The following is a 115,343-nucleotide window of genomic DNA, read 5'->3' as shown; positions in this document are numbered from 1 at the left end:
CAGTAAAACCCCTCCAAAAACCGTCTAAATAACATAAAACAGGGCTACGTCAGTTTGAGTAGTGCTCTTCGTCAGGGTAGTATGATCATCCATTTCGGTGGTGTTTTGGGTAGATGATAGTCATTCTCGAAGCGAGATCATTCGCGTTTTCGCTTTTTAGCCCAGCCACCTGATAATCGAATTTATATCTAATCTTTATTTTTTTTTACGTTTCAACTGTGGGAGTTGGTGTATGAATGCAGGCCTTTATCGTCCTGGCGAGTTCAAAGACAACTGTGGCTTTGGCTTAATTGCGCATATGGAAGGCAATACCAGCCATGAGCTACTTAAGACAGCTATTGAGTCTTTGACATGTATGACACACCGTGGCGGTATCGCTGCAGATGGTAAAACAGGTGACGGCTGTGGTCTTCTGATCCAAAAGCCGGATCTATTTTTACGTGGTGAAGCGCACGCTTTATTTAATCACACCTTGTCCGACCTTTACGGTATCGGCATGGTGTTTCTTGATCAAGATGAAACACTAGCAAGCGAACAGCGTAATGTACTAACGCAAAAGCTAACAGATGAAGGTTTGAATGTCGTGGGTTGGCGTGAAGTGCCAATCGATGCGTCTTGCCTTGGTATGATTGCGATGGATTGCTTGCCTCGTATTGAGCAAGTGTTCGTTGATAGTAATCGTATGGACGCACGCACTTTTGCAACACGTTTGTTTGTGGCGCGTCGTCAAACTGAAATCGCGTTGGCGCAATACGAGAATTTCTACATCTGTTCTTTGTCAGATAAAGTTCTGGCGTATAAAGGTTTGATGATGCCAGTGGATTTGCCTTTCTTTTATAAAGATTTAGGCAACGAAAAAATGCAAACTGCGATTTGTGTTTTCCACCAACGTTTCTCTACTAATACCTTACCAAAATGGCCATTGGCTCAACCGTTCCGCATGTTGGCGCATAACGGCGAGATCAACACTATTGAAGGTAACCGTAACTGGGCATTGGCTCGTACTAGTAAATTGCGTACGCCTTTGATCCCTGAGCTACAAGACCTGCAGCCGTTAGTGAACTTAACGGGTTCCGACTCTTCTTCTATGGATAACATGTTGGAAGTTTTGGTAACGGGTGGTGTTGATATCTTCCGTGCTGCACGTTTGATTATTCCACCAGCGTGGCAAAACGTTGAAAACATGGATCCAGAGTTACGTGCTTTTTATCAGTACAACTCCATGCACATGGATCCTTGGGATGGCCCAGCTGGCTTGGTAATGACCGACGGCCGTCATGCTATTTGTATGCTTGACCGTAACGGCTTGCGCCCTGCGCGTTGGGTAATCACTAAGAACGGCTTTATTACGCTGGCTTCTGAAGTGGGTACTTATGGCTACAAGCCTGAAGATGTTGTATCGAAAGGTCGCGTTGGCCCTGGCCAAATGCTAGTAATTGATACGCAAAACGGCAAAGTACTTCATACGGATGACATTGATAATCGCCTTAAATCCATGCACCCATACAAAAAATGGTTGAAGCAGGAAGCGATTCGTATTGAATCATTGTTGGAAGAATCGTCTCTTGAATTCGAACCTTTCACTAAAGAAGAAATGCTGACCTATCAGAAAATGTTCCAAGTCTCTTTTGAAGAGCGCGAGCAAATTTTCCGACCATTGGCAGAAAGTGGCCATGAGGCAGTGGGCTCTATGGGTGATGACACGCCTATGGCGGTTATGTCTAGCCAAACTCGCCCAGTGACAGATTACTTCCGCCAGAAGTTTGCACAGGTAACCAACCCACCAATAGATCCGCTACGCGAATCGGTTGTGATGTCGTTGGAGACGTGCATTGGTGTAGAGCGTAACTTATTTGAAGAAACGCCAAAGCACGCAAACCGTATTATTTTGTCGTCACCAGTATTGTCACCGCGTAAATACAGCCGTTTATTGGCGTTAGATGATCACCGTTTCCGTTTGGTGCGTTTGAGCACGAACTACAACCCAGAAGACGTTTCCCTTGAGCAAGCGATTAAAGACTTGCAAGTAAAAGCGGAAGAAGTCGTGCGTAATGGCGCAGTAATTGTTGTCTTGACTGACCGTGATATCGCCAAAGGCCATTTGCCAATTCCTTCGCCTATGGCGGTGGGTGCTGTGCATCATCATTTGTCTAAACAAGGTTTGCGTTGCGATTCAAACATCATTGCAGACACTGGCTTTGCGCGTGATCCACATCAGTTTGCTGTGTTGCTAGGCTTTGGTGCAACAGCGGTTTACCCATACCTTTCTTATCGTTTGATTAACGATATGGTTGATAAAGGCGAAGTCTTGGGTGATCCAATCGCTTGCCACGTGAAATACCGTAAAGGTATTAACAAAGGTTTGATGAAAATCATCTCTAAGATGGGTATTTCTACTATTGCCTCTTACCGTGGTGCGCAGTTATTTGAAGCGGTTGGTTTGGATACTAAGGTAGTTGACCTTTGCTTCAAAGGCGTACCAAGTCGTATCAAAGGCGCACGTTTTGAAGATTTCCAAAAGGATCAAGAATCCATCGCGAATAATGCTTGGAAATTACGCAAACCGATTCAACAGGGCGGTTACTTAAAATACGTCCATGAAGCGGAATATCATGCGTTTAACCCAGACGTTGTGCGCAATTTGCAAACCGCTGTGGGCAGTGGTCGTTTTGAAGACTTCACCAAATACACTGAGCTAGTAAACAACCGTCCAGCGTCTATGTTGCGCGACTTGTTTAGCTTGTCAGATAAGGCGAAACCGATTGCCTTGGATGAAGTAGAATCCATCGAAGAGATTCTGCCTCGTTTCGACTCTGCTGGTATGTCCTTGGGTGCCTTGTCACCAGAAGCACACGAAGCCCTAGCGCAAGCGATGAACGAATTAGGTTGTCGTTCTAACTCAGGTGAGGGTGGTGAAGATCCAGCTCGTCACGGTACAGAGCGCCGCTCTAAGATCAAACAAATTGCATCAGGTCGTTTTGGTGTAACGCCTGAGTACTTGGTGAATGCTGAAGTATTGCAGATCAAAGTTGCTCAAGGTGCGAAACCAGGTGAAGGTGGTCAGTTGCCAGGCGGTAAAGTAAACGGCTTGATCGCTCGTCTACGTTACGCGGTTCCAGGTGTTACCTTGATTTCACCACCTCCGCATCATGATATTTATTCTATCGAGGATTTGGCTCAGCTCATTTTCGATTTGAAACAAGTAAACCCAGATGCTTTGGTATCGGTGAAACTGGTTTCTGAACCGGGGGTTGGTACGATTGCGGCGGGTGTTGCAAAAGCCTACGCGGATTTGATTACCATCTCGGGTTACGACGGTGGTACTGCGGCATCGCCAATTACTTCTATTCGTCATGCTGGTTCTCCTTGGGAGTTAGGTTTGGCGGAAGCACAACAAGCCCTTCGTTCTAACGATCTACGTGGCAAAATTCGTCTACAAACAGATGGTGGTTTGAAAACGGGTCTGGATGTGGTGAAAGCGGCGATTCTAGGCGCTGAAAGCTTTGGTTTTGGTACCACACCAATGGTGGCTATGGGTTGTAAGTTCTTACGTATTTGTCACTTGAACAACTGTGCGACTGGGGTTGCGACTCAGGATCAAATGCTGCGTGATGAGCACTTCATTGGCACAGTGGAAATGATCAAAAACTTCTTCCGCTTTATGGCAGAAGATACGCGTCAATGGTTGGCTAAACTCGGCGTAGCTCGTCTGCAGGACTTGATCGGTCGTACGGATCTATTGGCTATTTTGCCTGGTGAAACGGACAAACAGCGTAGCTTAGATCTATCACCAATTTTGAAAAATGATCTGATTCCAGCCGATAAAGCACAATACTGTGAGTCACCATTCAACCCGCCACACGACAAAGGCTTATTGGCTTTGAAAATGTGGGACACAGTTAAAGATGCGGTTGAAGAAAAAGAAGGCGGTGAATTTGCCTTTGAAGTGACGAACTGTGACCGTTCTATTGGTGCGCGTTTGTCTGGTGAAATTGCTAAGCGTTACGGTAACCAAGGCATGATTGATGCACCACTAACACTTAAATTGACAGGCACAGCGGGTCAATCCTTTGGTGTGTGGAACGCTGGTGGTTTGCATATGTACCTAGAAGGTGATGCTAACGACTACGTTGGTAAAGGTATGACTGGCGGTAAGTTGGTTATTCGTTCACCAAAAGGCTCGATGTTCAAGTCACAAGACTCTGCCATTATCGGTAACACCTGTTTGTATGGCGCGACGGGCGGTAAATTGTTTGCCGCAGGTACGGCTGGTGAGCGTTTTGCAGTTCGTAACTCTGGTACGCACACCGTTATCGAAGGCGCAGGTGACCACTGCTGTGAATACATGACAGGCGGTATGGTGACTGTGCTTGGTAATACAGGTTACAACTTTGGTGCGGGTATGACTGGCGGTTTCGCTTACGTACTCGATTTAGACCGTACCTTCGTGGATAAGTACAACCACGAATTGGTGGAAATTCACCGCATCGGTACGGAATTAACGGAAGAGTATCGTTCACACCTTCGCTCTGTGATCGAAGAATACGTCCGAGAAACTGACAGCGAATGGGGCCAAGAGATCTTAGAAAACTTCTACGACTACATTGGCAAGTTCTGGCTAGTGAAACCAAAAGCAGCAAGCTTAGGCGCGCTATTGGCTAACACTCGTCAACGTCCGGAATAAAACACGCTGTTATGGGGCTTGGTTTGATTGAGTTTAGATCAAGCCCTGTGAACGAATCAGTCTGACCCATTTGAGAGAAGCGCCGCTTGTTTACAGGCGGCCGAGGAGATAGCAGCTTATGTCTGAGCGCTTGAATAACGCATTTCAATTCGTCGAAGTGGATCGAAAGGATCCTAAGAAAAAGCCTTTAATTACACGTAAAGGGCAGTTCGTCGAAATTTATAAACCCTTTGAAGAAGCCGGTGCGAAAGATCAAGCACACCGCTGTCTAGAATGTGGCAACCCTTATTGTGAGTGGAAATGCCCAGTACATAACTACATTCCAAACTGGCTTAAGCTAGTGAGCGAAGGTAGCATTTTGGAAGCGGCTGAGTTGAGCCACCAAACCAACTCTTTACCAGAAGTGTGTGGCCGTGTTTGCCCACAAGATCGTCTTTGTGAAGGTGCTTGTACCCTTGGTGAAGGTGGTTTCGGTGCGGTAACCATTGGTTCTGTTGAGAAATACATTACAGACACAGCGTTTGCTTTAGGCTGGCGCCCAGATATGTCTAACGTCGTACCGGTAAACAAAACCGTTGCTATCGTTGGTGCAGGCCCTGCTGGTCTAGCTTGTGCAGACATCCTAGTGCGCAATGGCATCAAGCCTGTGGTATTTGATAAGTACCCAGAAATCGGCGGCTTGCTAACCTTTGGTATTCCAGAATTCAAACTGGAAAAAAGCGTCATGACACGTCGTCGTGAAATTTTTGAAGAAATGGGCGTGGAGTTTGTTCTTGGTACTTCGGTTGGTGACGATGTGCCATTTGAACATGTATTGGAAGAGTACGATGCCGTGTTTTTAGGCATGGGTACTTACAAATACATGAAAGGCGGCTTCCCTGGTGAAGACCTTCCAGGCGTTCACGATGCCTTGGATTACCTGATTTCTAACGTCAACCATTGCCTAGACTTCGAAGAAGACGAAGCTGACTACGTGAACTTAAAAGGCAAACAAGTGGTTGTCTTGGGCGGTGGTGATACTGCGATGGACTGTAACCGTACCGCAATTCGCCAAGGTGCGAAAAGCGTGACGTGTGCCTACCGTCGAGACCAAGAAAACATGCCAGGCTCTCGTAAAGAAGTGCAGAATGCCAAAGAAGAGGGCGTACAGTTCCTTTTCAACCGTCAACCAGTTGAAATCATTGGTGATGGCAAAGTAGAAGGCATCAAGGTGGTCGAAACGCAAATGGGCGAGCCAGACGAAAACGGTCGCCGTACAGCGGAGATTGTTGAAGGCAGTGAGCAAATCATTCCTGCTGATACGGTATTGATCGCCTTTGGTTTCCAAGCAAGCCCTGCGCCCTGGTTCGAGAAATTTGGTATTGAAACAGACGCTCGTGGACGTGTTATTGCGCCTAAGAAAGGCAAGTACATGTTCCAGACAACCAACGAGAAGATCTTCGCTGGTGGCGACATGGTGCGTGGTTCTGATCTTGTGGTAACGGCCATTGATGAAGGTCGTAAGGCGGCGGAAGGGATTATGGATTTCCTAGACGTGTAAACGCGACCTTGTCGAGTTGTGAGTCAAAGCGCCAATCAGAGCAATCTGATTGGCGCTTTTGTTTTGGTGATTTGGAATGGAAAACGATCTAAATCCCAGTCCGTGCCGTATCAACCTTATCCATTCACAACAACAGGCTAATTATGTTTTCTTTTCTTAAGTCCGACCCGATTAAAAAACTCGACAAAGAATATGGCGAGTTATTAGAAAAAGCCATGCAAGCCCAACGCAGCGGCGACATCCGACTTTATTCAGAACTGACAGAGAAGGCAGAGTCTTTGAAAGCCAAGATAGACGAAGCTAAGTCTGCATAGGTCGAGTGATAAAAAACGCGGAACCAGAATGGTGCCGCGTTTTTAGTTTGATTAGATGGCCTTATTAAACCATTAAGACGGTGTGGCGTTGTCCATAGGGCGAATCAGCGCCAAGCTTTCTTCTGCGAAACCTGTACCCGCTTCGGTGTAGAAGTTGAAGACGTTGTCTATGCCGCTGTTGATGAGGATTTCTCTTTCATCTTGGTAACGGGCAATCGCGGCGATTTGTCCTGTGTAATTGGCTTTACGCAGTTGTATGGCGACATTGGTGGTGTCTTCTGCGGCAGGCAGAGCCAGCAAGACCAAATCAATTCGGGAGGTGTCTAAACGCTCCCATAAGTCAGCGTCTTCACCGTCACCGTAGAAGACGTTTTCTTGGTCGGCTTGCATTTGGTTTATACGATTACGATCGGCATCCATACCGGCAACAGTATCGCCCACAAACCCTTTCAACGACTCGAATGCACCGCGTCCAACTCGACCTAAACCTACCACCAGAATGTCGCTATTAACCGGCTGTACGAAGCGGTCTTCAGGTAAACAGTCTGTGCTTTCAAAACGACGAATGAAATCTTTGTTTTTGCGGTACATACGGTGAACGTTACGGTAAAGCACGCTGGTGATGACGAAAGAGAAAGACACGGCTAGAGCCAAAACAACCAGCCATTCTTTTTCTAACCAGCCGTTTGCCACACTTAGAGCAACAACAATAAGACCAAATTCGCTGTAGTTAGACAGAATCATCGACGACAGGAAGGACGTTCGGCCGCGTAGTTTCATCTTGGTTAGCAACAAGAAGAAGAGTGCGAATTTGGCCAAAATAACTAAGGTAATGATCAGGCTTATGCCGACCATGCTTAGTGTAGGTAATGCCGTAAAGCCAATGGATAAGAAAAAACCGATCAAAAATAAGTCTTTAAAATTCATCAGTGATTTGTTCATTTCTGCGGCTTTTGGGTGTGACGCTAATAAGATGCCGAAGATCAGCGCCCCTAAATCGCCTTTCACGCCAACCAAATAAAACAGTTCATAGCCACCTAGGGCAAGAAAGAGTCCTGTTAGAGGTAGCATCTCCCCGTGACCCGCCTTATCGACAATCTTATTGATGACTGGGCGGACGAGTAACAGTCCAAACAGAGCCAATGCCCAGATGGATGGTATTTTGCCTGTGGCTGCGACAAGGAAAATAACCGCCACTATGTCCTGCATAACCAAAATGCCAAGGGATAATTGTCCGTGACGAGTTTTTAGCTCGCTACTTTCTTCCAGCAGTTTCATCACACAAACGGTGCTGGAAAAACTAAGAGCAAAACCAAGCAAGGCAGCGGTTTTAAAATCTAATAGACCGAAATACGGTAAGCTCAATGTGCCAAGTAGTAAGGCAATACCAGCAAATATTATGGTGCTTATGCCCATATGACTTAGTGTTGATGCCCAGACTTCGCGCTTTAGGAGGTCCTTAACATGCAGCTTCAAGCCGATGCTAAACAACATGAGTGTAATGCCTATATTGGCAAGAGAATCCAGAGTATTACTTGGCTCTAACCCTGCGTAATTAAGGAGAAACCCTGCCAACAAAAAACCAATTAGTGGTGGTAAGTTGATTAACTTGACGGCCAGTCCACAGGCAAATGCGAATAAGATCCAAATGAATTCCATAGATTCCTTCTGATATTCAGAGTGGTAAAGGGAAGTTTTATCATACGGAATTTGACCAAGCCGCGCAGCACGTAATATAGAAAAATACCCGTTCCCGCCGAATTAATTAACATATCAAAAATGATATAAAGACAAACATTTATTCTATTTGATTGGTATGTTCATTTTGCCTACTCTGAATGATAGGTTTTTCAAGACCTGATTGGCTCGAAAAAATAATCATAAAAAATATACGGTCACTGAAGCGTGTTCCTTATGGTGCTTGCCTTGACTGTAACAGGAGAAGCTAATGAACTATCTAAAAAATGCCATTGCTGGTTTAGTACTGGGTGCCACTGCATTGAGTTCCGCTAGTGTCTTGGCTGCTGAGGGTTATGTTGGTATTGCGATGCCAACCAAGTCGTCCGCGCGTTGGATCACTGATGGTGATTCCATGGTGAAACTCTTCGAAGATGCGGGTTATAAAGTCGATCTGCAATACGCAGAAGATGAGATCCCGAACCAACTTTCTCAAATTGAAAATATGATCGTAAAAGGCGTTGATGTTCTTGTCATTGCTGCGATCGATGGTACGACTTTATCTAACGCATTGGAAAATGCTGATGCGGCTGGCATTAAGGTTATTTCTTACGACCGCCTGATCAAAAACAGTCCTTATGTTAGTTACTACGCGACATTCGATAACTTCAAAGTAGGCGTGTTGCAAGCCAAGTCTTTGGTGAGCGGCATGGAAAAACGTGGTAAGGGTCCTTACAACGTTGAATTGTTCGGTGGCTCTCCTGATGATAACAATGCTTATTTCTTCTACAACGGTGCCATGTCAGTGCTTCAGCCAATGATTGACTCCGGTAAAGTGAATATTGTGTCAGGCCAAATGGGCATGGACACAGTAGGTACATTGCGCTGGGACGGTGCGACTGCTCAAGCGCGTATGGATAATTTGCTATCAGCTCATTACACAACCAAACGTGTAGATGGCGTATTGTCACCCTATGACGGTATTTCTATTGGTATTTTGTCCTCTCTTAAAGGCGTAGGTTACGGTTCTGGCAATCTAAAAATGCCGATTGTGACAGGTCAAGACGCGGAAGTGCCTTCAGTCAAATCCATCATCGCAGGCGAGCAATACTCCACTGTTTTCAAAGACACTCGTGAATTAGCCAATGTGACTGTTGGTATGGTGCAAGCAGTATTGAATGATGCTAAGCCTCAAATTAATGATACCAAAACCTATGATAATGGTATCAAGGTCGTTCCTAGCTATTTGCTTGAGCCTGTAACAGTAGACAAATCCAACTGGCAAGATGTGCTATTGGGCAGTGGCTACTATACGAAGTCTCAGATCGAATAAGCGCACGATTACTGTGCTTATCAATACTCTATAAGAACTTTTTATTTGTCCTAACTCAACAATAATAAAGCAGCAAGTGCGCTATTGACCGTGAATCAATGCGGTAATGGCGCACCTGCTAATGGGATGTTTTATGGAAAATATTATTTTGGAAATGCGCAGCATTACCAAGACATTTCCTGGAGTAAAAGCCCTCGACTCGGTGAACCTGAAAGTTCGTGATGGCGAGATTCACGCTTTAGTGGGTGAAAATGGCGCAGGTAAATCAACTCTCATGAAAGTGTTGAGTGGGGTTTATCCACACGGAAGTTATGAAGGTGATATCCTTTTTAATGATGAAACCGTCGCGTTTTCCGGCATACCGGACAGCGAAGAAAAAGGCATCATCATTATTCACCAAGAGCTAGCATTAGTGCCGCTCTTATCCATCGCTGAAAATCTTTTTTTAGGTAATGAGAATGTCGAGGCTGGCGTTATAGACTGGCCAAAAACCTATTCTCGTACACTCGGTTTATTAGAAAAAGTCGGACTAAAAGAATCGCCTTCCACTTTGGTTGGTCAGTTAGGTGTGGGCAAACAACAGCTTGTTGAGATTGCCAAAGCCCTTGCCAAAGATGTGAAATTATTGATTTTGGATGAGCCAACAGCAGCGCTGCAAGAGAACGACAGTGCCAAGTTGCTTGACCTATTGCTGGAATTTAAAGCTCAGGGTATTTCCTCCATCCTGATTACCCACAAATTAAACGAAATCAGCCGTGTAGCAGACAGCATCACAGTAATCCGTGATGGTGCTTCAGTCTCCACGCTAGATTGTCGTGCGCAAAGCATCAGTGAAGAAGACATTATTCGCGATATGGTTGGCCGTGATATGGCACACCGTTACCCAGTAAGAAAGAACCCGACCAAAGAAGGTCACTTAGGCAAAACCTTAATGGAAGTTAGCAACTGGAATGTTTGGCATCCTGAAGCCGTCGATCGTCAAATAATCCATGACATCGCTTTCAATGTGCACGCTGGAGAAATTGTTGGCATTGCCGGGTTGATGGGGTCAGGTCGCACAGAATTAGCGATGAGCCTATTCGGACAAAGTTACGGCAAAAATATCCAAGGTGAAGTGCGTTTACGTGGCGAAATCGCCGATTTGTCCACGGTACCTAAAGCGATAAAAAGTGGTTTGGCGTACGTAACGGAAGACCGTAAAGAACTGGGCTTGATTCTTGAAGAAACCATTCAAACCAATACCACGTTAGCCAACTTAGATCGAGTGTCGTCGAGCGGTGTGATTGATGAAAACATCGAGCGCCAAGTGTCGGAAGACTATCGCAAAGCACTCAATATTCGTACCCCAAGCGTATTCCAGAAAGTGATGAACTTATCTGGGGGAATCAACAAAAAGTGGTGTTAAGTAAATGGCTGTACTCACAGCCTGACGTACTGATTCTAGACGAGCCAACTCGCGGTATTGACGTGGGTGCCAAGTTTGAGATTTACAGCATCATCAATGAACTTGCCGATGATGGCAAAGGTGTGGTGATGATTTCTTCAGAGATGCCGGAGTTGCTGGGCATGTGTGATCGTATTTACGTGATGAACGAAGGCCGCTTTGTTGGTGAGTTAGACAAAGCGAATGCGAGCCAAGAAAAAATCATGTCAATGATAGTGAAAGCGTAACGGAGCAATAATAATGACAACAAAAGAAACCTCTACAGTGGTCCAATCGGCACCTTCTGTTACCAGCTACTTGAAATCACATATGCGTGATTACGGTATGTTGATCGCACTGGTTGTGATCATGGGCATGTTTCAGTTTTTGACTGATGGCACTCTGATGCGTCCGGTTAACTTAACCAATTTATTCTTACAAAACAGCTACATAATCATCATGGCCATTGGCATGTTGCTGGTTATCGTTGCGGGTCATATCGATTTATCGGTTGGCTCGGTAGCAGGTTTCATTGGCGCATTGGCGGCCGTGATGTCTGTTAACTATGATTTGCCAACCATTCTTGTTGTGCCTGTGTGTTTGGTAGTTGGCTTGATCATTGGTGGCTTGCAAGGCTATTGGATTGCCTATTGGAAAATCCCCGCCTTCATCGTGACCCTGGCGGGCATGTTGGTGTTCCGTGGTTTGACGTTGGCGTTACTTGAAGGCCAGTCTGTTGGGCCATTTCCGAAAAGCTTTCAGCTATTAAGTACGGGATTTATCCCTGATGTTTTTGGTGTGGGGCGTCCTAATGTCACCGCGCTGGTTTTAGGCGTGTTGGCTGCGAGTGCCATTGTGTTTTTGGCAGCACGTAGCCGATCTAGAGCATTGAAATACGGTATTCAAGATGAGCCTTTCTCTTTCTTTATCGTAAAAAATGCTTTGGTTGCCATCGCTATCATTTATTTATCTTACCTATTAAGTACTTACCGTGGTTTGCCAAACGTTCTAATGACAATGGCTGTATTGATCGCGGTTTATACCTTCTTAACCAACAGCACCACAATTGGCCGTCGTATCTATGCTTTGGGTGGCAATGTCAAAGCCGCCAAGCTTTCGGGTATTAATACAGAGCGTTTAACGTTTTTGACGTTTGCCAACATGGGCATGTTAGCCGCACTGGCTGGTTTGATTTTTGCGGCTCGTTTGAATACAGCGACACCAAAAGCCGGTTTCGCCATGGAGCTAGATGTTATCGCCGCTGTCTTTATCGGTGGTGCTTCCATGACGGGTGGTGTGGGTAAAGTCATCGGTGCGGTGATTGGTGCCTTTATCATGGGCGTAATGAATAACGGGATGTCGATATTGGGTATAGGGATTGATTGGCAGCAGGTGATTAAGGGCTTGGTATTGCTCGCTGCGGTTATCTTCGACGTCTACAACAAACAAAAAGCGCGCTAAGAACGCGGGTTAAAGGAGTAATTTATGTTGTTTTTATCTCAAATTAAACAAGGTGGTGTGGTGTGTCGCGAAGGCAATGAAGCACACCTTGTACTTCATGCATCGAGTGTTTATGAACTCGCAAAAGAAGCCGTTAAAAGTGGCGTGCCGCTGAAGTCTATTATCGAAAAACATGGTTTAGGCGAATCTGTGGATTTGTCTGAGTTGGCGAAAAATAACCAGCTAGATTGCCCTGTGCGCCATCCAGATCCAGCACACATGTACTTGACTGGAACAGGATTGACGCATTTAGGTTCTGCTTCGACACGTAATGCTATGCATGCGAAAAGCGAAGAATTAACCGATTCTATGAAGATCTTCCAAATGGGTGTTGAAGGCGGTAAGCCGAAAGACGGTGAAGAAGGCGTTCAGCCAGAATGGTTTTACAAAGGCAATGGTGCTGGCGTGGTTGCACCGGGTGATGCTCTGCCTTCACCATCTTTTGCATTAGATGGCGGTGAAGAGCCAGAAATCGCGGGCTTCTACCTAGTGGGTGATGATGGCAAAGTGCATCGTCTAGGTTACACCTTGGCGAATGAATTCTCAGATCACGTAACAGAGCGCCAGAACTATTTGTACTTGGCTCATTCAAAATTGCGTCCAGCGTCATTTGGTCCTGAATTGCTAGTGGGCGAATTGCCAATGCACATTGACGGCCATTCACGTATCGAGCGTGGTGAGAAAACCCTATGGGAAAAAGGCTTTTTATCCGGTGAAGACAATATGTCACACACCTTTAAAAACTTAGAGCACCATCATTTCAAATACTCTATTTTCCGCCAGCCTGGGGATCTGCATGTGCATATGTTTGGCACAGCGACCTTATCGTTTGCGGATGGTGTTCAGGCTCAAGAAGGCGATGTGTTTGAAATCTCATCACCAACTTTTGGTTTGCCATTACGCAATGCCTTGGCGAAAGAAGCAGAGTTATCGACCGAGGTAGATGTGCTATGAAAAAGCCAATGGCCGTTTATCCAGATTTAAAAGATCGTTCCGTCTTCATTTCCGGCGGCGCGACAGGTATTGGTGCCGCGATTGTTGAAGCGTATGCCAAGCAAGGCGCAAAAACGGCCTTCGTAGATTTGGATGAAAAAGCGGGCTCTGCGCTTGCTAAACGTCTGAATAAAGAAGGTTATGAAGTGCGTTTTGAGGTCTGTGACATCACAGATATCCAAGACTATCAACGTAAAATCCGCGCGGCCGCAGAAGCGTTTGGCCCGATTTCAGTGTTGATGAATAACGCAGCCAACGATGTGCGCCATTCTTTGGAGTCACTGACGGAAGAGCGTTTTGATGAATTAGTGGGTGTGAACATCAAGCATGCCATGTTCGCAGCGCAAGCTGTTGCGCCGATGATGCGCAAACTGGGCGGTGGTTCGATTATCAATTTTGGTTCTGTGGGTTGGATGATGCCGACAGCGGGTTACCCAACTTATGGGACAAGCAAAGCCGCTACGCATGGCTTAACGCGCTCTCTTGCCCGTGACTTAGGTGGCGCTGGCATTCGAGTAAATACCCTAGTTCCTGGTTGGGTGATGACAGAAAAACAGCTGCGCATGTGGGTTGATGATGCGGCAGAAGAAAAGATTAAACAAAGCCAATGCCTAGCTGGCAAGGTGCTTCCTGAGCACATCGCCAATATGGCGTTGTTTTTAGGGTCTGATGCGGCAGCCATGTGCTCGGCGCAAAACTTTATTGTTGATGGAGGTTGGGTATGAGTGATTCTAAGCAAAATAAGTTCGTACCAAAAGCATGGCCCCGCAAATTACGTTCAACGGAATGGTTTGGCGGTACTTCACGTGATCACATTTATCACCGCAGCTGGATGAAAAACCAAGGCTTACCAGCGGATTTATTTGATGGTCGCCCAGTCATTGGTATTTGTAATACTTGGTCGCAACTTACCCCTTGTAACGCCCATCTTCGCGACCTTGCTGATCGAGTAAAACACGGTATTTATGAAGCGGGAGGCTTGCCACTGGAGTTTCCTGTGTTCTCTGTGGGTGAAAGTTCACTGCGTCCAACCGCTATGATGTATCGCAACATGGCGGCGATGGATGTGGAAGAAGCTTTGCGTGCTAATCCGCTTGATGGTGTTGTCTTATTGGCGGGTTGTGACAAAACGACCCCAGCGCTTCTTATGGGCGCATGCAGTGTCGATATTCCAGCGATTGTTGTGTCTGGTGGCCCGATGTTGAATGGCTACTTCAGAGGCGAGCGTGTAGGTTCTGGTACGGCGTTGTGGCAAATGTCGGAAGACATCAAAGCGGGCAAGATGACCCAAGAAGATTTCCTTGAAGCTGAGCAATCTATGTCTCGTTCTGCGGGTGGTTGTAACACCATGGGAACAGCCAGCACTATGGCATCGATGGCCGAAGCCTTGGGGATGGCGTTATCGGGTAACGCCGCCATTCCTGCGGTAGACAGCCGTCGTCGAGTCATGGCGCATCTTACTGGCCGTCGCATCGTCGATATGGTTAAAGACGATTTGAAACCGTCTGATATTTTGACTCGCCAAGCGTTCGAAAACGCGATTCGTGTCAACGGCGCGATAGGTGGCTCCACCAATGCGGTCATTCACTTGTTGGCCATTGCTGGTCGTGTTGGCGTAGATCTAAGCCTAGATGACTGGGATAAGTTAGGCCAAGAAATTGCCACTATTGTTAACCTAATGCCGTCCGGCAAATACTTGATGGAAGAGTTCTTCTACGCAGGCGGCTTGCCTGTAGTCATCAAGCATTTGGCAGAAGCAGGTAAGCTTCATAAAGACGCTCTTACCGTGTCTGGTGAATCTATTTGGGAAGAAGTGAAAGAGGTTCGCAACTGGAACCCTGACGTTATTTTGCCTGTTGAAAAAGCACTGACACAAAAAGGTGGCATCGTTGTATTGAAAGGCAACCTTGCACCACAAGGTGCGGTATTGAAACCGTCTGCTGCGTCAGCGCATTTGTTGCAGCACCGCGGCCGTGCTGTGGTGTTTGAAGACATTGACGATTACAAAGCCAAGATCAATGACGAGGCGTTGGATATCGATGAAAACTGCGTCATGGTGCTAAAAAACTGTGGGCCGAAAGGTTACCCAGGTATGGCAGAGGTTGGCAACATGGGCTTGCCGCCAAAAGTATTGCGCAAGGGCATTAAAGACATGGTGCGTATTTCAGATGCTCGTATGTCGGGAACGGCGTATGGCACTGTGGTTCTGCATACTACGCCAGAAGCCGCCGCTGGTGGGCCATTAGCCGTGATTCAAAATGGCGACATGATTGAATTAGACGTGGAAAACCGTCGCTTGCATGTAGATATTTCTGATGAAGAAATGGCAACACGTTTAGCGAACTGGAAAAGTCATTTGGAACCGCCAAAAAGTGGTTACATCAAATTATTCCATGACCACGTACAGGGTGCCGATACCGGTGCCGATTTTGATTTCCTAAAAGGATGTCGAGGCGCTGCGGTACCAAAAGATAGCCATTAATTAAAAAGCAGAGAGGAGTGAGTATGTTAACGGGACAGCATTTTATTGCCGGTAAATGGGTAAAGGGCGACGCAACATTTTCTTCAACGCCTGCTACAGGACCTTCTCATGAATTTGCCGTTGGTCGCGTATCTGATGTGGATGCCGCAGTAGAAGCCGCCGAAGCGGCGTTTGAAGAATTTGGTTATTCTTCTCGTGAAGAGCGTGCGGCTTTTTTGAATGCGATCGCTGATGAAATTGATGTGTTAGGCGATCAAATTACAGAAATTGGCGTGCAAGAGACAGGTTTGCCTGCGGCACGTTTGCAAGGTGAGCGTGGCCGAACCACAGGCCAGTTACGTTTATTCGCTGAGCGTATTTTGTCTGGTGAATACTTGGATCGTCGTTTTGATGAAGCCTTGCCTGATCGCGCACCGTTGCCACGTCCTGATATGTACATGGTACAACGTCCAATCGGGCCTGTGGCTGTGTTTGGGGCCTCTAACTTTCCATTGGCGTTTTCAACGGCAGGTGGTGATACGGCGGCGGCCTTGGCGGCGGGTTGCCCAGTAGTGGTCAAAGGGCATTCTGCTCACCCAGGAACAGGTGAACTTGTCGCGCAAGCGGTTGAAGCGGCGATGAAACGTTGCAAGATGCCAGCGGGCGTTTTCTCCTTGATCCAAGGCGGTAACCGTCAAGTTGGACAAGCGTTAGTACAGCATCCGTTAATCAAAGCGGTTGGTTTTACTGGCAGTTTGGCGGGTGGTCGTGCTTTGTTTGATTTGTGTGCGGCGCGTCCAGAGCCGATTCCTTTCTTTGGTGAGTTGGGTTCTGTAAACCCAATGTTTGTCATGCCAGAAGCGGTAAAAAATCGTGCTGAGGAATTAGGTAAAGGTTGGGCAGGTTCATTGACTATGGGCGCTGGTCAGTTTTGTACTAACCCAGGGATTGCGGTGATGTTAGACAATGCCGACTCAAAAGCCATGATAGCCGCAGCGAGTGCAGCACTCTCTGAAATCTCTGCGCAAACTATGCTGACGGATGGCATTGCTGATGCGTACCGTTCTGGTGTGGCGGCGATTGAGAAAACAGGCATTGAGTCGGTGGTTCGTAGCGCAGACACAACGGATCGAACGGCATTGCCAAACTTGTTCACGGTAACGGGTCAAACATGGTTAGATCATCCAACACTGCACCAAGAAGTCTTTGGTCCTCTTGGTTTGGTTGTGTTGGCGGACAGTGTTGAGCAAATGGTCGAATTAGCTCGTCATTTGGAAGGTCAGTTGACGTGTACCATTCATCTTGACGAAGGCGATCATGCCGCGTGTCAGAAACTGTTGCCTGTGTTGGAGCGTAAAGCAGGGCGATTGTTGGCGAATGGTTTCCCAACGGGTGTTGAAGTGAACGATACCATGGTGCATGGCGGGCCGTATCCGGCATCGACAAACTTCGGTGCAACCTCAGTCGGCACCTTGTCGATTCGTCGTTTCTTGCGTCCGGTTTGTTACCAAAATATTCCAAAAGCTTTACTACCAAAAGACTTGGTAGATTAATGCTTTGGCGTTAGATCTTATTAATCGACTTTGATAGGTCGGTTTGTATTGAAAGTAAGCCCAAGGCGGGTTGTTGAGCGAGTTCGGTTTTGAAAGCAGCCGACTCGCTTTTTTTTGCTTCTTGGTCAAGTAATAGCGAAGGGTTACGCGTTTGCAGGTTTTTGTTCCAACTCGGCAAGCACCAAACGCTTGAGTTGGTTGGCAAGAGGCGATAATTGGCGGCCACGCATTTGCAGTAAATAGTAAGGACTCATAACAATCTTTCGATCTAGTTTGAGCGTTTTTAAATCCGCTTTTACTTTATGGCCAACCAGCAAGTCGCTTACTTCCCTTGCCATAGGCGCAATGGCGTTGGATGAAACAAGAATCGCGATCAATGCCAATAATGACGTGCTGTTGGTGATACTTAGTGGCAATTCGGCGCGTTCTTCCATAAAGGCGGCTTCAACGGCCTCTCGTATCGGTGCGCGGTGAGATTGCATGACCCATTCAAAATGAACCAAGTCTTTTACTCTTACCACATCTAAGTGAGCCAATGGATGGTCTTTACGAACCAATAGGTTGACCGATTCTGTGCGCGCTGGGTAAATTTCAAATTCGTTGGCATCGTATTGTTTGGGAATACGGGCCAGCACGAAGTCATTGTGTCCTGCCACTAAATCGCGCACCAAAACATCACTGGTGTCGACGTTTATATCGATCTCAGCTTTTGGTGCGATCGCGCGCAATTGCTGAATAGCAGGAATAACAAAACCTACCGCCGCGCCAGTTACTGCGCCAATGGCAGTTGTTCCACCGCCGCCTTCTTTTAGCTCGTCCACTTCACGGGCAAGATCGCGCAGCTCAACTAAAAGGTTGTGCGCCCGACGGGCTACGGCTTGACCAACCAAAGTAGGTTCCATGCCTTTGGCATGACGAATAAATAAACGTGTGCCAATGGTTTGTTCAATTTCACTCAACATGCGTGACGCAGCGGGTTGTGTCATTGCCATTTCATCGGCAGCAATCCCCAGTTGACCATGCTCGGAAATAACCGAAATTAAACGCAATTGATTGAGCTTTAAATGCTTGGCCAGACCTATGTCCATATCGACCTCTATTATTGTTTTTAATAGAGACATCTTACTCTAAATAGAAGCTATTAGCGTCTAAAATTGACAAAAAAGCCCAAATAAATGGGCTTTTTAAGCGTTTTTGATTTCAGTAAATGAGGGCGAAAAGTTGTTCGCTGAAAGATTCGCTACTGTGTTTTGATGTGCGAATTGCAGTGTATCTTTGAGTGCTTTTATTAAGTGATTGGTAGATATCGTAAGAGGCGAGTAAACTATTGATCCACTTTATCAATGCTAAGGAAAAGGATGTCTCTGCTAAATTCACAATCGACTGCTGGAACTCAAGTAAAACGCTTGGCTGAAAAAGAGCTGGTGGCGCTGTTTGCTCTGATGATGTCGCTTACTGCGTTAAGTATGGACGCTATGTTGCCAGCGTTTCCGCATATTGCTGAGTCGTTGGCGATTGTGGATTATCAAAAAACTCAGTGGATTGTCTCGGCAATGATTCTGGGAATGGTATTTGGCGAGATCATTTTTGGCCCGTTGTCGGATGCGATTGGTCGCAAAAAAAGCATTTTAATTGGCATCAACATTTATATTGTCGGTTCGGTTATTGCGCTGTTAGCGTCATCCATCGAGGTGTTTTTACTGGGGCGTTTTATCCAAGGGTTTGGTGTGGCGGGGCCAAAAATTGCGTCTCGTGCCTTGATTCGAGACATGTATAAAGGCGCTGCCATGGCGCGAATTATGTCTTTTGTGATGATGGTGTTTATTCTTGTCCCCATGCTTGCGCCTTCCTTGGGGATGTTGGTGATTAAAGTGGCCGATTGGCGCTGGATTTTTGCCTTATTAATGATACAAGCAGCTGTTGCCGGTGGTTGGCTTTTGTTACGACAACCTGAAACATTGTCAAAAGAAAACCGTATCCCATTGAATAGAAAGCGTTTAATGGCTGATGTACGTTTTATTTTGAGCCGTCGTGATGTGATGGCGTTTACCATTTTGTTAGGTTGTATTTTTGGTGCCTTGATGCTGTATATAAGTACGGCGCAGTCTATCTTCCAAGATGTGTATGACACGGGGGATCGTTTTCCTTTGTTTTTTGGCGTGCTGGCGATAGGTTCTTCGATTATCAATTTTTCAAACGGTAAAATTGTTTTGCGAGTCGGTATGCTTCGCTGTGTTTTTGGGGCGTTAAGCGTTATGTGTACGACAGCGTTTATTCTTTTGCTCGTGGCGGTGTTTTTTGCTGGTGTCCCGCCTTTTGTTTTCTTCATGGCCTTGGGGATGATAATGTTTTCTTGCCTAGGTATGGTGTTCGGTAATGTGAATGCCATGGCGATGGAACCGTTAGGCGCTGTGGCTGGACTTGGAGCATCATTGATCTCGTCTTTATCAAGTTTTCTTGCCATTGTGTTAGCAACGGCAGCAGGTCAGTTCTATAACTTTACGGTTATTCCTTTGGCCAGCAGCTTTGCTATTTTTTCCATGATTGCTTTGGTGATGCTGAGATATGGGCATAAGTACAGTCAGCGTGATGCTGAAGAATAAGGTTTTTCTGCACATAGTGAGGTTCCTAAAGGTGGGTGTCATCCTGCCTTTACAAAAATAGGGTAGAATAGAGGCTCAGTTTTTCAGTAAGAGCACACCTATTTCTATGTCATCCCAAATATCCCAATCTGATACTTTAGCCAAACAACTCTTTTCCATGACATGGCCAATGTTGTTTGGCGTTTTGTCGTTGATGAGTTTCCAGCTGGTGGACAGTGCTTTTATCGGACAATTGGGTATTTTACCTTTAGCGGCGCAGGGTTTTACCTTGCCGATCCAGATGATTGTGATTGGTTTGCAAGTGGGCTTAGGTATTGCGACGACGGCCATTATTTCTCGTGCTTTAGGCGCAGGTGACAAGCGTTATGCCAAGCAATTAGGCGGTTTGGTGCTCATGATGGGAAGCATAGGGATCGCTTTCTTTAGTGTGATTATTTGGCTGCTACGTCATCCTATTTTGGCGCTATTGAGTGCGCCAGACTCTGTTTACCCTGTTATTGATTCTTACTGGCCTCATTGGCTGCTCAGTGCATGGGTGGGGGCGCTAATCTATTTCTATTACAGCATTTGTCGTTCCAACGGTAATACCTTATTGCCAGGGATTATGATGATTGTGACCAGCGTGCTTAACTTGGTGCTGGACCCCATTTTTATCTTCACTTTTGATCTTGGTTTGAATGGCGCTGCGATGGCAACCACAGTGGCGTTTGCTATAGGTACTTTGATTGTTGCCCCGCAAGTGGCGCGCAAACATTGGCTCACTTTTGATTGGCAAGATCTTCATATCGGCAAAAGCTTGGCGTCGATTGGTCATATTATGGGGCCTGCGATGGTTAGCCAATTGTTGCCTCCGGTTTCTTCTATGTTGGCGACCAAACTCATTGCGGGATTTGGTACGGCAGCGGTAGCGTCTTGGGCACTCGGCTCGCGCTTTGAATTTTTTTCTATCGTGGCGGTGTTGGCTTTGACTATGTCTATGCCACCCATGGTAGGGCGTTTGTTAGGTGCAGGCCGACTAAACGATGTGCGTTACGTCGTGCGTTTAGCTTGTCGTTTTGTATTGTCGTTTCAGTTGGTGATCGCTGTGATTACTTTTCTTGTCTCTGGTGCTTTGGCAAATCTGATGACCAGCGACGAAGAAGTCTCGACGATCTTGCATTGGCATTTGATGATAGTGCCGGTGAGTTTAGGTCTACTCGGCATCTGTATGTTGATGGTGTCTATCTCTAACGCCTTAGGTAAGTCCTACACTGCTCTAACAATCTCGGCATTGCGCTTGTTTGCTTTCTTCTTGCCTTGTTTGTGGGTTGGGTCGGAAATCGCTGGGCTTAAAGGGCTGTTCTTCGGCGTCTTGATCAGCAATGTTCTTGCCGGTGTTTGTGCTTGGTACATGTATCTCAGAGCGCTTGAGCAGGTTGAGAAAAAGCTGAGTAAGGCCTAATACCGCAATATCGTCCAATCTTTTTTAGTTTTTCTTCGCTAATCTATAACTATGGTTTAGGTTGGTTTTGAGAGGTTGTGATGTCGTATGTTGCCTATCGATTTATTGTTCATTCGTAAAACACACTGAAAACTAAGGTCTTTTCGCATGTTTTACGCAAAGACCTTGGTATCATGCAAGACGGATTCGAAGCAGAAGTGGGTAAAGGCAATCTATTCACTTTGATCAAAGAGTTGAGTGTTTTCTCAAAAGTAGAGGCCGTCAAAAAGAGTCGTGTTCAAGGGGAGTCATTCACCTTAGTGATGTTTGTCGATTTCGAATTTGAGGAGTATGCTGCTTAGATGTTTTTGATAGGTCTGATGATGTGTTGAACATACCGCGAATCGTTTGGATTATGATGTGTTGTTTGGCTGGGTTGTGGCTGTTTTTATCCGCTTCAACACAGGTGACGTCTTATGCATCCTTTTCCTATACAAATGCTTCACACACGGTACATCAGGACATGGCGTCATTGTCTCAGTCGTCAATGTCTGATGTGAACTTAGCCTTTGCCTCGCATGACCATGCTAAAGACATGGGTTACTCTGATTGTGTTGATCATTGTGCTTTGGCTGTTTTGCCTCCTCTGTTGTTACTTTTGGCCATTGCGGTTATTTATTGGCCTGCCTTGTCGTTGATTGAAAAATGGCGACATAATTTCTTAGAGCTTGTCACTCCTCCTCCCCGTTTGTCTACGTTAATTGCCAACTAGCTGTCTATTTAACAGCATCCAATATCACTGATGGTCTTAGTGTTATTCATAATGCTGAATAACGTCTGAGCTGTTTATAAGTCATTAATAACGTGAGATATAACTATGACACTTTTTAAAAAATATTTTTCTGCTGCTGCCATTCTAATCATGAGTTCGGCGATTGCTGGCTGCGCTACTTCGTCATTAACGGACGATATGGATCATCATCAAATGGATCATTCGGAGCATGCTTCTCAGTTTATGCAAGGCAACCAGAAAATGATGAAGGATATGCATGCAACGGAACTGACTGGTGATGTTGATTACGACTTTGTTGTTGGCATGATTCCTCATCATCAAGGTGCAATTGATATGGCGACGCAGTTGCTTGCATCTGCGGATGTTTCTGACAAATTGAAGCCTTTGGCGGTCGATATTGTAGCGGCGCAATCGAGCGAGATTATGTTTATGCGAGATTGGCTTGCAAGTTATGGGGAAGCGAGACCATCCGCTGACGCTGAGCAAATTAAAGCCGCGTATGCTGCTATTAATGCAAAAATGATGGCGGATATGCATCAGCTTCCTGCAAGTGGTGATGTGAATCGTGACTTTGTGGCAGGTATGATTCCGCATCATGAAGCGGCTGTAGCCATGGCAAAAGTACTTTTAGAGTTTAGTCGTGATCCAGCGCTTATAAAAATGGCGCAAGCGGTTATTCGTGACCAAAACCGTGAAATTGCCTTCATGCAGCAGTACTAAGTACTTCTGTTGTCGATAAGCACTCACAATAAAGTCCCGCTCAATATTACTATCGAGCGGGACTTTATTGAGCATTTGTTGAACTTATTAATGACTCTTTGCCCTGCTGTTTCTCTCAGACGTGAGATACAATACTTATTCTTGCACCCACACAAACCTATTTCAACGTCATAAAACACACATCTCCAGCGTTTATTCTATAGGTTGCGAGCCGTGCCAAATTACGTGATTAGGCTGAAATAAGGTGCCGAGCATATCGAGGAAGTAGCATGTTAAGATTTTTCAAAATCCGCAATGGGTTGATTCAAGAAATTTCCAAAGACGATGAGAATTTTGCCACCCTTCAAAAAGAAGCGAACTGGATTGATGCCGCAGAACCCGATGACGATGAGCGTTTACTGCTTAAAGCGTTGCTAAGAACCGATCTTCCTGAATCGGATGATGTGGAAGAGATCGAAGCGTCCGCTCGTTGTTTCGTTGACCAAGCAGGCATCCACGTTCACTCATTGTTTTTAAATCAAACAGAAGGGCGCCATAAAACCGCCACGGTTGCTTGTATCTTGCAACAAGACAGGCTGATCACCATCCGTGAAACAGAATTAGCCGATTTTAGATTGCTGCGCATGCGTGCTCGCCGAGGGCACATTTTGGTTGATTCTCCAGCGCATTTGCTGGTGACCCTGCTGGAAAACAAAGTAGAGAATCATGCCGATACCCTAGAGGACTCTCATCGCCAGTTAGAAGAGGTGAGTCATCTCGTGTTAGAAGATGATGAAACCGAGCTGGATACCATCATCGAAAAATTAGCTCGCCAAGAAGACAGTAATGGAAAAATCCGCCTTTGTTTGATGGATACACAGCGTAATATTTCCTTCTTGTTGCGTCATTTGCCCAACAAACAAGAGTACTCGGAAACGCTACGCGAGGTAATGCGTGACGTTGAAACCTTGATGTCTCATACCACCTTTTTGTTCGACAAAATTAACTTCTTGATGGATTCGACTCAGGGCTTTATTAACATCGAGCAGAATAAAATTATTAAAATTTTCTCCATTGCCTCTGTGGTGTTTTTACCGCCAACCTTGGTTGCCAGTATCTATGGGATGAACTTTGAAATAATGCCAGAGCTGGGGTTTGATTACGGCTATCCGGCGGCACTAGGTTTAATGGTGTTTTCTGCGTTTGCGCCTTATTGGTACTTTAAACACCGTGGTTGGTTATAGGCCCGTTGATATTTTACCGCTATAACATGGCATGATTTAATAGAAAACTATTTGATCATGCTGTGCTCCTGCCTCATTCTCATACGTATTTTCCGGTTACTAGGACTGCTCTAATCTGTCTATCTTCTTATTTCAGTAATTACTTATTGAAAACGTGGTTGAGAATGACTACCATTTGTTTGGTGTTTTTTATTCATTGGAGAGTATCGTGGAAGATTCAGTTCAACAGAAAATAATCGACTTTTTACAGGTCGGTGGACCTGTAGTATGGATATTGATGGTTTTTTCTGTCGTTGCTCTAACCATTGTCCTACTGAAGTTGTGGCAGTTGTCTTCCTTGCGTGCAGAAAGTCTTAAAACCAGTAATCTTGCCTTAAACGATTGGCGTGCAGGCAATTGTGAAGAGGCACTCGAAAAGCTAGATGAAAAACGTCCAATAGATTCATTAGTGGCTTATACGATGCGCGTGCTATTAGAGACGAGTACTCAAGCGGAGTTGATTCGTGAAGAAGTAGAGCGTCGTGCGATGAATCAACTAAACCAGCTGCGCTCTTATCTTCGTCCATTGGAAATTATTGCTACCTTGAGCCCATTACTAGGTTTGCTCGGTACGGTATTGGGGATGATTACCGCTTTCCAACAGATGGAAGGTGCGGGTAATCAAGTTGACCCTTCTGTTTTATCTGGCGGTATTTGGCAGGCCTTGCTCACGACAGCGGTTGGTTTGGCAGTGGCGATTCCAGTTGTGACATTGCAAAGCTGGCTAGAGCGCAAGGTCGAGCGTATTGCTCACAATATGAATGATGCTGTTACGCAAGTATTTACCAGTAAACAAACAAAAGAATTAGTAGAAAAGGCTGACGAAGAGTTATTGCATGCCGCTTAATTTGCCTCAGCCTAAGCGTAAGAACGCGATTAGCCTGACGCCACTGATTGATGTGGTGTTTATCTTGTTGTTGTTTTTCATGCTGACCTCGACTTTTGTGCCTTGGCGACTTGTCGATACGCCTTTGTCTGTTTCTAGTGATCAACAAGATCCGGCTCAAGAAAAACCAGACAACCTTGTGCTGACGTTAAAGCAAAATGACGATCAAGTTTGGGTTGACGGGCAAGCTCTGAGGTTCTCGGATCAGGCCGCTTTTCAAACACTCATCACAGATCATAACGAAGGTGTTTTTGTTATTAAGGCTGAAGATGGTGTGACGTTGCAGACATTGATGCATCTTGCTGATCGCTTAAAGCTTAATGGTGCAAAAACCGTGTCTATTGCGAATGCCTTTGCTATGCCGGAGTCGAAATGAAAATAGGCGAAAAATACGCCGCGAGAAACGCCAGCAACGATGACAACATGGTGCCGCTGATTAATGTGGTGTTTTTGATGTTGGTTTTCTTTATGGTCGCAGGACAAATCCAAAAAGTAGACCCTGTAGCCGTTATTCCTCCTCAATCGATTAACGAAGCTCGAGCGACAACCGATCCCAATGTTGAGATCGTTTTAGGCGCAGATGCCAGCTTGTATGTGGACGACGTCTTATTTGTCGTTGATGACATTCAAGCTTACCTAGAACAAGCCCTTGCTTCATCATCGAACCCAGACGCTTTTTGGGTTCAAATTAAAGCCGATGGTGCTATTTCGTTAGAAAAACTACGTCCTATTTTTAATCAAGTGCGTTTAGCCGGTCTTACAAAGGTTAGCTTGGCAACCCAGCTAGAGCGAGGAAACGAATGATTTCCACGCGGCATTGGATTATTGCGGGTGGGCTTGCTGTTTCTGTCCACGCAGCGGCTTTTTATGCGGCATTTTATGCGCCAACGGAAGGCAGTCAGTCTGCTGGTTCGCAAGGCATTGAGTTTGACTTAGGTATGGCTGGCGACCTCGGCGCTTCAGCACAAACCACTGTGGCCCAAACAGAAAGCAAAGAGACTGAAGAAGTAATAGAAGAACAGGAAGTAATAGAAGAGCCGATTGAAGAAGTTCAAGAGGAAGTTGAACCAGAAGTCGAGCCAGAGCCTGTTGTTGAACCAGAGCCTGTTGTTGAACCAGAACCTGTCGTCGAACCCGAGCCAGAGCCCGTTGTTGAACCTGAACCTGTCGTCGAGCCTGAGCCAGAACCGGTTATTGTGAAGCAGGAATCTCCAATTGAAATGGTGAAGCCAGAGCCAAAACCTGAACCTAAGCCAGAACCAAAACCTGAGCCTAAGCCAGACCCAAAACCGGAACCTAAGCCAGACCCAAAACCTGAGCCGAAAAAAGAAGCACAAGTCGTAAAAAAAGCAGCGTCTAAGCCTGTTGCCGCGCCATCTGCAGCAAACCAACAAGCCACAACGGGTAGCTCTAATTCGGCAACGACAGGAGGTAACCCCGGCGCGACGGCAAGCTACTTCACTAAGCTAACATCAGTGTTGGCCAACAATAAGCGCTATCCAAGAGCATCTCGCCGTCGTAATGAAGAAGGGGTTGTTTCCTTATCTTTTGTCGTTCATGCGGATGGCTCCGTGTCGAATGTGGTCATTACAAAAAGCTCAGGTCATAAGCGTCTTGATAAAGCCGTATTGGATATGATTAAACGCTCAGTCCCACTACCAGCTTTCTCTAAAGACATGGCTGAAACTGAGCTAAAAATTAACCTTCCTGTGTCCTTTACTCTCAGCGAACTTCGTTAGGCTTTGTTACTGAGCGATGAGCTTTACGGGTGCTGGGTTCTTAGGAAGCAGTAACCAAACCTTACCAAAATGCTTCAGCTGGCCTGCGTGGAAGTGGGCTTCTTCCCCAATGCCCTGATACCAATCAATATGCCCTGGCCCTTTAATTGCGCCGCCTTTATCTTGAGCGAGTAGTAGGCGGAACTCATGGCCAATTAAGTTGCCATAGGTGTCTAGCTTAGGAACTTGCGCCAATAAAATGGAGCCAAGTGGAATGACGTTAGGGTCGACGGCGGCGGAATACAAAGGTGTTAAAGGTACATTGGCAGCCCCAATGGGCGACGTTGGGCCTTCACTGAAAAACAAATAACTAGGGTTCGTCGATAAAATTTCACGGTTGCGATCTGGGTTATTGCTTAACCACTGACGAATACTTTGAGCGGAAATGTCAGCTCTATCTATCTCGCCACGCTCAATCAGTTCTTTACCTAAACTGCGGTAAGCATGGCCGTTTACACCGCCCCATGACAGCAGCTTTTGTTCGCCATCCTCATATTCAATCACGCCGGAACCTTGTACATGCAAGAAAAAATTGTCGATCAAGCTTGAGGTGTAAGCAATTTCCAGCCCTTGTCCTGCTAGCGCATTTTCAAAATCTATTTCTTCACGAGAAGGGTACTTTCCGTCAGCATTTCGTTGTGCAGGCTTGCGATAAAGCGGGTAACGATAGACTTCATCAGGTAAATGTCGGACCGGCAGAATGGGCACATAGTAACCTGTTATTTGAACGTTACCTCTTTGATCTTGTCCCGCTAATTGATGGGCAATAAGTTGGGGTTGCTGAGCTGGGTTCTGTAGCCAATTGTTTATTTCTTCGGCAACGATTCTTAAATCAGCCACGCTGGTTTGGGTATTTTCTAATAATAACGTTTTATCTTGGATGCGATTTAAGTAGGTGATTTGCTGTTGCAGGCCACTCTGAAAGCTGTCGTCCGGCATCGGCAAACCTGGTGGTAGGCTTTCTTTTAAATATAGCGTTTCCCGCTTAAGCGCAGTGGTGTCACGGCCGTTGTTTTCGAAGTCATTAGAGCTGTCTATTTCATTGACGCTACAGCTGCTAAGGAGCACGAAAGAAGCAAGGCAAAGTGGGCGAAGTAGAAAGCGGTGTGGTGCTTTAGTGGGTAAAAAATGTCGTATAAAAGATGAAAAAATCATAAGCCCTATTTCTATAAAAAAATCGATAAAGTAACTGTATGTGATGTTTTGACCGCACAGAAAGAGCGAGGTTCATCTTGAATTTTTATAGAAGCGAAAGCAATCACTAGACGAGAGTTTTACACTTTGCCAATGCGCTGTCGTCTAGAACATTAAATACTCGTAGGCTTGTCTTAGACCAATGAAAACGTCTTGGTCGCCACCTCTGTCTGGGTGATGCTTCTGAGCCAGTTTTTTATATTGCTGTTTAATGTCTGTCTTGCTGGGATTTGAGGTGGTTATTTGCAATGTCTTGAGTGCTGAATCTCTATTGCCCGGTAAGCTGATGCCTTTGTAAAAACTATTTAGTAGCTGGACCACGGCGTCGGCATCGGTTTTTTCGTATTCTTCCCAATCGAGGTAGTAGGCTGCTAGCTTTACGTCTACGCTGTCGTTTAAATGGGTACTGGTGGAGTGCTGAATTTGCGTTGTGCTCTGAAGGTTAATGCGTAATGCGCTAATATTCAGTAAGAGGTTTTCTTCTTGCCATAAGCTGCTTTGTAGCTGATATAAGGCGTTCATGATGAGAAAATGCTGACGGAAAAGTTGCAGGTTCATATCGTCAGCGAGTTGACTGAACTCGGGTAATTGTTCTTTTAGTGCCTTAAGAATATCGAACTCACTGATACCATCAGGGTGAAGTCGAAGAATTTCGAGGATGGGGCCGACTAAAGGATTTTTCATATCTGTCTCGTTTGCTTAGGCATTTATTCATTACAGTGTATGTTACCAATCTGAAAAGGGTCAAAGTTGCGCCGCGTATTTTTTAATAATGGGATCTTTTAAAAGACAAAACTATGTTGTGGATTATCGTCATACTGGGTGTTATTGCGTTGATCGTTGGACCAAGCGCATGGGTGAAATTTACCTTGAAACGTTATGCAACCGACCGAAAGAATCTACCAGGAACGGGAGGAGAGCTGGCGACTCACTTGGTGAAACGCTTTGAGTTAAATGAAGTGAACATTGAAACCACACAAGAAGGCCACGACCATTTCGATTTTGGGCAACATGTTGTTCGCCTCAGCCCTAGTGTATTTAATGGACGTTCTTTAACCGCCGTTGCTGTAGCGGCTCACGAAGTAGGGCACGCCATTGCGCATGAAAAGAAACAAAAAATCTCCCATTTAAGCACGCGCTATTTGCCCTTGGCGCATTTTGCTCACCGTATTACAGCAGGCTTGTTACTCGGTTGGCCAGCCCTGAGTTTGCTGTTGCATATTCCCTATGCTGTGCCTTTGCATGCGCTGGTGGTTGGTCTATCTGGGTTATTGGCGGTTATCGTGCAACTGGCGATACTGCCAGAAGAATGGGATGCCAGCTTTAACAAAGCACTACCCATATTGAGAGAAGGTAACTACATCCCACAGGAAGACCTACCCAAAGTGAAGAAAATCCTCACCGCCTGCGCCATGACTTACGTGGCTGCCGCTTTGCTTAGAGTACTCTTTGTGTGGCGCTGGTTTAAGCGATAACTCCTTTTTCGCCTCCGCCTCGTAGGTCGGATGAGGGAGGCACGACCGTGTTGATGTAAGTCGCGCCTTCAGACCGACAGATCGCTTCATCACAAGACTCGAACCAAACGGCGTTTTTCTTCGAAACTACCGCCTACCTCATCAAAACGCCGTTTTGGTTCTCATTGTATGGATGTATTAAGCCTTGTAGGTCGGATGAGGGAGGCACGACCGTGATCCGACATATCTGCGTAAGCCGCGCCTTTAGGCTGATAAGTCACGTCAAACGGCGTTTCACTTCGAAACTACCACCTACCTCATCAAAATGCCGCTTGGTTCTCATGGTGAATGTGTTTAAGGGAGCTGCCTTCTTTATTTGTCGAACTACATAATCTATAAACAATTGTCATAAAAAAGGCATGAACTTCGCATAAAATCGTCTTACTATTAAAAGCTGACTTTTTGGTTAGTGCTTAGATAAGCCGTTGTTTGTATGAATGGAGTTTTTTCATGAATTTTTTTGTTCCTAAGGGCGCGTCAATTTTCGCCTCTTCTTTGTTGTTTGCCGCGATGGCGCAGGCTTCTACCATTGACCTGCGAGTCATGGAGACCACTGATATACATATGAATTTGGTGGATTACGATTACTACGGCGATAAGCAAAGTGATGCGGTTGGATTGTCTCGAGTGGCGACTCTTATCAAGGCGGCGCGCGCTGAGGTGACGAACTCGGTGTTGGTAGACAACGGTGACTTATTGCAAGGTACGCCATTGGGCGACTATGTTGCCAAAGGGCGAGTATTGCGCTTTGGTGAGACCCACCCAGCGTTTAAGGCGATGAACTTGTTGGATTACGATGTGGGTAATATCGGTAACCATGAGTTTAACTATGGCTTAGACTTTTTAATGAAGAGTTTAAGTGGCGCTAATTTCCCTTATATTAACGCAAACGTGTATGTCGACGATGGCGATGACGATGCGTCAAACGATCAGCCTTATTTTCAACCTTATATTATCAAAGACAAAACTTTCGTTGATTCTGACGGCAAGCAACAAACGGTTAAGATAGGTTACATTGGCTTTGTGCCACCTCAAATTATGTCTTGGGATAAAGATAACTTAACGCATAAAGTTATTGCCAAAGACATTGTTGAAACGGCGAATAAATACGTACCAGAAATGAAAGCCAATGGTGCGGATGTGGTCATTGCCATTCCACACAGTGGCATGATGAACTCTCCTTATTTGAAAGGTGAAGAAAACGCGTCTTATCACCTAGCGAAAGTCGATGGTATTGATGCGATTCTATTTGGTCACTCCCACCGTATCTTCCCTGGCGACAAGGCATTAGCCGAGTTTGAAGGTGTGGATGGTGAAAAAGGCACGGTATTTGGAAAACCTGCGACCATGCCTGGCTTTTGGGGTTCTCACCTTGGGGTGATTGACTTGAAGCTGGAGCCTGCGGGCGACGGTTGGAAAGTCGCTGACGGCAAAGCGGAAGTTCGTGCGATTGCGCGTCGTGAAGGCCGAACTACGGTGCCTTTAGTGGAAGCAGATGATGGAATCAACAAAGCGGTAGAAACCGAGCATGAAGGGACGTTGGCTTACATGCGCCGTAAAGTAGGTGAATCTACCTCAGACATCAACAGCTTCTTTGCCTTGGTACAAGATGATCCATCCATTCAGATCGTGAACAACGCGCAGATTTGGTACGTGGAAAATATTGTTCGTGGTACTTCTTACGAAGGCTTGCCTATTTTGTCTGCCGCAGCACCGTTTAAAGCGGGTGGTCGTGGTGGTCCAGAATATTACACCGACGTACCAAAAGGCGACATTGCCCTGAAAAACGTCAGTGACCTGTACATTTATCCGAACGATTTGAAAGTGGTGAAACTGACTGGTGCACAAGTAGTGGAATGGTTGGAAGCCGCAGCGGGTCAATTTAATCAGATCGACCCTAATGCGACTGAGCCACAACAGTTGGTTAATGCTTCTTTCCCAACCTACAACTTCGATGTGATTGACGGTATCTCTTACAAGATCGACGTTACCCAGCCTGCACGTTATAACGGCGAGGGCGAAGTCGTGAATCAAGATGCACACCGTATCACTGATGTTATGTTCAACGGTGAAGCGCTTCGACCTACGGATGAATTCCTTGTGGCAACCAACAACTATCGTGCTGGCGGTGGCGGTCATTTCCCTGGCTTGAATGGTGACACCATTGTTATTGATGCGCCGGATAAGAACCGCGATGTAGTTGCTAACTACTTGTTGAGCCAAAATACCATTAACCCAGCGGCAGACAATAACTGGACATTCACTGGTTTTGGTAAGGCGAAGGTGTTGTTTACTACGTCACCAAAAGCCAAAGACGCAGCAGGTAAGAACATGCAGTATCAATCTTTGGATGACAACGGCTTTGCTATCTTTGAGTTGAAATAATTCAGATAAAATAGCAACAAGTACCTAAACGAAAAACGCCTGCTAGGATCTAGCAGGCGTTTTTTTATGGGTTGCTCAGCCGAGCTTAACGTTGTTTGGTTTCAAACTCTGGGTGAATCCAAACAGGCGCATCTAGGCTTGGGAGCGGTGCTTTGCCAAGAATCATGTCGGCGGCTTTTTCTGCGACCATGATGGTTGGCGCATTCAAGTTGCCGTTGGTGATGGTTGGGAAAATAGACGAATCCACCACGCGAAGGCTTTCGATGCCGCGGACTTGGCACTGCTCATTCAGAACCGCCATTGGATCGTTATCGTCGCCCATCTTACAGGTACAAGAAGGGTGATAAGCACTTTCCACGTTTTCTTTTACCCACTGGTCGATTTCTTCGTCGCTCTGGATATTCATGCCAGGCTGAATTTCATCGCCACGATAATCGTCTAGCGCAGATTGTTGCAACACTTCACGCGTTAGGCGAATCGTATCGCGCCAGTCTTGCTTGTCTTGTTCGGTAGAAATGTAGTTAAACAAGATGCGCGGTTTCGCGGCAGGATTCGCAGATTCAATCCACAATTTACCACGACTTTCAGGCTTGTTTGGTCCAACGTGTACTTGAAATCCATGGCCTTCTACCGCTGCTTGGCCGTCGTAACGCATAGCAGCAGGCAGGAAGTGGTATTGAATGTTTGGCCATTTAAGACCGGCACGAGAGCGAATAAAACCACAAGATTCAAAGTGGTTGGTCGCGCCAAGGCCGGTTTTAAATAGCATCCAACGAGTACCGATCAAGCCTTTGCTGATTAAGCCAAGCTTACTGTTTAGTGTCACAGGCTTCTTGCAGTAGTACTGGAAGTAGACTTCCAAATGATCTTGCAGGTTTTCACCCACGCCTGGTAATTCGTGAAGCACAGGAACGCCCGCTTTTTCGAGCACGTCTTTTGGGCCCACACCGGACAGTTGCAATAATTGAGGTGAGCCAACTGAGCCAGCCGATAGAATCACTTCTTTGTTGGCGGTAACTTGTTGAGTTTGGCCATTTTTGCTGAACTCAATGCCTGTGGCTTTTTTGCCGTCAAAGGTGACCTTGTGACTAAGTACACCGGTTTTGAGGGTTAGGTTAGGGCGCTGCATAGCACGACGTAAATAAGCGTTCGACGTTGAAGCACGTACGCCATTTTTCACCGTCATGTGCATCGGGCCAAAACCTTCCTGACGGAAACCATTGTAGTCGTCTGTTTTGCCGTAACCGGCTTCTTCGCCAGCATCAATAAAGGCTTGATAAAGCGGGTTGTAGGTCATGTCGTTGCCGTTGTTAGTCGACAATGGGCCTTCGCCGCCACGGTATAAGTCCGCGCCGCCTTTCCATGTTTCGGCTTTTTTGAAGTAAGGCAGGCAAGTTTGGTAGTTCCAGCCTTTGGCGCCGTTTTCTTCCCATTGGTCGAAATCGCAGGCGTGACCACGAACATACACCATGCCGTTAATGGATGACGATCCGCCTAACACTTTACCGCGCGGGCAATGCATTTCGCGGCCATCAAGACCTGGTTCCTTATCTGTGTGGAACTGCCAGGCGTATTTTTCGGTATTCATTGGATAAGACAAAGCGGTTGGCATTTGGATAAAGATGCTCTTATCAGAGCCACCCATTTCCAGCAGCAACACCTTGTGTTCGCCACTTTCTGTCAGTCGGTCTGCCAGCACACACCCTGCGGAGCCAGCACCGACGATGATGTAATCGTACGTTTCGTTTGCCATGACCATTTCTCATTTAATAAGAGCCTCACTTATTGCAAGGCTCGTTTAGTAAGAGTCTCGCCTAGTAAGGGCTTTGAATGTCGTTCAAATCGACAAAGACGCTCTTGTTTTGTGTGTAGTGGTATAAGGTTTCGATGCCATTTTCACGGCCGATGCCTGATTGTTTGTAGCCACCCACTGGCATTTCTGCAGGAGAAGCGCCCCACGCATTAATCCAGCAAATGCCAGCTTGTAATTGATTAATTACGCGGTGAGCACGAGCGAAGTCTTTGGTGAATACACCCGCTGCCAAGCCAAGTTTTGTGTCGTTGGCGCGAGCAATCACTTCGTCTTCATCGGTAAAGCTCAGCACGGACATTACTGGGCCGAAGATTTCATCGCGCACTTGTGGCATGTCGTCGGTGCAATCGGTAAAGACAGTCGGAGCAACAAAAGCGCCTTTGTCTAAGCCGTTTTCAGTGACTTGGTAACCACCGCACAATAGAGTCGCTCCTGCGTCTTTGGCGGCTTGAATGTAGCCCAAGACTTTTTGCATGTGGTCTTTAGAGATCAAGGCACCGACTTGTGTGTCCATGTTCATTGGGTCGCCAATGATCATGGCTTCAGTGCGCTCTTTTAATTCCTTGGTAAAAGCGTCCATCATATCTGCGTGAACGAAAACGCGTGTACCATTAGTACATACTTCGCCTTGTGTGTAGAAGTTCGCCAGCATGGCGGCAGAAACGGCTTGGTCCACTGGCATGTCTGGGAAGATGATCATAGGCGATTTACCGCCAAGTTCCATGGTGACTTGCTTCAAAGATTGTGCAGAAGCAGCCATGACCTTTTTACCTGTTCCAACTTCACCTGTGAAAGACACTTTGTCGATGTCTGGGTGGTTAGTGATCATTTGACCTGTGCGTGCGTCCCCTTGGATGACGTTAAAAACACCATCAGGCAAACCTGCTTGGGTAAAGATCTCTGCCAGTTTAAGAGCGGTAAGCGGTGTTTCTTCTGAAGGTTTGAAGATCATTGCGTTACCAGCGGCTAGGGCTGGGCCTGATTTCCACATAGCGATTTGGATTGGGTAGTTCCACGCACCGATGCCAGCACAAATACCCAGTGGCTCGCGGCGAGTGTAAAAGAAATTACCATTACAAAGGTCTTGGTAATCGCCTTGGATTTTATCGGTTAGGCCTGCGTAATATTCGATCACGTCAGCGCCCGTTTGAATGTCTACGCAAATAGCTTCTTGAAGTGGTTTGCCTGTGTCTAGAACTTCAAGACGAGCCAGTTCTTCGTTTTTTTCACGTAATAGCTCGGCTGCTTTTTTTAGAATGCGTCCGCGTTCTACAGGGCTCATTGCCGCCCACACTTTTTGACCTTGTTTTGCAGACTCAATAGCGGCATCTAGTTCAGCTTGTCCCGCGTGTTCGACTGTTGCAATCACTTCGCCAGTGGCTGGGTTGATTGTCTCAAAGTGTTCTCCGCTGGTGGATGCATGGTAGCGGCCGTGAATGTATTGCTGCTGATGTGCCATGATGTGCCTCTTTAAGTCTGTTTCAATACTCTGTTTAGAGTCGTTGAGGTATTTGATTTTTATTAAACGCGCGTTTAATAAAAACAATTGTACATATTCTGACTATAAATTGCAGCTCGAATCCATCAATTAGTGGGCTTAGGGCAAAAAAATGACGTTATGATGTTCGCTTTTTAAGGCGCTACTTATAAGAAAAGAGAGGAAAAACGAGAGGTTAAGAAAGATAAACGCCTCTACATAAGAGAGTAGAGGCGTAAAGAGAATTTTTCTTAGTTGCGGTGTTATTTAAAGGCTGATTACACCATTTGATTCATAGCTGATAGGGCTTGGTACATAATCGTCCGCCATGTCATCGTTTAGCCATTCAGTGCCATCAATCACGTATCTGAACTGATAAACAGTGTCTATATCCAAATTGAGTGTTGACGCAAAGACACCAGATTTTTGCTTTTTCATCGGATTAGCCGTGCTATCCCAATTATTGAAGTCTCCCACGACCGCGACATTTTTTGCGTCACCGACGGTTTCTGCAGGCAATGCAAATTTCACTTTGCATTCGGGTTTTGTCTTTAAGTAGGTTTTCTCAATCATGTCCAGCTCCGTTATCTTTGATAGAAAAATGAGTGAAGGCTACGACAAAAAGCCTGAAGGGTAATAATGTGAGCAAGCAAGGCTTGCGCCATCTTTTTTAACTACTTAATTTATTTAAAGAAAAGATTTTCGCTCTGCTTTATTGTGCTTATTTCTATGGGTTTTATTGTGTTGAATGTGTCAGTTGTGCGCTATTTTTGGGCTTACTAATACGTACAATTTGCTGACGTAAATTCACAATTCACTTGCTCCAAATGTTCTACACTAAAATTACAACAAAAATAATGAGGTGTTTGTATGGACCTTCAAATGGGCGTTCTCATTGTGTTAAGTGTGATGCTTGTTATTAAAGTGATTTATTTGGCGTTTTTTAAACGACCAGAACGACACGGTCATCATCGCCATGCGCATCACTCAAGCCACCATCATCACGACTCTTGATAGCAAAGAGTCATATTATTGGTTATGACCTCGGTAGCGTTTGTTTTTCGCTTCTTTGATTGTATTTAGGTCTACGAGGACGAGTCCGTCCACACAGTAGCCAAAGTCGGCATCGACACCAAAATCTAAGAAGCGAACCCCGCCCGGTTCACATAACTCACTGTATTGCTTGAACAAGGTTGGCACACTCGCGCCAAAGTGACCAAGTTGTTCTTTTAGTATTCGAAAGTCTTCTTCGTAGTCTTCGCCACTGAACATATCGGTAATAATGTCATTGTGTTCGGCGTTCACTTGATATGGCGTGAAAGAACGCGCTAGGTGCTCTTGGTCGGCAAAGTAGAGCTTATAAAAGGAAACGATAAAATCTTTCGCGACTTGTGGGTAGCTGTTGCTTAGGCTTACTGGGCCGAACATATAGCGAATTTCAGGGTGTTTATCTAAATAAGCCCCAATGCCGTACCACAAATAATCTAAGCTACGCTTGCCCCAATATTTTGGCTGAATAAAGCTGCGACCAAGCTCGATGCCTTGCTCAAAATAGGGTTCCATGTCACAAGAGTATTGAAATAACTCGGCACTGTAGATGCGATTTGGCGTTTCTGATTTCATGTATCGAGCAACTTCGCCAATACGGTATGCACCGACGATCTCTAGTTCTTCTTCATCCCATAGAATCAAGTGACGATAATATTGGTCAAACTTGTCTAGATCAGAGCGTTCGCCAGTACCTTCACCCACTTTACGGAAGGCGATTTCACGCAAACGCCCGATTTCTTTCATGGTGACGGACATTGGATCGTAATCAAACAGATAGATCTGTTTGTTGTCCTTGGTGCTGCCAAGGTGTTCTGAGATTTTCAGCTCTTGTTTGATCATTTGTCTGTTTTGCGGGTGCTCCACCGTTTTTTCGGTTTTAAGCAGTGGCTTTTTGCCTTTAGCAATACGGTACAAATGACGTTTTACTAATTTGTTTTTCTCTTTGTCGCTTAATGGCAGTTTGGCTAATTCTTGAATCGGAATCGCTTGACCAACTTGCATGGGAATTTTGCGGTTACGCTGGCGAAACATCTCATTAGCAAGCTGTACGGTAGAGAGCGGACGGTATAGTAAGGAGCTGGTGTAAAACAACATCGAGTTACGTCCGCCGATGTGGACAGGCAGTAATGGGCTGTTGGTTTTTTGCGCCAGCTTAAGATAATTTTGATTCCATTTCTGATCTCTTACGCCACTTGGTGACATGCGCGATACTTCGCCAGCGGGGAATATGATGATGGCTTCTTCATTGTGTAGGCAGTTCATGATGGCTTTAAGCTGCTGGCGCGCGGTTTTTCCGCCAAGATTATCCACGGGCAACACCAGCTGTTTTAAACCATCAAAGCCCATTAATAAATCATTGGCGACGATTTTGACATCGGGACGAATTTCGCCCACTAGGCGCAACAGCGCTAGCCCATCTAAAGCGCCAAGAGGGTGATTGGCGATGATCATCACACGACCACTGGCAGGAATATTTCGTCGATCAACTTGGCTAACGTTATAGCTAAAGTTGAAATGATCCAGAACGCGATCAATAAATTCGAAGCCGACACAGCCGTGGTTTTTTTCCAGGAATTGGTTTACTTCACTTTCGTGGAATAAGCGTTTGAGGACGCTTAACGTCGGGCGAGTGATTAAAGGGCTTTTATCGAAAAATTGAGGAGATTTACTGGCAATCATTTGTTCGACTTGTATCACAGTGGTGCTCCGCTCTAATAAGTTTTTGGATATCTTATTAGTGAGAGTAGAGCGTCAGTATGACAAAGGCGTGACGTTTATATGGCGGATGTGTGACGCACCATAAACAAATAATACACAGGTCGTAAGGCAGAATGGATTAGCGTGGCTAACTTGCAGTAGTGTTGTCTTCGTCTGTTTTTTCTTCAAATTTATAAAAGAAATTCCATAGGCAATAAACTGTGATGCCTGCTGAAATCATGGCCCAAATAGGTTCGTCTGCCGTCCATTCAATAATGGCCCAACCAGCACAGAATAAAGTGGTAACAACTCGACGCCATTTAGGGCGAAAAAACGCGCGATCAGATTCAGACAGCATAGTTTTCCAGTGTCAATTAAACAGGTAATTATCAGAGCCAATAGCAGGGGATATCTACGAAAAGTAAAATATCCCTTAAGCTTATTGAGCTTTCGTTTTGCTATTTCCTAGGGAAATATGACGTGATCCCGTTAGCTGAGATTGTCCGCTAACCCCTGAATCGATTTTATCTATCTGCCCACCACGAGCTAGAAACTCTTGCATTTGCTTTTCAATGGATTCCGAGGTTTCCGAAGCTGCCGGCTGTTTCTTCTTAGTTGCCATGATAAATAGTCCTTGTTTTTAGATTGAACAAGGACTATACCAGATTTTCACAATATTTGCTTGTTATTGGCTAACGTCTGCAATCGTGTGTCTATCTTATGCGGCACAGTGCTGCGAAGCATGGCTTTAATGTGGCGAATAAGGGTGATGTCGACGAATGAGAGGGTTCAATAGTCGTGTTAACCAACCCGTAAATTCAATAGGTGCATCCAAGACAGTAAGACAAATACACTCTGCGTCTTTGGTGACGATAGGCTTGTGCTTATGGCTTGCATCTCGGTTAATAAAGTCACCTTGGCGGTACACACCGCTTTCATCGGAAAAAGCACCTTCTAGCACTAGGGTGATTTCATCGCCAGTATGGGTGTGAGTTGGCATGTGCGCACCCGCTTTGACCCGCGTTAGAGCAACTTGCGCGCCGCCTTCTTCATTGTAGAGTGTGGCAATTTTAAAAGACGGTGATAAGCGCATCCAATTTAGATCATCGTAACTGCTTTTGATGAACTGTCGTAAGCTGCGAGGAATACGATACTCATCTTTCCAGCTTTGTTCTGGCTCTGTTGCCGTTTGCTCTTTTTCAGAATGTCTTGCTCCGGTAGCTCTGCTAGCTTTTGGAAGAAGCTGTCTTTTAAGCTATCAAGACGACGCTTTTCGGTCTTGGCTTGTTCAAACAGATGCGTTCCAAGCATTTCGAGTTTACGAATCTGCTGTTGGCATTCTGAGCAATGCTCTATGTGAGTAGACACACAAAGAGAGTGCGCTAAAGGCAATGAGCCAGCGGCATAATCGGTCAATGTTTCAATCGATGGATGGTAGTTAATCATCGATACTACCTCTTAACGTAAATAGTGAGTTTGTGCAAAGCGAGACGGACGCGAGATTTTATCGTTCCAAGGGGAAGTGATAATTCTTCTGCCGCTTCCTTGTGGGTTTTGCCTTCTAAATAGACTTTGGCCAAAACCTGCTTTTGATCCTTGGGTAATTTATCTAAACCCTGTTTAATGCGTTCTTGATCTCTTTTTTGCTGAGCGTCTTTAAATGGGTCTGCATTTTCGTCGACCACGTTTTGCCAGAGGAATTCTGGGTCGATATCCGATTGATGTCGGCTATTCTTGCGCAAGTAGTCGATACGGGCATTTCTTGCCAAAGTAAAAACCCAAGTATTGAGTGACGCGGACTCTGGCTTGTAAGTGTGCGCTTTGTTCCAGATTCGAATCATCACTTCTTGGGCGATATCATCGGCCATCAAATTGGCACCGGGTTGAGCCGCAAGACAGAAACTTCGGATCTTAGGAACATAGTAATCGAACAAGCGCGCAAGAGCCGCTTGGTCTCTTGTTTCAGCCACGGCAAGCATGTCTGCAGCGCGTTCTTCATCGTATTCTAGTTGGGTTACGCGTTCCATTTTGGCTCCATTAATGAAAGCTATCTCGACGCCTTGTGTGCGTTATAAATGTATTTACGTCATTTGGTTAAGTGTGGATCACTTTAACGATCAAAAACAATTAAAAAATAATGATCCAAAGTTCTGTTTTTTGCGTTTAAATCAAAGAATCAAACACCTGACAAGGTAACAGCTAAGGTAAGTGATGAATATGGCGGACGCTAAAGTAGATCCCAGTTCTTTGTTAATAGAGCGCTTCAAGGCTTTTTATCTCGATGTGAAGCACCCACAGCTCGACAAAATTGATGATATATACACAGAAGATGTATTGTTCAAAGATCCCGTCCATGAACTGCGCGGCGCAGAAACCTTGCATGCTTATCTTTCCGAAATGTGTGCCAACGTTCACAGCGGACGTTTTGAGTATTTGGATCAGACTGTGTCTGAAAATACGGCGTACATAAAATGGAATATGCATTTCAAACACCCTAAATTGGGTAAGAAGACCATCACAGTGCGCGGTATTAGTCAGGTGCAATTTGATGAACGTATTTACTTTCATGAAGATGTTTATGATCTAGGGCAATTAATCTATGAGCATGTGCCCTTATTAGGTGTTTTTGTGAAAGGATTAAAAAAGCGTTTGGCGACGTAGGGAGAGTGTTCAGATGAATCAAGCAACACAAAAAGACACAGTGTGGATCACAGGTGCCAGTTCAGGTATTGGCTTGGCGCTTACCAAATGTTTTTTAGATGCTGGTTGGAAAGTCATTGCCAGCGCAAGAAGCCCAGGCGAGCTAAGCGCCTTGATAGACGCCAATGAAAACCTTTCTTTTGTTCCTTTTGATATGACAGACGAAAGCCAAATGGATGCTGTCAGAGAGGCATTGAGTGCCCAAACCGATAAGCTGGATTGCGCGGTATTAAACGCCGGCACGTGTGAGTATTTAGATATGACAGAGACAAATCCTGACTGGAAAATGATGGACCGGATCATGTCAGTGAATTTTATTGGTTTGGTGAACAGTGTCGAAGTGTCTCTCCCGCTATTGAAAAAATCACCGCGAGCGCATTTGGTTGGGGTAAGTTCACAAGCCGTGCAAGCTGCTTTTCCTAAAGCTGAAGCTTATGGTGCCAGCAAGGCGGCAATTCGCTATTTTTTGTCTTCCTTAAGAATGGATTTGAAGCAATATAATGTGGATGTGACTTGTTTGCTGCCCGGTTTTGTTGATACACCATTAACGCAGAAAAATACTTTTGATATGCCGTTTCTTATGTCCGCTGATGACGCGGCAAAGCGTATGTTTACGGCTTTAAAATCACGACCTTTTGAATACGCCTTTCCTAAGCGTTTGACTGCTATGTTGTGGATAGGTCGACATTTTCCAAAATTGTGGCTGTCTAAATTAGCGCCTAAAAAATCATCTTCTACTTCAGCTTAGCTGGGTAATGACAAATTACGTTTTAAGGGGACAATGAGTGAAAATTGCCATTATTGGATCAGGGATTTCCGGATTAACCAGCGCTTACCTTTTGCAGCAACAACATGATGTTACCGTATTTGAATCTGCAGAGCGTATTGGTGGTCATACAGCCACCGTCAATGTAGAAGAAAACGGTAAAACTCGTGCTATTGATACCGGTTTTATTGTATTTAATGATTGGACTTACCCTAACTTTATCCGCTTGATGGATGAGCTGGGCGTGAAATCAAAACCAACAGAAATGAGCTTCAGCGTAAGTTGTCAGCGTACAGGGCTAGAATACGGCGGGAACAATCTTAATACTCTGTTTGCGCAACGCCGTAATTTGTTGAATTTTTCTTTTATTGGCATGTTAAAAGATATTCTGCGCTTCAACAAAGAAGCCATCCAAGACTTAGAAAGCGGCAGTCTAAAAGAAGGCGTGACGCTGGGTGAATACCTCAAAGAAAAAGGCTACGGTAGCCGTTTTGCAAGTCATTATTTGATTCCCATGGGGAGCGCTATTTGGTCATCTACTTTGGATGAAATGATGGATTTCCCTTTGGTATTTTTTGTTCGCTTCTTTAAAAATCATGGCTTACTGAGCGTGAATGATCGTCCACAATGGCGAGTGATTGAAGGGGGTTCATCCGCTTATTTACAGCCTTTAGTGTCTAAATTCGAAGACAGAATTCAGCTGGGCGCGGATATATCGAAAGTAGATCGTTCAGCTGAAGGCGTGGTGATACATTTTGCTGATGGTTCTACGAAAGATTTTGATCAAGTCGTGTTTGCTTGTCACAGTGACGAAGCGTTGGCGTTATTGGCTGACCCTTCCACAGAGGAGCAAGCCATTCTGTCAGCCATTCCTTATCGTAACAATGATGTTGTATTGCATACTGATACAAGATTATTACCGAAGAAAAAATTGGCATGGTCGAGCTGGAATTATCATTTGGGATCTGACCGAACTAAGCCAGCCACGCTGAGCTACAATATGAATATTTTGCAGCACTTTTCCAGCGATACAACGTATGTCGTCACCTTGAATCAGACGGATATGATCGCAGAAGACAAAATTGTTGGGCGTTTTCAGTATTCTCATCCTACTTTTACTTTAGACGGTATTAAAGCGCAGGATCGTTGGTCAGAAATCAATGGTGTGAACAAAACGTGGTTTTGTGGTGCTTACTGGCGTAATGGCTTCCACGAAGACGGTTGTTGGAGCGGTGTTCGCGTCGCAAATGGATTGGGGATTTCATGGTAGATTTTGTTCCTAAGCACAGCGCAATTTATCAGGGCATGGTACGTCATCGTCGTTTTACACCTCGCACACATGCCTTTCGCTATCGTGTTTTTATGATGTATTTCGATTTGGATGAATTGGATTACGTGCTGGCGATGAGTCCTTGGTGGTCAATGAAGCGCTGGTCTTTGGCTCGATTCTCTCGAAAAGATTATTTTGGTGATGATTCTATATCGATCAAACAGGCCGTATTGTCTGAAGTGAATAGTCGCTTGGGGCTAAGCCTCACAGGCCCTGTTCGCATGTTGACTAACTGTCGCTATTTTGGATTCATCATTAATCCCATTACCATTTATTACTGCTTCGATGAAAACGAACAGTTGCAAGCTATGCTGCTGGAAGTCACCAATACCCCTTGGAATGAAAAAATCGCTTATGTGTTAAAGAGTGATCCAAATTTGCAAAGCCAGCGTATTCAATTCAATAAGGAAATGCATGTGTCTCCATTTCATCCAATGGAACATTACTATGATTGGCGAAGTAATACGCCTCACCAGAAACTGGCAGTGCACATGCAGAATAAAGAGTTAAAAAATGAGCAATGTGTGTTTGATGCCACGTTATCGCTGACTCGGCAGCCCCTCACATCTCGTTCCATGGCGAAGGTATTGTTCAATTATCCTGTGATGACAATGAAGGTAGCATTTGGAATCTATTGGCAAGCCCTTAAGCTTTGGGTGAAAAAGGTGCCTTTTTATTCACATCCAAATTCGTCTTCTACAATGACGAAATAAGACGATTATATTAATAATTAGCCAAACACATTAGGGGACCAATAACTATGAACTCCGTTAGTATGAGTGATCGAAAAGTGGTGAAAAATCGTACAGTAACATGGTTTGATAATCTAGCACGCAAAATGGTTTTTACAATGTTGGGCCGATTAGAGATAGGTCATCTTACATTAGAAGAAAACGGCGAAACCTACACATTTGGTGAACCGAAAGACAATACTCAATACATTGCTCATATTCATGTTCATGACATCCATGCTTACCGAGATGTGTTTTCAAACAGCAGTATAGGTGCGGGTGAAGCCTATATGAAAGGCTGGTGGTCATCTCCAGACATTGTGTCTGTTATTCGTTTGATGGTTGCGAATCTAAATCTGATTAATAAGATGGACGCCAAGCGTCCTATCTGGAGTCGTGTTGCGACCAAAATTATTCATAAGTTGAATGCCAATACGAAGAAAGGCTCGAAGGATAATATTTCGGCGCACTATGATTTGGGCAACGACTTCTTTTCATTATTCCTCGATCCTACCATGATGTATTCCTCCGCCGTTTATCCTCAACTTGATTCGTCATTAGAGGAAGCCTCGGTTAACAAGTTAGATCGCATTTGTCAGAAGCTACAACTGAGTGAAAACGATCATTTGTTAGAAATTGGCACGGGTTGGGGTGGCATGGCGATTCATGCCGCTAAGCATTATGGCTGCCAAGTGACCACCACCACGATATCCAAAGAGCAATATGAGTTTGCTAAAGCGCGGGTAGAAGCTGAAGGCTTGCAAGATAAGATTACTTTACTGTTGGAAGATTATCGTGATCTACAGGGGCAATATGACAAGCTGGTGTCGATCGAGATGATTGAAGCAGTTGGTCACGAATACTATGACAGTTACTTTTCTAAATGCAGTGCCTTGCTAAAGCCTCATGGCGTTATGGTGATTCAAGCCATTACGATTGCCGATCAACGTTATGATTATGCGCGTCGCTCTGTGGACTTTATTCAGCGTTATATTTTCCCCGGTGGCTGTTTGCCGTCAAATCAGGTGATTGCTCATAAAATCGCCTCCAAAACAGACATGCAAATTGTTGGGCTAGAAGACATCACAGAACATTATGCGAAAACCTTGGCTGATTGGCGCACACGCTTTCACGCTGCACGCCATGAAATCACTGATATGGGTTTCGATGATGTGTTTTGCCGTATGTGGGACTTTTATCTTGCTTATTGTGAAGGCGGCTTCAAAGAGCGTGCTATTAGCACAGGTCAGTTCATTTTTGCCAAGCCTGATCACCGTTTATCGATTTAAAACATAGAGAGATGGCTATGAAACGCTTTGGTAATGCCATTTTATTCCAGGTTGTCTGGTTTGTTTGTGTGCTAGCTGGAAGCGTTTGGGCGCTGGTCGCCACGGGCTGCTATTTGCTTATACATGATCGATTTTTCATGCATTCACGCAAAGAGTGGCGCTTGCTGTTCTTGTTCCTTGGGCTCGGAGTCTTGATAGACGGTACGCTGTTTCAGATTGGTCTGTTTTCGATAGCAGGCGCAGTAACAGAAGACAGTCTTTTACCGCCTATTTGGTTGTTGTGTCTTTGGATAAGTGTTGGGACCCTGTTTGCGCATAGTCTGTCGATGTTACGCACCCGTTACCTTTTGATTGCTCTAATGGGCATGGTGGGTCCACCCTTAAGCTATATCGCAGGCGCTAAGCTATCCGGTATTAGTTTGGCTGAGCCTATGTATTTAACCTTGTCTGTGGTGGCGATCATTTGGGCGTTGGTGTTGCCTTTAGGTATGTGGTTTGGTGAAAAATGGACAATATTCTCCCAGGAGTAGTAAAGATGAAGAGATCCGCCGTTTTATCGCTTAATTGTGCTTCAGTGCTGATTACTGGGGCGCTGTTGTTTAGCTCATTGAGTTCGGCAGAAAGTATTTCAGATAATCCCGCCAACGCGACTATTTCGAAGGTGGTGGGCAGTGCTTATAGTTTAGATGACAAGACACTACTTTACCGCGAAACCCACACCAAGCTGAATGATTCCACTTACACTGTGGAATATTCAGAACCAGATGGCGAAGTCTTTGCCACGAAGACACTTGATTATTCTCAGTCGTTAATCGCCCCGAGCTTTTCTCAGTTGAACAAACGAAACGGGGAAAAAATTGATGTGTCACAGTCGGGGAACCAACTCGAAATTAGTTATAAAGAAAACACTCAGGCAAGCATAGAAAAAGACTCGATACCATTGGTTGGTGGCGTGGTCGTTGATGCCGGTTTTAATGCGTTTGTCACCCAGTACTGGGACAGCTTAGTAAGCGGTAAAGAAATGGATGTTGAATTTCTTGTGCCCAGTAGACAATCAACTTACAGCTTTCGTTTTGGTCAATCCGATTGTGTTGACGGAACCCAAAGTGATGCTGTGTGCTTTTCTTTGAAACCTGTTTCTTGGTTCGTGAGAATGGCTGTCGATCCTATTGTTGTTGCGTATAGCCCAGAAGATAAGCGTTTGTTGCGTTTTACAGGGCGAGGCAATATTAGTAATGAGCAAGGGAAATACCAAAGTGTCGATATCCAATATCGTTACTTCTAATGAATGCTTCTATACAGTCCAATGCTTAAAGGAAATCCTATGAAGAATGTTTGTCGCTCAATCATGCTTAAACTCACCGCGGTATGTTGCCTGTTATTGCTGACCGCGTGTTCTACACCAGATGTGTCTTTGTACGCTAAAAATGAACCTAAGTTCGAATTGCAGTCCTTCTTTTCAGGTCCTCTCACGGCGCACGGTATTTTAAAGAACCGTAGCGGTGAAGTGACTCGCTATTTTAATGCCACACTAGAAGGCAGTTGGGAAAATGGTGTTGGTACACTAGCGGAAGTTTTTGTATTTGATGACGGTGAAGTACAAAAAAGAACTTGGATAATGACGCCGGACGATCAGGGGCGCTATTCAGCGACGGCGAATGATGTGGTTGGCTCAGGTGATATTAAAATTTCTGGAAATGCGCTGTTCATGAACTATGTTTTGCAAGTGCCTTATGATGGCGACTTGCTTGAGGTGAATGTCGATGACCGTATGTATATGGTCAAAGAGGGCGTGGTAATTAATGAATCTGTGATGAAGAAATTTGGTGTTGAGGTTGGGTATCTATCCATTGTGATTGAAAAAGCCACGCGCTAATTGAGCGGTTTACATAATACCTAAAGAAAATGGTCTGTATTTTATGTTATATATGAAAGACTACCTACGGGTGGTCTTTTTTTATGGGCTTAATAAGTGCTTTTTCTAAGGCGGTTTCTGCTATTTTTGTTGACGAGCCGTGATGTCATATTAGTGAGCAGATAAGGTTGAGAGGAAACTATTATATGTTCGGCAGTGTTACTGCATTGGTTCCTTACAAGAAGAAAATGTTATTTTATTATGGTTTCCTGTCTTTGCTTATTAGCGTTTTCCTATTTACCGTTAGCCTTTATTTTTCTTATTAAATGACTTAGACAACAAAGCCAAAGCCGCTGAAAATATACTGATAAGTCAGATGGAAGGTATTTTTTCTGAATTAAAAAGAGTGGTTGATAATGCACAACTTTCTTGCGAAGAGGATGATGTTAAGCGTTTAAAGCGATTAGCGTTTTACTCAGATACGTTCAAAGAATTCGGACTTTTTGATCGGGATTTTCGCGTGTTCTGTTCTAATTATGGGGCAGTGGATATTCCTATATTTTCATCGATTGTTAATCGTATAGAAAGAGCTGCTGAGAGAAAAACCGTTTCTTTGGTGCATTCAAAGTCGCTAGGAAATCCAACATTGTTTGCCTTTTATCAGGGAGAAAATGGTATAGGCGCAAATGGCTTGGCGCCACCAGTTCGATTCTCTACTCTCATCGATCCTATAATATTACCTAATTACTTTTATGAATTGACTATTGGTAAGCGAATATTGTCTTCCAATCGTAATGGCATAGATTCAGATATCTGGAATAAAGAGGTGGTTTCATTAGACGATTGGTCGATGAGATTAGATGTTTACCTCCCTTCTAATTTATATTGGCAACGTCTGCACTCCTTGATTCCCTTCATATTCATTGGTTGGTTGTTTCTATTTTTTGCTTTTTACAATGCGCATTTAATCGGTATTTACTTTCGGCGCTCACTACGTCATTGCGTTCGGCGAGCCATTAAAAATGCTGAAATTGAGGTGTACTTTCAACCTGTTGTTTCGCTAAACCCAGGGGAGCCTCTTGAGCTGGAAGCATTGCTTCGCTGGAAATCATTGAATCATGGGCAGGTGTCGCCTTTGGTGGTGGTGAAAGTTGCCAGTCAATTGGGGTTGATGGACGAGCTTACTTGGCTGGTTATTCGTAAAGTCGGCGCGTTTTATCGGGAATATCCTGATCAACTTATCGATATCAAAACGTCCGTGAATGTGGATAGGTTTAGTTTACTTAAAGAAAGCTTTGCTCCTAAATTGGTCAGTATTTTAGAAGAGTATCCTGAATTAATAGGCCGTTTAGGACTTGAGGTAACAGAAACCAGCGCGCTTAATCATGAAGAGTTACCGGTAATGGTGAGTCGTTTTGAACAGATCACCGCCTTGGGTATTGGGCTGTCGGTGGATGATTTTGGTACAGGCTATTCTGGTTTAGATTTTCTTCGTCGTTTCCCATACGACACACTAAAGCTGGATCAAGTATTTATTGCCAATTTGAAAGATGACCAATTTACGCGCCAAGTATTAACGTCGATTTCCATCTTAGCGAAAGAGCTGGGTATGAAGTTGGTCGCAGAAGGCGTAGAGCGTGAAGATCAACTCAATGATGTTAGGCTGTTAGGAGTTGATAGGGTTCAAGGTTATTATTTCTGTAAGCCGCTTCCAAAAGATCAAATTATTACCTGGATGACGTTCAATAACGCGGTGTAAAATACAGCAAAATAAAGCATTAGAAGGGTTGTAAGATTGTATTCTTAGAGCGCTTCTCTTACTCTCTACCGCTTAATTTCTTCAATGCAAGGCTCACAATATGTCCACTCTGGTTTTTCGTCTTAAATACGTTCCTGAAGAGGAAGCGGATGAAATCCGTCAGTTGTTAGCTGATAATGACATCGCCTTTTATGAAACCACAGCAGGGCGTTGGCAAATTTCCATGGCTGGCTTATGGGTGAAGGACAAAGAGCAAGCCATCAAAGCAAGAGAGTTGATTCGCGAAGACCAAATTGCACGGGCTAAAACCATGCGTCCTATCACTTTTGGGCAATGGATATTGGGTTATTTACAACACGCGCGACAAAATCCTGCGGAAGCTTTTTTCACTCTTGTTGCGGTGCTGTTAATATTGAGTGTATCTATTTTGCCTTTTACCCTGTGGTTATGATCTCTTTAACCTTATCATGACGCTGTGACTGGTAGGCTTTCTTGATAATACTTCTTTGAGTTGCCCAAAGAGCGCATATCTTATCCTTCGTCGTTACTTTACATAGCCATGCAGATGCTGCACATTTAGTCGAAGCTGAGCAATTCGGTTATACTCCCATTTTGGTTTAAAACAATGGCATCCCTGTGGTCTTAAAAAGCAAGAATACGAAAAGTAAACGCTCCAATAAATTAGAACTACACCCTCGTAACCCGCACCGTGCGCGTTATGACTTTGCTTTATTGGCGGATTCTTGCCCTGAACTTTCTGGTTTTATTCAACTCAATCAATACGGTAATGAGTCAGTGGACTTTGCCAATCCGGATGCGGTGAAAACCTTAAACCGTGCCTTGCTTAGTCATTTCTATGGTGTTGCCTTTTGGGATATTCCACCGGGTTACCTTTGTCCTCCGATTCCAGGTAGAGCCGATTACATTCATTATCTGGCAGATCTATTAGCAAGTTGTAACGACGGCGTTATTCCACGTGGTAAAGGTGTGAAAGTGCTAGACGTTGGCGTTGGGGCAAATTGCGTGTACCCGATTATTGGTCATCAAGAATATGGCTGGCAGTTTGTTGGTTCGGACGTTAATCCGGTGGCAGTGGCAACCTGTGAAACCATTGTTAAATCTAATGCTTGTTTGAAAAGTGCCATTAATGTGCGTCTGCAAACTCAGCCTGCCAAGTTATTTGACGGCGTGTGGAAGGAAAAAGATCGTTTTGATTTGACCCTTTGTAATCCACCATTCCACACCAGCGAATCTGCCATGACCGATGAGTCCCAGCGCAAATGGCGTGGTGTGAAAGGCAAAACAACCGCTGCCAAGCCGTTGCTTAATTTTGGCGGTACCGCCGCCGAGTTATGGTGTGACGGTGGTGAAGCAGGTTTTGTGTCTCGTATGGTCAAAGAAAGTGTGCAATACGCAGATCGTTGCTTTTGGTTTACGTCTTTGGTGGCACGTCAGGGTAATTTAGAGGCGATTTATCGGACATTAAAAGAGGTTGGTGCTCGCCAAGTGAAAACGATTGAAATGGCGCAAGGCCAGAAAATCAGCCGATTCGTTGCGTGGAGTTTTCTTGGCGACGATCAGATTGACTATTGGAAGGACAACTATTGGCAAAATTAAATGCGTGCCAATAGTTGTCTCGCAGAATTTATAGCGCCGCTGCAATCTCGGCAGCAAGGCGAGCGTTGTTAAACACTAGCTGGATGTTACTTGCTAAGCTGTCTCCACCTGTTAGCTCCGCAACTCGTGCTAGTAAGAATGGCGTGGATTCTTTACCTGCTACACCTTGTTCTTCCATTTCCGCTAGAGCTTGATTGATGGCCGCGTCGATAGCGGTTTTATCCATGGCAAATTCTTCCGGAATCGGGTTGGCGATGATCGCTCCACCATGCAGTTGCATTTCCCATTTTGCCTTGATGAACTCGGCAATGTCGCTGGCAGACTGCATGTTGTAATCTACCGTTTGATCGCTTTCACGCGTATAAAAAGCAGGCAAAGTGTCTGTTTTAAAGCCTAAAACAGGTACACCTTGAGTCTCCAAATATTCCCGTGTTAGTGCAAGGTCAAGAATCGATTTTGCGCCAGCACATACGACAGCAACATCGGTTTTTGAAAGCTCTTGCAGGTCGGCAGAAATATCAAATGTTTGCTGAGCGCCACGGTGAACACCACCAATGCCGCCAGTGGCAAACACTTTAATGCCTGCCATCGCCGCAATAATCATTGTCGCTGCAACTGTGGTTGCACCGTGTTGTTTTTGTGCGACAACAAAGGGTAAGTCTCGACGAGAACATTTGGTCACGGACAATCCAGCTTTTGCTAACGTGTCAATTTCGTCATTGCTTAGACCCGCTTTAAGGCGGCCATCAATGATCGCGATTGTGGCTGGGACTGCGCCATTATCACGGATAATTTGTTCAACTTTTTTTGCTGTCTCGGCATTTTGTGGCCAAGGCATGCCATGAGAAATAATCGTGCTTTCTAAGGCAACAACCGGTTTTCCTGCTGCAATCGCTGCGGCAACATCTGGGTTGATATCTAGGTATTGATTCATAATTTTTCTATCCATTGAGTGACATGTTGAATGGTAAGTTCTGGGTGATTGGCGTAAGGGCTTTCCAGTGTCATTGCGGCACAAGCTAAAGCGAAAGATAAAGACTGGTCGAGATCTTTATTTTGCTGACGAGCGCTTAAATAGCCCGCCAGTAATGCATCACCCGCTCCGCTGTCGCTGACAGGGGTGCTTGGATGGCAAGCTTTACGTTGACACTCGGTTGCGCTGAAAAATAAAACCCCTTGACTGCCTAAACTGAGCAATACTTCTTCTACGCCAGAATCAAGTAAGGCTTTTGCCAGTTTTTCAGGGTCTGTTTCGTCGCAATTTAGAATGGCTCTGGCTTCATCCTGATTGACTTTTAATAGTGCTAGCTGCGATAAGATAGGGCGTAAGCGAGGCGCTTTTGCTGTAGAGACCGCATCGGCAATGAAACGAGTAGACAGGGTCTGCTGGCTTAGCCAAGAAATGACGTCGGCAGATAAATTCGCATCGACAATAATGCGATAAGCGCTCTGTAGTAAAGACAGCTTACTGCTTAACTTTTGCTGGTCTAGCGTGTCAATTATACGCATGTCTGCAATGGCGGCTTGCAGTTCGCCATTGTCATTATTGATAGCCAAATAGGTGCCTGTGGGCAAGGTATCAATACGTAGCACATGATGCATGTCGACACCGCTCATGCGGGTTTGCTCAATGAGCCAATCACCGCGCTGGTCTAATCCAATTGGGGCTAACAGATGTACATTTTCTCCGAGCCGAGCCAGATTTTCAGCGATATTGCGGCCGACGCCACCAGGGCTTTGGTTGATGGTTCCTGGGTTCGAGTCATAGGCTTTTAAGTCTGTAGTGCTGCGACCATGGATGTCGACATTGGCACCACCTATAACAACGTATGTATTTTGTTCAGCAAGTAGGTAGCCTTTCCCTAGAATATACCCTTGGCGAGTGAGTTGCATGATGTGGCCAGCAACGGATTCTCGACTCATATTGAGTCGATCTGCAAGGGCTTGCTGCGATGCCAAAGGGTCGAGCTTGATGGCTTCGTATACGCGAGAAGTTTGGTCTTTCATAAGCTTGTTAACAAAAGTTTAAAATAATAACTTATGTTAAAGCTGCTAAATATACAAGAGCTTTGGGCTGATATGGTAAAAAAATGTTATAAATCTTATTATTCGATATTCCTTGTTGAGTTTTGTCTCGTCAGCTGGCCATTTAAGGACAGCATTAAAGAGGTTTTATAGTGCTAAAAAGCTTTCAAGCTCGATTAATCATGTTCGTCTTATTGTTGCTGGCATTGGCGCAATTGGGCACAGCGTTGGCAGTGTTAAAATCGTTAAAAGCAGACAACTACAAACAAGGGGTGCAATCCATTGACGTGTCCCGTAATGTTTTCGACCTATTTTTAGCCGCACGTGCCGAGCAGCTTACCAAAGGGGTCGAAATATTAACCTCGGATTTTGGTTTTAAACAGGCTGTTGCGACCAGAGAAACGGGAACAATACGTTCTGTTTTACAGAATCATGGCGCACGAATTAATGCGGACATTTCCCTACTCGTCTCACCTCGCGGTGAACTGATTACTGCCACTCAACCGTTAAATATTACAGATACTGTTGCCGACTTAGTGTTTGCGGCGCGTCGCTCTCGTGGGTCGTCTATTAGCACGACGGTGGCGTTAGATAACCGTGCTTATCAACTTGTTTTAGTGCCGATCAGAGCACCAAATGTGGTGGCTTGGGTTGGCATGGCGTTTTTGTTGGATCAGGCGTTGGCCGAACGTATTAAAAATGTAACAGGCTTGGACATTAGTTTTGTCTACGAAACGAAAGATACAAATATGCTGTCTGGTGCATCGACATTACCGTCTATCGAAAAAGAAACCTTGTTAAATGAGATTGGTAATATCAAAGACATTATCACGTCACCTGTGTTCTCAAACGATGAAAAGTATTTATCTCTGGGTGTTGATATCGGTGTGCCTAATCAGTGGGGCATTATTCATTTGCCTTATGGTCCTTGGTTAGAAAGTTATCGCGACACGCGTACTCAGTTGATATGGATCTTTACCGGTGCGCTTGCTTTAGCCTTGTTGTTTGGTATCGCACTGGCGCGAAATATGACCAAACCGATTGGCCGATTAGTGGATTATGCAACTCAGATTGGACTAGGCGTTACTAAGGAAAAAGTGACCGCGCCGGAAATAGAGGGCGAATTTGGTGTGCTATCTAACACCATGAAAACAATGCAGAATTCCATTATCAATCGCGAAGAAGAGCTGACGTATCGAGCTTCTCATGACCAGCTTACGGGGTTATTTAATCAAAGTGCGGTTGAGTTTTATTTGTCTGAGGCTCTGCCAAGAGAGCAGGGTAGTTTGGTGACTATTAACGTCCGACACTTTAAACGTATTAATAATATGTTGGGCTTTGATGTTGGCAATATCATGTTATCTAAAGTGGCTGAGCGACTTAAGTTATGGGGTCATGATGCAACCATGATCGCGAGACAGACGGGAGATAAGTTCTTAGTCCTGTTTGATCGTACGATTAACGAACAAGATTGCTTTAACCTAAAACAGCTTTTTAATGTGGATTTCGAAGTTGAAAAAGGCTCCAATATCCATCTTGATATTAGTATCGGCGTACTCCCTTTTGAACACGCCACAGCCAGTGTGAATAGTGCAATGCGCCGTTTAGAGATCGTCTCGGACAAAGCGCGTGAAGAAAGCGATGGGGTTGTGTTTTATGTGGTGGGCCAAGATGAGAACCACCGTCGACAATTAACCATTATTCGCGACTTGCCAGCTGCGCTAGAGGCAAATCAGTTGTTTGTGGTTTACCAACCTAAAGTCGGTGTTGCTTCAAATGACTGCCAAGAAGCGGAAGCCTTGATTCGCTGGATTCATCCTGAGCTTGGCTTTTTGCCACCGGATGAATTTATCGCTGTGCTTGAACATGCCGGTAGTATTCAGCAGCTAACCAAATGGATAGTTAACTCGGTGCTATCTCAGCTAAGCCAGTGGTGGGCGGCTGGGCATGAAATACGTGTTGCAGTGAACTTGTCCGCTCATGATCTTCTGGACGAACGTTTACCAAATACGGTAGCGAAAGCCCTAAAGAAATACGATTTACCCGTGCGTGCTTTGGCGTTAGAAGTTACTGAAAGTGCGGTCATGAAAGACCGAGAAAAAGTGATTGGCGTACTAAAGGCATTGCAAGAAATGGGGGTTCATTTGGCGATTGATGACTTTGGAACAGGACAATCTTCTTTGTCTTATTTACGCGAATTGCCTGTGAATGAAGTGAAAATAGATCGCGCCTTTATTCAGTTTATTGATACCAATAAAGGGGATGAGTTTATCACTAATGCGACAATTGGTTTGTCGCACAGCCTAGGGTTTCAAGTCACTGCGGAAGGGGCCGAGAATGCCGAAGGTGTGGCGCTTTTAAGACAATATCATTGTGATAAGATACAGGGCTATTATTTTTCTAAGCCTTTGGTTGCAGAAGACTTCTTACGATGGCGAGACACTTTTAATAAGCATTAAGCCATTTTTTCTAATCAATCTTACACGCTGTTAATGTGAGGTTAATTTCAATATGTTGCTTTTGATACGGATGACATTGCTGCTATTGCTGATTGTGAGTGTGACGCTATTTGGCATTGTGTTTTGCTTGTTTACATTATCTTCAAAAAACCGTGTTTACTACCTAGGACGGGTATTTGCGAAGGTTGCTGCGTTGTTTGGATTGTCGGTTGAACCACGTGTTTCTGAGCTGGCGAAAACCGTTCCCCAAGCGGTTTACGTTGCTAATCACCAAAATAATTTTGATTTATTTACGCTCGCCGCCGTTGTGCCAGAAGGCGTGGTGACGGTCGGTAAAAAGAGCCTACGTTGGATTCCCTTCTTTGGTATTTTGTATTGGTTAAGCGGTAATATTCTTATTGATCGAGCCAATCGCAAAAAAGCCATTGAGACGATCAGCCAAGTTGTAGAAAGCATGAAAAAAACAGGTCTTTCTATTTGGATGTTTCCTGAAGGGACTCGTAGCCGAGGTCGCGGCTGGCTTCCCTTTAAGCGAGGTGCGTTTCATGCAGCCGTTCAGGCTGGAGTGCCTATTATTCCCATTGTGTGTAGCAGTACACACGATCAGGTTAATTTAAACCGTCTGCATAATGGCAAGGTTATTGTGGAAATGCTGCCTCCAATCGATACGACTGGGCTACATGAAACCGACGTTGTGAAGTTGATGGCTACCTGCGAAACCTTGATGCATGAAACCAAGCAACGTCTCGATCAAGAGCTCGCCCAGCCTTAGACAATGGCGACTAACTTTTGACGTTAGGAAGTGAGTCTAGGGTTTCTTCTAGTTGTTTCTTGATGCCCAGCTTACTAGGGTGATCGTCTGGTAAAGCTTGTTGTGACCATTCTGGGTGTTGTCGAGCCTGCTTACAGTAAGGTTTGATTCGATCCATTAAGTCATTACTTGGGAATGAAGGCGACAGTTGGTATGCCTGTTGAGAGGCGTGTCCCCGTTGATGGAAGTGTTCAATAGCGTTGACGCCTCGTAGGCATAATAAGGTTAAAGTGGCTTGGTCGAGGCACAAAAAATGTTGTTTGGTGAATTTGCTTTTCAACGTGTCTTTGTAATGCTGGCCCGTTTTCCAGGTAGCGCCTAAGATCGCACCAATTGTGGTGGCCGTGCCTAACGTTAGGCCAGCGGACATAACATCAATACCAGCTCCTATAGCCGCACCAGTTAATGCACTGGTGCCCGTTTCAACGCCCCATTCTTTTAGTGTGTCTGCATCAAACAGATCTTGTTCCCAGCGAGCGTTTTGAATGTCCAGCGGTGATGCAATAAGGTCTTCCTGTTGGAATTCATATAACCGCAAAAGTTGGCTGGTGTAGCCTTGTTCAAGAGCACGTATTTTATCTTCAAAAACACGCATTTCTTCGCTCTTAGGAGGGTAGCTGGAACACTCTAAACGTGTGCTGGCCGCTTTTAATAGTAAATCAGACAATAGGTTGCAGGCCATCGAACGGCGTAATTGTGCGGCTTCTTCTCGGTTTTGAATGAGATGTTTGATTGCGTCGTAGTCTTCAGGCATTAAGCTCTGAATGCTTTGATAGAGACGCTTTTCATCTTCAAAGTAAAACGCGACAGTGTCGTATTTAATAACCGCATGTAGGTGACGTTCTGCCAAAACTTTGCGCCATGCCTCTAAATGCGCACTGGGCGACGCGCTGAAATTCAGGATAGGAATAATGGGTTTATTGGCGCTAGCCAGTAACGCTAATTCATCAAGGTATTTACCAAGTGGCGCTTGGCGAATATCAATCACATATAAAATGATATCGGCTTGGCTTAATTGTTTAAGAATCTTTGCTTCTTGTTCAAATTCATCCTGTGCAAAGTGACTTTCACAGAATGGTTGTAGCCAGTCTGAACCTTGGTAAGAACGGAATGCATCTGAATGACGGATTTGCCAAAGGCCGATCGAATCTTCAAACCCTGGTGTGTCCGTGAGCGTAATCACAGTTTGTTTGCCGATTTTGATTTTCACACTTTCAACGTGTCGAGTCGTACCAGCTCGGTCACTGACGTCGCCAAAATCTTGCTTGCGCAACAAGGTGCGGATTAGCGAAGTTTTGCCCGTGTTGGCGTGGCCAACGACCAAAAGGGAAATCGACACGGTTTAGTCCTTTTGCTTTATTTGTGTAAAGTGAAGACGTGTTTCTCTGGCAAGGCGCTGCCAATCCTCAATAAATCTAGCGTTTTCATCGCCTGCTATCACCAGAAACAATAACGGGTAGGTCATGCTTGCTCGTGAAAAAAATCGTCTCGTGCCACGATCAGGGCTTTGCTCGGCATTAACTAAAATATAAACCGGTTCGTCGCTGGATGATGCTAAAAAGCGATCTTGTTCTTCTCGGTTGTTTAATACTGATAAAGAACGTGCAGAGCGCAAATAATCGGGCTTAGCTTGGCTCCATTCAAATAAAGCCCATTGTTGGGAAAATGCGCTGTCTGTAAGCGAGTCATCGCTTGCTCCGTTTGCGCTTATCGCAGAGGCAGAACGTTTGTGATGATCTGCATCTACAATGTTTCGGCTCTGGCTTTCCTGCTGACGATAACGATTTTGAATGATTTTTTCCTGGGTGCTCAGAGGTTGTGTTGCGCGTTTAAGGTGATACATACCCAAACAAATAATAGTAAAAACTACCCTTGGCAACACGCCATAAATAAAAATACTGGCGAGTAGAAAGTTAGCCCAATGTTGTCTTGTTGTCGCGGTTTGCGAAATAAGGTCGACGCGACTGGCGAGAATGTCTAATTGGTTCGGCAAGGAAACACCAAACCATTGAGGAATGATGCTTAAAGCTTGCGTCAGTTGAATAAAAGCATCGTCGCTTAATAACGTGGTTTCCCAGACAAAATTAACTTGATTGGTAAGCAGCAAAAGCAGAGTCATTACCCAGCCTGCCAGCAAATAACAGCCCCACGCACCATGGGAAATACTGCTGACTAACCATTTGTTTGAGTGAGCAGGGCATTGCCAATGGATATAAGCAGTGCTCACGTCTGTGTTGATATGTGAGTGCTTACTTATCTTTTTGTTGAGGAAAATCAGCAGGCTTAACAGCATGCCTTTGTTTTCAGTTTGTTGCTTCATGGTGGCCATAATGGTCACGAACCAGACGACAAAATTTAGCGCATGAAACCCTAATAAGATAATAAACAACCAAAAAATATTCACCTGATTGGATTGGTTTATCGCAAAAGCGGGCGGTACAGCCATAAAACCTAATAGCAGCGAAGCGCACAATAAACCTAAAATCGTGCGATTAAAGTAGCGTTTTAACAAAGCAAACTGAGCCGAGTAGCTGGTAGTTTTAGGTGAGGTATCTAACTCTTTTAGCGCACTAGGCAGGTTGTTCGCCTGAGCAGGCAAACGAAAATCGCTATGAGTTTCTAACCAAGCCGCAAGAGCAAGTTTGGCGCTGGGTGTTGGAAAGGTCATGTTATCGCATTGCTCTTTTCATTTATTACTCTTCTATTCGTTGTAAGGCGAATACTTGGAATGACGACATTATCCTCTTTGTTTTACTTGATGTTGTCGATAAAGGCAAAAACCACAAGGTTTTTCTTGAATATTTTCATAATGCTATCTGAAAATACTTCTTCATCAATCAGTTAGAGGTCATGTATTGTTTTATTGCGCTATATCAAGAGGATGTTATTTATTGGTTATTATGTACAGTATAAATGTAGGTAATTGTTAATGCTGATTGATTCATTGTGCTGCGCCACTCTACTATCACCTTACATACCGTAGACACGGTGGTTTTTGTTAGGGGACAAAATTATGCGTTTAAATTCTATTAGAGTGAAAAGCTCTTTGCCCGTGCTTGTGATGAGTATCACCTTTGTGATCGCTATGATTGCAGTGGTATTTATCATCAATCAACTAACGGTTGCTCTCAATACACAAGCCGACTCTTATGGAAAAGCGTCTGCGGTTATTTTGAACGCGGACCGAGACCTTTATCAAGCGAAGCTTGCAGAGCAACGTATTGTCACTGGTATTGGTAAGCCTGATGAAGAAGAAAAGGATCGTTTAGAAAACGCTCAGCAAGTAAAAGATCGCTTTAATCTATACCGTCAGTACTTATCAGCAGAGCCTGAAATTTATCAATCGCAAGGTGGTTTTGATAAGGCCTTTACGACTTGGTTGAATGCTTCAAATGCGCTTGTGAAGTTAGAGCGAAATGATCCGAATTTTGCGGCTGCAGAGCAGAAAGCTGATGCTGACTTTAGCGCACTTAGAGAGATTCTTGATAAAGCGGGCGAGGCGGTAAATAACCATACTGAAGCCTCTAAAACAGCCATCATAGAAGAGGTAGTTTCGTTTGAGAAGGTAGCGATTACTATTGTGGTTATTGGCTTACTGATTGCTATTTGGTTCAGCTACAGAACACCGAAAACATTGGCTAACCAAGTGCGTTATTTGGGCCAGCGTATTCGTGAAATATCGGAAGGTGATGGCGATTTAACTCAACGTATCGAGTTTTCTACTAAAGACGAGTTGGGTGATCTTGCGGATGAATTTAACGGTTTTGTGGAACGTCTAAAAGGCATCATTGGTAGCATTCATAAACAGTCAGATGCGTTGGGTGAAATGACTGGCCAGCTAAATAGCGTAGCAACGAAAACGGCAGGAATTACCACCGCACTGGCGAATGCTTCTGCTTCGATCGTAAGTGCAGGTCATGAAATGGATATGTCTAATCAGCAAATGGCGGCTGTCGCTCGTGATACCGCAGACGAAGCCAAAAATTCTAACAGTTTGACGCAAAATGGTATGTCTGCAGTCAACAAATCTCAGCATGCAATTACGACGCTCGTGGCGGATATTGAACTTGCTCTTGGCCGCTCTGGTGAGCTACAAAAGAGTTCAGAGAGTATTGCCTCTGTTTTGGAAGTGATCCGAAATATCGCTGAACAGACTAACTTGTTGGCATTGAACGCCGCGATTGAGGCGGCTCGTGCAGGTGAGCAGGGACGTGGTTTTGCTGTGGTGGCGGATGAAGTGCGCACCTTAGCAACTCGTACGCAAGACAGCACTAATGAAATTGAAGGTATGATAGAGCAGCTAAAAATCAATGTGGCTGAATCTTCTAAAGCGATTCAAAACAGCCGTGACAATGCTGAATTTACAGTGAGTAATTTTGGTGAAGTTACCAGCGTTTTCAATAGTTTGCAGGAATCCTTTGCGAAGGTTCAAGAGATGGCAGCGCAAACGGCACAAGCCACTCAGGAGCAATCGGTTGTTGCTAATGACATTAATCAAAACATGGTGTCGCTAAAGGATCAAACGGACTCTGTCCAATCGGTGTCTGATCTTATACAACAACAGTCAAAAGACATTACTAAGTTGTATAAAGTATTGGATCAACAGGTGGGGAGTTTTAAAGTTTAGTCTGTTGCTGATAACGCTAAAAGATAAAAGGGTCGCATGAAAGCGACCCTTTTTTATGGAAGAATTAGCGAAGGCTAATGACAGGCCAGTCGCGTTCTTGAGCCACCTTCAAAAGAATTGGGTCCGCATCGACTGCGATAGGGTTGGACGCTTTTTCTAGTAAGGGGAGGTCGTTGTGAGAGTCGCTGTAAAAAAAGCAATCGGCCATACTCATATGGTGCTGCTCAGCCCATTCTATGGCTCGTGTTACCTTGCCTTCACGAAAAGTGGGTACGCCTGCTATTTCTCCAGTGATCTGGCCGTTGTGGTACTCAATATCAACCCCTAAGGCGTTTTCAACACCAAGGTAGCGAGCAATAGGGGCCACAAGGTGAGTGCCCGTGGCCGAGATGATTACCAGAGTATCACCGGCTGCTTTGTGTTTTGCTAGGGTGGCTTTTGCCTTCGGTAAGATCATTTCTGACACTTTATCTTTAATAAATGCATCAATCACATCATTTACTTGTTCCGCATTGAGCTGGGTTAAAGGCGCGAGGGTGTAACGCATATAATCCGCTAAGTTAAGTCGGCCAGCATCGTAGTCTTCCATATAAGCTAGGTTAACGCTGAGAAAATCGTCTGGGGTCGGCAAGTTGCTTGCTGCCAAATACTCAGAGAAAGCTTGTGCTGTATCGCCAGCCACAAGCGTGTTGTCTAAATCAAAAAATGCCAGTGCCATCTCGGCTCCTTACTCTAGGCCAACCTTAACATGGTTGGCGATATACTCTGTTAAATAGGATTAACCCAATACGACGGCAATTAGGCCTGTGAAGGTTATACCAACACCAATGAGCTTGGGGAGTTTGAATGATTCACCAAAACCGATGACCGCGAAAAGCACACCGAGCGGAATGCTCAGTTGCCGGAATGCCACCACGTAACTCACGTTACTCACAAACGCCATGGCTAAAATGACCAGAGAATAGGTGCATAGCATTAGCACCGCTGTAATGGCCGCAAGTCGCCATTGTCTTCGAGTCATGTCTTTAAATTGTTGCCTCTGCGGTTTGGATAGCCAGACAAACCACACCATCCAGATAAGTGAAAAGCAGCTTTGTAAGGTGACGTACAAAATAGCAATATGCTCAGGTGGTGAAATAAAGGTGCCATCAGGGGTCGTTAACTCCCGCATTAATTGTGTCGCACGATCATCTACTAAGGAATAACCTGCGGTAGCGAAAGCGGCAATGAGCGCAAATACAGTGGTGCGATTGTTATAATTGCGCCAACTGAAGTCTTGTAAGCGAGGTAGAGGAATCAATAAGCAGCCTAGAACAATCAAAATCACCCCAGCGATGCTTTGATTGGAAATACTAGACCCCTGTCCTAAAAACCAGCTTGAGACACAGACAATGATTAATGGCGATGAACGCGCAATTGGGTAGGCGATCGACATGTCTCCAGCGCGATACGCCTCTGCTAATCCCCATAAATACAGAGCTTGGAATAGACCTGTTAATAACAGCAAGCCCAGAATGCGAAGATCAAAGGCTTGAATCAATGACCACTGCCAAACAATTAATGGAGAAAATAACAGGCTGCCCAGTAACATGGTCAAAAAGAAAAAGGCGAGGGTAGGCTGCGCCTGTTTTCCAAAGAAATTCCAGCCAGCGTGCATAAACGCTGAAATTAATACCAATAGGATAGCGGTTAGCGTCATGATCCTATTGCCTTAACGCTTGTGCCAGCTTTGTGTGTGCTTTAGCAACACATCGCCGAGAAACCAATGCACCACTCGAGCGCCCATACAGGTCACCATGATTAAGACCGCCATCGCTGCAGCAGGAGCAATGTCACCCGCATCGTCCATATTGAGCACGGCAACCGAAGCTAAGGTCGTGTTGTAGGAGTACAAGAATACGACCGCAGATACTGTTGTCATCGCGTTCACAAAAAGATAGCTGGCAATGTCCAATACCGCAGGCAAACAGACCGGCAATGACACACGCCAAAAGGTGATAATTTGTGGCACCTTGAGTGATGCTGAGACGGATTCAAACTCAGGGTCAATTTGTTTTAAGGCCGTCGATGCGGTCATGTGGCACACCGTATAAAAGTGGCTAATGGTGCACACGACTAAAATGGTCATGGTGCCATAAATGCTATTGAGTGGATTGTTGGGGGCGTTGAAGAAAAAGATGTACGCCAAACCCAATACCAAACCAGGAACTGCCAAAGGCAGAATGGCAAATAATTGGAAAAAGCCTTTTAGTACGCCATACCCAGGCAGCTTTTCCGCCAAATAGGATTGGAAGAAAATAAACAGCGTACCGATCACTGCGGTATAGGCTGCCATCTGTAAAGAGTTCCAATAGGAAGCCCAGCCGCCGCCGTCCATCAAATCGAACTGATAGTTCTTCAAAGAAAGGGATAGGTTATAAGGCCAGAACGTTACCAAAGAGGCGTATACCGCCATCAGAATAATACCGATGATCACACCGGAAAGAACAAGCATAAACAACAAGGACAGCTTGTCGGCTAGCGGGCGTGGTTTGGGAGAAAAAGGCACGGCTTTTGACGTTAACTGCGCAGATTGCCGACGTTGTAACCAGCGATCAGTTAAGAAAGTGAGTACCGCAGGCAATAACAGAATCACACTGACAGTGGCTCCCATTTCAAAGTTTTGTTGCCCAATCACCTGCTTGTAAATGTCGGTCGCCAAGACATTGTATTGTCCGCCAATTACTTTCGGTACGCCAAAATCGGTGATTACCAAGGTAAATACGACGAAAGCCACGCTGATAATGCCGTATTTGGCCGCTGGCAAGGTGACGGTGACGAAAGTACGCCATGGCGACGCGCCTAACACTTCTGCAGACTCGTATAAACGTGCATCGCTTTTCGATAGAGCGGTTAGCATGATCATCAGCGCATGGGGAAATGTCCAAAAGCAGGAACCGATAATAATTCCGATCGGTCCATAGATACTTTCTCCAAACAACAGTTCTTTCAAAATGCCTTGGTTGCCAAACAAGTACACCAAACTGATGGCAGGTAACAGAGAGGGGGCCAAAATTGGTAGCACCAAAATCAGACGAAACATGCCTTTGAGTGGAAGACAGGTACGGTTAATAGCGTAGGCCGAAAAAAACGCCAGACTAGTGACGATCAAGGTACAGACGAAGGCTAAGAAAACCGAATGGCCAATGGAGCTGGATAGACTTGGGGTGGTTAAAAACAGTGTGAAATTTTCTAGCCCAACAAAGTTACCCTCGCGGTTTTGTACGCTTTTAGATAAAAGGCTGTAGATAGGCAGTACAATTGTAACAACCAGTGCTAAGGTGCCAACAATCATCATGCCGCCAAGCGCCCATTCATCCCAACTGCGACGACGGATCAGAGGCTGTTTTTGGCTGCTTGTGTTTGTTGTCGTTAAGGTGGCTTCCATTACACCGCTCCTGCAAAGATATGTAGGCGATCTTGTGGCAATTGACAGACCACTTGTTGTCCTTGTGATAGTTCAAGACGAGCCATTTCGTTCATGGAAATGTCGGCCATAATTGGTGTTTCACGGTCGTCCAATTGAAGTAGAGAGCGTACACGAGAGCCTAAAAACTCCAGATGTACCACTTTGGCATTCACAATGTTGCCAATGTTGGTGTCAGCTGTGAAACGAATATCTTCTGGACGAATGGCGACACGAACCGCTTGTTCATAAGCAAGCGTGTTTTTAGGCGAACGTAGGTGTAGCGACCCTGAGTTGAGAAGGCCGCTTTGAGTGACTTGTGCTTCTAGAAAGTTCATTTCGCCAACAAACTCAGCCACAAAGGGGGTTTTTGGGTTGGCGTAAATCTCATGTGGTGAGCCAACTTGCTCGATCACACCGTGATTCATGACGACAATTTTGTCCGCCATGGTCAGAGCTTCTTCCTGATCATGGGTTACCATAATCGTAGTCACGCCAAGCTTTTCTTGGAGCTGTTTGATTTCTTGGCGTAAATGGGCTCGTACTCGAGCGTCTAGTGCAGACAAGGGTTCGTCTAACAGCAGAAGCCCAGGTGATGTGGCTAAAGCGCGGGCTAAGGCGACCCTTTGTTGTTGACCGCCAGACAGCTGCACTGGGAATTTTTCTTCGCTACCAGATAATCCTACGGTAGCGAGTAACTCTTTGACTCGTGCTCGACGTTGGCTGGCTGGAATGCGTTGTGATACCAAACCATAGGCAATGTTGTCTGCCACGGTCAGGTTGGGAAAGAGGGCATAGGACTGGAAAACAATACCAAAGTCACGGTGTTTGACTGGTAAATAAGTGATGTCTTTGCCTGCTTGGGAAACCATGCCACCAGTGGGTAGATCAAGGCCTGCAATAATTCGTAATAAACTGGTTTTCCCACAGCCAGAAGGCCCTAGAAAGCAGACAAATTCGCCTTCGGCAATACTCAGTGAGATGTCCTGTAGCGCTTGATAAGAACCGAAAAATTGCTGGACATTTTCGAGTGTTAAGTAGGTTTTATTTGACATGACTTGTTCTCTCATCCTATGAAAAAGCAGCGCTGAAGCCAGTCAGCACTGCTTGTTGTGCAATAGAAATTACCGCTTTGTTGTGTTATTTGGATTCACTCTTGCTATCAAAGCGTTGTTGCCATTGCGCTAAAATCTTATCGCGGTTTTGAGCAGACCAAGCAAAATCGTTATCAATCATCAGTTCTTCCGCATTGGCTGGAAAGAATTCGACTGGTTTGGCAACACCCGGCATGGCTACAACGGCATATCCTTCGTTGTACATTTCGTTGGCTTTCTTAGACACAGTCCAGTCAACCAGTGTTTGGGCTGCTTTCAGCTTGTCTGTGCCTTTCACGATTGAGGTTGCTTCCATATCCCAGCCAAGACCTTCGGTTGGGAAAACAATGTCGAGTGGCGCGCCTGACTTTTTCGATTTAGCGGCACGGAAGGCGAAAGAAATACCAATTGGGATTTCACCAGAGGCCGCTAGTTTACAAGGCTTAGAGCCAGAGTGAGTGTAGCGATTGATGTTCTGGTGTAAGCCGTCCATGAATGCCCAGCCGTCTTTTTCGCCAAACAGTTGTAACCAGCTGCTCACATCTAGATAGCCTGTACCAGACGAGTTCGGGTTGGGCATGATGATGTGATCTTTGTAGATAGGCTTAGTCAGATCTTGCCAAGAGGTTGGTTTTGGTAAGCCCAACTTTTCGGCTTCGACGGTGTTATAACAAACGGCCGCCATCCACGCGTCCATGCCAGTCCAAACTGGCTCTTCGGAACGGTCTTTGAATTTAGGCGAAAGCTTGTCATAACCTTTTGGCTTGTAGCTTTGCAGCATATTTTCACCATCAAGCAGCATTAGGCTGGTCGCCGCTAAGCCCCAAACTACATCGGCCTGTGGGTTGTCTTTTTCTGCCAATAGCTTGGCGGTGACGATCCCAGTTGAGTCACGTACCCAGTTAATCTTGATTTCTGGATGATCTTCGTTGAAACGCGCTGCGTATTTTTTTAGGTCTTCCGCTTCGATGGCAGTGTAAACCGTTAATTCCGTTTGTGCGGCATGGACGCTTGTCATAGAAAGAGCAGCGAAACCTGCAAACGTGGTAAAGCATTTAGCAAGGGTCTTCTTGTTCATTTCAACTCTCCGTGGGCAGTCAGAATGCAAAAGTTAATCTGGTATATACCAGTTGGTGTTGAAAACAATAATGATGAAATGTTGCATCTTGATGACAGATGTTAAAAAGTAAAACGATGCTGTCCTTAGCGATGTTTTAAAGTGCGAAAAAAAGACAGGAATTGGAGAAGGGGTTAGTCGCGAATGGCTATTTGGATAGTGACGGCGTCATGGCGCCAGTATTCGTAGTCGATTTCCAGCACTTGTTTGTCTTGAGTATAATTGATGCGTTCAATGTTTAGGCCAGATTGCCCTGCGGTAATGCCCAGTGCGCTGGTGGCTTCTTCAGGCAAAGAGGTGGCCTTGAAAGATAAATCCATATCACGATAAGACATCTGGTACTTGCGAGCTAGCAGTTGACTGAGAGACTGAGTTAGGTCTTCCTCCTCGATGCCAGGTAATAGCGTGGTATTGATGTACATTTTCTCGATCAATACAGGGCGATTATCAATATAGCGTCGACGGTGCAAGAAGAGGACAGGTGTGCCGACGGCTAAGTTCATTTTGGTTGCCACTTCTGGATCGGCTGCGACCAGTGTTTGCTGCAGCCTTTCCGTATGAGGCGTATAGCCTTGCTCGGTGACGAAAATATTGAAGCTCAGGTGGGCGGCTGGGTCATACACTACGGCTGGTGGGGAAACAAACCAGCCACGGCGATTTTGGCGATAAACCATACCTTCCATTTCGAGGCTTTGCAGTGCTTGGCGCACTGTGACTCGGGTGAGTTTGAATTGCTCACCAATTTCTCGTTCGGAGGGTAACTTACTGCCCGCTTCCAGCACCTTATTGCGAATCAGGCTGTGGAAATGTTCTTGCAGATGGCGGTAATGCTTCAATGACATTGACTCATTCTCTAGGGTATATAGCCCCTTAACATACTAAAAACAGGCTATTAAACAAAGCCTTTCCCTTGCTTATTAAGACACCCTGTTCAACGGCAGTGGTGCCGCTGTTTTTACTGAGCGAATAGCAAAATGGCTCTGAATGTCTTTGACATGAGGCAGTGACTGCAAAGCCTTTAAGATGCGCTCGTAATCCTGTAAGTCTCTTGCTACGACTTCTAAGCGATAGTCCGCGATACCGGACACCAGATGGGCGCTGATGATGTCTTCCATTTCTAAGATCGCTTGTTCAAAGACGATGTGTTTGTCTCCCGCATGGCTTTTTAAGCGTACTTCGACAAATACTGTCATGGAAAAGCCCGCTTTTTGTCGGTCAATGCGGGCGTGATAACCTTCTATCACACCCGAATCTTCTAAGTGTTTAACGCGGCGTAAACACGGAGAAGGGGATAAGTGTATTTCTTCCGCTAGGGCGACGTTGGTTAAACGGCCATCCGATTGTAGGTGGGAAAGAATATCTAGATCTGTTTTGTCCATATTGGCATACTTCATAATTTATTGATTTAATATGAGCATTATATGCTAAAAAATAGACTTTTTTGAGGGTGAATAGCAAGGACATGCCCGCGGGTGAAAGCAGATAATAAGGCCATCGATTTCCCAAGAGGTGGTTATGTCCCAAACAGTCACACAGCACACATCATCAATAGCTGCTCAAGAAACACCAAAATACAAACAATACGCCACAGGTTGGGGCTTTCGCCTTGGCTTATTGGCGGCTTTTGTAAGTATTTTGATTTGGGCGTCTTGGTTGGTCAGTATGCGTGCTGGCATGACGAATACTTTGACTGCGTTTGATTTAGGCGTGCTGCGTTTCTCTCCGCCAGCTTTATTGTTATTGCCTTTTTTATGGCGTGCTCGAGCACAAGTAAAAGCGGTTTCTCCCATACTTTTATTGGGCATTGTGAGTGGTGCCGGCCTGCCGTTTTTCTACCTCAGTGCAACAGGCGTTAAATACGCTCCTGCGTCTCATGCAGGCTTGTTAATCCTTGGCGCTTTTCCTTTCTTTGTGACCTTGCTGGCCGTGCTTTTCTATCAAGAAAAAGTCAGCCAAGCGCGCAAAATCGGCTTGAGCTTAGTTTGTATTGGTGTGGTTGTTTTATTCAGCTTGTCACTGCTTACCGCACCAGAAAACACATGGAAAGGGGATTTATTATTGCTGGCCGCTAGCTTCTTCTGGGCGGTGTACACAGTGAGTTTGCGGATTGCAGGATTACCACCGTTGGTATCGACCGCTCTAATGGGGCTAGTCTCCCTAATCGCGCTCGCGTTTTTATGGGCAACTGGGTTTGCTTCTAGCGGACTAGCCGATGCCTCTTGGGATATGTTGGCAGGACAGATTCTTGTGCAAAGCCTACTTGTTGGCCTGATGACGGGCTTCTCCTATGGCTATGCCATCCAAAAACTTGGCGCGGAAAACATGGCCGCCATCGGCGCCTTCACCCCAGTACTCGCCGCGCTCATCGCCATCCCCGTACTTGGTGAACACCTAGAAGGCTACTCCATCGCCGGACTCATCTTCGTCAGCATCGGCGTCGTTATTGCTAGTGGGATTTTTAAGAAACGATAGTTTTGTTGGTCTGACCAGGCTTCTTTAACCGGAAATACTGAACCCTGTTTACCAATGGTAAGCGGGGTTTTGTTTTTTTTATAGAGATTTTTATTTTCCTCGAAGTCATAGCTATTTATTTTAAGGGTTATTGGAGTTGTGGTTTGTTTTGTTCAAAAAAATAACCTATTGAAATTTTTGAAAACAAGCTCAGCTCAACTAGTTCATTAGTGGCTTTAGCAGAGGTACGATCAATGAAATATCCAATTGTATTACATACCGATAACGGCGTTAGTTATGGCGTGACTGTGCCAGATGTGCCCGGCTGTTTTTCGGCTGGCGATACATTTGATGAAGCACTAGAAATGGCTGAAGAAGCGATTTTTTCTCACCTTGAACTCTTGCTAGAAGACGGTGAAGACATTCCAACCGCCAGCCCAATCTCTGTTCATAAAGACAACCCAGACTACGCCGATGGCGTGTGGGCTGTGGTGAATATAGATATCACACCACTGCTTGGTAAAAGCGAAAAAATTAACGTAACACTGCCACATTTACTCATTACCAAAATCGACAAAATGGTGGCGGCTAATCCGAAGTACAAATCCCGTTCTGGGTTCTTGGCCGAAGCATCGAAGAAAGTGCTACAGTTAAGTTAGCGGCAAGATAAAACAAGCACAGGATGTGTTGAGTATTGTTGAAATACTGCCCAAGGAGGGTATACTTTGATTTATAAAACGAAAGAGTTTTGTTCTTTAACTAAAAAAGATCGTTTGTCTGATATGGATCTCATTGAAGCATGTGATGAGATCCAGAGAGGATTAGTTGATGCAGACCTAGGTGGCGCTCTCTATAAAAAGAGAGTGGCAACAGAGGGCAAGGGTAAGAGTGGTAGCTATCGAACGATTATTGGTGCTGTCATTGGTGAAAAGTACTTTTTCTTGTATGCCTTTGCTAAAAATAAACGAGCCAACATCACGAAAAAAGAGCAAATGGCGCTAAGGGAACTAGCCCAAATCTTCATTAGTTTTAGCCAAGTTGAATTAGAAAACTTGATAGCCTCACAAGAGTTAATCAAAGTAGAGCATTGCCAAGAAGGAGATCGCCATGAGTGATATTTTAAAGTCTGTTCACAAGACAGCCAAAGGCCTTAAAAAGGCGGGTGCGATTGATAAAACCACCATGCGTCAGTTTGATACCTTATGCTTAACCTCCATTCATGATTTCACACCTGAGCAAGTCAAAAAACTAAGACTCGCCAACAACCTTTCCCAACCTGTTTTTGCTCAATACCTTAACGTCAGCGATAAGCTCGTTAAAAAATGGGAGCAAGGTGAAAGTAAACCTAGAGGCGCTGCGCTGAAAATGCTGTCTCTTGTGAAGCGTAAGGGGATAGAGACCATTGCTTAACTGTAGTGAAATATTGGAAATACATAATGTGATTTTTTTGGAATCAATGAAATAAGGAAGTACTTTGCTGACTAGAAAAGAATTTGAAAGGCTTATAGTTGAAATTGATCGAGAGCTTGGTGATAGAAACTTACTCTTTCATCAAAGACCAATGCATGCTTTTTCTAGTTTAGCAGGCAAACTTGATCCAAAGGGTGTATTTCCTATCACTTCTGAAGATTTTAATGATCCAGATGATTTTTCAAATGAGGCTATTTTCACTCAAGTCCATAATTGGTATGAAGAAACTTATGGTGATCGAACAAAAATACATATGGGGCCTGGTAGCTATATCCTTATTATCAAAGGTGAGCCTTGGAAGGTTGAGCTTCCTTTAGTGTATGGAAGGAATAACTTTACAATCGACTCTGATCTTGAAAGAGTTGAAAGGTATGTTGTTGCAAATGACGGAAAAAAAGTCCCATCGACTAATATTCTTTGGCATGTGGAAAACATAACGAGAAAAGTAGCCTTATCTCTTTCTGATGAAGAGCGAGAGATTATTTTTCAAGACTATATGTTTGCTTTGAACTCAGTGCAATTTTTACGAGATTTAAAAGGTGTTCCATATATGGAACAGGGAATGAATGATTATGATACAGCGATTCACAACATTTTTTATAAATACCCTGATTACAACAATGCAAAATGGTCTGCACTTCAGTTTGCAGAAAAAACTATAAAATCAAAGCTGAAGCAACATAATGTAAAGATTAAACATATACATTTTCTTTCTGATCTTTCAGGTGATCTTGAAAAAATAGGAATAAATGTCTCAAAACAACTAATCGACAATATACAGTGTGATGCGAAGGTTCGATATGGTGAGCAAAAAGTAACTCGGTATGAGGCTGTTCTTGCAATTAGAAGTTCACTTTCCTTATTTTCAGATGTCTTTCAAGCATCTTCATTTGAGATTAATACATAGTAATCAGACACAAAAAAACCGCTTACCTTCCGATAAGCGGTTTTCCATTCAAACCAACCAATCCTATTAAATAGAATTACGCATCAATACGTTTGTATTTGATACGAGTTGGTGTGGCTTCGTTGCCAGTACGTTTTTTGTAGTCGGCTTCGTATTCTGCGTAGTTACCTTCGAAGAAGACAGCTTTAGAGTCGCCTTCGTACGCTAGGATGTGTGTCGCGATACGGTCTAGGAACCAACGGTCATGGGAAATAACAATCGCGGCGCCTGGGAAGGCAAGTAGCGCGTCTTCCAGTGCACGTAACGTTTCTACGTCAAGGTCGTTGGTCGGCTCATCCAGTAGCAATACGTTGCCACCTTCTTTAAGCAGTTTGGCAAGGTGCAAACGGTTACGCTCACCACCAGACAAGTGCTTAACCAATTTCTGTTGATCAGACCCTTTGAAGTTAAAGCGGCCGATATAGGCACGAGACGGTACTTTGTAGTTGTGAACCGTGATCATGTCTTGGCCGTCGGCGATTTCTTCAAATACAGTTTTGTCACCATCCAGTTCACGCATTTGGTCTACGTAAGCCAGCTGTACCGTTTCGCCTATGGTGACGGTACCTGTATCAGGTTGTTCGATACCCGCGATCATTTTGAATAGGGTCGATTTACCGGCACCGTTACCACCCACCACACCGACGATCGCGCCTTGTGGCACGACCATGTTGAAGTCTTCTAGTAGCATCTTGTGTTCGAAGCTTTTGCTAACGCCTTCGATTTCGATGACTTTGTTACCAAGACGTGGTCCTGGTGGAATGTACAATTCGTTGGTTTCGTTACGATCTTGGAACTCTTGCGAGTTCATTTCTTCGAATCGAGCCAAACGAGCTTTGGATTTAGACTGACGGCCTTTGGCGTTTTGGCGAACCCACTCAAGTTCCGATTTAATGGCTTTTTGGTGAGAGGCTTGTTGCTTCGCTTCGGTTTCTAGGCGAGCGTTTTTCTGCTCTAACCAAGAAGAGTAGTTGCCTTCGTATGGAATACCGTGGCCACGGTCCAATTCCAGAATCCAGCCAGCAGCGTTATCTAGGAAGTAACGGTCGTGGGTAATTGCCACAACGGTGCCAGGGTAATCTTTAAGGAAGCGTTCTAGCCAAGCAACGGATTCCGCATCCAAATGGTTGGTTGGCTCGTCTAGAAGAATCATGTCTGGCTTGTTAAGCAATAGACGACATAAGGCAACACGGCGACGCTCACCACCAGAAAGATGCTCTACTTTTGCATCCCAAGGTGGAAGACGTAGTGCATCGGCTGCGACTTCAAGGGCGCGCTCTAGGTTGTGGCCTTCTTTTGCTTCGATCAAGGCTTCAAGTTGGCCTTGTTCTTTTGCTAGCGCATCAAAGTCAGCATCTGGTTCTGCGTATTCTGCGTAAACGGCATCCAAACGCGCCATGGCTTCGATAACGTCAGTGAAGGCTTCTTCAACAATGCCACGGACGTTCTTTTCTGGGTCAAGGTGAGGTTCTTGTTCCAAGTAGCCGATTTTGATGCCAGGCATTGGGCGTGCTTCACCGTTATGCTCGGTATCAACACCCGCCATGATGCGTAGAAGAGTCGATTTACCAGAACCGTTAAGACCCAATACACCGATCTTAGCGCCAGGGAAGAATGAAAGAGAAATGTCTTTTAGAATCTCGCGTTTCGGGGGAACAATTTTCCCAACGCGGTTCATGCTGTATACAAACTGAGCCATAAAGAATCAACTTATCCTATGATTGGAGATCCATGCACTTTTAACGTCGTGAATGAATTTCGTTAAAACACTCCACGGGGTTGCCAAAAGAGCTGAGCAAATCGATGGAGAGCCAAATGCAATTAGTGGGGTAAGGATAGCACAGGGGATGATTAGGAAAAATACAGATGCGAGTAAGAACCGCTATTTATCGTGGCGGTTCTTACTGTGTTTTTTACTAAAGCTTAAAGTTAGATAAATCACTGTTAATGCTGGAGCTAAGAGAGTCGAGTTGATCACTTAGTTGTTCGATACTTGCTGCATTGTCCGTGATCACGATGGTGGCATTATTAATGATCAGCACTTTGTCGCTCACTTCAGACGCAACGGAGCTTTGCTCTTCGGTCGCTGTTGCTACTTGAGCGTTCATGTCGTTGATGACGACAATATCTTGAATAATGTCATCAAGGGCTGTGATGGCTCCGCTGGATTCATCAATGGTTTTTTGCAGGGTTGCGCTGGTTGATTGCATTAGCTTACTAGCGCCTTCCGAAGCGGACTGCAAATTGTTAATGATGCCTTCAATTTCTGTGGTGGAATCTTGAGTTCGTTGCGCTAATGAACGCACCTCGTCGGCCACTACCGCAAACCCACGACCTTGTTCACCAGCACGAGCGGCTTCTATTGCTGCGTTAAGAGCCAGTAAATTGGTCTGTTCGGCAACGCCTTTGATGACTTCCAGTACCGTGTTGATTTGCGCACTTTGGTCTTTCAATTCAATGATTTTCTCAGACGTTGAATTAATTTCTTGGCCTAAGTTGTGAATATCATTGATGGTATTTTTGACAATGGTATTGCCTTTGAGGGCCAGCTCGTTACAGCGTTGGGTTTTATCGGCCGTTTCGTTGGCGTTTCTAGCGACTTCTTGAGTAGCTGATGACATTTCATTAAGTGCTGTAGCGACTTGTTCAATCTCTAGTAACTGTTGCTCAGTGGACTTGGTGTTTTCATTGGCATTGGATTTTATGCTTTGAGAGCAGTGCGATAGCTCGTTGTTTGAATTAACAATTTTTTGTACCAAGGTATGAAGGTTGGAAATAAAAGTATCGAAACCATGTGCAAGTGCGCCCACTTCATCTTTACTCTGAATGTTTAGGCGTCTTGTTAAGTCACCGCCACCTTGTGCGATTTCAGCCATAGCGTTGGCGACAACTTTGATAGGGTTGACGACATAACGAGTTAGTACAAACCAGTTAGTAATCTGTAAAACGAGGATCAAAATGATGCCGATTAGAAGGAACATATTGCGAATTGACGATAAGAGCTTGGCGTTGCTGTCCATACGGTAGGTCACTTCAAGATGGCCTATAACGCTGTTGTCACTCCAAACGATATTGACTGTATCGACACGTAAGTCCTTGGAGTCTGCTTTGGTGCTTTGATCATCTTTCGCTGTGCCTAGTAGTTTATCTCTTTGATCATAGGCTTTGATGCTGTCAACAAAAGGGAGATTCATAAATGAAGACATGATGCGCTCAATAAGACTCGAATCATAAGAGAATATCGGTTCTTGCAGCGCAATAGATAAGGTGTTGTTTAACCCTTTTATTTGTTTGTTTAATGCCTCTTCAAAATGATTTTTTGCCAACATGTAACTACTGGAAAAAATGATCACCATCACGAGTAGTGAGGCAGTAGAAAGAAAAAGCATGGATTTTTGTTTGATTGAATTCATTTCTATCTCGTATCGTTGCTTTGGGAGTAAGGAATATGTCGTTACATTTTTGGTTTAAAGGTTGTCTAAATCTAGCCAAAATTCTTTGCGGTCAAAGGGGGTATCTGGATGCATTGTGGCATTTTTGATACGAATGACTTTGCGCTGCTTTAAGTTGGCCTGCTCTAACACATCTTTAATCATCGGGTGATTGAAGAAGAGTTTGTCAAAGCTGCCATCAGCGATAGCCATTTCAAAGCCTTTGTAAATTTTGTCGTGCAGCGATTTGTTGGACTTTTCAACATAGAAATATTGCGCGAATGGATAAATCAGCATGAGATGTTTTTCAATGGCTAAGTTCAGCTCTGGACGTGATTTTACTTCTACCCAAGGTTCATGAAGCGCTCTGGGAAAGTAATCGAAACGGCCGCCTTCTAGCATTAAAAATAAGTTAGGGTATTTCATTGTGGTGACGGTCGGGATGTTGGCTAATTTCATTACCTTTGTGTCACCCCAAAGTTTGCCCAAGCCAGCATCGAGTTTCTTTAAATCTTCTAAAGAATGTATTTGGTCGAATTTTTCTTGGTCACTGGCGCGAATAATAAAGATTCGGTGTCCGAGTAGCCCCTTTAGTGCCGGAATTCGGATCGGGAGCATTTTATCTTCGTAAGTAGAGGTGGAGCCACCCCACATCACATCGAATTTTTTTGACTCGACGGCGCCAATAGCTCGCGCTGTGTTTAGCTCTTGGTCATTTTGAATGAAGGTGGTATTTTGATCTACCTTACTCATAACGAGCTTCAATACACTGAACATCAGCTCTTCTTTCTCGCCTACCACCTTGTTAACTCTGATGGTTTCAGCGCTTATTACCTGCAGGGAATGAAGCATAAGAGCCACCATTCCGATGTGTCTCAATATATTCACGTGATCTTATTTCCTTATTATTTTTTACATAAAATTACACTTTTCTTAATCTTATGTCTTATAGCTTTTCTATTTCAAGCTAAATTTCATTATAACTATGGAAGAGATAAAAAGGAGAAGAGAGAGCTTTAGTTACTGGCTAAAATGAGAAGAGCCGCTCCGGTCACAACGAAAATAGCCCCAATCCACGCGCCAAATGCAGGACGTTGGCCTGTGGTGATCCATAAGCCTGGGAGAATCAATACCGGAACAATGGCTGACAGAGTGGTGACGATACCGACGTTAGCGTTGCCGACGCCCCAAACTAAGACGCTCATGCCGATCACCATGCCGATGGTGGCGAGGGCGGCGACCCTCATAAAATCGAAACGCGTTAGTTGGCCGAATGGGATCGTATCTTCAGCCTGTTTGTGTCTATAAAACAAGCCATACGCTAACACTAATGCTAGGGCGCCTGTGCCGACGCGTATTGCCGATACTGCAATAGGATCAGCGCCGTCGACTAAGGCTGGCTTGCTAAGCAGTGCACCACTGGCTTGTCCAAGTGCAGCACCAAGAGCGAGTAAAATGCCTATGCTTAATTTGCCCTTGGTTTGTTCCCAAGCGTGGAGGCTAGCTCTACGACCAAAAAGAATGGCAATCACGACTCCGATAAGCACCAAGCCGCAGGCGAAAAGCTGATTGAAAGAAAGGTTTTCATCTAAGAATAGCCAACCCAATAGAATCGACATAGGCGCATTGGTGGCGAAAAGCACCCCAGTGCGTCGAGGACCAAGGCGATGCACCGCAGTAAACAGCATGGTATCGCCAATAAAGATGCCTAGCAGCCCAGACAGCATAATAATTTCAGCATGCTGCCACAGCGTGGTATTGAACCGTTGGGTGATTAGGCAAATTGCTAAGAGGATAGAGCTGGCAATGACAATACGAACCGTATTGAAGCGCATGGTGCCAAAACGTTGAATTAAGTTGGGGGCCATTAGGCTCGAAATAGTCCAACACAAAGCGGCAACCAAGCCCGATAATTCTGCGAACGGCATATAAATCCTTATAAACAAACCCCTTTTATAGGTAAAAAAAGGGGAGAAGCGCACACAGTAGCTTGGTAGCTATATTATGGCGAGGTTGATATCATTTCACCCATCATGGATGGCCTAATTTCAGGCATTCTTACACCAAATTAGTGATATTGGAAGCACCATGCGATGCCCTTTTTGTGGAACTCAAGATACTAAAGTAGTGGACTCTCGTCTGGTTTCTGAAGGCGCACAGGTTCGTCGCCGTCGTACCTGCAGTCATTGCCAAGAACGCTTCACCACGTTTGAAGTGGCTGAATTACAAATGCCGAAACTAATCAAAAGTGACGGAAGTCGGGAGTCTTTTGATGAGGATAAGTTACGCAACGGCATTATTAAAGCCATTGAAAAACGTCCTGTCAGCATTGAAGCGGTAGAAACTGCGATCACCCGAATTAAAGAAAAAATGCAAGCGACTGGTGAGCGAGAACTGCCTTCTCGTTGGACTGGCGAAGCGGTAATGGAGGAATTGAAACGTCTCGACCAAGTTGCCTATGTGCGTTTTGCTTCTGTGTATAGAAGCTTCAAAGACATTAGCGAGTTCCGTGAGGAAATTGACCGTTTAGAAAATCACAGCGCCTCTGTTCCAGAGCCGAAAGAAGCCGCCCAAGAACTTAAAAAAGAAGACAAAGCATGACTGTTTATCATCACGAATATTGGATGGCGAAAGCCATTCAATTGGCAAAGAAAGGCCTTTATACCACGCACCCAAATCCTCGTGTTGGCTGTGTTTTGGTTAAAGATCAGCAAATCATTGGCCAAGGCTTCCATGTTAAAGCAGGAGAAGGTCACGCTGAAGTGAATGCTTTAGCTGACGCGAAACAAGATGTGGCGGGTGCAACGGCTTATGTCACATTAGAGCCTTGCAGTCACCAAGGTAAAACGCCACCTTGTGCTGATGCTTTAATCAATGCGGGGGTTGCGCGCGTTGTTTATGGTATGCAAGATCCGAATCCTGAAGTGTCTGGCAATGGTTTACAGAAAATCAAAAAAACTGGCATCGAAGTGATTGGTCCGGTTTTAGAGGCGGAATGCGAAGCGCTGAATCCTGGCTTTATCAAACGCATGCGCGAAGGGCTTCCTTATGTGCGAGTAAAGCTGGCTATGAGTATGGATGGCCGCACAGCAATGGAATCTGGTGAAAGCCAATGGATTACGGACTCTGCTGCGCGTCTTGATGTACAACGTCTACGTGCTCAAAGTGACGCAATTGTGACGGGGATTGGTTCGGTTTTGGCTGATAACCCAAGCATGACGGTTCGTATTGATAACGAGGGTCAAGAAGCTGATCCAAAAAGCGTGCGCCAACCGATTCGAGTCATAATGGATACGGCGCTGTCGATTCTTCCAGAAGCGAAAATTCTTTACCCGACGAATCAAGCTTGGGTGTTTTCGGTCGAAGAGGAAGTCGAAGAAGAACACTTAGACACGCTGACTAAAAAAGGCGTGACGGTGCGTTTTTCGCCATGCGGTTTAGACGGGCGACTCGACTTATTAGACGCGATGGAGCAGCTGGCCGATGCGGGTATTAACGAAGTTTTGTTAGAAGCGGGTGCCGAATTGGCTGGTGGTTTTTTAGCGGCGGGTCTGGTTGATGAAATCGTCGTTTATATGGCACCGAAGCTATTAGGTTCCAGTGCGCGTCCTTTGTTTAAATTACCTTTAGATGAAATGGATGAGGCGGTGGATTTGACGCTTAAATCGGTTCGCCAAGTTGGTCAAGATGTGCGTTTAGTGTATCAACCACGTTATCTAGAAGATGATTTTGAAGACGACCTTGAAGGTGACTTTGACGCAGAGTTGTAAAAATAAAGAAACGTGAGTCATTGCTTTTTCAGGCTTTTTTTTTGAAATGCCTGAAAATTGTTTTTTCTTGCGAATATTTAGAGAACTTTGCCGAGAAACCTAGAATAAATGTTGCTATAATCGCCGCCCAAGACAACCCATATATTCGTGCCTTTGGTCGATATGACTCAGATGCTGTCTAAACAGTGTCTAATAGCTCTTTAACAACCAAGGGTACTTTCAAACAGACATAAGCGTTAGCCCACAAGGCAGCGTAGTCTGGACAATTGAGGCAAAAAATGAGCGAAGTGGAAACAACAAACGACCAAACTCCAGCACCAAAACGTAAGGAAAAAAAGCCTTCACGTTCGCAATTGCGCAGTGCTTCACGTCGTTTGGCATTACAAGCGGTCTATCAGTGGCAGATGAATCACTCTGCTGTTAGCGAGATAGAGACCCAATTCGTGATGAACCAAGATCAAGAAATGGATTCTTGTGACAAGGTGTACTTCCGCGAGTTGCTACAAGGCGTTACTGCCAGTGCAAAAAAACTGGACGTTTTGTTTGAAGAGTTATTAGATCGCCCATTAAGCGAACTAGATCCAATCGAATTGGCGGTTATGCGTATCGGGGCATATGAATTGTCTCAGCGTTTAGATGTGCCATATCGTGTTGCGATCAATGAAAGCGTAGAGCTAGCAAAAGGCTTCGGCGCGACAGAAAGCCACAAATACGTTAACGGCATTCTAGATAAACTAGCACAGCGCGTGCGTCGTGAAGAAATCGCCGCTCGCCGAGAAGCGAATAAAGAGTCAAACAAGTAATCAAAAACCGATTACTTAAACGCTCTCAATAGTATTTGAGAAAGACAACTAAGAGCCCTGTTATTACTTGCTAATAACGGGGCTTTTTTATATCTGCTTCAAACTGTCCAATTTTATTTGAACCTAACGTCCTAATCACAGACTAAATGAACATAGCCCGAGTGCTTAGAAGCCTAGATTAGCATGTTTGCCACTGAACTATTTAGCGCGGCAAGAGCACTATCCATGTTATTTAGGGGAAGCACAGCTTTGTAAATGTGATGATGAAGGTCTTAAAAACAACCGAAAAATGAACGCGAGGGTCGGTAATGAGTACAGATGCTTTGCTGTTAATTATTTATGTTTTGACGGCAATAGGTTTTTCCTTTCTTTGTTCTGTGGCAGAAGCCGTATTACTGAGTATTACGCCGTCATATGTTGAAGGCATGAAAGAAAAACAGCCAAAATTCGCACTGCGTTTGAAGCGACTAAAACAAGATAATATTGACCAATCGCTTGCGGCTATTCTGACACTTAACACCATTGCCCACACGGCTGGGGCGATTGGAGCAGGCGCGAAAGCTACGGCGGTATTTGGAAGTGCATGGTTTGGTGTGTTTTCAGCGGCCATGACGATGGCGATCTTATTTTTCTCTGAAATTGTGCCTAAAACCATCGGCGCAATTTATTGGTCAAAGCTGGTTGTTCCTACGATGTACTTTGTACAGGGACTTATCCTCATCCTTTACCCTATCGTGTGGGTTTCAGAGAAACTCACTAAGCTAATATCTCACGGAAAGACGCTGCATCACTTTAGCCGAGACGAGTTTATTGCCATGGCAGAGCTTGGTAAAGCAGATGGCCAGATTCATGATAGTGAATCCAGGGTTATTCGTAACTTGTTTCGTTATGGGTCGGTTAAAGCTATGGATGTCATGACGCCTCGAACGGTTGCTTTTGCACTTTCAGAGAACCAAACCGTTTCAGAGGTGTTTGAGCTTATTAAAAGTAAGCCGTTTTCACGTTTACCTGTTTATAAATCGGGCTTTGATGACATTACAGGTTTTGTTCTTAGAGACGACATTTTGTTAAGTAAGGCGTCTGACCGACATAATGAAACACTTAAGTCTTTAAAGCGTGATATTACCGTGGTTCCTGAAAAAGTATCATTACCAATGCTATTGGACAGCTTTCTTAACGAGCGTCAGCATATTGCATTGGTGGTAGATGAATATGGAAGGGTAAAAGGAATCGTGACTCTTGAGGATTTGGTGGAGACCTTACTTGGCGTAGAAATTATGGATGAAATGGACAGTGTTGAAAACATGCGGGTGTTGGCGCGCAAAATGTGGACAACGCGAGCCAGAGCGCTTGGAATAGAGGTAGATCGCGTAGAGTAAAGTCTTGGGTATGATGTTTATGATCAGCTATTTTATCGTTTTATTGATGGCTGGTTTATTCTTAACCCGCTATTATAGGCGTCTTAAAGGTGGTTGTTATGCTGCCTTACCCAATATTTTTAGGATCATAATGAAAAAGACGTTTGTACTATCTCACCCCAAAAAGCCATACCAGCGTCTTATTGAAGAAGCGAAAAACGACGTTAAGCAATACATAAAAGCAGAGCGCAACAAAGCCTTGCCAGAAGGTGCGGATTTTTGGGGATTTAACTGCAAGTTTGGTCAAGTCGCAGACAAGGCACGAGCGATTCATGAAGGTGACATCAATGCCAATATTAGTTCTGCACAAAGCCAGCATTGGAAGTCTTTTTATTTAGAAGTGATCCCAACACCGAAAACACGCACTAAACGCTCAGAAGATTAACTCTGGGTATTCGGATTGGATGATGTCTTAAGGGCAGATTGCATTAGGCAATCTGCCCTTTTTTGCTTCTGACATCCTACTGACAATACGGTATCCTTTTGCTCATTAAACTGGCTTATTTTGACCGTTAGGCGTGAGCTATTAATTAGGATAAAAGGATCTTCTGTTGAAAGAATTCGAGTTGATACAAAACATCTTTCAAGCGTCTGTCATGGCGAACACGCAGGGGCGTGGGGATCTTTTGTTAGGCATTGGTGATGATTGCGCTCAGGTGCAAGTGCCGCAAGGTCAGAGCTTGGTGTTTTCTATGGATACCTTGGTTGAAGGGCGACATTTTCCTTTCGATGCGGACCCTGTCGATATCGGTTACCGTGCGGTAGCAAGCTGCGTCAGTGACTTGGCTGCAATGGGGGCAAAACCGGCTTTTTTCACTCTAGGGCTGACCATTCCAGAATCTGATCCGCAATGGTTAGCGGGTTTGGCGCAAGGCATGGCGGAACTGGCAGAGCCAATTGGCTTGGCTTTAGTTGGTGGTGATACGACCAAAGGGCCGCTAACGATTACCCTGCAAGTGCATGGTTATGTGGAAGCGGACATGGCGCTAAAACGCAGTGGTGCCAAGGTTGGTGACGATATTTACGTTACAGGGTTGCTGGGTGATGCGGCGGCGGCTGTGCCGATTGTCACGGGAGAGTTGCAAGTATCGAGTGAGCGTTTTGATTATTTTTATGATCGTTACTGGCGACCAACACCAAGGTTAATTGCCGGCATGGCGCTGAAGCGAGTGGCTCATTCTATGATGGATATTTCTGATGGTCTCGCTCAAGATATCCAGCATATACTTAAGGCATCAGGAGTCGGGGCGAAGATCGATGCGAGTCGTTTACCAATCTCTTCTGAATTGCGTTATTGGCAACCCGAATCGGCAATTTCATTGGCATTAACCGGCGGCGATGATTACGAACTCTGTTTTACTGCCCCGAAAGAGCAAGCAGCCGAGATTGCCTTAATCACGCAAACACTGAGTTTACCTTGTACCAAGGTAGGAGAAATTGTTGCGGAAGGCTTTAGCATTCAAGGCTATGACGGTGAGGCATCGGGCTGGCAACATTTTTAGAGCCGAGATGGGCGCAAAGGTTTTTAGTTTTTCATTTAATAAATAGGTAGTAACACCATGGCAAATTCTGCCCCAGCGTCTGTATGGCGTAATCCGATACATTTTTTGGCATTTGGCCTAGGCTCTGGTGCCGCGCCAAAAGCACCAGGCACATTTGGTACATTAGCAGCAGTGCCGATTTTTATTTGGTTATTACAAGATTTAACGGCCACGGCGTATTTTATTGTGCTGGTCGTGACATCATTAGTGGGGATTTACCTGTGTGGTAAAACCTCCAAAGACATGGGCGTACATGACCATGCAGGGATTGTTTGGGATGAGTTTGTCGGCTTCTGGATTACCATGTGGCTGGCGCCTGCGGGTTGGTTTTATATCGTGTTGGGCTTTGTCTTGTTTCGTTTATTCGATATCTTGAAGCCTTGGCCGATCTCATGGGTCGATAAAAACGTACACGGTGGCTTCGGTATCATGCTAGACGATATTCTGGCCGGTGTGATGTCTTTTGTCGTACTACAGGCTTTGGTTGAGTTTGTTTTTTAGCGCTTAGTTCCTTCTCCTTTTGTCTTCCAAGGGGAAGGTTAGGATGGGGTTGTTTTTGTTACTCAAGCTGTCTATGTTGCCATGAACGAATAACATTTCTTCTCGAAACTACCGCCTCCCTCGTCGAAATGTTATTCGTTCATGGTGTTGATTCCCTCCGACCGGATAACCTTTTCCCCGAAACCAACGCTTTCCCCTCATCTGGGGGAGGCGCTAATCTGTCTTTAGTCAATGATGATCATTTCTTCTCAAATGCGCTTCAAAGGCGCGGATCATTAGCGATAAGCTGAGTGTGAGTACGAGGTACATGAAGGCGACGACGTTGTAGGTTTCGAAGAATTGGAAGGTGGAGGAGCTGAAGACTTTGCCAAGTTGGGTGATATCTTGTACGCCTAAAACCGAAACGAGTGCGGAGTCTTTGATCATGGCGACGAGGTCGTTACCAAGAGGCGGTAAGATTTTACGCATGGCTTGGGGTAGGGTGATAAGGCGGAAGCGGTGCCAGTTGGATAAGCCTAATGCTTTTGCAGCTTCGATTTGGCCTTTGCCGACTTCTTGAATACCAGCGCGAAACACTTCTGCAATGAAGGCGCTGTAGCTGATGGCAAGGGCGATAATAGCGCGCCACAATAGGGTGAAATCTCGTGTGCGAGCTTTTTCTATCCAGCCCGCTTCAATCGGTATTTGTAACGCCCAGTTGTAGAGTTTGACCATTTCCGGTGCGCCGACAAAGGTGATGTAGAAGAGCAGTACGAGAACGGGGACGCCACGAAAAATTTCTACATATAGGCGAGCAAACTCACGTAGTAGTCGATGACGAGAAAACCCTGCCAGTGCAATTAATAACCCAAGTAAGCTTGCCAGTATAAATGCCGTGAAGGTTACGCCAATTGTGGTCAGCAGTCCTTCGCTTAGTGCGCCCGCGATGCGTTGGTAGCTTTGGTCGGAAACCATGTTCCAAACCAAAACCAGAGCGATAATAATGATGGTGACGAGCCACCAAGGCGTGCGATCTAGGGATTTTTTAAAGGGCATAATACATTCATAGCAAGACCGTTCCGTGGTTTATCAATAAAAAAACGGATCGCTATAAAAGTAGAAGATCCGTTGCTGTTGTCTGTTACATCGCGTTTATCAGTTGTGCTGCTTACTGATTAAAGTCGAAGAACCATTTTTTGTTTAGTGCTTCTAATGTGCCATCTTTTTTCATGCTTTCGATGGCAGCATTGATCGGCTTAACAAGGTCTGAACCTGGGGTCAGGATGAAGCCGAAATCTTCAGAGCCCAGTGGGCCGCCAACGATTTTGAATGCGCCAGGGTTAGCACCGATGTAACCACGTGCCGATGCAGCGTCCATTAATACACTGTCGACGTCACCCGATTTTAGCGCTTGAACGGACGCACCGAAAGTCTCTAATAAAGTGATGCGAGGGTTGCCTTCGTCGCCATCAAGAACGTCATAAACAGCCACATAAAAGTTGGTGGTTCCAGCTTGTGCGCCAAAATGCAGGTCTGGGTTGGCGGCAAAGGATTTGGCATCGTTGAATCGATCTTCATCGGCACGAACTAACATAAACTGCTGAGAGGTCATATAAGGAATCGTGAAGTCGATTTGCTGGGCGCGTTCTTCATTAATAGTGATGCCGTCCATGCCGACATCGTATTGGCCTTGTTTGATGGCTTGGATCATGGTGTCCCAGCTGCTTAGGTGCCATTCGATTTTGGCGTTTAAGCGTTTGCCAATTTCATTCATGGCGTCGTATTCCCAGCCAATACCTTCGCCTGTTGCTGGATCAACAAAGTTCAGTGGCGTGTAGGCATTTTCCGTGACGGCTAAAATAGTGCGACCTTTAAGGTCGGGTAAGTTGTCTGCAAAACTTAGGCTGCTGATCGCAACGGTCGCGATCAGCATCAAACGAGATAAAATCTGGGGCATGCTTTTACCTTTATATAGGGCGTTATATTAATAAAGTGGTTCAATAGGTTCAAAATTGGTTGCGATTATACACAGCCATCGTGCAAAGATCTCTAGCAAGCTTTAGGCCATCAAGTGGCATCTGTTGGCGTAAGCGGGTATATTTGCGTACCAATATTCAAATCTATGAATAGGCACTTTTTTAGGCTGCGATTAAGGTTATTATGTCCCGCGAATTACCACCTCAACAGGCTTTTCAAACTCATTGCTTAGCGCAAATGGGCGTGGTGTCTTGGTTGTCTATTGATAAAAGTGGGTCTGCTTCGGACAATGTCTCTGGGACGGTTTTTATGCCGCCTCAACCTTGGCCGATTGATACTGATGTCGCGGCGGATGTCGTTTCGGCACCACCGTCTATGGGATTTAAAGCGGCAGATCCTGAACCCGCTCCCGTGCCTAAATTATCGCCAGAAGAAAAAGAGCCTTTGGTTCATAACCTTCGTGAGCAGTTAAATGCTGGGCCGGAAATTATTGTTGAAGATCTACAGCCTATTGAAGAATTGGCGGTAGATATTGTGATTGAGCCTGAATCCAATGTTGTCAGCCAAATTACACACCTTGATATTCGAGCTTATGCGTTACTGAATAAATTGTTAATTTTGAGTGATGTGCCACAGGTGTTTTCTCAAGCAGAAGATATCGAACGTTTGGCGCTGAAAATGGGGCAAGCTCTGCTGAAACAGCCTATTGATGAATGGCAAGGTAGTGCGTTTAGCTGGCCTGGTCAATTGCGTAATCCGTACTTCACAAATCGCACCGACTGGTTGTTTGGAGCCTTAGAAAGCTATGTTGGCCGTCTAGTGAAAGACTTTCCTGAAGTGCCTTTGCTGGTTCTGGCGGGTGCTAAGGTGACTCAGCTGGTGGAAGATTTACCTGCTGATACGTTATTGAAGCAATATCCTACTGCTCGTATTGTGAGTTTGCCTGAGCTACATCGCATTCCAGAGTTACGCAAAGAAGCGTGGGAAGAAATGCAGTCTACGCTTTTTAGCTAATGTCATATTTCGACTGATGTGGTTTTGAATCCTATGAATGTCTCTGTTTCTATCCGTCCTGCTGTTTTGTCTGATCTTCCCGCCATTATCCAACTTGATGCTTTGTCTAACCCTCATCCTTGGGGTGAAAAATTGGTGGCTGACGCTTTGCACAGTCGGGAAAATTGGATAATTGAGTCGGTGGGTTCGACTCCCTTGGTTGCTTTGGGGTGGCTGACTGCATCGGTTGTGCTTGATCAATCCGAATTAGAATTAATTGTGATTGATTCTTCTATGCGTAGACAGGGGCTCGCTAGAAGGTTGATGATGGTTTGGTCAGAAACGGTTGCGCAACAAGATGTCAGTGAGTTGTTGCTAGAAGTGCGTGAATCGAATCTAGGCGCCATTTCCCTTTATGAATCGTTAGGGTTCGAACAGGTTGGTCGCCGAAAGAATTACTATCAAACAGAACAAGGGCGCGAAGCGGCCTGTTTGTTTACCAGAATTTTATGAATTAAATTGTTAAAGAGGTAAGTATGAGCAAGGTATTAGTTCCTATTGCAAACGGCAACGAAGATATTGAAGCTATTACTATTATCGATGTTTTGAGACGTGGTGGTTTAGACGTAACTGTGGCGAGTATTCATGACTCAAAACAGGTTGTTATGGCACACAATACTAAACTAGAAGCGGATGTCTTGTTGACGGATGTGGCCGATCAAATTTTTGATGCGGTTGTGTTGGCGGGCGGCATGCCTGGCGCTGAACATTTGCGTGATTGTGAGTTATTGATTGGTATGCTGGAAAAGCATGACATTCAAGATGCGCTATTGGCTGCGATTTGTGCATCGCCTGCAGTGGTGTTTGGTACCCATGGTTTTGTTGTCGACAAACAAGCGACTTGTTACCCAGGATTTGAAGACGGTCTAACTGGCGCAGAATATATGCCTAATGAACCTGTGGTGATGGACGACAATATTCTGACGGCCAAAGGACCAGCGACTGCGATGATTTTTTCATTGACTGTGTTGGGTAATTTAAAAGGTTATGAAGCAGCACAAAGTGTGGCTGATGGTTTGCTGTGTTAAGTCTGTCTAACAGGTAGATATTATTCCTGACTAAGAAGTCAAGAAAAAAAGTGCTTCATTCGTGTATTTTTGCCTGTTTTCTCGGCAATTTGGTGGACGCTAAAGGCGTATCAGAGTAGAATTAGGCAGATTTTTTGAACGCGAGATTCATTGGTTATCCATCAATGGATGAACGGCAAAAACGCAATTTCTTAAAAGCGAGATGAGCCGCCGGTTCGTCTCGCTTTTTTGCAACCTGATAGGCTCTAAATGGGAGGTTCCTTTGGCAACATCAGCGATTCTAGCTCTGGAAGACGGCACGATTTTTAAAGGGGTGTCGATCGGAGCGGATGGCTCCTCAACCGCCGAGGTTGTTTTCAACACCTCGATGACCGGTTATCAAGAAATACTTACTGATCCTTCCTATGCTCGACAAATGGTCACCTTGACCTATCCCCACATCGGGAATACTGGCGTTAACTCTGAAGATGAAGAATCTAACAATGTTTGGTGTGAAGGCCTGATTATTCGTGATCTTCCTTTGGTTGCTAGCAGCTGGCGTTCACAAGAGTCCCTTGATTCTTACCTGAAACGCAAAGGTGTTGTTGGTATCGCCGATATCGATACGCGTAAATTGACACGTATCCTTCGCGAGAAAGGCGCGCAAGCGGGTTGCATTATGGCAGGTGAAAATCTGGATGAAGCAGCTGCTGTTGCGGCAGCCAAAGCCTTCCCTGGTTTGAAGGGTATGGATTTAGCCAAAGAAGTCACGGTTGAGAAAGCTTACGAGTGGACCGAGTCTACTTGGGATCTTGTTAATGGTCATACGACCCCAGAATCATTCGATTTCCACGTAGTGGCTTACGACTACGGTGTGAAACGTAACATTCTTCGCATGTTGGTTGAACGTGGTTGTCGTTTGACTGTTGTACCTGCGAAAACGCCTGCAAGTGATGTGTTGGCGTTAAACCCAGATGGTGTCTTCCTATCCAATGGTCCTGGTGATCCAGAGCCATGTGATTACGCGATTCAAGCGATTAAAGAGATCCTAGAAACAGACATTCCAGTTTTTGGTATTTGTCTTGGTCATCAGCTTTTGGCTTTGGCTTCTGGCGCAAAAACGAAGAAAATGAAATTTGGTCACCACGGTGCAAACCACCCAGTGCAAGACATCAAAAAAGGCACGGTCATGATCACTAGCCAAAACCACGGTTTTGCGGTTGATGAAGATTCCTTGCCAGCGAACCTTGAAGCCACTCATAAGTCTTTGTTTGATGGCTCTTTACAAGGCATCGCACGCACTGACAAGAGCGCATTCAGCTTCCAAGGTCACCCTGAAGCGAGCCCTGGTCCACACGATGTGGCGCCGTTGTTCGATCAGTTCATTGAAAACATTAAAGCCACTAAAGCCTAAAAGTAGGAGCGGAGCGAAATATTATGCCAAAACGTACTGACATAAAAAGCGTCTTAATTTTAGGTGCAGGCCCTATTGTTATCGGTCAGGCTTGTGAGTTTGACTATTCTGGTGCACAAGCGTGTAAAGCACTTCGTGAAGAAGGTTTTCGCGTTATTCTGGTGAACTCAAACCCAGCGACGATCATGACTGACCCAGTGATGGCGGATGCGACTTACATTGAGCCAATCGAATGGAAAACCGTTGAGAAAATCATCGAGAAAGAACGCCCAGATGCTGTTCTACCTACTATGGGTGGTCAAACTGCATTGAACTGTGCATTGGATCTTGAGCGCCACGGTGTTCTGGAAAAATACAATGTTGAAATGATTGGTGCGACAGCGGACGCGATCGATAAAGCGGAAGATCGTCATCGTTTCGACGAAGCAATGAAAGCCATCGGTCTTGAGTGTCCTCGTGCGGGCATCGCCCACAACATGGAAGAAGCGCTTAAAGTACAAAATGAAGTCGGCTTTCCTTGTATCATCCGTCCTTCTTTCACAATGGGCGGAACGGGCGGCGGTATCGCCTACAACATGGAAGAGTTCGAAGAGATTTGTACTCGCGGTTTGGATCTGTCGCCAACCAACGAATTGCTAATCGATGAATCTTTGATCGGTTGGAAAGAATACGAGATGGAAGTTGTCCGCGACAAAAAAGACAACTGCATCATTGTTTGTGCGATTGAAAACTTCGACGCAATGGGTGTTCACACAGGTGACTCTATTACCGTTGCGCCAGCACAAACTCTGACAGATAAAGAATATCAAATCATGCGTAACGCTTCTTTGGCGGTATTGCGTGAGATCGGTGTAGAAACCGGTGGTTCTAACGTACAGTTCGGCATGGACCCAAAAACAGGTCGTCTTGTGGTTATCGAGATGAACCCTCGTGTATCTCGTTCATCGGCTTTGGCATCGAAAGCAACGGGTTTCCCAATTGCGAAAATTGCTGCGAAATTGGCGATCGGTTACACCCTTGATGAGTTGCAAAACGACATCACTGGGGGGCAAACGCCAGCGAGCTTCGAGCCAGCAATCGACTACGTTGTCACTAAGATTCCTCGTTTCACTTTCGAGAAATTCCCAACTGCCAATGATCGTCTTACAACGCAAATGAAATCGGTTGGTGAAGTGATGGCGATTGGTCGTACTTTCCAAGAGTCTTTGCAAAAAGCCTTGCGTGGTTTGGAAGTCGGTTCTGATGGCTTTAATCCTCAGCTAGATTTCTCTGAAGAAAACAGCAAAGAAAAACTTGCTTACGAGCTTCAATCTCCTGGTTCTGAACGTATTTGGTACATTGGTGATGCCTTCCGCTCTGGTATGACAGTTGATGAAGTATACGCTGCCACAGGTGTTGATCACTGGTTCTTGGTACAAATCGAAGACTTGATCAAAGAAGAAGTTGCCTTGGCAGACAAAGGTCTGATCGACATGACGTACGATGTACTTCGTCGTCTTAAGCGCAAAGGTTTCTCTGATGCACGTCTTGCGTCTTTGATGAGCGTGACTGAGAAGTCTATGCGTGAGCGTCGTTACTTGATGAACGTTCATCCTGTTTACAAGCGTGTAGATACTTGTTCCGCTGAATTTGCGACAGACACAGCGTATATGTACTCAACGTACGAAGACGAGTGTGAAGCTGCGCCAACAGACCGCGATAAGGTTATCATCCTTGGTGGTGGTCCAAACCGTATCGGTCAAGGTATTGAGTTTGACTACTGCTGTGTACACGCAGCACTTGGTCTACGTGAAGACGGTTACGAAACCATTATGGTGAACTGTAACCCTGAAACAGTATCCACTGATTACGATACATCTGACCGTTTGTACTTCGAGCCAGTAACGCTTGAAGATGTGTTGGAAATCGTACGTAAAGAAAAACCAAAAGGCGTTATTGTTCAGTTTGGTGGTCAAACACCACTGAAAATTGCTCGTGCCTTGCAAAACGAAGGTGTGCCAATCATTGGTACAACGCCAGAGTCTATTGACCGTGCGGAAGATCGTGAGCGTTTCCAAAGCATGATCCAGCGTTTAGGCTACAAACAGCCTCATAACGCAACAGTACGTAGTATTGAGCAAGCCGCAGCGAAAGCCGCTGTTATCGGTTACCCGCTAGTGGTTCGTCCTTCTTATGTATTGGGCGGCCGCGCGATGGAAATCGTGTACAACGAAAAAGAGTTGATGCGTTACATGACCAGCGCAGTGAAGGTGTCTAACGACAGCCCTGTATTGCTAGACCATTTCTTGAATGCAGCGATTGAAGTGGATATCGACTGTATTAGTGATGGTAAGCAAGTCGTTATCGGCGGCATCATGCAGCATATCGAACAAGCGGGCGTTCACTCTGGTGACTCTGCGTGTTCTTTGCCTCCTTATTCTTTGTCGAAAGAAGTGCAGGATAATATTCGCGAGATGATCAAGAATATGGCGCTAGAGCTTGGCGTTATTGGCTTGATGAACACTCAGCTTGCTATTCAAGATGGCGAAATTTATGTGATCGAGGTTAACCCTCGTGCATCTCGTACTGTGCCGTTTGTTTCTAAGTGTATCGGTCGTTCTTTGGCGCAAGTAGCTGCCTTGGTAATGGCGGGTAAAACGCTAGAAGAACTTGGTTTCACTGAAGAAATTATCCCTACTTACTACAGCGTGAAAGAAGCCGTTTTCCCATTCAACAAGTTCCAAGGTGTCGATCCGATTCTTGGGCCTGAAATGAAGTCTACGGGCGAAGTAATGGGTGTAGGTGACACGTTCGCGGAAGCTTTTGGTAAAGCTGTTCTTGGTGGTGGTACTGAATTGCCAACATCGGGTCGTGCTTTCATTAGTGTTCGTGATATGGATAAAGAAGGTGCGGTAGACGTTGCTCGTCGCTTGGCAGAACTTGGTTTTGACCTTGTAGGTACTGAAGGTACAGCGAAGTACTTAACAGAGCGCGGTGTTAACGTTAGCAAAGTGAATAAGGTGAATGAAGGTCGTCCACATATCGTTGATATGATGAAAAATGGCGAGATTGATTACATCATTAACACTACATCCGGTACACAAGCGATTGCAGACTCTTCTGTTATTCGTCGTACAGCATTACAGCGTAAGGTTTGTTACACTACAACATTGGCTGGTGCTGAAGCTACGAGTATGGCGATTAGCCTAACAGGTGAAACGAAAGTTAGAAGACTGCAAGATTTGCACTTGGGGAAATAATGAATAAAGTACCAATGACAGTAGAAGGTGAGGCTCGTCTAAGAGAAGAGCTAAATCACTTGAAAACTGTCGTCCGTCCTCGCGTGATTGCGGATATCGCAACCGCGCGTGAGCATGGCGACTTAAAAGAAAACGCTGAATATCATGCAGCTCGCGAAGAGCAAGGGTTTACTGAAGGTCGTATTAAAGAGATCGAAGGTAAACTTGCTGATTCACAAGTGATTGATGTGAAAACTATGCCTGCCACCGGTAAAGTGGTGTTTGGTACCACGGTAACCTTGTTTAACGTGGATACTGAGGCAACGGTAACGTATCGCATAGTCGGCGACGACGAAGCAGATGTAAAAGAGAAGAAAATCTCTTACGCCTCTCCAATCGCCAAAGCTATCATTGGGAAAGAAGAAGGTGACGAAGTCATTGTGAAAATCCCAAGCGGTGAAGCGACATACGAAATCGAAAGCGTCGAATACATTTAATGTAAAGCGAGCTTCTAAAAACCACGATGCGAAAAGCACCGTGGTTTTTTTATGTCTGTAAAAAAGTTATAAAGAGAGCTGATTTTTAAGCTTATTCCTTTTGCGACAAGAGAAAACTCCATGGCTAGCCGAATTCTACTTTCCCACTCTAATAATCCTCATTTTAACTTGGCTGTTGAAGACTGTATTTTCCGTTCCATGCCAGCAGATCAGCGAGTGTTGTTTTTATGGCGAAACGCTGAAACCGTGGTGATTGGTCGCTCTCAGAACCCTTGGAAAGAGTGCAACATAGGTAAGATGGAGCAAGATGAAATTCACCTTGCTCGCCGCCAGAGTGGCGGTGGTGCTGTCTTCCATGATTTGGGTAATACCAACTTCACCTTCATGGCGGGTAAACCTGAATACAACAAAGAAGTGTCGACTGAGATCGTTCTGCAAGGCTTGAAGAAGCTTGGCATTGAAGGCTACGCCAATGGTCGAAATGACTTAGTAGTAGGCGAAGGTGAGGAAATGCGTAAGTTCTCTGGCTCTGCCTATAAAGAAACCAAAGATCGTGGTTTTCACCATGGTACTTTATTGTTGCACGCTGACTTGAGTCGTCTAGCGAATTACCTAAACCCTGATGTCAAAAAGCTCCAGTCGAAAGGCATCACCTCAGTACGATCTCGTGTAACCAACCTTGATTCGCTTTATCCACAGATTAACCATCAACTGGTGTGTGACGCTATTGTCGAAGCGTTTTGTGAATACTTTGATGAAACGCCAACCATAGAAGAAATTTCCCCTGAAGCCTTGCCAGATCTGCCAGGCTTCCTAGAGAAATTCGAACAACAACAAAGCTGGGATTGGAACTTTGGTAAATCGCCACAATTTACCCACACACTAGACGAACGCTTCAAATGGGGTGGCGTAGAAATTCACCTCGATCTGAGCAACGCGAAAATCACCGCCGCGCAGACCTTCACCGACAGCTTGTTCCCGGATCCAATAGAGCAACTTGCAGAAAAACTTATAGGCGTGACCTACCGACCAGACGCTATCGCAGCTTGTGTCGACTCGGTTATTGAAAACTATCTAGACCATAAGGCGGATTTAGAAGAGATGAAAGAGTGGTTGGTTAAGGCGGTTTCTTAGCTAATTGTTCGATTGGCCCAGTAGTTAGGTCTTTGATGGCTAGAGGCGATAGCAACGACTAGTAACAAGTCGCCTCTAATTTGATAATTAAGCTAAATCGATAAACTATAATTCTTCACTTAAAGTTTGAAGCGTCTTATCTTGAAACTGGAACACCTCAAACATGCCTAATACTCGCAGATAGGGAAGCGTCTCTTTAATGGCCTCGAAGAGTTTCGCTTTTTCTTCCTCGGTGGTGGTTGGGTCTTGCCAGAGTTTAGCATTTTGCAAAAATGCGGCTACTGTCCCTTTGCGAATTTGAATGCCTTCAAGATTAGCTTGGTTAACATCTTCGGGCAAAATGTCTTCTGGTTTGATAATGGGTGTCATGATGAAGCCTCTTATATTGATGAATGAGGGCTCAGTATAGTGCTGGAATTTTGGCTATACTCCATTAATTAAGACAACCAATACTGAGAAATCGCCAAAATGAAAAGCTCCCTGTCGTTTGCGGATATTATTCACCAATCTGATGCTGACTTAATCTTGTCAGTAGAGTTAATCGAAAATCAAATAAGAGAAACAGAACTGCATCGACATGCATTTGGTCAGTTGGTTGGTAGCTTGGAAGGGCTTTTGTCGGTGCAAACAGAATCCGGTTGGTGGGTCGTTCCTGCAACCCATACCGTATGGATTCCACCAAATACATTGCATGGCGCGAAATCCCATGGCCCTTTTAGAGGTTGCAGTGTTTACCTTGACTCAAAAAGAAGCCAATTACTTGATAGCTCACCAAAAACCTTTCAAACAACACCATTACTAAAAGAGCTAGTGCATCGAGCAGCCAGCTGGTCTGACGATACGTCTCAAGCTGTAAAAAATCGCTTATCCGAAGTGTTGTTTGATGAAATCGTGAACTTGCCAGAAACTTTGTTTGGTTTGTTACAACCTGGATTACCATCCCTGAAAAAGATGACAGATGGGCTACTATCTAACCTTGCTGATAATCGAAGTTTAGAGGAATGGGCTAGATCCATTGGCCTGTCTTCGAGAACCCTAGCGCGACGCTTTAACGAGCAAACAGGGTTAGGTTTTTCTGAATGGCGGCAACGAGCGAGGGTGTTGAGCGCTATCGAAATGTTGGCCGACAACGTACCCGTAACCAATATTGCGTTCACCTTGGGCTATGAAAATGTCAGCGCCTTTATTGCCATGTTTTGTCGTGTAATGGGGGTAACACCGGGGCAATATATTCAGTTCAATAACGATTGATTCATTGTTTGAGCTGAATAGGGGAAGTAATAAACAGTTACCAAAGCTACTAAGCCACTGTTACAACTTGGTTGAAAAGTAGCTGTTTGTTCCGCTTGGAAGGCGGTGGCAGGAATGATACCTGATTAGGATGGTTCCACTGATCGCAGCTTGTGGGTTAGCTGTTGATTTGCTTTGGGTGTTTACTTTATATTCAGTGGTACAGAATTAAGTACAGGAAATAAATGATGGATGCTATTAGTTATACAGCAGCTCGGGCTAATCTTGCTAAGACAATGGCTAAGGTCTGCGATGATCATTCTCCAGTGATTATTACGCGGAAAAGCGAAAGCCCAGTTGTGATGATGTCGTTAGCGGATTATCAGTCTATGCAAGAAACTGCCTATTTGCTGAGTTCACGAGCTAATGCTAAAGCACTGCTTGATTCTATCGATGAGTTGGAGGCATAAGAAAGCCAAGCGGCGTTTCGATGAGGTAGGCGATAGTTTCGAGAGAGAAACGCCGCTTGGCTTGGTGTCATGTACAAAAGTTAGTGTTGAGCTGTCATGTGGTTTTCGAGCTGAAGCCGTGACTTACATGAAAGCTTCGCTTTCAATGACCCCTCCCTAACCCTCCCCTTAAAGAGAAGGGGAGGGAATAAAAACAAAAACACCAGCCGAGGCTGGTGTTTTTAATGCAATGATAGAAAGTCTAAGCTGCTCTTTTTTAGTTAAGCCTGAGCTTTCTTGAACGCGTTGATCAAGGCTTGGGTAGAAGCATCCAGTGCGCTGTTGTCGCTGTCGCTGACTAAGCGGTTATAGATGTCTGTGCCCAACACTTTACCCAGTTCTACACCCCATTGGTCGAATGAGTTAATTCCCCAAATCGTGCCTTGTACAAAAGTACGGTGCTCGTATAGGGCGATCAAGGCACCAACGGTTGCTGGTGTCATTTTATCCGTAAACAGAGTGTTACTAGGGCGGTTGCCTTGAATTACTTTGTGTGGCGCAACCGCATCCACTTGATCTTCGCTGGCACCTGCATCACGCAATTCTTGCTTGGCTTGCTCTAAGGTTTTGCCGACCATTAAGGCTTGCGATTGGCTTAGGCAGTTAGCAATTAAATGAACGTGATGTTCACCAATTGGATTGTGGCTGGTCAGTGGTGCAATGAAGTCCACTGGCACAAGGCGGGTACCCTGATGCAATAACTGATGGTAAGCGTGTTGGCCGTTAGTGCCAGCGCCGCCCCAGATGATTGGGCCTGTGTCAGTCTCTACACCATCACCATTCAATAGGTTGGCTTTACCGTTACTTTCCATGTCGAGCTGCTGAATATGAGCAGGCATGGCACGTAAATAATGGTCGTAAGGAATCAAGGCGTGAGTTTGTGCGTTGTGGAAATTGATGTACCACACGCCAAGAGCGCCCATGATTACTGGCAGGTTTTCTTCAAACGGTGCTGTGCGGAAATGCTCGTCCATTTGGTGAGCGCCATCTAGCAATGCGTAGAAGTTATCCATGCCTACGGCAATGGCGACTGGCAAGCCAATTGCCGACCAAAGAGAATAACGTCCGCCAACCCAATCCCACATAGGGAAGATGTTTTCTTCTGCCATACCGAAGTCGACGGCCTTTTTCACGTTGGAGCTCACTGCCGCAAAGTGCTTGCTGACGTCATTCTGTGAGCCGCCATTGCTTAAAAACCAGTCTCGCGCAGCGTTAGCGTTAGATAGGGTTTCTAGCGTACCGAAGGTTTTGGACGAGATAACAAAGACGGTGGTCTCTGGGTTAACTTGTTGTAGTTTGCCTGTGATATCTGAGCCATCAATGTTGGCCACAAAGTGCACCTTGATGTCGTCTTTTTTATACGGTGTTAAGGCTTCAGCAACCACTTTTGGACCAAGGTAAGAACCGCCTATGCCAATAGAGATGACGTCGGTGATGCGTTTGCCTGTGTAGCCTTTCCATTCACCGCTGTGTAGTTGCGTAACAAAGGCTTCCATTTGCTTTAGCGTCGCACGAACTTCAGCGAGTACGTTAACGCCATCGACCATGAGTGATTCTTGTGCTTGGCTAGCACGCAGGGCGATGTGCAATACAGAGCGATCTTCGGTGTTATTGATGTGTGCGCCACTGAACATGCCGTTGATGGCGTTTTCTAAGCCCGCTTCTTTTGCTAAATCTGTCAGTAGCGAAAGGGTTTTTTCATTGGCACGGTTTTTTGCGTAATCTAAAGTCCAACCAGCCGCTTGAGCGGTGTACTTTTCTGCGCGGCTTGGGTCCGATTCAAACAAAGACTTCATACTAACAGACGCCATTTCTTGTTTATGCTCTGTTAGTTTTTGCCAAGTGGTCAATTCTGTGGGTGAGCCCATTACAATCTCCCTAGATATCAAAGTGAATTAAGCGAGTTCTACACGTAAGTTATCGATCAGACGTGCACTGCCTAAATGTGCCGCAGCCAAAATGACTAGGCGTTTCTCTTCTTCTGACGGTGTTTGCAAATTATCTTGTGCGCGGATCTCGAAATAATCACGACGGAAACCAGCCGCTTCAAGCTTCTGTTGAGCTTGTTCGCGAATGTCCTCGTGACTCGCACTGTTTGCTAGGAGCGCCTCTTTCGCCCATAGCAGGGTTTGATACATTGCCGGAGCAATGCGTCTTTCTTCTTCTGTTAGGTAGCCATTGCGTGAACTCATGGCAAGACCATCAGCGTTACGCGCGGTATCAACGCCGATAATACGAACGTTTGAACTTAGGTCGCGCACCATGTCTTCAATGACTTTCAATTGTTGAAAATCTTTGTTGCCGAATATGGCGCAGTCTGGCTGAACAATATTAAACAATTTTGTGACTACGGTAGAAACGCCAACAAAATGCCCTGGGCGTGATGCGCCGCAAAGGATGTCAGATAGACCCATGACTTCAATTTGTGTTTGGCTGCGCTTGCCGTCTGGGTACATTTCCAAAGCGTCAGGCGCAAACAGGTAGTGACAACCGTTTGCTTCAAGGACTTTCTTGTCTTCTTCTAGTGTTTTTGGGTAGCGCTCTAAATCTTCGTTGGCAGAGAATTGCATTGGGTTAACAAAGATCGACGACACAACAACGTCGCCTTCTTCTGCTGCGCGACGAATTAAGGACATATGGCCGTCGTGTAGATTGCCCATCGTTGGTACAAAAATAATGCTCTTGTCTTGTAGGCGCTCAACTTTTAGCGCAGCACGAAGTTCGGCAATAGTATGGAATGTTTTCATTATTTGAATCCGTGCTCTGGTCCTGGAAATGTCATGTCTTTTACTTCTTTAACGTAGGCTTCAAAGGCTTGCGTCACATTGCGCCCGTCGATTAAAAAGTTTTTCACAAATTTTGGTGTGTGGCCTAGGTTGATGCCCAGCATGTCGTGCATAACCAATACTTGGCCATCCGTGTGGTGACCAGCACCAATACCAATAGTTGGCACTGGAACGGCTTCTGTTAGTGTTTTGCCTAGTCCTGTTGGGATGCATTCGTACAGAAGGATATCGGCTCCAGCAGCAACAAGATCTAGAGATTCTTGCAGTAATAAGTCGGCCGCGTCTTGGCTTTTGCCTTGTACTTTATAGCCACCAAATTTATGAACGGATTGTGGTGTGAGACCTAGATGCGCACAAACAGGAATACCGCGTTGGCTCAATAGTTTTACTGTGTCTGCGAGCCAGCTTCCGCCTTCTAGTTTGACCATGTTGGCGCCGGCTTGCATTAGCTTTGCTGCGTTATCGAGCGCTTGTTCTGGCTTGCTGTAACTCATGAAAGACATATCAGAAAGGATAAAGGCGTTGGTGTTGCCTCGCTTTACCGCTGCGGTGTGATAACACATGTCTTCGATGGTGACAGGTAGCGTGCTGTCTTGGCCTTGTACGACCATTCCCAAAGAATCGCCGACCAAAATCGTTTCAACACCTGCGACGTTCATGACATTGGTGAAAGAAGCATCGTAGCTTGTTAAGCAGGTGATTTTTTCTTTTTCCGCTTTCATTTTTCTGAGCGTGGATAAAGTAACCGGTTTGGTGAGTTTTCTTTGTGAGTTATCTGAATACATAGTTTATTCTTCTTTGATAAAAACCAAATCGCTGGTATCAAGTTGGTGTAGCTGCTCTGTAACGGTTTTGCCATTTTCTAAGAGCATATCGGGCGCTAGGTCGCTAAGCGGCTTTATCACAAACCCTCGTTCTAGCATAAAGGGGTGTGGCACGTTTAGTCTTGGTAATTGTATTTTTTCTTGTCCGTACAATAGCAGATCTAGATCTAGGGTGCGCGGTCCCCAATGACGTTCTCTGACTCGACGTTGTGCTTGTTCAATGCTTTGTAATAGGTCAAGTAGGGCGATAGGGGATAGATCGGTGTCGAATGAGGCGACAGCGTTGATGTAGTCTGGCTGGTCTTGTGGGCCAACAGGTTTGCTGCCATAAATAGAAGAAACACGAAAATTTTTTAAATCGTCGTGTTTCTTTAATGTATCAATAGCGCAATCTATCTGCGCTATTGGGTTTTCCAGATTACTGCCAAGGCCAATATAAGCGTGTATCAAGGCGTATCCTCTTACTCGTCAAAAGTGTCGCTTTGTGATTTTGCTGTTTCGGATGTGTTGCTATTACTCTTTCTACGACGACGTGGACGGCGCTTTTTCGGACCTTCTTTGTCTTTGCTAAATGAGTCAATGCTTTTAATAAGATCTCTCTGTTGGCTTTCTGTGCCATGCTGGAATTTCTCCCACCAATCGCCTAGGCCGTCTAATTCAGTTCCACTTAACTCACGAATAAGTAGAAAGTCGAATGCAGCACGGAAACGAGGGTGCTCTAGCAATAAAAACGCTCGTTTACCGTAGCGTTTTGGTAGTCGATATTGCATATCCCAGATTTCACGCATTGGCGTTGAGAAGCGGCGAGGAATAGCTGTAGACGCGACCTGATTGTCTAAGACCATGTTAGCGGCTTGGTGCAGCGCCGGTGTTGCAGGCATGCCTTGCGCTTGGAATTCTTCATGACGTAGCGCTACGCTTGGCCAAAGTAATACGGCATATAAAAAATACGGCGCAGTGGTTTTGCCACTTTGGATACGATCGTCAGTATTTTTTAGGCCTTGCAGAATGAACGCTTCTGGGTCGATGTCGTTACGTTTCCAGCCACTTTGCAGTAATGCTTCTGTGTCTGGGAATAAATAGCGGAATAGACCATATTGACGTAATAGGGCGAAGGTTTCTATGCCGTTACCGCTGCCAAGTAATTTGAGTACTTCTTCAAATAAGCGAGCAGGCGGGATGTGGTCGAGCAGATGGGCCATTTCTTTGATCGGCGCGGCGGTTTCTGCTTCTAGCTCAAAACCCAGTTTGCCCGCAAAGCGAATGGCTCTTAGCATGCGAACAGGGTCTTCTTGGTAGCGTTGTCTTGCGTCACCAATGATACGAATTTGTTTGTTCTCTATGTCTTTTAGGCCTCCACAGTAATCGTGGATACTGAAATCCTGGACATTGTAATACAAGGCATTGAAAGTGAAGTCTCGGCGCTCGGCGTCTTCTTCTATGCTGCCGTAGACATTATCGCGTAACACTATGCCGTGAGCAGAGCGTGCGGAGTCTTTACCTTTCAGGGATTTTTGCGTTGTGCTTGTTGCGGCGTCATTGTCATCTTGAGCTGTGTTGGCTCTGAATGTTGATACCTCAATGATCTCGCGTCCGAATGTCACGTGAACCAGTTTGAAACGACGACCAATCAGTCTCGAATTCGAGAAGGTGCTGTGAACTTCTTCAGGCGTTGCGTTGGTTACAACATCAAAATCTTTGGGTTCAATGCCAATCAAATGGTCTCGGATGCAGCCGCCAACAAGGTATGCGTCAAAGCCCGCTTTATTTAGGCGATACAATACTTTGACAGCATTTGGGCTTAAATCTTGTCGAGATAAGCTGTGCTCGCTGCGAGGAATGATAATAGGGTAAGTCTGCGCCTGTGGTGAGGCAAACAGAGAGGTAGCTTTACGTACCAGAGATTTTAATCCTGTGAGCATTAGACAACAAATTTTAAAGTTAACGAAAAGGGCATTCTACACGTGAAAGTTGTAAAATTACACGAATAATGGTTATGTTTAGATGATTTCAGTGTGTCGTAATTCAGGGGGGAGTTTGTGAAGCGATTAGAATTTACAAGGAGTAAATAAAATAATCGCTTTGGATACATGAAGATACTAGTTCCGAAAACAAAGTGGGTGCTGCTTCTGCAGTTCTACTCAGGTTTTATTTTTATTTTTGCATTGTTTTCATTGCCCGAAGGCTTATATATCTAAAAAAATCAATTATCCAAAGCGATTTTCCATCCATGACCTCAAATTTTTATTTTTATTTGAAGAGGTCACGGTGTTCTTAGCTTTTATTTTTATTTTTAAGAACCTACATACGACGATTAACTTATTTTTATTCTTGGTCAATCTTATTATCGTTGTGTCATATATAAGGCATTAGTTGTGCCAAAAATCATAAAGTGCTGATTTTGCTGCGTTTTAGTGTCTTTCTGTTCATTTTCTTTACAAAGTCTTGCGTATTTTTTGGGTATTTTGGTATCAGGTGTTACTTTTAGTTTGTTACTTTTTTGGGTATGAAAAGTTTTTGTCGTCTTTCCCACAAGCTTTTTCTTGATATGCCCAAAGAGTGTGCAAGTTGTGTTTCGGTCATCTTGTGTTGGTGCGTTAGTACGAAGTGCTTGAAGTAATCATCCAGTGTTGTTCCAGTGAGTGCCTCGGTGCTACTTGCAGCGTCGCTGTTGGTTGTTGATGCTGAGTTTTGCTGAGTGGCAAGCTTCAGGTTACTGGCGTCAATCTTTCCTTTGGGGCTAAGTATTACCGCTCTTTCTATGGCGTTTTCTAGTTCTCGTACATTGCCGGGCCAGTTGTGCGCGCGGATGGCTTTGTCAAACGTTCGGCTGTAGCTGTAGACGGGTTTGTTGTGTTTTTGACAAATTTTTTCCAGTAAACTTTTTGCAAGGATCGAAATGTCCTCTCCTCTTTCTCTCAATGGCGGCAGTAGCAGCTCCATAACGTAGAGACGATAATATAAATCCTCCCGAAATTGCCCTTGCTTGACCATCGCCATCAAGTCTCTGTGAGTGGCTGTGATGAGCCTAATGTTTACTTTAGTGGATTGTGTTGCGCCGACCCTGCGGATTTCGCCTTCTTGTAATACGCGCAATAGCCTAGCTTGAGCTTCTAAGGGGAGCTCGCCTATTTCATCTAGGAACAAGGTGCCTTTATCGGCTGCGAATATTAGGCCGTCATGTGCAGCACTGGCGCCAGTAAAAGCGCCTTTTTCATGCCCAAATAGCTCTGATTCTATTAGGTTTTCGGGGATAGCGGCACAGTTGACGCTGATGATGGGATTCTTGCTGCGCAAACTTAAGTTGTGCAAGGCTTTTGCGACCAGTTCTTTACCTGTACCAGATTCACCTCTTATCAGCACGGTGACATCGGTTCCTGCAATTTTTCTCATATCGCTAAACAAATCTTGCATGGGTTGGCATTGGCCAATTATGCCGCTGCCAGCAGTCCCAAGTGTGAGAGTTTCTTCTATCGGGCTGTCGGTTGAATTGGATGTCGGTACTTCTTCATGGGAAGGAGTGTGATTGTGTTGTTCTAGTGCGTTGACCACATTGTTTAGCAGGGTTTCGGAGTCGGTTGGCAGAGGCAGGTAATAAAGCGCGCCTTTGGACATGCTGCTGACACCCGTGCTGAGACTAGGCTTGGTATCCAAAACAATACGAGGAGGTGTCTCAGGCATGGCAATGCCGGTGTTATCAATGCTCTCTTGATCGATAAGCAGTAAGTGGAATTCGGCTAGCTCATAGTAGCGTGTTGCTTGCTCTAATGTGCTGCTGGTGTTGACCTGAAAACCATATCGAGACAACCACTTTTCTGACTCTTTGAGTGGTGAGTTGTCTGGGCAAATGATCATAATGCTGTGCATAAAGCTGTCACCTCTTGTAACTAGTGTAACGATTATACACACATGAGTTTGTTGGTCGAGACAACTGTCCTGTTGTAAATAACAAACAATCAATAGCATTGTCGAAAAACAATCTAAGGCAGCGTGTTAGATGAAATGAAGGTCTTGCTCTTCCAGAGGGAGGTCTTTTATGCCCTGTAGCTTACTGGGGTCCCAGGCCTCGATCGCCAGCGAAAGCGCTTCGGTGATCGAGGTGGGTGAGATTAGATCTATTTTTAGATAATGAAGTGCACGCAAGAGAGTTGGGAGATGATTGTTCTCTATGGGTTTGGCGTGATTTTGCTTGCTGATCTTATCGCCTTGGTGGTTGGTAATAAGAGGGATGTGGCAAAGGTTTGGTGCTGTCCAGCCTAATAAGTGATAAAGGTGCAATTGCTGTGCGGTAGTTTCAATGAGGTCGGCGCCTCTGACTAAGTGGCTGATGTTTTGTAAGTGGTCATCTACCACAACGGCGAGTTGGTAAGAGAAGAAGCCGTCTTTTCTTTTTAATACTGGGCAGTTATTTTTTAGATCGTCGCTGAAAACCAATCGACCCTGAATGCGGTCTTGATATTCATAGATGACGGGGCTTGTTTGTAGGCGCCACGAATGGGGTTTGTCTAAGTTGCTTTGGCATTTGTTTGGGTGGCTGCCGTTGTGTTTAGCAAGCGACTGGCGTGTGCAATTACAGGGGAAAACGATCTGTTGTTGTTTGAGTTTAGATAATTGCTGTTCGTATAGATTGTGATGCTGGCTTTGAACGCGGATAGGTTCGTCGGAGTGAAGCCCGTAGCTGTTAAGCGTGTCGATGATTTGTTCTGAAAAACGCGCATTGCAACGTGTACCATCCACATCTTCTATGCGGATAATCCAGCTGCCTTGCTGTTGTTTTGCATCCAAATAGCTCGCTAATGCGCTGACTAGCGAGCCAAAGTGGAGAGGGCCGGTTGGCGATGGCGCAAAGCGGCCACGATAGGGTGTCGCGGAAGAGCTAACGTGGTTTGACAGCAAGCTGTTAACCGCCGATTTGCTTCTCTTTGATTTCAGCCAATGTTTTGCAATCAATGCACATGGTTGCTGTAGGGCGAGCTTCTAGACGGCGAATGCCGATTTCGATACCGCACTCTTCACAGTAGCCATAATCATCCGCATCGATTAGCTCAATGGTCTGAGAGATTTTTTTAACCAGTTTACGTTCGCGATCACGAGCGCGAAGTTCTAGGCTAAATTCTTCCTCTTGGCTAGCGCGATCGTTAGGATCCGCGTAATTCACCGCTTCTTCTTTTAAGTGATGAACGGTACGATCAACCTCTTCCATAAGATTTTGCTTCCAGTTGAGTAGAATGCTTTTAAAGTGCGCCAACTGGTTTTCGTTCATGTATTCTTCGCCATCCTTAGCAACGTAAGGAGTGAAGTCTTTCATTAATGATTCAGGGTTCATATTTGGCATACGCATTGCCTCACTTCGCAGGTTCCCATTGTGGTAGCCTGTAACCAATAAAATTAGGTGATTTATTTTCGGGCGGAAACTTACCAGATAATGTGGTCGTTAACCACATTTTTTGCGCAAAATGCCGCGATATTTTTCAAACAAGCTGATAAAGGCAGAGAAATACAGAATGAAACAGCATAAGTTAGCAACCAGAGTGGGGCAGATTGCGCCTTTTCAAGTGATGATGGTTTTGGAGCGTGCAAAGCAGTTGCAATCTCAGGGAGAAGACGTGATTCATCTTGAGGTTGGAGAGCCTGATTTTGTTGCGGTGGATGCCGTTGCTAATGCTGGCATGGAGGCGATTCAACAAGGAAAAACGGGTTATACCTCAGCAACTGGCTTGCCTGAATTGAAGCGCGCGATTAGTGATTACTATCTTAGTCGTTATCAAGTCGGTGTCTCTCCAGAGCGCATTATTGTGACTCCTGGGGCGTCTGGCGCTTTGTTGCTAATGGCGTCCTTAATGGTGAATGCGGGTGATGAAGTTCTGATGCCTGACCCTTGCTACCCTTGTAATCGACACTTTCTTATTCAAGCAGGCGCACAGGCAAAATTACTGGAAACAAAACCTGAAGACGGCTTTGAGTTAGATTTGAGCACTTTGGCCGCGCATTGGGGGGATAAAACATCGGGTCTTTGGTTGGCCTCTCCGTCCAATCCTACAGGAGCGGTGCTTAACAAGTCATATGTAACCGAAGCGTGGCAGAAAGTGAGTGAGTTAGGCGGGCATTTGCTCGTGGACGAGATTTATCAAGGTCTGGTTTATGAAGGGGAAGACTTTTCAGCTTTATCTATTTCAGACGACATTTTTGTGGTTAATAGCTTTTCTAAATATTTCGCTATGACTGGCTGGAGGCTTGGCTGGTTGGTGGTGCCAGAATGGGCGATCGAAGGGGTGACTAAGTTAGCGCAAAACATATTCATCGCCGCGCCAAGTGTTTCTCAGCATGCTGCGGTTCGTGCTTTCGAAGCCGATGTGTTGGCGGAGTGCGAAGCGCGTCGACAAACGTTAGATGCGCGTCGGCTTGTATTGCTCGACGGCTTGGAGTCGATTGGTTTACCCATAGTGGCTCCTGCTCATGGGGCATTTTATGTTTATGTCGATGTGTCTGGTGTGACTGAAGATGCTATGGCGTGGTGTTTAGAATTGCTTGAAAAAGAGAAGGTGGCGCTAACACCGGGAGCGGATTTTGGTATCAAGGATGCTCACAAATATGTTCGTTTTGCTTATACATGTGATGAACATAGGCTGAAAGAAGCATTGGTAAGAATTGCGCGTTTCATGGCGTCTTGAGTGAGCCATGTAAGTAATATCTAGCAAGAATAAGACGCAGAGCTAGCCTCTGCGTCTTATTAAGATGATACCTGCTAACAAACAGATAATGATCGGAATGCTCACGCCAATGACCGGCGGGAAGTTAACCGCTACGCTCATGCGGCCAAAAAGGTTGAGCGCATTTTGAAACGCCAAACCAATAATAACCCCAGTAAAAATACGGCTGCCCATAGTTGAAGACCTGAGCGGGCCAAAAACGCTGGAGAGTGCCACTAATACTAATGCCAACGAAGCGACAGGGCGCAATGCGGTAATCCAAAACTCTAGCTCGTAACGAGCGCTGTCTAATTTTTGTTCTTTCAAATACGACTGATAGTTTTGAAGCTGACTTAATGACAGGCTATCTGGTTCTTGAGTTGCGAGAAATAAGTGTTCTGGAGTAATGCTTACATCCCAGTTGGCTCGATCCATGTTGATCTTTTCAATACGGTCTTCATGAAAGCGTGTTTCTGTGACGTTATTGAGTTGCCATTGTGTGCCTTGTACGTGTTCTGCTGTGCTGGCAGTTCGGATGTACTTTAGCTTTTGTCCTTCTGGAGAAAAGATTTGCAGGTTATAAAGTTTACCTGTGTCATCGGCAGCATCGATGTAGACAAAGTTATTGTCGGCTTTTAGCCAAACGCCACCAGTAAGCGAGAACGTACCGCTTTCTTGATCTTTAAATTTTTCTATTAGAGTGGCTTTTTGTTCGGCGATAGGAGAAACGAATTCAGAAATCCCCATGCCTAACAATGAAACCAATAAGATAGGTTGGCAGGCGGCGAAGCCAATGCGCCATATGGGCATGCCTGCGGCTCTCATTACTGTGAGCTCTGATGTGGCAGCCAATGTCCCTAATCCCATTAATGTACCAATTAATGAGGCGATGGGAATGTATTCGGCGAGTTTGCCTGGTAAGCGATAAAGAATGACCTGTAACAGTGATTGGATGGTGTAATTGTCGTTTACTTTTTTGATTTGCTCTATAAAGGTCAACGCAAAGTCGAGACCAAGCAACACAACCGCGACGATCAAAAATGCCCACAAAACACTGTTGCCGATGTATCTGTCTATTCTAGTCATTATCGTTACTCGCTTTCATCGGCTGCATCGGGAAGTCTTGCTTTGCGGCGCTCGAATACTTGATTGAACTGTGCGAACAGCAGAGCAGCAATGAGAATAAATATGCCATGAATCCACCATAAGCCGAGTGAGATAGGTAACTTACCTTTTTCCAGTCCGGTGCGTCCCCAAATCAGCAGTGCCATATACAATATCATTAATAAGATCGCAGGTAGCATTTTGAAAAAACGCCCTTGTCTGGGATTAACTTGGCTTAGAGATAAGCCAATGATCGCTAATATCGGGATGATAATGGTCAGTGAAATACGCCATTGTAGCTCGACTTTATCTAATAATGTGTCGCTGTTAATGAGGCTTAATGTTGTTTTGGTGAAGGCCTCATCTATTTCGCTTTGGGCTGTGTTTTCCATTCGTACAGCGTAGGTGTCAAACTGGGTGACGCGATAATTGGCTGTACCTGGTTTGCCCTCATAGCGGGAGCCATTTTTGAAAACAAGGTATTTTTGATTGTTTTCTGAGCTTACGTTTATTTGTTCGGCGTAGTCAGCTAGCGTTTGAATAGGAATGTTGCCGTCTTTTTTTCGCACTATATCGGATAGGAATATCTGGTTCATCCAGCCTTCATCAGGAGTGAAACTGTCTATGTAAGTAGTGCGTTGCCCGCTGCCTTCAAACCGCCCCGGGAGAAGTAGGTCAAAAGAAGAAAGTTGATTTTGTGCTTGTGATGCTTCTTCGGCTTTGTATTCACTATAAGGCGCTAACCAGAAATTGAGTCCGGCACTTAGAGAGCCAATAATGCAGGCAATACCTAGTGTGTAGCCTGCCAATTTTATTTTGCTGATGCCACTCGAAAAAAGTACTGACATTTCGTTCTCTATATATAAGCGCCCGAAAGCAAGTAATAGAGACAGGAAAAAAGCCAGAGGCAAAATCATTTGAATGAAGCTAGGAACGTGGAATCCTAGAATGACGAATAGGAATTCGAAGGTCATTTTACCTTCAGCGATGCGACCCAAATAATAAGAAAAACGGCCACTTAGAATGACGAGCAGTAAAATTAGCGTCACGCCTGCTGTTGACACCAGCACTTCTTTCGCTAAGTATTTGAATAGTCTCAAAGTCACCTCTGGATGAATCTTGCTTTCTAAGCGTAGAGTTGATTACACATCTAAAGCCCCCATTATCTCGTGGTAAGAAGGACATTATCCAGTTTTTTTTAAAAGTTATTTTTTGAGGGTTTTTTCATGAATATGGCGTTATTTGATCGCTTGTCTACAGTACAAGCTGATTTGCTCGTGGCTTTTGTGCCGAGTGAAGGAGATTTTTCAGAGTCGACCGCGTGGGTTGACGAAAATGCTAATGGGCAGATTTCTCAATTGCGTGAAACGGGTGTTTTTAAAGCGGGTCTAGCGCAGACTTTGTTGTTACCTGGCGTGTCGCAAGAATTTGCTCAAGCTGTCTTGTTGGTTGGTATTGGTAAAGATGCTGAGCTGAGTGATATGCAAGCTCGCAAAGTTGTTGCCGCTGTTGCAGCACAAATCAAAGGCTTGCCTTTTGCATCGGTTGCTGTGGCAAGTGCAGGGCTTGTATTGAAAAAACGTTCTCAAGCGGATGTGCTTGCGTTAGTGGCTCAATGGCTGAATGAAGGTTTTTATAACTTCCTTGGTTTCAAAAAAGACGATGCTGAAAAAGCGACAAAAGTGACCTCTTTGTTGTTAGAGGGTACAGATGAAGCGGCATTGGCAATTGGTACCGCAACGGCGAAAGGTTCTGCCTTTGCTCGCCAATTAGGAAACCTTCCTGGTAACGTTTGTACGCCAAGCTACTTGGCGTCAAAAGCGCAGCAGCTAGGTGAAGAGTACAGCATTGGTGTTGAGCTACTGGACGAAAGTAAAATGGATGAGCTAGGCATGCACTGCTTGTTGTCCGTGGGTCATGGTAGTGATCAGCCAAGTTATTTGATCGTAATGAACTACCGCGGTGGAGCAGAGGAGGAAGCGCCTCATGTTCTTCTAGGTAAAGGCATCACCTTTGATACAGGTGGTATTTCTTTGAAACCTGGTCCGAAAATGGACGAGATGAAATACGACATGTGTGGTGCGGCTAGTGTTTTCGGTACGATGAAAGCAATTTGTGAGCTGAAGCCAAAACTAAACTTTACTGCTGTTATTGCCGCTGCGGAAAACATGCCAAGTGGCCGTGCGACGAAACCAGGCGATATCGTGAAGACTATGTCTGGTCAAACAGTAGAAGTTCTGAATACTGATGCGGAAGGTCGCTTGGTATTGTGTGATGCGTTGACTTACATTGAACGCTTTAAGCCTAAGTCCGTTGTGGATATTGCGACTTTGACAGGTGCTTGCGTGGTTGCCTTAGGTAGCGTTAATTCTGGTATGTACGCCAACAACGATGACATCGCCTCTGAACTAAAAGCAGCGAGCCAGACTTCAGCAGATAAACTGTGGCAAATGCCTTTGGACGAAGAGTATCAGCAGCAGCTTGATAGTAACTTCGCTGACATCGCTAATATTGGTGGCCCTGAAGCAGGTTCAGTGACAGCGGCGTGTTTCTTGTCTCGCTTCACTGGCTCTTACCCTTGGGCGCATCTAGATATCGCAGGCACAGCGTGGACTGGTGGTGCGACGAAAGGCGCAAGTGGTCGTCCAGTTGCCTTGTTGACTCGCTACTTATTAAATAAAGCGTCCTAACGTACTTTATTAAAAGATTAGAGTGTTCTGCAAAATGTAAAAGCAGTGACAATGATTTTGTCACTGCTTTTTTATTGTCTTTTTCTTAGAAAGGTTAATCCGATCAAGGTGTTATTTTTTCTGTTACAAGAATAGAGCACAACCCATTGCGCCTGAGGGTGGACTTTTGCTTTTGTCAGTGCGAAAGTTGACGGCTATGAAGAGCGATAGATCAACGGGCTCGATCCGGTTGATTTGTCATATGTTGTGTTTTTACCGTTGGTTTTTCCTATGTCAGATTTAGCTACTCAGCATGATGATGGTGTTTTCGAACCAGATGAAGAAACATTAATATCGGCTTTGCGCAATCAAGACGACATTCCTATTTTGATGGATGTTGTTGAAGAGCAATTGACTGCTTCAGTCAGTCAGGAAATGCATATTTCTCAGTCTTTTGATGATCCTAGTTCAATTGACGGCTTGTCACAGCCTGAAGAGGCGCTTGGACCTGCTGAAGAAACCGCAGCAAAAGAAGAGGGGGTTACTGCCGAGCCTTCAAAAGAATTAATAGCCAAGGCCATTGCTGATGTGTTGGCAAAACGTTTGCCAGAATTGGTGGAAGAAGTGATGCAGACATTGCAGACAGCGTCCACCTCACACGAATCCGATGGAAAAGAATAACAAAAACACTTTTATTCAGCAGGCTGTTGCCTGATGAAGACCTTAATTGTTCGTGTGTTATTCTTTATCTTGCTATGACACGTTATAATTCTCCCAATTACAATTTACCGCTACATAAGAGCTTTAAGACACCAAAATGGAAAAGACCTACCAACCTCAGAGTATCGAACAACCTATTTATCAACGTTGGGAAGAGAGCGGCTATTTTGCTCCTCAAGGCAACGGTTCTCCATTTTCTATCATGATTCCACCGCCAAACGTCACCGGTAGTTTGCACATGGGGCATGCGTTTCAGCATACCTTAATGGACGCAATGATCCGTCGTGAGCGTATGAAGGGCAGTCGCACATTATGGCAGCCGGGTTCTGACCACGCTGGTATCGCAACGCAAATGGTTGTTGAACGCCAACTGGCGGCTCAGAACGTTACACGTCATGAACTTGGGCGTGAAAAATTCCTTGAGAAAGTGTGGGAGTGGAAAGACCAGTCCGGCGGCACTATTTCTGACCAAATGCGCGTTTTGGGTGATTCAGTTGCTTGGGACAAAGAACGCTTCACAATGGACCCTGGCATGTCTGCTGCGGTTCAGGAAGTGTTTGTTCGCTTGTTTGATGAAGGCATTATTTACCGTGGCCAGCGCCTAGTAAACTGGGATCCAGTTTTGCACACTGCCATTTCTGATCTTGAAGTGGTTTCTGAAGAAGAAAATGGCTTCATGTGGTATTTCCGTTACCCATTGGCCGATGGCGTGAAAACTGCGGATGGCAAAGATTACATTGTAGTGGCAACAACACGTCCTGAGACTATGTTTGGTGATGCAGCGGTTGCGGTTGCATTGGATGACGAGCGTTTTACTGATCTTGTTGGCAAGTTTGTTGAATTGCCATTGGTGGGTCGTCGTATTCCTATCGTTGCGGACGAATATGTAGACAAAGAATTTGGTACAGGGTGTGTGAAAATCACCCCAGCTCATGATTTCAATGACTATGAAGTGGGCAAACGCCACGATATGCCATTGATCAATATTTTCAACGATGATGCGGCAATCAATGATACGGCGCCGGAGAAATACCGTGGCATGGATCGTTTTGATGCACGTAAAGCGGTTGTCGCTGATTTCGACGCTCTTGGTTTGCTTGAAAAAGTGGTCGATCATAAATTAAAAGTACCACGTGGTGAGCGTGGTAATACGGTTATTGAGCCTTACCTAACTCAGCAGTGGTATGTAGCGGTTGAGTCATTGGCTAAGCCTGCAATTGAAGCGGTTGAGAATGGCGATATCCAATTTGTACCTAAGCAATGGGAAAATACTTACTTTGCTTGGATGCGTGATCTTCAAGACTGGTGTATTTCTCGTCAATTGTGGTGGGGGCATCAAATTCCAGCTTGGTACGATGCCGACGGTAAACACTATGTTGGTAAGAGCGAAGAAGAGGTTCGTGCAAAATACAGTCTAGCGGCTGATGTTGAGCTGACTCAAGACGAAGACGTGCTTGATACTTGGTTCTCTTCTGCACTATGGACATTTGCAACCCAAGGTTGGCCAGAAGAAACACAAGACTTTAAAGACTTTAGTGAATCCGATGTTCTGGTAACTGGCTTTGATATTATCTTCTTCTGGGTTGCCAGAATGATCATGATGACGTTGAAGTTTACCAATAAAGTGCCTTTCAAAACCGTCTACATCACTGGTCTTATTCGTGATGAGCGCGGCGATAAAATGTCAAAATCCAAGGGTAATGTTATCGATCCATTGGATTTGATCAATGGTATTGATATCGAATCTTTGGTGGCGAAACGCACTTACGGCATGATGCAGCCTCGCTTGGCTGAAAAGGTCGAGAAGAATACTCGCGAAACTTACCCAGAGGGTATTCAGGCTTATGGTACTGATGCTCTTCGCTTTACCTTGTGTTCATTGGCATCTGGTGGTCGTGATATTAAGTTCGATCTTAATCGTCTGGAAGGTTATCGTAACTTCTGTAATAAGATTTGGAATGCAACTCGATATGTGTTGATGAACACAGAAGATCAAGATTGCGGCCAAAGTGGTGCAGAGGTTGAATTATCCCTTGCTGACAAATGGATTATTTCGCGTTTGCAACATGCAGAAGAAGCCGTAAACCGCGCTTTTGATACGCATCGCTTTGATTTGGCATCCCAAGCATTGTATGAATTCATGTGGCACGAGTACTGTGATTGGTATTTGGAGCTTTCTAAGCCTGTGCTTTGGGACGAAAACGCTACGCCTGCGCAATTAATGGGTACTCGTCGTACTTTGGTGCGTGTGTTGGAAGCTTTCTTGCGTCTTGCTCATCCAATGATGCCGTTCTTAACAGAAGAAATTTGGCAGCGCGTAGCGCCACTAGCGGGTGTGGAAGGTGACACTGTGATGTTGGGTGAATACCCAATGGCTAATGAGGCGAAAAAAGACGCGCAAGCAGAAGCAGACGTAGAGTGGCTAAAAGGTGTTATTGAAGGCATTCGTAATATCCGTGGCGAAATGAACATCTCTCCTTCTAAGCCGCTGACTATTTTGTTCCGTAATGGCTCTGAACAAGATAAAGCGCGCCTAGAGGCTAACTTAACCTTCTTGCAAACCTTGGCTAAGTTAGAGTCTGTGACTTGGTTGAATGCGGGTGATGAAGCGCCAATGTCTGCAACCGCATTGGTTGGTGATATGGAAGTGCTTGTGCCAATGGCGGGTTTGATTGACAAAGAAGCTGAGTTAGCGCGTTTGCAAAAAGAAATCGACAAAGCAACCAAAGATTTGCAGCGTATACAGGGTAAACTTTCTAACGACAGCTTTGTGGCGAAAGCGCCTGTTGAGGTGGTTGAGAAAGAGCGCGCTAAATGCGATGACCTGCAATTAGCAGTCAGCAAATTAGAAGAGCAAAAAATCAGTATTGAGTCGTTGTAACGGCTTTTTGATCATTAGATAAGAGGGCGGGAACCCAGTTTGGGTTTCTGTCCTTGCGCTTACTTAATAAAAATAAAAAAGAGGCGAATTTATATGGAAAGATTAACTGGAAAAGTTAAGTGGTTTAATGACGCCAAAGGCGTAGGCTTTATTAAAAGAGAAGAAGACAGTGATGTCTTTGTTCACTATAAGTCTATTGTCTGTGACGGTCACAAAACCCTTAGAAAAGGACAGCCTGTTAATTTCATATTGTCTTCAACTGACTTCGGTTTGCAGGCCGTGGATGTTCAAGTAGAGAAAGAGGTGCGTTCAGCAGCCTCTGGCTCTAATAAACAACTTGAAAGTGCTTAACTTAGGCTGATTCTTGCAGCATTTTATGTGCGAGTTTCACAAAGTCGACTGGCGTTAAAATCCCCACTAGCTTGTTATTTTGAGTAACGGGTAGGCTGCCATATTTGTTTTCAATAAAAAACTCTGCGGCTATGTCTAAATCTGTCTCGGGGCTGACGGTGAGTATGTCTTTGTTCATTGCATTGGCAATGGGCGTTTGCTGCTCTTTCTTGGAAATTTGTTGGGTGCCAAACTGACTAACAAGATGAAAAGCGTGACGTAAATATTCTCGTTGCGTTAACATGCCAACGCATTCTCCTTCATCGTTCACGATGGGGATGTTGCGAATGTTTTTTTCCTGCATTAATGCTTTGGCTTTCGCTAAAGAATCATTTTCTCTCAAGGTAACTAAATCGGTAATCATTAGATCTGCCACAGTACGCATGAATGAATCTCCTTGTGTCTATTTACGCGTTAAAATTCAGTTTAGAGCGGATTATGTATGAAAGGCAATCATGTATTTAAAGCAATATTGTCGTTTTGAGGTGGATCAATAATGAACGATCAAGAATGGATGGAGCATGCGATTGCTCTAGCTGCGAAAGCGGCGTCGGAAAATGAGATTCCTGTTGGTGCGATAGTAGTACTGAATGATGAGATTATCGGTGAAGGCTACAATGCGCCAATTTCTCTTTGTGACCCAACTGCCCATGCAGAAATCCAAGCCATTCGAAACGCGTGTAAAACGATGAATAATTACCGGCTTCCTGGTGCGGCTTTATATGTAACACTGGAGCCTTGTTCAATGTGTGCCGGTGCTATGGTGCATGCGCGTATCGATCGAGTCGTTTATGCTGCGACAGAGCCAAAAAGTGGCATTGTTGAAAGTCAGGGGCAGTTTTTTGAGGCACCTTTTCTCAATCATAAGGTGAAAGTTGAGTCTGGGGTCTTAGCTGAAATTGCCTCTGCGCAACTAACTCAATTCTTTCAATATCGTCGTGAGCAGAAAAAGAAGCTCAAGGAACAGGCAAAAAAGACGACTTAGCCAATTAATTCCATCATTTTGTGTAGAAATTTCATACTCTGCTAGCCTCTATTTGCCTCATTGATTTAAAATACCCGCACCATTTCCCCAAAACTACCAAGTGAGGCAATACTCGACATGCTAACTCTGCATGGTTCCGCAGCGCTATCGGCGTTTCGCAAGGCAAAGTTATTAGCCAATATGCAAGCATCTATCCCATCTGTTACAGATGTTGATGCTCAATTTCTCCATTTCGTGGAGCTGGTTGATAATCAAACGCTTACTGCTGAGCAGGAAACTGTTCTTCAACGCGCTTTGGCCTACGGTCCTAAATCCTCCCAAGTCAGTTCATCTGATCAAAGTGTTTTAGTTGTTCCTCGTTTAGGAACGATTTCACCTTGGTCATCGAAAGCAACCGATATCCTTCATAACTGTGGCCTTGCGGCCGTATCTCGCGTTGAACGTGGCGTGGAATACTTTATACATAGCTCGGAGCCATTAGCGCTTGAAGAGTTAGACTTGTTGTCAGCTATGTTGCATGACCGCATGACAGAAAGCGTGCTTACGGCATTAAGCGACGCAACTGACATGTTCTCTCATGCTGAGCCTGCGCCAATGACAAGTGTCGATGTGTTAGGTGGCGGCCGAGCAGCCTTGGTTGAGGCAAACCAAACGCTAGGTCTGGCTCTTGCCGATGACGAAATTGATTACCTTGTTGAGTCTTTCATTGAATTGGGTCGTAATCCAATTGATGTTGAGCTAATGATGTTCGCGCAAGCAAACTCAGAACATTGTCGTCATAAAATCTTTAATGCGTCTTGGACAATTGATGGCGAAGAGCAAGAGCGCTCTTTGTTTAAAATGATCAAGAACACACATGAACATAATCCACACGGCACCTTGTCTGCTTATAAAGACAATGCTGCGGTAATGGAAGGTCATTTTGGTGGGCGCTTCTTCCCATCAGCAGAGACTCGTGAATACGATTTTAGCCATGAAAACATCGATATTTTGATGAAGGTTGAAACTCATAACCATCCAACAGCGATCTCACCATTCTCTGGTGCAGCAACAGGATCTGGTGGTGAAATTCGTGACGAAGGCGCAACGGGTGTAGGTTCTAAACCAAAAGCAGGTTTGAGTGGTTACACGGTTTCTGACCTTAAAATTCCTGGCTTTGAACAGCCGTGGGAAAGCTACTACGGCAAGCCATCTCGTATTGTGACGCCTTTGGATATTATGATCGAAGGTCCTATCGGTGGTGCCGCTTTTAACAATGAGTTTGGTCGTCCAAACTTATTGGGTTATTTCCGTACTTATGAGCAAACTATCCAGGGTGCTTCTCAAGAAGAAGTGCGTGGTTATCACAAGCCAATCATGTTGGCGGGCGGTATCGGTAATATTCGTCGTGAGCACGTTGAAAAACAAGAAATCAAAGTGGGTGCTAAGTTAATCGTACTTGGTGGTCCTGCGATGTTGATCGGTCTTGGTGGTGGTGCGGCATCTTCTATGGCGTCTGCCGATGGTAATGAAGACCTTGATTTCGCTTCGGTTCAACGTGGTAATCCAGAAATGGAACGTCGTTGTCAGGAAGTGATTGACCGTTGTTGGCAGCTTGGTGATAAGAACCCAATCAGCTTCATCCACGATGTGGGTGCTGGTGGTTTGTCTAATGCTTTACCTGAACTGGTAAAAGATGGCGAGCGCGGTGGTAACTTTGATCTGCGTAAGGTTCTAAATGACGAGCCTGGCATGTCGCCACTAGAGATTTGGTGTAATGAATCGCAAGAGCGCTATGTCATGGCGGTTTCTCCAGATCGCATTGAAGAGTTTACGGCGATTTGTGAACGTGAGCGTTGCCCTTTTGCCATCGTTGGTGAAGCAAAAGAAGAAATGCATTTGCAAGTGGCGGATGAGCACTTCGATAATAAGCCTGTAGATTTGCCAATGTCGGTTCTATTTGGCAAGCCACCTAAAATGCATCGTGAAGCAACTAAAGCGGTTATTGCTGGTGATGATTTCACTGCTGTTGATGTGGATCTTGCGGACGCAGCGAAGCGTGTTCTTAGTTTGCCAACGGTTGCGAGCAAAAACTTCCTGATCACCATTGGTGACCGTTCAATCACTGGTATGGTTGCCCGTGATCAAATGGTTGGTCCATGGCAGGTACCAGTAGCGGATGTGGCGGTAACAACGTCATCTCTAGAAAGCTACACTGGTGAAGCGATGACCATGGGTGAGCGCACCCCTGTTGCCTTATTGGATGCTCCT

108 protein-coding genes (1 of these 108 cut by a window edge) are annotated in these 115,343 nt (G+C 45.1%); 66 read left to right on the top strand and 42 right to left on the bottom strand.

What is annotated here, in order from left to right:
* Window positions 1-232: 232 nt before the first annotated feature.
* The 3 genes from gltB (at window position 233) to C1X04_RS16935 (ending at window position 6,538) form a co-directional block, all read left to right on the top strand.
* Entirely contained in the window at window positions 233-4,684 is a 4,452-nt protein-coding gene (gene gltB, locus C1X04_RS16945; RefSeq protein WP_110576847.1) for a glutamate synthase large subunit, read from the top strand.
* A gap of 118 nt (window positions 4,685-4,802) precedes the next feature.
* Entirely contained in the window at window positions 4,803-6,224 is a 1,422-nt protein-coding gene (locus C1X04_RS16940; protein ID WP_137170554.1) for an FAD-dependent oxidoreductase, read from the top strand.
* Window positions 6,225-6,367: 143 nt separating this feature from the next.
* On the top strand, window positions 6,368-6,538 hold the full coding sequence (locus C1X04_RS16935; RefSeq protein WP_110576845.1) for a DUF6435 family protein: 171 nt from the start codon (window positions 6,368-6,370) through the stop codon (window positions 6,536-6,538).
* A 72-nt stretch (window positions 6,539-6,610) separates the two neighbouring features.
* Here the strand turns inward: C1X04_RS16935 and C1X04_RS16930 are convergent, their stop codons facing one another.
* Window positions 6,611-8,197, bottom strand: coding sequence for a cation:proton antiporter family protein (locus tag C1X04_RS16930; RefSeq protein WP_110576844.1), 1,587 nt, complete (start codon window positions 8,195-8,197; stop codon window positions 6,611-6,613).
* A 289-nt stretch (window positions 8,198-8,486) separates the two neighbouring features.
* On the opposite strand from C1X04_RS16930, the gene chvE reads away from it, so the two are divergent.
* The 8 genes from chvE to C1X04_RS16895 all read left to right on the top strand — a co-directional run bounded on the left by chvE (window position 8,487) and on the right by C1X04_RS16895 (window position 17,478).
* A complete protein-coding gene (gene chvE, locus C1X04_RS16925; RefSeq protein WP_110576843.1) occupies window positions 8,487-9,548 on the top strand; it encodes a multiple monosaccharide ABC transporter substrate-binding protein in 1,062 nt (353 codons plus the stop codon).
* A 133-nt stretch (window positions 9,549-9,681) separates the two neighbouring features.
* Window positions 9,682-10,953 (top strand): ATP-binding cassette domain-containing protein, encoded by a 1,272-nt coding sequence (locus C1X04_RS16920; protein WP_302628889.1) that lies wholly within the window; start codon window positions 9,682-9,684, stop codon window positions 10,951-10,953.
* A complete protein-coding gene (locus C1X04_RS18815; protein ID WP_302628887.1) occupies window positions 10,944-11,219 on the top strand; it encodes a hypothetical protein in 276 nt (91 codons plus the stop codon). The genes C1X04_RS16920 and C1X04_RS18815 overlap by 10 nt, the downstream gene beginning before the upstream one ends.
* Window positions 11,220-11,232: 13 nt before the next feature.
* Window positions 11,233-12,432, top strand: coding sequence for a multiple monosaccharide ABC transporter permease (gene mmsB, locus C1X04_RS16915; RefSeq protein WP_110576841.1), 1,200 nt, complete (start codon window positions 11,233-11,235; stop codon window positions 12,430-12,432).
* 24 nt (window positions 12,433-12,456) lie between these two features.
* On the top strand, window positions 12,457-13,425 hold the full coding sequence (gene araD1, locus C1X04_RS16910) for an AraD1 family protein (protein ID WP_110576840.1): 969 nt from the start codon (window positions 12,457-12,459) through the stop codon (window positions 13,423-13,425).
* Window positions 13,422-14,189, top strand: a complete 768-nt coding sequence (locus C1X04_RS16905; RefSeq protein WP_110576839.1) for an SDR family NAD(P)-dependent oxidoreductase — start codon at window positions 13,422-13,424, stop codon at window positions 14,187-14,189. The genes araD1 and C1X04_RS16905 overlap by 4 nt, the downstream gene beginning before the upstream one ends.
* Window positions 14,186-15,946, top strand: coding sequence for an L-arabinonate dehydratase (araD, locus tag C1X04_RS16900; RefSeq protein WP_110576838.1), 1,761 nt, complete (start codon window positions 14,186-14,188; stop codon window positions 15,944-15,946). The genes C1X04_RS16905 and araD overlap by 4 nt, the downstream gene beginning before the upstream one ends.
* Window positions 15,947-15,969: 23 nt before the next feature.
* Complete coding sequence (locus C1X04_RS16895) at window positions 15,970-17,478, top strand: aldehyde dehydrogenase (NADP(+)) (RefSeq protein ID WP_110576837.1); 1,509 nt, start codon at window positions 15,970-15,972, stop codon at window positions 17,476-17,478.
* 143 nt (window positions 17,479-17,621) lie between these two features.
* Here C1X04_RS16895 and C1X04_RS16890 read toward each other — a convergent pair whose 3' ends face one another.
* Window positions 17,622-18,566, bottom strand: a complete 945-nt coding sequence (locus C1X04_RS16890) for a LysR family transcriptional regulator (protein ID WP_137170553.1) — start codon at window positions 18,564-18,566, stop codon at window positions 17,622-17,624.
* Between the two features lie 270 nt (window positions 18,567-18,836).
* Between C1X04_RS16890 and C1X04_RS16885 the strand changes: the two genes are divergently transcribed.
* The 10 genes from C1X04_RS16885 (at window position 18,837) to C1X04_RS16845 (ending at window position 26,901) form a co-directional block, all read left to right on the top strand.
* On the top strand, window positions 18,837-20,081 hold the full coding sequence (locus tag C1X04_RS16885; RefSeq protein WP_137170552.1) for a multidrug effflux MFS transporter: 1,245 nt from the start codon (window positions 18,837-18,839) through the stop codon (window positions 20,079-20,081).
* A gap of 106 nt (window positions 20,082-20,187) precedes the next feature.
* Window positions 20,188-21,522, top strand: coding sequence for an MATE family efflux transporter (locus C1X04_RS16880; protein WP_137170551.1), 1,335 nt, complete (start codon window positions 20,188-20,190; stop codon window positions 21,520-21,522).
* A gap of 173 nt (window positions 21,523-21,695) precedes the next feature.
* A complete protein-coding gene (locus tag C1X04_RS18530) occupies window positions 21,696-21,863 on the top strand; it encodes a hypothetical protein (RefSeq protein ID WP_175404969.1) in 168 nt (55 codons plus the stop codon).
* 23 nt (window positions 21,864-21,886) lie between these two features.
* Window positions 21,887-22,273: a hypothetical protein gene (locus tag C1X04_RS16875; protein WP_137170550.1), complete on the top strand. Its 387-nt coding sequence runs from the start codon at window positions 21,887-21,889 to the stop codon at window positions 22,271-22,273.
* Between the two features lie 105 nt (window positions 22,274-22,378).
* Complete coding sequence (locus tag C1X04_RS16870) at window positions 22,379-23,014, top strand: DUF305 domain-containing protein (RefSeq protein ID WP_137170549.1); 636 nt, start codon at window positions 22,379-22,381, stop codon at window positions 23,012-23,014.
* 269 nt (window positions 23,015-23,283) lie between these two features.
* Complete coding sequence (corA, locus tag C1X04_RS16865) at window positions 23,284-24,237, top strand: magnesium/cobalt transporter CorA (RefSeq protein WP_110576831.1); 954 nt, start codon at window positions 23,284-23,286, stop codon at window positions 24,235-24,237.
* 208 nt (window positions 24,238-24,445) lie between these two features.
* Window positions 24,446-25,123 (top strand): MotA/TolQ/ExbB proton channel family protein, encoded by a 678-nt coding sequence (locus tag C1X04_RS16860; protein WP_110576830.1) that lies wholly within the window; start codon window positions 24,446-24,448, stop codon window positions 25,121-25,123.
* Entirely contained in the window at window positions 25,113-25,538 is a 426-nt protein-coding gene (locus C1X04_RS16855; protein WP_110576829.1) for a biopolymer transporter ExbD, read from the top strand. The genes C1X04_RS16860 and C1X04_RS16855 overlap by 11 nt, the downstream gene beginning before the upstream one ends.
* Window positions 25,535-25,966 carry a biopolymer transporter ExbD gene (locus C1X04_RS16850; RefSeq protein WP_137170548.1) on the top strand — a complete coding sequence of 144 codons (432 nt, stop codon included), beginning with the start codon at window positions 25,535-25,537 and terminating at the stop codon, window positions 25,964-25,966. The genes C1X04_RS16855 and C1X04_RS16850 overlap by 4 nt, the downstream gene beginning before the upstream one ends.
* Window positions 25,963-26,901, top strand: a complete 939-nt coding sequence (locus C1X04_RS16845; RefSeq protein WP_137170547.1) for an energy transducer TonB — start codon at window positions 25,963-25,965, stop codon at window positions 26,899-26,901. Before C1X04_RS16850 ends, C1X04_RS16845 begins: the two co-directional genes overlap by 4 nt.
* Before the next feature lie 6 nt (window positions 26,902-26,907).
* Here C1X04_RS16845 and mltA read toward each other — a convergent pair whose 3' ends face one another.
* Window positions 26,908-28,095 (bottom strand): murein transglycosylase A, encoded by a 1,188-nt coding sequence (gene mltA, locus C1X04_RS16840; RefSeq protein ID WP_137170546.1) that lies wholly within the window; start codon window positions 28,093-28,095, stop codon window positions 26,908-26,910.
* Between the two features lie 144 nt (window positions 28,096-28,239).
* The gene (locus tag C1X04_RS16835; protein ID WP_110576825.1) at window positions 28,240-28,818 is read right to left on the bottom strand and encodes a DNA-J related domain-containing protein; all 579 of its coding nucleotides are present in this window, start codon (window positions 28,816-28,818) and stop codon (window positions 28,240-28,242) included.
* Window positions 28,819-28,931: 113 nt separating this feature from the next.
* Between C1X04_RS16835 and C1X04_RS16830 the strand changes: the two genes are divergently transcribed.
* The gene (locus C1X04_RS16830) at window positions 28,932-29,609 is read left to right on the top strand and encodes a zinc metallopeptidase (protein WP_137170545.1); all 678 of its coding nucleotides are present in this window, start codon (window positions 28,932-28,934) and stop codon (window positions 29,607-29,609) included.
* 489 nt (window positions 29,610-30,098) lie between these two features.
* On the top strand, window positions 30,099-32,033 hold the full coding sequence (locus C1X04_RS16825; protein ID WP_137170544.1) for a bifunctional 2',3'-cyclic-nucleotide 2'-phosphodiesterase/3'-nucleotidase: 1,935 nt from the start codon (window positions 30,099-30,101) through the stop codon (window positions 32,031-32,033).
* Between the two features lie 85 nt (window positions 32,034-32,118).
* On the opposite strand, the gene betA is transcribed toward C1X04_RS16825, so the two are convergent.
* From betA to C1X04_RS16810, 3 genes are all read right to left on the bottom strand, one after another.
* Entirely contained in the window at window positions 32,119-33,786 is a 1,668-nt protein-coding gene (betA, locus tag C1X04_RS16820) for a choline dehydrogenase (protein WP_137170543.1), read from the bottom strand.
* A 61-nt stretch (window positions 33,787-33,847) separates the two neighbouring features.
* Window positions 33,848-35,305, bottom strand: a complete 1,458-nt coding sequence (gene betB, locus C1X04_RS16815) for a betaine-aldehyde dehydrogenase (RefSeq protein WP_110576821.1) — start codon at window positions 35,303-35,305, stop codon at window positions 33,848-33,850.
* Between the two features lie 285 nt (window positions 35,306-35,590).
* A complete protein-coding gene (locus tag C1X04_RS16810; RefSeq protein WP_110576820.1) occupies window positions 35,591-35,896 on the bottom strand; it encodes an isoamylase early set domain-containing protein in 306 nt (101 codons plus the stop codon).
* 297 nt (window positions 35,897-36,193) lie between these two features.
* On the opposite strand from C1X04_RS16810, the gene C1X04_RS18525 reads away from it, so the two are divergent.
* Window positions 36,194-36,337 (top strand): hypothetical protein, encoded by a 144-nt coding sequence (locus C1X04_RS18525; RefSeq protein ID WP_175404968.1) that lies wholly within the window; start codon window positions 36,194-36,196, stop codon window positions 36,335-36,337.
* Between the two features lie 15 nt (window positions 36,338-36,352).
* Here C1X04_RS18525 and C1X04_RS16805 read toward each other — a convergent pair whose 3' ends face one another.
* From C1X04_RS16805 to C1X04_RS16785, 6 genes are all read right to left on the bottom strand, one after another.
* The gene (locus C1X04_RS16805) at window positions 36,353-38,071 is read right to left on the bottom strand and encodes a GNAT family N-acyltransferase (RefSeq protein WP_175404967.1); all 1,719 of its coding nucleotides are present in this window, start codon (window positions 38,069-38,071) and stop codon (window positions 36,353-36,355) included.
* Between the two features lie 148 nt (window positions 38,072-38,219).
* Window positions 38,220-38,429: a hypothetical protein gene (locus C1X04_RS16800; protein WP_110576818.1), complete on the bottom strand. Its 210-nt coding sequence runs from the start codon at window positions 38,427-38,429 to the stop codon at window positions 38,220-38,222.
* A gap of 81 nt (window positions 38,430-38,510) precedes the next feature.
* Window positions 38,511-38,693 carry a hypothetical protein gene (locus C1X04_RS16795; protein WP_024025667.1) on the bottom strand — a complete coding sequence of 61 codons (183 nt, stop codon included), beginning with the start codon at window positions 38,691-38,693 and terminating at the stop codon, window positions 38,511-38,513.
* A 126-nt stretch (window positions 38,694-38,819) separates the two neighbouring features.
* The gene (locus tag C1X04_RS18710; RefSeq protein WP_254682382.1) at window positions 38,820-39,218 is read right to left on the bottom strand and encodes a ChrR family anti-sigma-E factor; all 399 of its coding nucleotides are present in this window, start codon (window positions 39,216-39,218) and stop codon (window positions 38,820-38,822) included.
* Complete coding sequence (locus C1X04_RS18705; protein ID WP_254682290.1) at window positions 39,170-39,517, bottom strand: hypothetical protein; 348 nt, start codon at window positions 39,515-39,517, stop codon at window positions 39,170-39,172. Before C1X04_RS18705 ends, C1X04_RS18710 begins: the two co-directional genes overlap by 49 nt.
* A gap of 5 nt (window positions 39,518-39,522) precedes the next feature.
* Entirely contained in the window at window positions 39,523-40,098 is a 576-nt protein-coding gene (locus C1X04_RS16785) for an RNA polymerase sigma factor (protein WP_110576816.1), read from the bottom strand.
* 190 nt (window positions 40,099-40,288) lie between these two features.
* Here C1X04_RS16785 and C1X04_RS16780 point away from each other — a divergent pair, with 190 nt between their 5' ends.
* The 11 genes from C1X04_RS16780 (at window position 40,289) to rlmF (ending at window position 50,118) form a co-directional block, all read left to right on the top strand.
* A complete protein-coding gene (locus tag C1X04_RS16780) occupies window positions 40,289-40,732 on the top strand; it encodes a nuclear transport factor 2 family protein (protein ID WP_245927070.1) in 444 nt (147 codons plus the stop codon).
* 13 nt (window positions 40,733-40,745) lie between these two features.
* Window positions 40,746-41,519, top strand: a complete 774-nt coding sequence (locus C1X04_RS16775) for an SDR family oxidoreductase (RefSeq protein ID WP_137170542.1) — start codon at window positions 40,746-40,748, stop codon at window positions 41,517-41,519.
* Between the two features lie 37 nt (window positions 41,520-41,556).
* The gene (locus C1X04_RS16770) at window positions 41,557-42,807 is read left to right on the top strand and encodes an NAD(P)/FAD-dependent oxidoreductase (protein WP_137170541.1); all 1,251 of its coding nucleotides are present in this window, start codon (window positions 41,557-41,559) and stop codon (window positions 42,805-42,807) included.
* The gene (locus tag C1X04_RS16765; protein WP_137170540.1) at window positions 42,801-43,580 is read left to right on the top strand and encodes a DUF1365 domain-containing protein; all 780 of its coding nucleotides are present in this window, start codon (window positions 42,801-42,803) and stop codon (window positions 43,578-43,580) included. Before C1X04_RS16770 ends, C1X04_RS16765 begins: the two co-directional genes overlap by 7 nt.
* Window positions 43,581-43,627: 47 nt before the next feature.
* On the top strand, window positions 43,628-44,887 hold the full coding sequence (locus C1X04_RS16760; RefSeq protein WP_110576811.1) for a cyclopropane-fatty-acyl-phospholipid synthase family protein: 1,260 nt from the start codon (window positions 43,628-43,630) through the stop codon (window positions 44,885-44,887).
* Window positions 44,888-44,904: 17 nt separating this feature from the next.
* A complete protein-coding gene (locus C1X04_RS16755; protein WP_110576810.1) occupies window positions 44,905-45,417 on the top strand; it encodes a DUF2878 domain-containing protein in 513 nt (170 codons plus the stop codon).
* 5 nt (window positions 45,418-45,422) lie between these two features.
* On the top strand, window positions 45,423-46,172 hold the full coding sequence (locus C1X04_RS16750) for a hypothetical protein (RefSeq protein WP_110576809.1): 750 nt from the start codon (window positions 45,423-45,425) through the stop codon (window positions 46,170-46,172).
* Window positions 46,173-46,211: 39 nt separating this feature from the next.
* Complete coding sequence (locus C1X04_RS16745; RefSeq protein WP_110576808.1) at window positions 46,212-46,763, top strand: DUF3833 domain-containing protein; 552 nt, start codon at window positions 46,212-46,214, stop codon at window positions 46,761-46,763.
* A gap of 355 nt (window positions 46,764-47,118) precedes the next feature.
* Window positions 47,119-48,501: an EAL domain-containing protein gene (locus C1X04_RS16740; protein ID WP_254682289.1), complete on the top strand. Its 1,383-nt coding sequence runs from the start codon at window positions 47,119-47,121 to the stop codon at window positions 48,499-48,501.
* 100 nt (window positions 48,502-48,601) lie between these two features.
* Window positions 48,602-48,952: a DUF6164 family protein gene (locus tag C1X04_RS16735; RefSeq protein WP_110576806.1), complete on the top strand. Its 351-nt coding sequence runs from the start codon at window positions 48,602-48,604 to the stop codon at window positions 48,950-48,952.
* A 185-nt stretch (window positions 48,953-49,137) separates the two neighbouring features.
* The gene (gene rlmF, locus C1X04_RS16730; protein WP_110576805.1) at window positions 49,138-50,118 is read left to right on the top strand and encodes a 23S rRNA (adenine(1618)-N(6))-methyltransferase RlmF; all 981 of its coding nucleotides are present in this window, start codon (window positions 49,138-49,140) and stop codon (window positions 50,116-50,118) included.
* A 28-nt stretch (window positions 50,119-50,146) separates the two neighbouring features.
* Here rlmF and C1X04_RS16725 read toward each other — a convergent pair whose 3' ends face one another.
* Together C1X04_RS16725 and C1X04_RS16720 are read right to left on the bottom strand one after the other, a co-directional pair.
* Complete coding sequence (locus C1X04_RS16725) at window positions 50,147-51,052, bottom strand: pseudouridine-5'-phosphate glycosidase (protein ID WP_110576804.1); 906 nt, start codon at window positions 51,050-51,052, stop codon at window positions 50,147-50,149.
* Entirely contained in the window at window positions 51,049-52,125 is a 1,077-nt protein-coding gene (locus C1X04_RS16720) for a carbohydrate kinase (RefSeq protein ID WP_110576803.1), read from the bottom strand. The genes C1X04_RS16725 and C1X04_RS16720 overlap by 4 nt, the downstream gene beginning before the upstream one ends.
* A 170-nt stretch (window positions 52,126-52,295) precedes the next feature.
* On the opposite strand from C1X04_RS16720, the gene C1X04_RS16715 reads away from it, so the two are divergent.
* Together C1X04_RS16715 and C1X04_RS16710 are read left to right on the top strand one after the other, a co-directional pair.
* Window positions 52,296-54,602, top strand: coding sequence for a bifunctional diguanylate cyclase/phosphodiesterase (locus C1X04_RS16715; protein ID WP_110576802.1), 2,307 nt, complete (start codon window positions 52,296-52,298; stop codon window positions 54,600-54,602).
* A 52-nt stretch (window positions 54,603-54,654) separates the two neighbouring features.
* Entirely contained in the window at window positions 54,655-55,374 is a 720-nt protein-coding gene (locus tag C1X04_RS16710; protein ID WP_110576801.1) for a 1-acylglycerol-3-phosphate O-acyltransferase, read from the top strand.
* 10 nt (window positions 55,375-55,384) lie between these two features.
* On the opposite strand, the gene C1X04_RS16705 is transcribed toward C1X04_RS16710, so the two are convergent.
* Together C1X04_RS16705 and C1X04_RS16700 are read right to left on the bottom strand one after the other, a co-directional pair.
* Entirely contained in the window at window positions 55,385-56,752 is a 1,368-nt protein-coding gene (locus C1X04_RS16705) for a DUF3482 domain-containing protein (RefSeq protein ID WP_137170539.1), read from the bottom strand.
* Between the two features lie 3 nt (window positions 56,753-56,755).
* Window positions 56,756-58,081, bottom strand: coding sequence for a DUF2868 domain-containing protein (locus C1X04_RS16700; RefSeq protein ID WP_110576799.1), 1,326 nt, complete (start codon window positions 58,079-58,081; stop codon window positions 56,756-56,758).
* Window positions 58,082-58,426: 345 nt separating this feature from the next.
* Here C1X04_RS16700 and C1X04_RS16695 point away from each other — a divergent pair, with 345 nt between their 5' ends.
* Window positions 58,427-60,040 carry a methyl-accepting chemotaxis protein gene (locus C1X04_RS16695; protein ID WP_137170538.1) on the top strand — a complete coding sequence of 538 codons (1,614 nt, stop codon included), beginning with the start codon at window positions 58,427-58,429 and terminating at the stop codon, window positions 60,038-60,040.
* Window positions 60,041-60,104: 64 nt separating this feature from the next.
* On the opposite strand, the gene C1X04_RS16690 is transcribed toward C1X04_RS16695, so the two are convergent.
* From C1X04_RS16690 to C1X04_RS16660, 7 genes are all read right to left on the bottom strand, one after another.
* Window positions 60,105-60,758: an HAD family phosphatase gene (locus C1X04_RS16690; RefSeq protein WP_137170537.1), complete on the bottom strand. Its 654-nt coding sequence runs from the start codon at window positions 60,756-60,758 to the stop codon at window positions 60,105-60,107.
* A 60-nt stretch (window positions 60,759-60,818) separates the two neighbouring features.
* On the bottom strand, window positions 60,819-61,739 hold the full coding sequence (locus C1X04_RS16685) for an EamA family transporter (RefSeq protein ID WP_137170536.1): 921 nt from the start codon (window positions 61,737-61,739) through the stop codon (window positions 60,819-60,821).
* A gap of 12 nt (window positions 61,740-61,751) precedes the next feature.
* Window positions 61,752-63,467 carry a putative 2-aminoethylphosphonate ABC transporter permease subunit gene (locus C1X04_RS16680; RefSeq protein WP_137170535.1) on the bottom strand — a complete coding sequence of 572 codons (1,716 nt, stop codon included), beginning with the start codon at window positions 63,465-63,467 and terminating at the stop codon, window positions 61,752-61,754.
* A complete protein-coding gene (locus C1X04_RS16675) occupies window positions 63,467-64,540 on the bottom strand; it encodes a putative 2-aminoethylphosphonate ABC transporter ATP-binding protein (RefSeq protein WP_137170534.1) in 1,074 nt (357 codons plus the stop codon). Before C1X04_RS16675 ends, C1X04_RS16680 begins: the two co-directional genes overlap by 1 nt.
* An 85-nt stretch (window positions 64,541-64,625) precedes the next feature.
* Window positions 64,626-65,657 (bottom strand): putative 2-aminoethylphosphonate ABC transporter substrate-binding protein, encoded by a 1,032-nt coding sequence (locus C1X04_RS16670; protein ID WP_110576793.1) that lies wholly within the window; start codon window positions 65,655-65,657, stop codon window positions 64,626-64,628.
* Window positions 65,658-65,830: 173 nt separating this feature from the next.
* The gene (locus C1X04_RS16665) at window positions 65,831-66,538 is read right to left on the bottom strand and encodes a UTRA domain-containing protein (protein ID WP_137170533.1); all 708 of its coding nucleotides are present in this window, start codon (window positions 66,536-66,538) and stop codon (window positions 65,831-65,833) included.
* 75 nt (window positions 66,539-66,613) lie between these two features.
* The gene (locus C1X04_RS16660; RefSeq protein WP_110576791.1) at window positions 66,614-67,075 is read right to left on the bottom strand and encodes an Lrp/AsnC family transcriptional regulator; all 462 of its coding nucleotides are present in this window, start codon (window positions 67,073-67,075) and stop codon (window positions 66,614-66,616) included.
* Between the two features lie 136 nt (window positions 67,076-67,211).
* Here C1X04_RS16660 and C1X04_RS16655 point away from each other — a divergent pair, with 136 nt between their 5' ends.
* From C1X04_RS16655 to C1X04_RS16635, 5 genes are all read left to right on the top strand, one after another.
* On the top strand, window positions 67,212-68,168 hold the full coding sequence (locus tag C1X04_RS16655) for a DMT family transporter (protein ID WP_137170532.1): 957 nt from the start codon (window positions 67,212-67,214) through the stop codon (window positions 68,166-68,168).
* A 233-nt stretch (window positions 68,169-68,401) separates the two neighbouring features.
* The gene (locus C1X04_RS16650) at window positions 68,402-68,806 is read left to right on the top strand and encodes a type II toxin-antitoxin system HicB family antitoxin (RefSeq protein ID WP_110576789.1); all 405 of its coding nucleotides are present in this window, start codon (window positions 68,402-68,404) and stop codon (window positions 68,804-68,806) included.
* A 66-nt stretch (window positions 68,807-68,872) separates the two neighbouring features.
* Window positions 68,873-69,262: a type II toxin-antitoxin system RelE/ParE family toxin gene (locus C1X04_RS16645; RefSeq protein ID WP_110576788.1), complete on the top strand. Its 390-nt coding sequence runs from the start codon at window positions 68,873-68,875 to the stop codon at window positions 69,260-69,262.
* Complete coding sequence (locus tag C1X04_RS16640) at window positions 69,255-69,557, top strand: DNA-binding transcriptional regulator (RefSeq protein WP_110576787.1); 303 nt, start codon at window positions 69,255-69,257, stop codon at window positions 69,555-69,557. The genes C1X04_RS16645 and C1X04_RS16640 overlap by 8 nt, the downstream gene beginning before the upstream one ends.
* A 64-nt stretch (window positions 69,558-69,621) precedes the next feature.
* On the top strand, window positions 69,622-70,524 hold the full coding sequence (locus C1X04_RS16635) for a hypothetical protein (RefSeq protein ID WP_137170531.1): 903 nt from the start codon (window positions 69,622-69,624) through the stop codon (window positions 70,522-70,524).
* 76 nt (window positions 70,525-70,600) lie between these two features.
* On the opposite strand, the gene ettA is transcribed toward C1X04_RS16635, so the two are convergent.
* The 4 genes from ettA to C1X04_RS16615 form a co-directional block, all read right to left on the bottom strand.
* On the bottom strand, window positions 70,601-72,262 hold the full coding sequence (gene ettA, locus C1X04_RS16630) for an energy-dependent translational throttle protein EttA (protein ID WP_110576785.1): 1,662 nt from the start codon (window positions 72,260-72,262) through the stop codon (window positions 70,601-70,603).
* A gap of 217 nt (window positions 72,263-72,479) precedes the next feature.
* Entirely contained in the window at window positions 72,480-73,976 is a 1,497-nt protein-coding gene (locus C1X04_RS16625) for a methyl-accepting chemotaxis protein (protein WP_110576783.1), read from the bottom strand.
* A 54-nt stretch (window positions 73,977-74,030) separates the two neighbouring features.
* Window positions 74,031-74,846: a transporter substrate-binding domain-containing protein gene (locus C1X04_RS16620; protein WP_217494979.1), complete on the bottom strand. Its 816-nt coding sequence runs from the start codon at window positions 74,844-74,846 to the stop codon at window positions 74,031-74,033.
* 164 nt (window positions 74,847-75,010) lie between these two features.
* A complete protein-coding gene (locus tag C1X04_RS16615; protein ID WP_137170530.1) occupies window positions 75,011-75,922 on the bottom strand; it encodes a DMT family transporter in 912 nt (303 codons plus the stop codon).
* A gap of 160 nt (window positions 75,923-76,082) precedes the next feature.
* Between C1X04_RS16615 and nrdR the strand changes: the two genes are divergently transcribed.
* The 7 genes from nrdR to C1X04_RS16580 all read left to right on the top strand — a co-directional run bounded on the left by nrdR (window position 76,083) and on the right by C1X04_RS16580 (window position 82,027).
* Complete coding sequence (nrdR, locus tag C1X04_RS16610; RefSeq protein WP_110576780.1) at window positions 76,083-76,595, top strand: transcriptional regulator NrdR; 513 nt, start codon at window positions 76,083-76,085, stop codon at window positions 76,593-76,595.
* Window positions 76,592-77,764, top strand: a complete 1,173-nt coding sequence (gene ribD, locus C1X04_RS16605) for a bifunctional diaminohydroxyphosphoribosylaminopyrimidine deaminase/5-amino-6-(5-phosphoribosylamino)uracil reductase RibD (RefSeq protein WP_137170529.1) — start codon at window positions 76,592-76,594, stop codon at window positions 77,762-77,764. The genes nrdR and ribD overlap by 4 nt, the downstream gene beginning before the upstream one ends.
* Before the next feature lie 278 nt (window positions 77,765-78,042).
* Window positions 78,043-78,567: a transcription antitermination factor NusB gene (nusB, locus tag C1X04_RS16600; RefSeq protein WP_137170528.1), complete on the top strand. Its 525-nt coding sequence runs from the start codon at window positions 78,043-78,045 to the stop codon at window positions 78,565-78,567.
* Between the two features lie 308 nt (window positions 78,568-78,875).
* Window positions 78,876-79,946, top strand: a complete 1,071-nt coding sequence (locus tag C1X04_RS16595) for a CNNM domain-containing protein (protein ID WP_137170527.1) — start codon at window positions 78,876-78,878, stop codon at window positions 79,944-79,946.
* A gap of 130 nt (window positions 79,947-80,076) precedes the next feature.
* Window positions 80,077-80,370 (top strand): DUF6172 family protein, encoded by a 294-nt coding sequence (locus tag C1X04_RS16590; RefSeq protein WP_110576881.1) that lies wholly within the window; start codon window positions 80,077-80,079, stop codon window positions 80,368-80,370.
* A 166-nt stretch (window positions 80,371-80,536) separates the two neighbouring features.
* Window positions 80,537-81,487 (top strand): thiamine-phosphate kinase, encoded by a 951-nt coding sequence (thiL, locus tag C1X04_RS16585; RefSeq protein WP_137170526.1) that lies wholly within the window; start codon window positions 80,537-80,539, stop codon window positions 81,485-81,487.
* A gap of 57 nt (window positions 81,488-81,544) precedes the next feature.
* Entirely contained in the window at window positions 81,545-82,027 is a 483-nt protein-coding gene (locus C1X04_RS16580; protein WP_137170525.1) for a phosphatidylglycerophosphatase A, read from the top strand.
* A 228-nt stretch (window positions 82,028-82,255) separates the two neighbouring features.
* On the opposite strand, the gene C1X04_RS16575 is transcribed toward C1X04_RS16580, so the two are convergent.
* Window positions 82,256-83,062: an amino acid ABC transporter permease gene (locus C1X04_RS16575; RefSeq protein WP_137170524.1), complete on the bottom strand. Its 807-nt coding sequence runs from the start codon at window positions 83,060-83,062 to the stop codon at window positions 82,256-82,258.
* A 112-nt stretch (window positions 83,063-83,174) separates the two neighbouring features.
* Window positions 83,175-83,963 (bottom strand): transporter substrate-binding domain-containing protein, encoded by a 789-nt coding sequence (locus C1X04_RS16570; RefSeq protein ID WP_175404966.1) that lies wholly within the window; start codon window positions 83,961-83,963, stop codon window positions 83,175-83,177.
* Window positions 83,964-84,166: 203 nt separating this feature from the next.
* On the opposite strand from C1X04_RS16570, the gene C1X04_RS16565 reads away from it, so the two are divergent.
* The 7 genes from C1X04_RS16565 to C1X04_RS16535 all read left to right on the top strand — a co-directional run bounded on the left by C1X04_RS16565 (window position 84,167) and on the right by C1X04_RS16535 (window position 92,306).
* The gene (locus C1X04_RS16565) at window positions 84,167-84,997 is read left to right on the top strand and encodes a hypothetical protein (RefSeq protein ID WP_110576773.1); all 831 of its coding nucleotides are present in this window, start codon (window positions 84,167-84,169) and stop codon (window positions 84,995-84,997) included.
* A gap of 33 nt (window positions 84,998-85,030) precedes the next feature.
* Window positions 85,031-85,489 carry a GNAT family N-acetyltransferase gene (locus C1X04_RS16560; RefSeq protein ID WP_110576772.1) on the top strand — a complete coding sequence of 153 codons (459 nt, stop codon included), beginning with the start codon at window positions 85,031-85,033 and terminating at the stop codon, window positions 85,487-85,489.
* Window positions 85,490-85,512: 23 nt separating this feature from the next.
* Complete coding sequence (locus C1X04_RS16555; protein WP_110576771.1) at window positions 85,513-86,064, top strand: DJ-1 family glyoxalase III; 552 nt, start codon at window positions 85,513-85,515, stop codon at window positions 86,062-86,064.
* A gap of 262 nt (window positions 86,065-86,326) precedes the next feature.
* Complete coding sequence (carA, locus tag C1X04_RS16550) at window positions 86,327-87,457, top strand: glutamine-hydrolyzing carbamoyl-phosphate synthase small subunit (RefSeq protein WP_110576770.1); 1,131 nt, start codon at window positions 86,327-86,329, stop codon at window positions 87,455-87,457.
* 23 nt (window positions 87,458-87,480) lie between these two features.
* Window positions 87,481-90,696: a carbamoyl-phosphate synthase large subunit gene (gene carB / locus C1X04_RS16545; RefSeq protein ID WP_137170523.1), complete on the top strand. Its 3,216-nt coding sequence runs from the start codon at window positions 87,481-87,483 to the stop codon at window positions 90,694-90,696.
* Window positions 90,696-91,172: a transcription elongation factor GreA gene (gene greA / locus C1X04_RS16540; protein WP_110576768.1), complete on the top strand. Its 477-nt coding sequence runs from the start codon at window positions 90,696-90,698 to the stop codon at window positions 91,170-91,172. The genes carB and greA overlap by 1 nt, the downstream gene beginning before the upstream one ends.
* A 120-nt stretch (window positions 91,173-91,292) precedes the next feature.
* A complete protein-coding gene (locus tag C1X04_RS16535; RefSeq protein WP_110576767.1) occupies window positions 91,293-92,306 on the top strand; it encodes a lipoate--protein ligase in 1,014 nt (337 codons plus the stop codon).
* 105 nt (window positions 92,307-92,411) lie between these two features.
* Here C1X04_RS16535 and C1X04_RS16530 read toward each other — a convergent pair whose 3' ends face one another.
* Window positions 92,412-92,675, bottom strand: a complete 264-nt coding sequence (locus C1X04_RS16530) for a hypothetical protein (protein ID WP_254682288.1) — start codon at window positions 92,673-92,675, stop codon at window positions 92,412-92,414.
* A gap of 99 nt (window positions 92,676-92,774) precedes the next feature.
* Between C1X04_RS16530 and C1X04_RS16525 the strand changes: the two genes are divergently transcribed.
* On the top strand, window positions 92,775-93,557 hold the full coding sequence (locus tag C1X04_RS16525) for a helix-turn-helix domain-containing protein (protein ID WP_254682287.1): 783 nt from the start codon (window positions 92,775-92,777) through the stop codon (window positions 93,555-93,557).
* A 227-nt stretch (window positions 93,558-93,784) separates the two neighbouring features.
* Complete coding sequence (locus C1X04_RS16520; protein WP_110576766.1) at window positions 93,785-94,006, top strand: type II toxin-antitoxin system Phd/YefM family antitoxin; 222 nt, start codon at window positions 93,785-93,787, stop codon at window positions 94,004-94,006.
* A 260-nt stretch (window positions 94,007-94,266) separates the two neighbouring features.
* Here C1X04_RS16520 and pgi read toward each other — a convergent pair whose 3' ends face one another.
* The 8 genes from pgi to dksA all read right to left on the bottom strand — a co-directional run bounded on the left by pgi (window position 94,267) and on the right by dksA (window position 102,996).
* Window positions 94,267-95,913, bottom strand: a complete 1,647-nt coding sequence (gene pgi, locus C1X04_RS16515) for a glucose-6-phosphate isomerase (RefSeq protein WP_110576765.1) — start codon at window positions 95,911-95,913, stop codon at window positions 94,267-94,269.
* Between the two features lie 27 nt (window positions 95,914-95,940).
* Complete coding sequence (gene panC / locus C1X04_RS16510) at window positions 95,941-96,792, bottom strand: pantoate--beta-alanine ligase (protein WP_110576764.1); 852 nt, start codon at window positions 96,790-96,792, stop codon at window positions 95,941-95,943.
* Window positions 96,792-97,616 carry a 3-methyl-2-oxobutanoate hydroxymethyltransferase gene (gene panB / locus C1X04_RS16505; protein WP_110576763.1) on the bottom strand — a complete coding sequence of 275 codons (825 nt, stop codon included), beginning with the start codon at window positions 97,614-97,616 and terminating at the stop codon, window positions 96,792-96,794. Before panB ends, panC begins: the two co-directional genes overlap by 1 nt.
* A 3-nt stretch (window positions 97,617-97,619) precedes the next feature.
* The gene (folK, locus tag C1X04_RS16500; RefSeq protein ID WP_217495032.1) at window positions 97,620-98,102 is read right to left on the bottom strand and encodes a 2-amino-4-hydroxy-6-hydroxymethyldihydropteridine diphosphokinase; all 483 of its coding nucleotides are present in this window, start codon (window positions 98,100-98,102) and stop codon (window positions 97,620-97,622) included.
* Between the two features lie 14 nt (window positions 98,103-98,116).
* A complete protein-coding gene (pcnB, locus tag C1X04_RS16495; protein ID WP_137170521.1) occupies window positions 98,117-99,577 on the bottom strand; it encodes a polynucleotide adenylyltransferase PcnB in 1,461 nt (486 codons plus the stop codon).
* 562 nt (window positions 99,578-100,139) lie between these two features.
* On the bottom strand, window positions 100,140-101,522 hold the full coding sequence (locus tag C1X04_RS16490; protein WP_137170520.1) for a sigma-54 dependent transcriptional regulator: 1,383 nt from the start codon (window positions 101,520-101,522) through the stop codon (window positions 100,140-100,142).
* Window positions 101,523-101,648: 126 nt separating this feature from the next.
* Complete coding sequence (gluQRS, locus tag C1X04_RS16485; protein WP_254682286.1) at window positions 101,649-102,551, bottom strand: tRNA glutamyl-Q(34) synthetase GluQRS; 903 nt, start codon at window positions 102,549-102,551, stop codon at window positions 101,649-101,651.
* A gap of 4 nt (window positions 102,552-102,555) precedes the next feature.
* Window positions 102,556-102,996, bottom strand: coding sequence for an RNA polymerase-binding protein DksA (gene dksA, locus C1X04_RS16480; protein WP_217494978.1), 441 nt, complete (start codon window positions 102,994-102,996; stop codon window positions 102,556-102,558).
* A gap of 163 nt (window positions 102,997-103,159) precedes the next feature.
* Here dksA and C1X04_RS16475 point away from each other — a divergent pair, with 163 nt between their 5' ends.
* Window positions 103,160-104,326 (top strand): aminotransferase class I/II-fold pyridoxal phosphate-dependent enzyme, encoded by a 1,167-nt coding sequence (locus C1X04_RS16475; protein ID WP_137170519.1) that lies wholly within the window; start codon window positions 103,160-103,162, stop codon window positions 104,324-104,326.
* 42 nt (window positions 104,327-104,368) lie between these two features.
* Here the strand turns inward: C1X04_RS16475 and lptG are convergent, their stop codons facing one another.
* Window positions 104,369-105,430: an LPS export ABC transporter permease LptG gene (lptG, locus tag C1X04_RS16470; protein WP_137170518.1), complete on the bottom strand. Its 1,062-nt coding sequence runs from the start codon at window positions 105,428-105,430 to the stop codon at window positions 104,369-104,371.
* A 5-nt stretch (window positions 105,431-105,435) separates the two neighbouring features.
* Complete coding sequence (gene lptF / locus C1X04_RS16465) at window positions 105,436-106,554, bottom strand: LPS export ABC transporter permease LptF (protein WP_110576757.1); 1,119 nt, start codon at window positions 106,552-106,554, stop codon at window positions 105,436-105,438.
* Between the two features lie 120 nt (window positions 106,555-106,674).
* Here lptF and C1X04_RS16460 point away from each other — a divergent pair, with 120 nt between their 5' ends.
* The 4 genes from C1X04_RS16460 (at window position 106,675) to C1X04_RS16445 (ending at window position 112,069) form a co-directional block, all read left to right on the top strand.
* Window positions 106,675-108,138, top strand: coding sequence for a leucyl aminopeptidase (locus C1X04_RS16460; RefSeq protein ID WP_137170517.1), 1,464 nt, complete (start codon window positions 106,675-106,677; stop codon window positions 108,136-108,138).
* Between the two features lie 270 nt (window positions 108,139-108,408).
* On the top strand, window positions 108,409-108,798 hold the full coding sequence (locus tag C1X04_RS16455) for a hypothetical protein (RefSeq protein WP_137170516.1): 390 nt from the start codon (window positions 108,409-108,411) through the stop codon (window positions 108,796-108,798).
* 136 nt (window positions 108,799-108,934) lie between these two features.
* Window positions 108,935-111,718, top strand: coding sequence for a valine--tRNA ligase (locus C1X04_RS16450; RefSeq protein ID WP_137170515.1), 2,784 nt, complete (start codon window positions 108,935-108,937; stop codon window positions 111,716-111,718).
* Window positions 111,719-111,811: 93 nt separating this feature from the next.
* Complete coding sequence (locus C1X04_RS16445) at window positions 111,812-112,069, top strand: cold-shock protein (protein WP_110576753.1); 258 nt, start codon at window positions 111,812-111,814, stop codon at window positions 112,067-112,069.
* Window position 112,070: 1 nt separating this feature from the next.
* On the opposite strand, the gene C1X04_RS16440 is transcribed toward C1X04_RS16445, so the two are convergent.
* Window positions 112,071-112,493 carry a CBS domain-containing protein gene (locus C1X04_RS16440; protein WP_110576752.1) on the bottom strand — a complete coding sequence of 141 codons (423 nt, stop codon included), beginning with the start codon at window positions 112,491-112,493 and terminating at the stop codon, window positions 112,071-112,073.
* Window positions 112,494-112,604: 111 nt separating this feature from the next.
* On the opposite strand from C1X04_RS16440, the gene tadA reads away from it, so the two are divergent.
* Window positions 112,605-113,093, top strand: coding sequence for a tRNA adenosine(34) deaminase TadA (tadA, locus tag C1X04_RS16435; RefSeq protein WP_110576751.1), 489 nt, complete (start codon window positions 112,605-112,607; stop codon window positions 113,091-113,093).
* Between the two features lie 117 nt (window positions 113,094-113,210).
* A protein-coding gene (purL, locus tag C1X04_RS16430; RefSeq protein WP_137170514.1) for a phosphoribosylformylglycinamidine synthase crosses the window boundary here: on the top strand, window positions 113,211-115,343 show its 5' portion. 1,767 nt of this gene lie beyond the right edge of the window; 2,133 of the gene's 3,900 nt are visible here — the first part of the coding sequence; its start codon is at window positions 113,211-113,213; its stop codon lies beyond the right edge, outside the window.

The organism is Marinomonas sp. FW-1 (assembly GCF_005222245.1).
Lineage (GTDB): Bacteria > Pseudomonadota > Gammaproteobacteria > Pseudomonadales > Marinomonadaceae > Marinomonas > Marinomonas alcarazii.
The sequence above is the reverse complement of the archived record's forward strand: the minus strand, read 5'-3'. Positions and strand labels throughout refer to the sequence as shown.

Excerpts from the sequence above, each read along its gene's own strand:
- C1X04_RS16755 (WP_110576810.1), top strand. The coding sequence starts at position 44,905 with ATGAAACGCTTTGGTAATGCCATTTTATTCCAGGTTGTCTGGTTTGTT.
- C1X04_RS16810 (WP_110576820.1), bottom strand. The coding sequence starts at position 35,896 with ATGATTGAGAAAACCTACTTAAAGACAAAACCCGAATGCAAAGTGAAA.
- C1X04_RS16725 (WP_110576804.1), bottom strand. The coding sequence starts at position 51,052 with ATGAATCAATACCTAGATATCAACCCAGATGTTGCCGCAGCGATTGCA.
- pgi (WP_110576765.1), bottom strand. The coding sequence starts at position 95,913 with ATGGGCTCACCCACAGAATTGACCACTTGGCAAAAACTAACAGAGCAT.
- C1X04_RS16685 (WP_137170536.1), bottom strand. The coding sequence starts at position 61,739 with ATGACGCTAACCGCTATCCTATTGGTATTAATTTCAGCGTTTATGCAC.
- C1X04_RS16930 (WP_110576844.1), bottom strand. The coding sequence starts at position 8,197 with ATGGAATTCATTTGGATCTTATTCGCATTTGCCTGTGGACTGGCCGTC.
- pcnB (WP_137170521.1), bottom strand. The coding sequence starts at position 99,577 with ATGCTCACAGGATTAAAATCTCTGGTACGTAAAGCTACCTCTCTGTTT.
- nusB (WP_137170528.1), top strand. The coding sequence starts at position 78,043 with ATGAGCGAAGTGGAAACAACAAACGACCAAACTCCAGCACCAAAACGT.
- C1X04_RS16670 (WP_110576793.1), bottom strand. The coding sequence starts at position 65,657 with ATGAACAAGAAGACCCTTGCTAAATGCTTTACCACGTTTGCAGGTTTC.
- C1X04_RS16800 (WP_110576818.1), bottom strand. The coding sequence starts at position 38,429 with ATGCTGTCTGAATCTGATCGCGCGTTTTTTCGCCCTAAATGGCGTCGA.
- C1X04_RS16935 (WP_110576845.1), top strand. The coding sequence starts at position 6,368 with ATGTTTTCTTTTCTTAAGTCCGACCCGATTAAAAAACTCGACAAAGAA.
- C1X04_RS16830 (WP_137170545.1), top strand. The coding sequence starts at position 28,932 with ATGTTGTGGATTATCGTCATACTGGGTGTTATTGCGTTGATCGTTGGA.
- C1X04_RS16665 (WP_137170533.1), bottom strand. The coding sequence starts at position 66,538 with ATGTCATTGAAGCATTACCGCCATCTGCAAGAACATTTCCACAGCCTG.
- C1X04_RS16625 (WP_110576783.1), bottom strand. The coding sequence starts at position 73,976 with ATGAATTCAATCAAACAAAAATCCATGCTTTTTCTTTCTACTGCCTCA.
- C1X04_RS16895 (WP_110576837.1), top strand. The coding sequence starts at position 15,970 with ATGTTAACGGGACAGCATTTTATTGCCGGTAAATGGGTAAAGGGCGAC.
- C1X04_RS16710 (WP_110576801.1), top strand. The coding sequence starts at position 54,655 with ATGTTGCTTTTGATACGGATGACATTGCTGCTATTGCTGATTGTGAGT.
- lptG (WP_137170518.1), bottom strand. The coding sequence starts at position 105,430 with ATGACTAGAATAGACAGATACATCGGCAACAGTGTTTTGTGGGCATTT.
- C1X04_RS16855 (WP_110576829.1), top strand. The coding sequence starts at position 25,113 with ATGCCGCTTAATTTGCCTCAGCCTAAGCGTAAGAACGCGATTAGCCTG.
- C1X04_RS16785 (WP_110576816.1), bottom strand. The coding sequence starts at position 40,098 with ATGGAACGCGTAACCCAACTAGAATACGATGAAGAACGCGCTGCAGAC.
- corA (WP_110576831.1), top strand. The coding sequence starts at position 23,284 with ATGTTAAGATTTTTCAAAATCCGCAATGGGTTGATTCAAGAAATTTCC.
- C1X04_RS16590 (WP_110576881.1), top strand. The coding sequence starts at position 80,077 with ATGAAAAAGACGTTTGTACTATCTCACCCCAAAAAGCCATACCAGCGT.
- araD1 (WP_110576840.1), top strand. The coding sequence starts at position 12,457 with ATGTTGTTTTTATCTCAAATTAAACAAGGTGGTGTGGTGTGTCGCGAA.
- C1X04_RS16905 (WP_110576839.1), top strand. The coding sequence starts at position 13,422 with ATGAAAAAGCCAATGGCCGTTTATCCAGATTTAAAAGATCGTTCCGTC.
- C1X04_RS16880 (WP_137170551.1), top strand. The coding sequence starts at position 20,188 with ATGTCATCCCAAATATCCCAATCTGATACTTTAGCCAAACAACTCTTT.
- C1X04_RS16690 (WP_137170537.1), bottom strand. The coding sequence starts at position 60,758 with ATGGCACTGGCATTTTTTGATTTAGACAACACGCTTGTGGCTGGCGAT.
- C1X04_RS16565 (WP_110576773.1), top strand. The coding sequence starts at position 84,167 with ATGTCCCGCGAATTACCACCTCAACAGGCTTTTCAAACTCATTGCTTA.
- dksA (WP_217494978.1), bottom strand. The coding sequence starts at position 102,996 with ATGCGTATGCCAAATATGAACCCTGAATCATTAATGAAAGACTTCACT.
- panC (WP_110576764.1), bottom strand. The coding sequence starts at position 96,792 with ATGAAAACATTCCATACTATTGCCGAACTTCGTGCTGCGCTAAAAGTT.
- C1X04_RS16825 (WP_137170544.1), top strand. The coding sequence starts at position 30,099 with ATGAATTTTTTTGTTCCTAAGGGCGCGTCAATTTTCGCCTCTTCTTTG.
- C1X04_RS16750 (WP_110576809.1), top strand. The coding sequence starts at position 45,423 with ATGAAGAGATCCGCCGTTTTATCGCTTAATTGTGCTTCAGTGCTGATT.
- C1X04_RS16555 (WP_110576771.1), top strand. The coding sequence starts at position 85,513 with ATGAGCAAGGTATTAGTTCCTATTGCAAACGGCAACGAAGATATTGAA.
- C1X04_RS16735 (WP_110576806.1), top strand. The coding sequence starts at position 48,602 with ATGTCCACTCTGGTTTTTCGTCTTAAATACGTTCCTGAAGAGGAAGCG.
- C1X04_RS16775 (WP_137170542.1), top strand. The coding sequence starts at position 40,746 with ATGAATCAAGCAACACAAAAAGACACAGTGTGGATCACAGGTGCCAGT.
- C1X04_RS16640 (WP_110576787.1), top strand. The coding sequence starts at position 69,255 with ATGAGTGATATTTTAAAGTCTGTTCACAAGACAGCCAAAGGCCTTAAA.
- C1X04_RS16445 (WP_110576753.1), top strand. The coding sequence starts at position 111,812 with ATGGAAAGATTAACTGGAAAAGTTAAGTGGTTTAATGACGCCAAAGGC.
- C1X04_RS16695 (WP_137170538.1), top strand. The coding sequence starts at position 58,427 with ATGCGTTTAAATTCTATTAGAGTGAAAAGCTCTTTGCCCGTGCTTGTG.
- C1X04_RS16890 (WP_137170553.1), bottom strand. The coding sequence starts at position 18,566 with ATGGACATAGGTCTGGCCAAGCATTTAAAGCTCAATCAATTGCGTTTA.
- betB (WP_110576821.1), bottom strand. The coding sequence starts at position 35,305 with ATGGCACATCAGCAGCAATACATTCACGGCCGCTACCATGCATCCACC.
- C1X04_RS16455 (WP_137170516.1), top strand. The coding sequence starts at position 108,409 with ATGTCAGATTTAGCTACTCAGCATGATGATGGTGTTTTCGAACCAGAT.
- C1X04_RS18530 (WP_175404969.1), top strand. The coding sequence starts at position 21,696 with ATGCAAGACGGATTCGAAGCAGAAGTGGGTAAAGGCAATCTATTCACT.
- C1X04_RS16850 (WP_137170548.1), top strand. The coding sequence starts at position 25,535 with ATGAAAATAGGCGAAAAATACGCCGCGAGAAACGCCAGCAACGATGAC.
- C1X04_RS16650 (WP_110576789.1), top strand. The coding sequence starts at position 68,402 with ATGAAATATCCAATTGTATTACATACCGATAACGGCGTTAGTTATGGC.
- C1X04_RS16660 (WP_110576791.1), bottom strand. The coding sequence starts at position 67,075 with ATGGACAAAACAGATCTAGATATTCTTTCCCACCTACAATCGGATGGC.
- panB (WP_110576763.1), bottom strand. The coding sequence starts at position 97,616 with ATGTATTCAGATAACTCACAAAGAAAACTCACCAAACCGGTTACTTTA.
- C1X04_RS16535 (WP_110576767.1), top strand. The coding sequence starts at position 91,293 with ATGGCTAGCCGAATTCTACTTTCCCACTCTAATAATCCTCATTTTAAC.
- C1X04_RS16475 (WP_137170519.1), top strand. The coding sequence starts at position 103,160 with ATGAAACAGCATAAGTTAGCAACCAGAGTGGGGCAGATTGCGCCTTTT.
- C1X04_RS16870 (WP_137170549.1), top strand. The coding sequence starts at position 22,379 with ATGACACTTTTTAAAAAATATTTTTCTGCTGCTGCCATTCTAATCATG.
- C1X04_RS16675 (WP_137170534.1), bottom strand. The coding sequence starts at position 64,540 with ATGTCAAATAAAACCTACTTAACACTCGAAAATGTCCAGCAATTTTTC.
- C1X04_RS16740 (WP_254682289.1), top strand. The coding sequence starts at position 47,119 with ATGGAAGGTATTTTTTCTGAATTAAAAAGAGTGGTTGATAATGCACAA.
- C1X04_RS16440 (WP_110576752.1), bottom strand. The coding sequence starts at position 112,493 with ATGCGTACTGTGGCAGATCTAATGATTACCGATTTAGTTACCTTGAGA.
- ettA (WP_110576785.1), bottom strand. The coding sequence starts at position 72,262 with ATGGCTCAGTTTGTATACAGCATGAACCGCGTTGGGAAAATTGTTCCC.
- carB (WP_137170523.1), top strand. The coding sequence starts at position 87,481 with ATGCCAAAACGTACTGACATAAAAAGCGTCTTAATTTTAGGTGCAGGC.
- C1X04_RS16835 (WP_110576825.1), bottom strand. The coding sequence starts at position 28,818 with ATGAAAAATCCTTTAGTCGGCCCCATCCTCGAAATTCTTCGACTTCAC.
- C1X04_RS16595 (WP_137170527.1), top strand. The coding sequence starts at position 78,876 with ATGAGTACAGATGCTTTGCTGTTAATTATTTATGTTTTGACGGCAATA.
- C1X04_RS16615 (WP_137170530.1), bottom strand. The coding sequence starts at position 75,922 with ATGCCGTTCGCAGAATTATCGGGCTTGGTTGCCGCTTTGTGTTGGACT.
- C1X04_RS16920 (WP_302628889.1), top strand. The coding sequence starts at position 9,682 with ATGGAAAATATTATTTTGGAAATGCGCAGCATTACCAAGACATTTCCT.
- C1X04_RS16525 (WP_254682287.1), top strand. The coding sequence starts at position 92,775 with ATGAAAAGCTCCCTGTCGTTTGCGGATATTATTCACCAATCTGATGCT.
- C1X04_RS16450 (WP_137170515.1), top strand. The coding sequence starts at position 108,935 with ATGGAAAAGACCTACCAACCTCAGAGTATCGAACAACCTATTTATCAA.
- C1X04_RS16520 (WP_110576766.1), top strand. The coding sequence starts at position 93,785 with ATGGATGCTATTAGTTATACAGCAGCTCGGGCTAATCTTGCTAAGACA.
- C1X04_RS16940 (WP_137170554.1), top strand. The coding sequence starts at position 4,803 with ATGTCTGAGCGCTTGAATAACGCATTTCAATTCGTCGAAGTGGATCGA.
- C1X04_RS16780 (WP_245927070.1), top strand. The coding sequence starts at position 40,289 with ATGGCGGACGCTAAAGTAGATCCCAGTTCTTTGTTAATAGAGCGCTTC.
- C1X04_RS16560 (WP_110576772.1), top strand. The coding sequence starts at position 85,031 with ATGAATGTCTCTGTTTCTATCCGTCCTGCTGTTTTGTCTGATCTTCCC.
- tadA (WP_110576751.1), top strand. The coding sequence starts at position 112,605 with ATGAACGATCAAGAATGGATGGAGCATGCGATTGCTCTAGCTGCGAAA.
- C1X04_RS16680 (WP_137170535.1), bottom strand. The coding sequence starts at position 63,467 with ATGGAAGCCACCTTAACGACAACAAACACAAGCAGCCAAAAACAGCCT.
- mmsB (WP_110576841.1), top strand. The coding sequence starts at position 11,233 with ATGACAACAAAAGAAACCTCTACAGTGGTCCAATCGGCACCTTCTGTT.
- C1X04_RS16795 (WP_024025667.1), bottom strand. The coding sequence starts at position 38,693 with ATGGCAACTAAGAAGAAACAGCCGGCAGCTTCGGAAACCTCGGAATCC.
- C1X04_RS16885 (WP_137170552.1), top strand. The coding sequence starts at position 18,837 with ATGTCTCTGCTAAATTCACAATCGACTGCTGGAACTCAAGTAAAACGC.
- C1X04_RS16620 (WP_217494979.1), bottom strand. The coding sequence starts at position 74,846 with ATGCTTCATTCCCTGCAGGTAATAAGCGCTGAAACCATCAGAGTTAAC.
- nrdR (WP_110576780.1), top strand. The coding sequence starts at position 76,083 with ATGCGATGCCCTTTTTGTGGAACTCAAGATACTAAAGTAGTGGACTCT.
- chvE (WP_110576843.1), top strand. The coding sequence starts at position 8,487 with ATGAACTATCTAAAAAATGCCATTGCTGGTTTAGTACTGGGTGCCACT.
- C1X04_RS18525 (WP_175404968.1), top strand. The coding sequence starts at position 36,194 with ATGGACCTTCAAATGGGCGTTCTCATTGTGTTAAGTGTGATGCTTGTT.
- C1X04_RS16700 (WP_110576799.1), bottom strand. The coding sequence starts at position 58,081 with ATGACCTTTCCAACACCCAGCGCCAAACTTGCTCTTGCGGCTTGGTTA.
- ribD (WP_137170529.1), top strand. The coding sequence starts at position 76,592 with ATGACTGTTTATCATCACGAATATTGGATGGCGAAAGCCATTCAATTG.
- araD (WP_110576838.1), top strand. The coding sequence starts at position 14,186 with ATGAGTGATTCTAAGCAAAATAAGTTCGTACCAAAAGCATGGCCCCGC.
- gltB (WP_110576847.1), top strand. The coding sequence starts at position 233 with ATGAATGCAGGCCTTTATCGTCCTGGCGAGTTCAAAGACAACTGTGGC.
- C1X04_RS16460 (WP_137170517.1), top strand. The coding sequence starts at position 106,675 with ATGAATATGGCGTTATTTGATCGCTTGTCTACAGTACAAGCTGATTTG.
- C1X04_RS16745 (WP_110576808.1), top strand. The coding sequence starts at position 46,212 with ATGAAGAATGTTTGTCGCTCAATCATGCTTAAACTCACCGCGGTATGT.
- C1X04_RS16760 (WP_110576811.1), top strand. The coding sequence starts at position 43,628 with ATGAACTCCGTTAGTATGAGTGATCGAAAAGTGGTGAAAAATCGTACA.
- mltA (WP_137170546.1), bottom strand. The coding sequence starts at position 28,095 with ATGATTTTTTCATCTTTTATACGACATTTTTTACCCACTAAAGCACCA.
- C1X04_RS16530 (WP_254682288.1), bottom strand. The coding sequence starts at position 92,675 with ATGACACCCATTATCAAACCAGAAGACATTTTGCCCGAAGATGTTAAC.
- C1X04_RS16720 (WP_110576803.1), bottom strand. The coding sequence starts at position 52,125 with ATGAAAGACCAAACTTCTCGCGTATACGAAGCCATCAAGCTCGACCCT.
- C1X04_RS16765 (WP_137170540.1), top strand. The coding sequence starts at position 42,801 with ATGGTAGATTTTGTTCCTAAGCACAGCGCAATTTATCAGGGCATGGTA.
- C1X04_RS16575 (WP_137170524.1), bottom strand. The coding sequence starts at position 83,062 with ATGCCCTTTAAAAAATCCCTAGATCGCACGCCTTGGTGGCTCGTCACC.
- C1X04_RS18705 (WP_254682290.1), bottom strand. The coding sequence starts at position 39,517 with ATGATTAACTACCATCCATCGATTGAAACATTGACCGATTATGCCGCT.
- betA (WP_137170543.1), bottom strand. The coding sequence starts at position 33,786 with ATGGCAAACGAAACGTACGATTACATCATCGTCGGTGCTGGCTCCGCA.
- greA (WP_110576768.1), top strand. The coding sequence starts at position 90,696 with ATGAATAAAGTACCAATGACAGTAGAAGGTGAGGCTCGTCTAAGAGAA.
- C1X04_RS16655 (WP_137170532.1), top strand. The coding sequence starts at position 67,212 with ATGTCCCAAACAGTCACACAGCACACATCATCAATAGCTGCTCAAGAA.
- C1X04_RS16490 (WP_137170520.1), bottom strand. The coding sequence starts at position 101,522 with ATGCACAGCATTATGATCATTTGCCCAGACAACTCACCACTCAAAGAG.
- C1X04_RS16845 (WP_137170547.1), top strand. The coding sequence starts at position 25,963 with ATGATTTCCACGCGGCATTGGATTATTGCGGGTGGGCTTGCTGTTTCT.
- C1X04_RS16570 (WP_175404966.1), bottom strand. The coding sequence starts at position 83,963 with ATGCCCCAGATTTTATCTCGTTTGATGCTGATCGCGACCGTTGCGATC.
- C1X04_RS16580 (WP_137170525.1), top strand. The coding sequence starts at position 81,545 with ATGGCAAATTCTGCCCCAGCGTCTGTATGGCGTAATCCGATACATTTT.